The sequence below is a fragment of the Prolixibacter sp. DSM 2831 genome, assembly GCF_056493735.1.
Genome location: NZ_CM151379.1, coordinates 576,715 through 692,057 on the forward strand (window position 1 = coordinate 576,715; position 115,343 = coordinate 692,057).

Sequence of the window (115,343 nt, forward strand, 5' to 3'; positions counted from 1 at the left end):
TGCCATGAAAACGGCGGGTGGCGCTCTTTAACGACAGAGTGGAATAACGTTCCCAGTTGGCTGCCAGAAAATGATCGAAGAAAATATCGGTAATGACGCCTGCATACTTGCGGTAACCCGGACGGAGTAACGCGTTGCAGGTTCGAACTGCTTCATGCTGGTCGGTAAATGCATCGATTTTACGGTGCAGTAAAATTCCTTTCTCTACTTCGGCCGGAAAATCACGGTGCTGCTTTCCTTTCACGTAATCACCAATGAAATTTCCCAGCATTATTTGCTCCGATTCTCCTGATAAGTAAATGTGTGCAAGATAGTTCATTCCATCCCTCCTAATCAGCGGGCAAAGTGCCATTTATTCCGGTAATATCCAAATCGGACGTTTTCGTCCGCTGATGAGGTGAGAAAATTCATGTTCTGGACGTATTGTTTTAGTTAACTTAAAAGAATCGTTTAAACCTCTCACATCTAAATCTTTTCAACTATGGCACGCCGTAATGTTCTTATCATCGGGGCTGCTGGCCGCGATTTTCACAACTTTAACACCTTTTTCAGGGACAATCCCGACTACCGGGTTGTTGCATTTACAGCCACCCAAATCCCCGACATCGACGGGCGAAAATACCCGCCGGAGCTGGCCGGAGCTAATCTCTATCCGGATGGCATTCCGGTGTACGAGCAAAACGATTTGGCGAAGCTGATTCGGGAACTGGAAGTGCAGGATTGTTTCTTTTCGTACAGTGATGTAGCGTATAAAAAAGTGATGAGTTTAGCTTCCGTTGTGCAGGCCGCCGGAGCCAACTTTATGTTGCTCGGTCCCGGCGAAACCATGCTGCGAAGTACCAAGCCGCTTATCTCGGTGACCGCTACCCGAACCGGATGTGGAAAAAGCCAGACTTCCCGGAAGGTGGTTGAACTGTTGACCCAAATGGGATTGAAAGTAGTGGCCATTAGGCACCCCATGCCATACGGCGATTTGAATGCGCAAAAAGTGCAGCGATTTGCTGAAATTGCCGACCTGAAGAAACACAAATGTACCATCGAAGAGATGGAAGAATATGAACCGCACATTGTTCGCGGAAACGTGATTTACGCTGGTGTGGATTATGAAGCGATTCTGCGTGCAGCGGAAAATGACCCCAATGGTTGTGATGTCATTTTATGGGACGGCGGGAACAACGATATGTCGTTCTACCACTCCGATTTGTCGATTGTGGTGGCCGATCCGCATCGAGCAGGAGCCGAAGGAGCTTACTATCCCAGCGAAGTAAATGTACGGTTGGCCGATGTGGTTATCATCAATAAAATTGATACATCGGAGCCGGAGAAAATTCAGGCCGTTCGTGATAACATTGCCCGCATTAACCCGAAAGCGGTGATCGTGGAAGGGGCTTCTCCCGTAAGGGTAGAAGATCCGGAGTTGATTCGCGGCAAGCGGATTCTGGCGGTGGAAGACGGCCCAACGCTGACGCATGGAGAAATGAAGATCGGGGCGGCCATTGTGGCAGCTCAGAAATTGGGTGCCAGTGAAATTGTCGATCCGCGTCCGTGGCTGGCCGGGAAGCTTGAAGAGACTTTCCGGATTTATCCGAACATCGGTACGTTGTTGCCGGCGATGGGATACGGAGACGAGCAGGTGAAAGACCTGGAAAAAACCATCAACAAGGTCGATTGTGACGCGGTGATTGTGGGAACGCCTATCGACCTTCGCCGTGTGGTGAAAATTAAAAAACCGTCGACAAGGGTATATTACGATCTGGAAGAGATTGGGGAGCCCAAATTGACGGGTATACTGGATGAATTCGTTAAAAAACATCTTCCCGGAAGGGTATAAGAACAGGAAAGCGGCTTCGGTCGCTTTTTTTTATTTTATATAAACATTACCTTCACGTGAAACTTGATGGCAACGGTTGGTTGCTCCAAAATTTTACTTCGTACATGACATATAATATCATCGCATTTGGGGAGTTGTTATGGGATTTGTTGCCTGAAGGCAAGGCATTGGGAGGCGCTCCGGCGAACTTCATATTTCGGGTGAACCACTTTGGAAATAACGGACGATTGATTACCCGCCTGGGAAATGACGAGCTGGGTAAAGAAGCGATGGAACGAGTGAAGGAAATCGGCTTGCCGACAGGATATGTGCAGGTGGATGAAAACGTTCCGACCGGAACAGTGGATGTGTTTCTGGACAAACAGGGAATTCCCGATTTTACCATCAATACCGGCGTGGCCTTTGACGAGATTGAATTTACTTCCGACATAAAGGAACTGGCTTCCGAAGCGCACTGCATTTATTACGGAACGTTGGTTCAAAGAGGTGATAAATCCCGTGAATCGCTTTTCAAATTGATCGATGCGGCACCCAAGGCGTTGAAATTTTGTGATATCAATTTACGGAAAGACTGTTATACACCCGAAACCCTGCACGAATCGCTTCAACGGGCAGATGTGGTCAAGATTAACGATGAGGAGATCATGGAGCTGGGGAAAATTTTTACGCTCATCGGGACCGATCCACGCAGCTATGGCGAGGATCTGATGATGCGATACGACCTGGGCATTCTGTTAGTGACGATGGGGCCCAAAGGAGCTTTGTGTATTACGCAGGATGGCGAATTCTTTTACGATTCGGGGTACGAAGTGAAGGTGAAAGATACGGTGGGCTCTGGAGATGCCTTTTCGGCCGGATTTATCCACATTTTACTGAAAACCGGAGATGTGCACCATGCGCTGAACTTCGGTAACGCATTGGGCGCTTTAGCGGCAACAACAGCCGGTGCAACGGTTCCCATCAGCGAATCGGAAGTGATGGCTTTTATGCGAAAATATTACGTTTGATTTAGCAAAACGAAATCACCTTACGGTTGATATATTCTGCCCGGAATTATTTTTCCGGGCTTTTTTATTTCGGTACTGTTCCGGCAACTTCGCTACAGCGATTATAATCACACCGGCGATGGAGAGCAACCCGCCAAAAATCTGGTAGCCTTGTGGCAGTTGTCCGAAATAAATCAACACACCTCCCATCACAAACAATCCTTTCAACGCCTGGATGATGGAAGAGCGCGAAGCTTCGATATGCTCGAAGCTCTTATAGAGCAGCAGGACCGCCAGGAACGGTCCGAAGAAAGCACCCAGTCCCGTATTGAGCAATGCCCTGCCGGGGACATGAAACGAACTCCCCGAAACAGCAATCCAGCCAATAGCAAACAGGAAGAGCCAGAAGGTGCGGTTGAAGTTGAGCAATTCCGGAGGGAAATCTTTCACCTTCACTTTTACCAGAATGGTGGTGGCTGCAGCAAACAGTGCATTCAGCACTACGATTCCCGTACCCGGAATAAAGAAGTCGGAGAGTTTGGCTGAGCCGGAATAGCTGGTAATGAAAGCTCCGAACAGTACAACTACGATTCCCACCGATTCGAGCCGGGTGAATCGTTCTTTCAGCAGCACGACCCCCATCAATGTTACAAAGAGCGGAAACAGGTTGCCCAGAAAACTCGTCACGGCCGGATTTTCGATGACTTTGATGGAGGCGAAAAACAGGGTGGTGGTGGCTATTTCCATCGCGCCCAGCGTAGGCAGTACCCAGCGCGACCTTTTCGGGATATTCCGCAATACGGACAACTTGCCGCGAAAGAGCACAACCGCCAGGTTCAGGCTGAAAGCAATCAGGAACCAGTAAAACCAGAACTGCGACATGCTCATGTGGTTCATGGCTGCCTTGCTGAAGATGTACACATTGCTGAACGAAATGGTGGCCAGCACCGTGTATATGTAGCCGCGCGGGCGGTTAGCCTGTGTTGTCATACGGTTGGTATTTGGATGCAAAGATAGTTGTTTAGAAAAAAGTTTTAAGTGTTAAGTTTTAAGAAGGAAGACAGAGATGAAGAAGCTGAAAGCACAGACTGCCATATGCTTCGTCGTTGCCGGTATTACCGGCTCGCAGGGTCAGGACATGTCCTGACCCTACCCACCCATGGACATACTCTTTTCTTAAAACTTAATACCTAACACTTAACACTTCTTCGAAAAACTTATCAACCGCCTCATATTATGTGTAGTAGTGGTCAACGGTCGTTTTTTAGTGGTGAACGTGCAAAAATCTGTGGTGAATGACACACTGTACGAAAAAGTACACCCGGATGGACGGAGTTATGAACAATAAGCGGAGATGTTGATTTAGGTTTCTTCTTTCTAATCGATTAATTTAGAGACTGTAGTTCAGTATGACTAATGATCGCTGAGATGTTAAAACTGAGTGAGACAAGACAAAAACAAGCAACAAAGATTTTCCAGATAATCCTTTTTCGACCCGGGGCACGGGTAATTTAGATCAATACGCTTTTAATGGTTTAGAAGGAAAGCTCCGGTAACCTTATATTTTCCACCAAAGGTACCGGGGCTTCATTTTGTCTTTGAACCTTCTGTCTCTGCCGTTGGTTTCATGAACCATAACCAACCCATCCTTTCAGATGACCCAATACATCGCTATTCTTCGTGGCATCAACGTGGGCGGCAACCGGAAAATTAAGATGGATGACCTGAAGGCGCTCTTTGCCGAGCTGGGCTTCACGGAAATTTCAACCTATATACAAAGTGGTAACGTCCTGTTCTCTTCCGCGAAAGCGGAGGATACCGTGGCATTGGGTGACAAGCTGGAGCAGGCCATTGCTAAGACTTTCGGCTTCGATGTGCCGGTGATTGTCCGCACGCTTGAGGAATTGCAGCAGGCCGTTGCCAACAATCCATTTTACTCTTCGCCCGACTCCGATATCGAACGGTTGCATCTCACCTTTCTGAAAACAGCACCGGCACCTGCTCAATTGGATGCCATTAACCAAATCAACCACACGCCCGATCAATTCAATATCATCGGTAACCATGCGTTTGTTTATTGCTCGGGGCGCTACAGCGAATCAAAACTCACCAACTCCTTCTTTGAAAAGAAGCTGAAGGTGCCTGCAACTACGCGGAACTGGAAAACGGTGTTGAAGTTGGTGGACCTTTCTTTGGGAAAATGAGAGGGGGAGAAATGGCGAATAGGCGATAGGGAGTGTCATTTTCGGATTAAACTGCCCTTTCAGGGCGAAGGTATTTTTGTGCCGGACCCGAATTCCCAAGGCGTTGCCGTTGGGCTGAAGTAAGCTGTCTCTTCAAGACGAAGAGCACATGAAATATTTCGAGGTGAGATTCCAATGCTATGATTTTCGGGCTGCAGGCCCGGTTTAATTTAGCCCAACGGCAACGCCTTGGGGTTGAAAAGCAACAAATTTGTTATCGCCCTGAAAGGGCAACTTACCACCGATTTTTCATGTTAATATTTGGTTATGAGGGAGAACTTCTTTATCGAAATTTGAACAAGATACCACTTTGATTAGTTCAATTTATTAAAGGCTAACAGGATAGAGGTATCCTGTCGTGCCGGTTAACCAGACAGCTAATCCGCCGAACGAATGAAACGAGATGAATGACTAACTTAAAAATGAAAGTGCTATGAGGAAGAGAATTTTCGTATGGAACAGTATGCTGGCAATTATTTTGCTAATTGTTACACAGTCTTGCGCTCCTAAGTCAGGACAACAGAACAGCACAGGAATGGAGAAATCGGCCACCCCGGAAATAACCAAAGCGGTGTGTGTCCTTCAACCGACTGCAGGAAATCACGTGACGGGAACCGTTACGTTCACAAAAGTGGATGGCGGCGTTCAGGTAGTAGCCGACTTGAAAGGTCTGGCTCCCGGAAAACATGGTTTTCACGTGCATCAGTATGGTGATATTTCCGCGGCGGATGGTACGTCGACCGGCGGACACTTTAACCCGGAAAATGTGAATCACGGTGGCCCGGATGCGGCTGTTCGTCACGTAGGTGACTTGGGCAATATTGTTGCCGCGGCCGACAGTACCGCTCATTATCAGCGGATAGACAAAATGGTGAAACTGAATGGACCGCACTCGGTGATTGGTCGTGCCATCATTGTGCACTCCGGTGAAGATGATTTGACGTCGCAACCAACGGGGGCTGCCGGTTCACGCGTTGCCGAAGGGGTGATTGGCATTGCCAAACCTTAATGGAATTACTACTTGATTGATTAGATATCGAAAGGGATTTCGCCTGATGGGTGGAATCCCTTTTTTGTTTTGAAAGGTTCTCAATGCAGTGTTTCGTAGGGACACGACATGTCGTGACCCTGCTTGCGGAGGCCTTTCAAGCCTTGCAAAAAGAAACATCCTGTCAGGTTTTTAAAACCTGACAGGATTGAACTCGCGAGTTAAACCACCGACAGGGTTTTCAACTACTGTCGGGGTCAAACAAAAAAAGCTGCCTCTGTGAGAGCAGCTTTTATATCATGGTTGTAACCTGTTAATTGCTTAGAGGCGCGATTTAATCTTTTTCGTCTCTTCTTCGAAGCCGGGTTTTTCGAGCAGGGCGAACATGTTCTTTTTGTACGCTTCTACTCCGGGCTGATCGAATGGATTCACCTCGAGAGCATAACCACTCATACCGCAGGCAATCTCGAAGAAATAAATCAACTGTCCGATGTTGTACTCGTCGATTTTCGGAACTTCTACACGGATGTTCGGAACGCCGCCGTCCATGTGGGCCAGGGCGGTTCCCAGTTCAGCCATCTTGTTGACCTCGTCGACGCGTTTGCCGGCCAGGTAATTCAGCTTGTCGAGGTTGTCCTTGTCTTCCGGGATACGTACTTCGTAATCGGGTTTCGCGATGGAAATAACGGTTTCGAACAGGATGCGTTCGCCTTCCTGAATGTACTGTCCCATGGAGTGCAGGTCGGAAGTGAAATCAACGCTGGCGGGATAAATTCCTTTGCCCTCTTTTCCTTCACTTTCGCCGTACAGCTGTTTCCACCACTCTGAGAAGTAGTGCAGCTTGGGAGTATAGTTGACCAGGATTTCGATTTTCTTACCTGATTTATACAGACTGTTACGAACAGCTGCGTACTGTGCTGCGAGGTTGTCTTCGAACGGAACGTTCACATCGCTGGCTTTTTCCATGTCGCGGGCACCTTGTACAAGCGCACGAACATCGAATCCGGCAACGGCAATCGGCACCAGACCAACCGGAGTCAATACAGAGTAACGTCCTCCGACATCATCCGGAATCACGTAGGTTTTGTAGCCTTCCGCGTCAGCGAGGGTACGCAGGGCACCTTTGCTTTCGTCGGTAATGGCAACAATGCGTTGACGGGCTTCTTCCACGCCATATTTGTCTTCAATATCCTGACGAAGCAGACGGAAAGCCAGCGCCGGCTCGGTAGTCGTTCCCGATTTGGAAATAACCGCCATCGCGTACTCTTTTCCTTTCAGCAGTTCGCGCAATTCGTGCAGGTAATCTTCACCGATGTTCTGTCCGGCGAAGAGAATATGCGGAGCATCGCTTCCTTTCAGGTGTGCGAATGAATCAGACAGTGCATCCACCACAGCTTTGGCGCCGAGGTAGGAGCCACCGATTCCGATGACCACAAAAATGTCGAGTTTCTTGCTTCTGAGGCGGGCTGCTGTTTCTTCCACATCACTCAAATGCTCTTCGGTGATAGCAGTTGGAAGGTTTACCCAACCCAAAAAATCGTTTCCTTTTCCGGTTTTTTCGTGGAGAGCTACATTGTTCTTTTCCATCGTTTCCTTCCATGCGAATACTTCGTCGCGGGAAACAAAGGAAAAGGCTTTCTCCATATCCAGCTTGATATTGTTCATGATAGCGAGATTAAAATATGATTTATCGAAGATGTTCTGTTAAAATCCTCAGTTCAATGGCCGGTGAGATGTTCTCGTAAAGTATATTGTAAACAGCGTCGGTGATGGGCATGTTCACATTGTACCGGCTGTTTATTTCCCGGATACACTTGGTGGCGAAGTAACCTTCTGCAATCATGTGCATTTCGAGCATGGCGGTACGTACCGTATAACCTTTACCGACCATGGTTCCGAACGTCCGGTTACGGGAATATTGTGAATATCCGGTTACGAGGAGGTCGCCCAGGTAAGCACTCGATTTAATGTCGCGGGTGATGGGATGCACCGTGTCCACAAATCGTTTAATTTCCTGGATGGCGTTCGACATCAGCACAGCCTGGAAATTATCGCCATAACGCAATCCGTGCGAAATACCAGCCGCAATCGCCATGATATTTTTGAGAACGGAAGAATACTCGGTTCCCCAGATATCGTCGGAAATATGGGTCCGGATATACGGACTTTCCAGAAGGAAGGCGAACTGCCGCGCCCTTTTTACATCGGGGCTGGCGATGGTGAGGTACGACAACAGTTCCCGTGCTACCTCTTCGGCGTGACATGGGCCGGCAATGACGCCCACCTGGTCGTATGCCACGTTGTAATATTCGTGGAAAAACTGTCCAACCACCAGGTTATCGTCCGGAACAATCCCTTTGATGGCCGATACGATAAACTTCTGACTAATATCTACCGTCAGGTTCTTCAGCGCATCTTTCAAAAAGGCCGAAGGAATGGCGAAGACCAGGATATCCGACTGCTCGGCAATTTCGTTGATGTCGGAATAGAAATGAATCCGGTTGACATCGAACTCCACCGCCTGCAGGTAGTTGGGATTGTGGTGGAATCTCCGGAACAGATCAATGGTTTCTTCCTTGCGGAAATACCAGTTGAGTTCCGGAACATTATTCATAAACATCTTGGCAAGAGCTGTGGCCCAGCTCCCGCTTCCGATGATGGCAAGTCGTAATTTCTCGCTTATTTCAGACATTCAATGAAAGTCTAGTTTACCCACTGCTTGACCTCATCCGCCGACGGATTGGTCAAACCCAGTTTGTTTTTCTTATTATACCCGCAGAGGTCGTTGAACAACTTACCGGGTTTAATCTCTTTGAGTTGCTCTACCTTGGTGATACCCATTTTGCGAATGACACCAACCCATTCATTCGGGATGCCCAACTCTTCGAATTCTCCGTCACTGTCGGCTTCTGCTTTCTTCTCCGGTTTCATTTGCGGGAAGAGCAGCACATCCTGGATGGAAAGATTGTCGGTCATCAACATGGTGAGGCGGTCGATACCGATACCCATTCCCGAAGTAGGAGGCATGGCATATTCGAGTGAGCGCACAAAGTCCATATCGATGTACATGGCTTCGTCATCTCCTTTTTCCGAAAGTTGCAGCTGTTCCTGGAAACGTTCCAGCTGGTCGATCGGATCGTTCAGCTCGGAATAAGCGTTACACAATTCTTTCCCGTTCACCATGAGCTCGAAACGCTCGGTCAAATCGGGATTGTCGCGGTGCTTTTTACACAACGGCGACATCTCTTTCGGATAATCGATAATGAAGGTCGGCTGAATGTAGTTACCTTCGCACTTCTCGCCGAAAATCTCGTCGATGAGCTTGCCTTTTCCCATGGTCGGGTCCACCTCGATATCGAGATCCTTACAAACTCCGCGAAGTTGTTCTTCATCCATACCGGAAATATCGATGCCGGTGTGCTCCTTGATGGCATCGTACATGGTAACCCGTTTGAACGGGCGTTTGAAATCAATTTCTTTGTCGCCGAGCTGAACTTTGGTCGTGCCGTGCAATGCCAAAGCCACACGCTCAATCATTTCCTCGGTGAAGTCCATCATCCAGTGGTAGTCTTTGTAAGCCACGTAGATTTCCATCACCGTGAATTCGGGGTTGTGTGTGCGGTCCATTCCTTCGTTACGGAAGTCTTTGGCAAACTCGTACACACCGTCGAAACCACCGACGATCAGTCTTTTCAGATAAAGCTCGTTGGCAATACGCAGATAAAGCGGAATGTTCAGCGCATTGTGGTGCGTGATGAACGGACGGGCAGCTGCTCCACCCGGAATGGGTTGCAGAATCGGGGTTTCCACCTCGAGGTAGCCACGTTCGTTAAACAGCTCGCGCATGGTGTTGATAATCTTCGTGCGGTTCACGAAAACATCCTTCACCTGCGGATTCACAATCAGGTCGACATATCGTTGACGATAACGTTGTTCGGGATCGGTGAAAGCGTCGAAAACTTTTCCGTCTTTTTCTTTCACCACCGGCAGCGGGCGAATGGATTTGCTCAACACGGTGAGCTCCTTCACATGAATGGATATTTCGCCCATTTGGGTGACAAACACGAAGCCTTTCACTCCGATGATGTCGCCGATATCGAGTAATTTCTTGAATACTTCGTTGTAAAGGGTCTTGTCTTCACCCGGACAGATTTCGTCGCGGTTGACATATATCTGGATGCGTCCGGTGCTATCCTGTAATCCGGCAAACGAGGCTTTACCCATGATTCGCCGACTCATGATGCGACCGGCAAAAGTGACGTCCTGAAAGTTTCCTTTTTCGGAATCGAACTGCTCCTTTATCTCTTTCGCGGTAGCATTTACGTTGTACATTTCGGCAGGGTAGGGATTGATGCCCAGTTCCCGTAACCGATTCAGCGAATTACGGCGGATAATTTCCTGTTCACTCAGCTCTATGTTACTCATTTTTAAACGTTATCCAGTTCTACGTTCGAGAAAATTACCTGCAAAGATAACAAAGAAATCTTATTTGTGTTTCGATGTTTGGTTGACAAAGCATTTTATAACCAAAGGATTATCTTTCTGTGGTCCTGAAAAAAGAGGCAATGGTCAGAGTGACGGGGAAATAGCCATACGGTGCCGGCGACTTTATTTTCTCCTTAATGTTTTGTTAACAAAACTTGATGAATGTTAGATTTTTGTTTTTGCTCCGTCCCGGCATTTTGTATCTTTGGAAGATTTATAAATAAAGCAGAAAAGCGAGTTAGGAGACCATAGGGTATGCAGAAAATCTGGAATTTGAAACAGCCGGCCGACATGAATGAGGTGAAGCACTTATCGGCAGCCTTGAATGTTGATATGGCGATTGCAAACCTACTGGTTCAGCGTGACATCAAAACCTATCAGGATGCGCGCTCTTTTTTTCGTCCCCGGTTAACCGATTTACACGACCCGTTTTTGATGAAAGACATGGACAAGGCGGTGAAACGCCTGGTCGAGGCCATTCAAAGCGATGAAAAGGTGTTGGTGTACGGTGACTACGATGTGGATGGAACCACCTCCGTCGCGCTTATGTATTCCTTCCTCCAAAATAAACTGACGAATGTGGATTACTACATTCCCGATAGGTACATGGAGGGGTACGGAATATCGAAACAGGGAATTGAGTATGCGGCAAAGAATGATTATTCGCTCGTTGTTGTGCTCGATTGTGGTATTAAAGCGATTGACAAGATTGCCCAGGCGAAGGAGATGGGAGTCGAATTTATCATCTGCGATCACCATAATCCCGACGATGAAATTCCGGATGCTGTAGCGGTACTCGACCCGAAACAACCGGATTGTAACTATCCCTACAAAGAACTTTCCGGGTGTGGTGTCGGATTCAAATTTCTGCAAGCCTTTTGCCGCGATCAGGGGATTCCCGAAGATGTGATTTATGAACTGCTCGATTTGGTGGTGGTGAGTATCGCGTCGGACATTGTGCCGCTAACCGGCGAAAACCGCGTGTTGGCATACTATGGTCTGCGCAAATTGAATTCCAATCCTTCGGTCGGTCTGAAAACACTCATCAAATATGCAGGCATGCAAGGCGAGATTCGCGTGAACGACATTGTTTTCCGGATCGGCCCGCGACTGAATGCTTCGGGGCGTATTGAGCACGGAAAGAAATCGGTGGCTATACTGATGGCTCAGGACGAAGAGGAGGCGGAAGCACTGGGCTCGGAAATCAATTCTTACAACGAAATACGTAAAACACTCGACCAAAATATTACCCAGGAAGCGCTGGAGATGATTCAGCAAAATGATGGCTGGGAGAACCTAAATTCGACGGTACTTTATAATCGCGACTGGCATAAAGGGGTCGTGGGAATTGTCGCGTCGAGGTTGACTGAGCACTATTACCGTCCGACGGTTATTCTGACCGAGTCGAATGGAATGGCGACCGGCTCAGCACGTTCGGTAGGCGAATTCGATCTATATGAAGCCATCGGTGCCTGCTCCGATTTGCTGGAGTCGTACGGAGGGCACATGTATGCCGCCGGTATGTCGATGAAAATCGAAAATGTCCCGGAATTCCGTCGTCGCTTTGAAGAGATAGTGACCGAATCGGTAAAGAAGGTAAAACTGGTCCCGACGATTGACATTGATGCGAAGGTGAGTCTTTCGGATTTGAATCCGAAATTTCTTCGTGTACTGAACCAGTTCGAACCATTCGGTCCGCATAACATGATGCCGGTATTCCTTACAGAGGATGTAATGGATTACGGAACCAGCCGGTTGGTGGGACGGGGAAGCGAGCACATCAAACTCGATTTGATTGAGGCGAATCGTTCGTCTTCGGTTTTCTCGGGAATCGCCTTTTCACAGGCGCATCATTACGAGATGATCAAACAGGCGCTGCCGTTCGATATCTGCTATTCGGTTACCGAAAATGAATACAGGGGAAAGGTGTATATGCAGTTGAATGTGCGGGATATGCGCTCCCGATTGTCGGAAAATAATGACAACGCTTAATCATATATTCTAAACACAAAACACCTGATCAATGACTTCAAACAATTTGCACCAGCAATTAACTGGCTGGAAAAGGACTGTACTGGGGATTCAGTTTCTTTTTGTCGCTTTTGGTGCCACTGTACTGGTTCCGCTTCTCGTGGGAATTGACCCGGCTGTCGCGCTTTTTACTGCCGGTGTAGGTACCCTCATCTTTCATCTTATCACCCGGGGAGTCGTTCCGGTTTTTTTGGGTAGTAGCTTTGCTTTTATTGCACCGATTATTGCTTCGTCCGAAATGTACGGCTTGCCCGGTACACTTGGAGGATTGATGGCTGTCGGATTGGTTTACGCCGGTATGTCCGCGCTGATAAAACTGAGGGGAGTTCGCTTCATCGAGCGTCTGTTTCCTTCGGTAGTTGTCGGCCCGGTAATCATTGTTATCGGGCTTTCTCTTGCGCCAACGGCTATCAATATGATACAATCGCCAAGTGCTGAAATTCTGCAAACCACGTCTTTTGGCTTACGCTGGTTGGTCGCTGCAGTGGTCCTGGGAACGGCAATTCTGATTGTTACCTTTGGCAAGGGAATGATGAAACTGATTCCGATTTTTATTGGAATGGCAGTTGGTTATTTTCTCTCTGTTATGCTGGGGATTGTCGATTACTCCGCCGTACTGGCAGCCGATTGGTTTTCGTTGCCTGAATTTACCCGGCCTGAGTTTAGTTGGGGAGCTATATTGTTCATGATTCCGGTGGCCGTTGCACCTATCATCGAGCATGTGGGCGATATGTACGCCATTGGAGGAGTCGTAAACAAAAACTTCATCGAGAAACCCGGCTTGCACCGGACATTGCTGGGAGATGGTATCGCGACTTTCTTTGCCGGCGTCATGGGAGGGCCGCCCAACACGACTTACTCAGAGGTAACGGGTGCGGTTTCGTTAACCAAAGTGGGTGATCCTAAGGTGCTGCGTATTGCCGCTATTACCGCCATAGTTTTCTCACTTGTCGGTAAAATTTCCGGATTCCTGAAAACCATTCCTGAGCCGGTTTTGGGGGGCATCATGCTGCTCTTGTTCGGAATGATTGCATCAGTGGGTATTAAAACCTTAATCGATTCGAAAACCAACATGAACATTACCCGTAACCAGGTGATCGTTTCGGTCGTGCTTACATTGGGCGTGGGCGGTGCGACCCTGCAGTGGGGTAGCTTCTCGCTGGCCGGAATTGGCCTGGCATCTGTGGTAGGTGTTGTGCTGAATCTGATTTTGCCCGGACACTCACTTCGTGTTCAGGAGAGCAAAGAAGATGATATTGTTATATAAGCTTTCGCTGAAAGGCAAACAAATAAAAGGCTGCACCGTCGGTGCAGCCTTTCTTATGAAAAAACTTTGCGTAATGTAATTTAACTAAACCTAACTATGAATTATTTGCGTTGGAAATTTCTTGTTATTTCGCTCCCCAGTATTCGTTGGAAGTCATCCAGCTTTCGATAGCCAGCTTGTTATCTTTTTCCTGTTGTCCACCGGTCCAGTAGTTATCGGATGACATCCAGTTTTCCACGGTCAGCGGACTGTCTGAGAAATTGGCTTGCTCTTTTACGCCCCAGTAATTTTCACTGCTCATCCAGTCTTCTACCTCCAGCTGAGCGTCCTGCTCATTTACTCTCCAGTAGTTATCGTTGCTCATCCAGTCTTCTACTTTCAATTCGTCGTCGTTCAGTTCTTCGTTGATCAAGACCGCCATCTTTTCAACTGTTGTACTGTTCATTGCGTTTACGGGTGAAAGCATGGCTACAAAGCCAGAGATTCCCTGAGCGTTGGCGATGTTCATTACACTTACTGTCAGAACTATCATGAAGGTTATGATGACCTTTTTTGCTGAGTTGTTTGCTTGTGTTTTCATGACGTTATCTCCTATTCTTTAATGTTTTTGTTTTTTGTCCGTTTGACCAGCTTTAAACAGGAAATGTGCCAAAAAATGTATTTGTTTGTAATGCAGATAGTTGTGGTGTGATTCGTGTTTTTTGTGAAGAGGGGGAAGGTCAAAAAAATGAACGCTAAAGAACAACCTATGTTCGATTTCGTACATTAAAAAAGGCTGCCCCGTTTGAGGCAACCTTTTATTTTGGATTCTTGATGTCAAGCTTGTTATTCTTTCTCCAGGAGTCGAAGTACATCATCTACTTCCAGGTTGTGTTTGTCCCGGATAATGAGGGAGGCTTTTTCGTAAAATGGCGCTCTTTTTTGCAGGTTCTCGTCGATGAACCGGGTGAGCTCCTCCCTCGATTTTCCTTTAATCAACGGACGTTCATTTTTCGATTTCAGCAATCGTTCAACCAGAATTTCTGTCGGTGGAGCGATGTAGATCGTGGCACCTGTCCGGTTCATCAATTCCATGTTTTCGAAAAAGCAGGGAGCTCCACCACCAGTGGCTACCACCAGGTTTTCAAAATCGGCAATCTCCTCCAGAGCCTTTTTCTCACACAAACGAAAACCTTCTTCCCCTTCCTCGGCAAATATGGTGGGAATCGTCCGGAAGTTCCGCTCTTCAATGTATTTATCCAGATCGATAAAACAGAGATTCAGACGCTGAGCCAGTTTCCGGCCCATGGTCGATTTTCCGCATCCCATATATCCGATCAGGTAAATTTTCACAGGCAAACTCCGGTTTTCCGTATTATTTGTCGAATGATATATCTAATTGGTTTTCGTCGTCGTCATCGTCATCCGGCCGGTTGATTTCCATCGGAACATCATCGTCATCTTCCGCTTCGTGTTCATCCTCATCCTTGATGACCGGTTCAATTTCTTTGATATTCGATATAGTGAAATTGGTCAGACGTTTTCCTTTTGCCTTGAACGATTTCACGCCGATGAATTCAGCTACTTCGATGATTTCGTCATCCCGTTCTTTGCTGTCGCCGCCAAATTTTAGTTCCAGCCGTGGGTACGTAACCCAGGTGATACTGACCAGCTTATTTTCCGGGTTATCGCCAATAAAGCGGCATTGCTTGTTGCTGCTGTCATCGATTTCAAACCGTTTCACATAGTAGTAATTCTGGTCGGCGTCCCAATAAACTACCGAGGCTACCTTACCTTCGTGGTATTTTTCGATGGACAGAATATTGTTCTCGAAGTGATTGGTTAAATCGTAGGAGTAGAGCTGGAAATAACCCTCTTTGGAAATCACCAGAATCTTGTCCTCTCCGCTGAATTCGCCCAGGTATTTTCCACGTCCGTCAGCATTCAGTCGAAGCACATCGCTATCGAACCAGATTTTTCTTCCGCCCAGCGTTGAGGTACCTTTTTCCTTCAGGCTGACCTTATGAATGTCGTGCTTGGTGACGAGGTTACCCATGGCGCTCCGCCCTTTGATAGCCAGTTCGCCCATGTCGATTTCCAGCGTCAGCTTCTTCAAACGGGGCCTTGGCTTGAGCATTACTTTCAATACCTCCGCTTCGCCGTTTGGATTGGCGCTGAAATACAGGATTCGGGTGCCGGTCGTTCCTTTGGTCATGTTGTATTCTTTGTCGCGGGTCACCCCGGTAACGAAGAAACGTTTCATGTAGGTGTTGCCGGCCCGGCCATCGCGGTATACCAGGTTGTAAATGGTCCGTTTGTCGTTTTTCTTGAAAACGGCCAGGTGCAGGATATCTTTCCCGATGAATGCTTTTTCCGAAACACGGGTGATGTAATAGCTACCGTCGCGGCGGAAGATAATGACATCATCGAGGTCGGAGCAGTCGCAAACATATTCCGCCTTTTTCAAGCCGGTTCCCAGAAAGCCTTCTTCGCGGTCGATGTACAGTTTCTCATTGGCAACAACCACCTTCGAGGCTTCGATATTTTCGAAGCTGCGGATTTCGGTCCGGCGCTCCCGTCCTTTTCCGTACTTGGTCTTCAGTCGCTTGAACCAGTCGACGGTGTAATCGACGATGTGTTCGATGTTGTCAACTACCTTGGCAATTTCTTCTTCGATGGAAAGCAGGTGATCGTTGGCCTTGTCGGAATTGAATTTCAGAATCCGGGCCATGCGGATTTCCATCAGCTTGAGGATATCGTCGCGGGTAATGTCCCGTTTGAGCTTCGGCTTCCACGGATCCAACCGTTTATCGATGTGCTTCACAGCTATGTCCATCGACGAAGCTTGCTCGAACTCTTTGTCCTTGTATATTCGTTCTTCGATGAAAATCTTTTCCAGCGAGGCAAAATGCCACTGCTCTTCCAGCTCACTCTTCTTTATTTCCAGTTCCCGTTTCAGCAACTCGAGGGTTGAGTTGGCCGAACGTTGCAGAATGTCGGTAACGGTCAGGAATTCCGGCTTGTCATCGTGAATGATGCAGGCATTCGGCGAGATGGAAATCTCACAATCGGTAAAGGCATAGAGGGCATCGATGGTTTTATCGGAACTGATTCCGGAAGCCAGATGGACGAGAATTTCCACGCGGTCGGCGGTGTTGTCGTCAATTTTCTTGATTTTAATCTTGCCCTTGTCGTTGGCTTTGATGATCGATTCGATGACCGATGTGGTCGTTTTCCCGTAAGGAATTTCGGTAATCACCAGGGTCCGGCTATCCTGTTTCTCAATCTTCGCCCGAATCCGGACAGCACCTCCGCGCAAGCCATCGTTGTAACGCGAAGTGTCCATGTAACCGCCCGATGGGAAATCAGGATACAGTTCAAACTCCTTGCCGCGCAGATAAGCGATGGAAGCATCGAGCAGTTCCACAAAGTTGTGGGGTAATATTTTCGAGGCGAGCCCCACGGCAATTCCTTCTACGCCCTGTGCCAGCAGCAAAGGGAATTTCACCGGAAGGGTAACGGGTTCGCGGTTACGACCGTCGTATGACAGTTGCCAGTTGGTGGTTTTGGGATTGAAAAGTACCTCGAGGGCGAATTTCGACAGGCGCGCCTCGATGTAACGCGGGGCAGCGGCACCGTCGCCCGTGAGCGTGTTTCCCCAGTTTCCCTGGGTGTCAATCAACAAATCCTTTTGTCCCAGCTGTACCAGTGCATCACCAATCGATGCATCACCGTGCGGGTGGTACATCATGGTTTGCCCGATGATGTTTGCTACCTTGTTGTAACGTCCGTCATCCATCTGGCGCATGGCGTGCAAAATACGGCGCTGTACGGGTTTCAGCCCGTCGTCGACGTACGGCACAGCCCTTTCCAAAATCACATACGAAGCATAGTCGAGGAACCAGTTTTCGTACATCCCCGACAAATACTTGACATGGTGCATATCTTTTTTGGAATCTTTTGCGCTGTCATCTTCCGGCTCACCGGTTGGCAACTTATCTTCCTCTATACTCATCTATGGTCTAAATCGTTTAGGGTTGAATTAATTGTCCGTTTTGCTTCTACGTTAAACTTCTACTTCTATCTCGTCCTTTTCAACATAGAGGTTGTCGATGATGAACTCCTGTCGTTCGGGCGTGTTTTTCCCCATGTAGAAAGAAAGCATGTCGGAAATCGATTCGTGTTTGTTTAGTATCACCGGTTCAAGGCGAATGTCGTCGCCGATAAAGTTCTTGAACTCATCCGGCGAAATCTCACCTAAACCTTTGAAGCGGGTGATTTCCGCTGTATTTTTTAGCTTCTTAATGGCGGCTTCTCTTTCCTGGTCCGAGTAACAATAATACGTAACTTTTTTATTCCGTACCCGGAAAAGGGGTGTTTGCAGAATATACAAGTGCCCTTTCTTAATCAACTCCGGGAAGAATTGCAGGAAGAAGGTGATCAGCAACAGCCGGATGTGCATTCCGTCCACGTCGGCATCTGTTGCGATGATGACCTTGTTGTAACGCAGTTCATCAATTCCCTCTTCAATGTTCAGTGCTGCCTGCAGCAGGTTGAACTCCTCGTTTTCGTATACCACTTTTTTGGTTAACCCGAATGAGTTGAGGGGTTTTCCGCGTAAGCTGAAGACCGCCTGCGTATTCACATCGCGCGATTTGGTGATGGAGCCACTGGCCGAATCACCCTCGGTGATGAAGATGCTGGTATCGTTCTTTTGCTCACTGTTGGAGTTGTAATGAACGCGGCAGTCGCGCAGTTTTTTGTTGTGCAGGCTCGCTTTCTTTGCCCGTTGCTTGGCCAGCTTTTTCACGCCCGAGATGGCTTTCCGCTCCCGTTCCGATTCCTGGATGCGGCGAAGTAATACCTCAGCCGTCTCCGAATTTTTATGGAGGTAGTTGTCCAGCTCTTTTTGTACGAAATTAATGATGAAGTTCCGCACCGAAGGTCCGTTCGGGCCAATGTCTTTTGACCCCAGTTTGGTTTTCGTTTGCGATTCGAAAACCGGTTCCTCTACCTTAATACTGATGGCCGCCACAATGGAGGCGCGTATATCGGAGGCGTCAAAATCTTTCTTGTAAAAATCACGGACGGTCTTCACGATGGATTCCCGGAAGGCAGCCAGGTGCGTTCCGCCCTGCGTGGTATGCTGTCCGTTAACAAACGAGTAATAATCTTCTCCGTACTGGTTTCCGTGGGTGATCGCCAGTTCAATATCTTCATCCTTCAGGTGGATGATGGGATAAAGCGATGGCTGGTCGAGGTTCTCTTCCAACAGGTCGAGCAAACCGTTCTTCGAAAGGTATTTCTCACCGTTGAAGTTAATGGTCAGGCCGGCGTTCAGGAAAACGTAGTTCTTGAGCATGCTCACCACGAAGTCTTCAATGAAATGGAATTCCTTAAAGATGTCTCCGTCCGGCACAAAGCTCGTTAGTGTACCGTTGGGCTCGTCGGTCGAAGCGATATCAATCTCTTCCACTAACTCTCCCTTTTCAAAAATAACCTGTTTTCCTTTTCCGTCACGGAAAGCGCTGATGGTAAAGTTGGTCGCCAGCGCGTTTACTGCCTTGATACCGACTCCATTCAATCCGACCGATTTCTTGAATACTTTGGAGTCGTACTTGGCACCAGTGTTCATTTTGGAAGCTACTTCCACCAGTTTTCCCAACGGAATCCCGCGTCCGAAGTCTCGCACGGAAACGAGCTCGTCGCTCACTTCCACGTCGATTTTCTTTCCAAAACCCATCATGAACTCATCGATGGAGTTATCGATGACTTCCTTCAAAAGCACATAAATCCCGTCATCGGGAGATGAGCCGTCGCCCAGCTTCCCGATATACATCCCTGGTCGTTTGCGGATGTGCTCTTTCCAGTCCAGTGTGCGGATGGAATCTTCTGAATACGTTGGTGTCATTTTCGATCGATTTTGGACAAATATAACGAAATTAAGGAGCGATTAAGAAACTCCGATTCGCTTGAAATAAACAATCTGCGGTTAATAAACGGTTTATATCCGCCTTTTTTCACGATGATTTCAAACAGATATTCAGCCCGATAGGAATCGATTGGCAGGACTGTTAATATTATGTTTTAAGAGGATTCTTCTCCGGTTCGCAGGTGTGCGGTATCGGTAGGGTCAGGACATGTCCTGACCGGCTATGTTTTAATTAACGATAAAAAGCACTAATTTCAGTGGCCGGAAGGCAGGAAAAGAGAAGTGAACACCTAACAATTCAACATCATGGCATCCAAACAGGAATTTGTCGACTTCGTCATCGACCAGATTGAAAAGGCCGGAGAAATAACGGCCCGGAAAATGTTTGGCGAATATGGCATTTACGCCGATGGAAAATTCTTCGGCGTAATTTGTGATAATAAGCTATTCATCAAACCGACCAGCGCGGGACGCGAATTTATTGGCAATGTGGTGGAAGCCCCTCCATACGAGGGTGCAAAGCCAAGTTTTCTGATTGAAGACAAACTTGAGGACGGGGAATGGTTGAGTGAATTGGTCCGAGTCACGGTAAAGGAATTACCAATGCCTAAACCAAAAAAGAAGAAGAAATGACAACCATAGTTGATATACTCAATTAAATCAAGATGGCAGAGATTAATATTATTAAAGTAAATGGAAAACCATTGGAGAAGCTAATTGACGTAATTAGCCGAGGGATTGGTAAATTATACAGACCGACCGAAATACGAAAGGAAGCTGACGCAAAGGCTTATGAGATATCTGTGATTGAGAAGGCAAAGGCTGAAGCACTTGCTGAAACTAAAGAGATCGAGTTCAATGCTCAGTCAAGAATACAAGAAAGAATAAACTTTCGAGAAGCAAAAAGGCTGAAAAACCTTGATAACATAAACTTTATAGCTGCGGAACAACTAAAACGAGAAAGTGCTGTATCTGAAGAGCCTGTTGACGAAGATTGGATTAATCGATTTTTTAATATAGCGGAGGATGTTTCTAATGATGAAATGCAAACTCTTTGGGGCAGAATACTTGCTGGAGAAGTAAAACAGCCGAAATCTTATTCCATTCGAACCCTTGAGATTCTCAAAAATCTAACAAAGAGTGAAGCAGAAATATTTATTAAATTTGGGCAAATTGCATTACAAGGTGGTGGTAATTATTTCGTGTTTGACCCAGATAATGGCGAATTTCTTGGACAAGAATTTGGAATAAAATTTACTGATAAATTACTGTTGGTAGAGGCTGGGCTAATTGTGTCGGAAAATAATCTTGAATTCAGTTTTTCACCTGTAAAGTTTAGTGATACAAAAAATGCCATAATTTACGGGCAAAAAGGTATTTTCTTTGATAGAAAAGTTGGGGCTCCAAAACAGGGAATTAAAGTTATTATTTTCTCAAGATCGGGAGTTGAATTAATCAAATTATTGCAGCCGTTCTATAGTGATAATTACATTGAGAAAATCTGCAGTTCATTTAAACATGACCTAGTGAATATTAAATATGGAGACGTTTTTCCAATAGGACATGGGCAATATACAATGTTCAATGAAAAGGAATATAAATAACAAATAGTCATGGAGAGTGTGAATGGGAGTCATCGTACAACCCCGAATTATGTTCTTATCCGTTTGCTGAGGAGCAATACAATGCGGCAGACAACTCCGAATCGTATTTTTTGAAGATTTTATTGGATTTTAACACTTTAACTTGCCGGAAACATCTATTTTCGCAGGCAGATTTTGCGTCGTACGGTGTTCAGGAAGAGAGAAAAAGCGCGTACCGCAATGGAATAAAATGAGAAGAGGAGAATGCTGGGTTCGGTTTTGTTATACCAAATGAGCTTTTTTGCAGCCGCTATTCCGGTGGCTTCCGTTCTGTACGGAGTAACCAGGGGAAAATTCAAGTACCGGGTTATGCACGAAAAAATTCGGTTTAAAAATCTTCCGGAATCGTTTCGCGGATTGAAGATTGTTCAGATATCGGATATGCATCTGGGGAGTTTCCGCCGGAAATACGAGCAAATTGCCAAAGCGGTGGAGATGATTAACGAGCAGGAGCCCGATCTGATTTTCTTTACCGGCGATTTGGTTAACAACTTTGCCGAAGAAACCGATGGCTGGGCGCCGGTATTGTCCAAAATGAAAGCCAGGTACGGTAAATATTCCGTTCTGGGAAACCACGATTACGGCGACTACTCCGAATGGGAAACACCCGCAGCCAAAGAGAAGAACCTGAACGCCATTAAGAATTTCCATAAGAAAATTGGTTTTCGGCTATTGCTGAACGAATCGGAAACGCTGACCATTAATGACGACGAAATAGCGTTGGTTGGTGTCGAAAACTGGGGCAAACCTCCGTTCCCCCAGCATGGCGATTTGAACAAGGCGCTGGCGAACGTTGCTCCGGAACAGTTTAAAATGCTGTTGAGCCATGACCCGTCACACTGGGACGAAGAGGTGCTGACCGGCACCGATATCGACATGACTTTTGCGGGACATACCCACGGAATGCAGTTTGGAATCGAGCGGGCCGGCATCAAATGGAGTCCCATACAATACAAGTACCCGCGCTGGGGCGGACTGTATCGCCACAATAAGCAATACCTATATGTCAACCGCGGATTTGGCTACCACGGCTTCCCTGGCCGTATCGGCATGCCCCCCGAAATTACCGTGATAGAGCTGGAGTAAACTCAAATCCCCTTTCCGGCAATAATTCCCCATTTGCAGCATTCGAACAGCCCGGGCGCACCACTGAAATTGGATTTAATTGCTACCTCCACGATATAAATTGGGATTCGTCGGTGGGTTGATGATCGAAGAGAGCATGGCTTTAGCCTAATTCTGCATGACGCTCTATCGTTGGAACTGTGCACTGGTGTCCTTTTAAGGAATCATTCGGTGAAAACCGGAATGCTGTTCAGACTTCGAACATGTCTTCTCCGATTTGGGAAAAGAGAGCTCTGTTTCGATTATACTTGTTAGGCTTCTGTTTCTGTCTTAAATGAAAAGGCAGCCCGATAAAAAACCGGAACTGCCCCTCTTCTAAAAATGCATGATTTGTTTTTGAATAAAACTTCTTAAATCATGAAAAAGAAGTTCTATAACCAAATATCGACTACGTCGCTAAATGTTTTATTACCCGTCGAGGAGACCGCAGCTACCTGGTAGTATACTCGCACGTTTTGTCCTCTGTCAGGATCATCCATGGAAGTGCTGGTGGTTTCCCCAACTTTTGTTTTATAAGACATATCCTTGCTTGTCGAAACATATACGATATAAGAGTCCGCATCCTTGGCATTGTCCCAGGAGATAGTCGGAGTAGACCCGTTTAATGTTACCGATACGTTTCCAGGCTTGCCGGGAATGATATCATTTGAGGCAGGTGTTTCAAATTTCACCTCCTGAACAATCGTTTTGCCCAGTACATCACCCGCTTTGTTTTTGGCTATCACCTGGAGATAATAAGTCTGTCCTTCCTGGAAATCCATGTTACTACTCCAGGCAGTCATATCAACGATTTGGTTATTCTGCCAGTTGGGATAAGTACTGTTATCAGAAGCTGCCAGCTTCGGGGTACCATCAGACGTGTCAGAACAATACAATTCAAGAATTAAATCGCCGGAGTCAGTCCATTGACTCTTGTCAGAAAACAAGTCGGATGCTGCAATCACAACGCTCATTGACAAGCCGCCGCCATATTGTTCGTTATAACCATAGTGGTCAATGCTAATGGCAGCCGTTTCCTTAGCGGTTGAAAAAGTGACCGAAACCTCCTGCGTGGAAAAGACCGTCTTGTCGCCATTGGTATTGTAGGCGTAAAAGTAAAGGGTATAGTCGGTGCCGGGAGTTAAGTTGTCTATCTCAACGCTATTCTCTCCTTCTGAAACACTGTCGATGGAAAGAAGCGGGGTCGAGGACTCTGTTCTGGCTTCCAAATAGATATTCAGGCCGCTGCAGGAGCCACTGTAGGAAAACGTTAAGGTGGCACTGATTTTATCGGCCTGAGTTACACTCACATTGGAGGGGGCATTCGGGGCTTCCAGCGGTGTTTCAGTTACGGTATAAGTCGTTTCTCCTTTTGCAATAAGAACATTTGCGTCTGCATCGGAATAGGCTTTTACCTCTATTTGCGACTGATCAGAAACATTGGTGAGCGTTGCACTCATGGTACTGGTTCCGATATCCGGAATGTCCGAAACAGCTACGCCATCCACAAATACCTGGTAGCGACTGGCACCATCGTATGCGTCCCATTGCAGGAGTACGGTACCGTTCGTTTCTGTATAATTCAGGTTGGTCAGGCTTCCAACCGGTGGTACATCATTGTTATCGTTTTTACTACAACCAAACACCAAAAGGGTCAGAAGCAGGATACTTAATTGCTTGATTTTATTCACGATTTGATAGTTTTTTCGTTTTTCAATATTTATTACTCTTTTCATACACATCTTTCTATGAGTCAGCTTATCATATAGCAATGGAACTATTGATTTTTTGACTTCTGATCATAGACCCAGAAAAATTCGGGAGTGTATTTGAATTTCCGTTTAAACGATTTTGGATAGCAGGCCATAAAATCGGGGTTGTCACTGAAGAGGTCTACAAACGCTTTATTCCGGAACGCTCCAAAGAGGAAGGCAATGCCTCCTGGTTGCTTAATCAGCAAACTTTGGGGGTGACCTTCTTTCACGACCCGGAACGATTTATAATAGTTGCCTGTGTCGCCTCCGCCAAAAAGCAGGGAAAACGGATTCAATCCGCGTCCAAACGATGTGGTTTTTTGCCCCAGGTCAACATAGACTTTGTACTTACTGTCGAACCCGTTATTGACCAGCACCATTAACCTGGAGTTTTGTTTCCCTTTTCTCGATATGGAGGTGACTACTCTTTCCAGGATAAGCGGTTTATAGTATTTCTCTTTGTTGAAAGAGTCGAACTGGGGAATGTTAAAAGGCAAATTTTTGTTCTTCATCTGGGAGGCACTTTTTCCTACAATACTGATACCCACATGAATAGCGACATCCTTATCCACAAATTTCATATCGGGATAAAAGACCACGCGCTGTACATCCTTTTCCTTAATCTGATGAAGTTGGCCATCATCTCCATGCCATTGCCATCGATCCATTTTTACGGTCAAGCCCTGCTGAAATTCTCCTTTTATGGATTTGCCGGAAACCAATGTGATGGTGCCCTTACCCGGAGTCGGGAAATTATCAAACCCTTGCCGGAAAGCGACACATTCTACGGTCGGTTTTTGTGCCCACGCCATCGAGACGGAGCAAACTAATAAAATCAAAAGCTTAATTTTTTTCATGATACGCATTTTTAAAATTTCATGATTTTGAAGTTTTATTTGTCAAAAACAGAATTGGAATCTGATGCCGGCAATCATGATTTCAATCGATTTTCGAGCGACAAATATATTTGGAAAAGTGCCTGTATTCCGCACTCTGCTTAGGTTTTAAAGTTTTCGGAATGGTTTTTTAAGTTTTGGGAACGATGAGAAAACAAAATACGTTCATTTGACCATTTGGGGATTTTCTTAATTTTGTTGGCTCGCGAAAAAAGTCCGGTAAAAATGGAGGTCGGAGGATTTTTTATATCTGTCGCTAATCAATCCATACAGCCTTTTCATACTGAATTTTAGGAACGAAATTGAATAGCTGAAAACCTGTGGGTGACAGTGTATTTTATTAATCCGGAAACTTATCAGCTTAATGAACAGACGTTTATTACTTGTAGTGGTGTTTATGGCAGCCGGGATAACCCTCTTCTCCTGTCAGCAAAAAAATGATTCAGACGCCGCAATTGAAAAAATCTTCCAACAGGCTAAAAACAATCACAGAACATCGCGCGACTCGATAGGATATTTTCTTGATGAGTCCTTAAAGTACGATACCCTTCAATTATCTGATTTATCGAAAGCCCGAATTCTTTATCTGAAAGGCTTGTGGGATGAGATCCGCCTGAACTATGACAGTGCCTCGGCAGCATTCACGCGTGGCGCGGCTCTGCTTCCCGACAATTCCTTCAAAGCCGCTACGCTCCTTCGTGCAGCCGACGACGGGGCCCGGGCCTCTGACTACGACAGCTACCGGACTCTCCTGAACAAGGCCCGGAAACTGGTGAAAAAACGGAAAGGTCCGGTGAATAAGGCTGCCTTCCGGAGTGTGCAGGGTGACTATGAACTTGAAATTAATGATTACCGGAAGGCAATTGTATATTATACGATTGCCGACAGTATATTGAAATCAAACCACATCGTCAGAACCCGCGACTATTATCAAAACCGGATTAGCTACGCCTACCGGAGAAGTGGTAAATACTCACCTGCCTTTGAACACATGCTCAAAAGCATTGAATTATCCGAACAAATACATAATAAATACCGCCTGACTTCCAGTTATATCGATATCAGCAGAATGTACCGCGATGCTCAGCGATTCGGTGAAGCGGTGAAATGGGAAGAAAAGCATCTATCCCTGGCCCGGGAAATCAAAGACTCCAGCCAAATCAGGGTGGGACTGGAAAATATGGGCATCATCCATGCCGAAAAGAAAGAGTGGGATACGGCCGAGACATATTTTGCCCGTTCACTGCAAATGGCTTACGATATGCATGATCCGGTATCCATCGGGACTGCCCTGATTAATATGGGAAATTTCCTTAACCGGAAAGGCGATGTAGAAAAAGCCCTCGTGTATTATAAGAAAGGTTATGAGTACGTCAAAAAGCACGATAATCAACCGGTTTCCATCATGGGAATTTTATACCACCTGGGAGATGCTAACCTGGCCAAAAGACACTTTTCCTTAAGCGAAAAATATCTGAAGAAGGCCCTCGCCCTGGCCGATTCACTGCATCTGTCCGGTTGGGCCGTTACCGCGAACCTACGTTTGAATGATTTGTATAAAACCACTAAAGATTACCCTAAATATGTGCATAGTCTCCAGCACTATATCAAAGTCAAAGATAAATGGGAGGCGGATAAACAGAATGCCCGGTTTAACAAACTGAGCCTTCAATACGAAAAGAAACAGCAAGATGCTACCATTGCTCTTCAGACCGCTGAGCTGAAAAACCGCCGGCAATTGTTAATCATCCTGGGAATTGCTCTGTTGCTGATTGTCTCGGTTGTTACGGCTATCCTGATCAATAAAAAAACCAAGGAACGTGCCATCAGAACCATCTACCGGCAACAGCTGCTGGCGCACGACCAACAAAAAGTGATTAGCAGCTTGTTGAAGAAAACTGTTCCCCTGGCCCCGGAAAAACCGGAAAATAAAATGCTGACTACCCTGCTTTACCTGCTGGATAAACAGCATATTTATCAAAATGCCGATCTGTCACTCGAAATCCTGGCCCAGGAATTGGGCACCAATGTTACCTATGTGTCACAACTCATCAACCGGGAATTTAATTGCAATTTCAAAACACTCATTAACCGGTATCGTATCAATTACAGTAAAACGGAAATCAAAGAAAACCCCGGAAACCTGGCCATGAAAAATATTGGCCTGAAATCCGGTTTCAAATCTCAGTCGACATTCTATGCCGCCTTTAAAAATGAGGTGGGAATGACGCCGATGCAATTTGCTAAAGTGGCTCAACTGGAGAAAAAACCAAAAGAAAGTCCCAAAAAATCGGCCTGAGCGAAGAAAAGGACAGGCACCTTCACCTTCTTGCGGCTGGCCATTCAAAGAACACCTGAAACGTTCCCGGCAGCGACTAAATTCGTATAAAGCCGTCAACCTCATATCACACTCCAACCTCACTCCTCTCCTTAATACGGGGAGAGGCTGGGAGTGGGGTTCCAAACCGTAAGTTTTGATTGCAAGAGGCTGATTTTATTGGCATCACCCTTTCCCTTTTATCCATCTTTTTTGTGTGTCTCCAAATGATACAATCCCCCACTGCCATAGATTGTTGAAGATGGCAAGCGAAGAAATATCACACTCCAACCTGACACCTCTCCTCAATGCGGGGAGAGGACGGGAGTTGGGCTCTAACCCCCAACTTTTGATGAACGATAAAAAAGGCTGAACACACTTTGCTTCACGTTCTGAAAGGGAGAGGCCGTAGAAGACCGTTTCTGTAGTTGGGACGACTATCTTTATAAATAGTCACAAGTAATATAACCTTAAATCATTTTCGTATATATTAGCGTTTAATTGATGAGTTGGTTGTACTTGATCAAAACTTTTGTTCTATTTACATCACCGACGGGAATATCAAAGACGTTTTCTACAGGCAGTTTTTTGATATCGCCTTTACCCAAAAATACTTCACATGAAAAGAATTAAAATTTCCCTTCTTATTGCATCCATTTTGCTTATTTCCGGAAATCTCCCGGCTAAAAATGTAAAAACAGATTCAAACCAGGACTCCCTTAAAAATCTTTCGTTAAGCGGACTATCCTTCAGAAGTATCGGGCCGGCCATAACAGGAGGCCGTGTGGTAGCCATCGCTGTAAATCCTTTCAATCATAGCGAATATTTTGTGGGTTCCGGTCATGGGTCATTGTGGAAAACCACCAATAACGGGATAACCTTCACCCCGGTATTCGATCATGAAAAATCATATGCAATCGGGGCTGTAACCATTGATCCGACTAACCCTAACACGATATGGGTTGGAACCGGTGAAAATAACAATCAGAATAATGTTATTTACGGCGATGGAGTTTATAAAAGTGAAGATGGCGGACAAAGCTGGAAAAACATGGGGCTTAAAAATTCCTATCACATCGGAGGAATTGTTGTTGACCCGAAAGATCCGAATATCGTCTATGTCGCTGCTTACGGATCATTGAGGAAAGCGAATGATGAGCGGGGAATATTCAAAACGACGGACGGCGGAAAAACCTGGAAGAAGGTTTTGTTTATCAGTAAATATACGGGCTGCTATGAGATTCACATGGACCCAAGGCATAACAATATTCTGTATGCCGTGGCACACCAGAGAATGAGAAAGCTATTTACCGGGGTCTCCGGCGGACCGGAAAGCGGAATCTACCGAAGTACCGACAGCGGAAAAACCTGGAGGAAAATGACTGAGGGGCTTCCAACGGAGGATGTCGGAAGAATCGGAATTGCTATTTCTCCCGTAAATCCGGATATCTTGTTTGCCATTGTTGAAGCCAAAAAAGGTGGAGGTGTATATCGAAGTACCGACCGCGGAATTAGTTGGGAAAAACGAAGTAGTTATGTTTCTTCTTATCCGTTCTATTTCCAGAAAATTTACTGCGATACCAAAAATGTCGATCGGGTCTATAGCATGGATGTATTTATGAAGGTAAGCATCGATGGAGGCAAAACATGGAAAAATTTAGGCGAAGATAAAAAGCACGTTGATAATCATGTGTTGTGGATTGATCCGTCTAACAACAAACATCTGATTGACGGATGCGACGGTGGTGTTTACGAAACGTATGACGAGGGGAAAAACTGGGATTTCAAATCGAATATCCCAATCGCTGAAATTTATAAAGTAACAACCGATAACGCAAAGCCATTTTACAATGTCTATGCAGGCTCGCAGGACAACAACAGCTTTGGAGGTCCTTCCAGAACAATCAATTCCAGCGGCATTACCAACCGCGATTGGTTTTTTACAACCAGCGGTGATGGTTTTCAATCGCAGGTGGACTGGAAAGATCCGAACATCGTTTACGCAGAATCGCAAAATGGCGGTCTGGTTCGATATGATAAAAAAACGGGTGAACAATTATTCATTAAACCGTACGACTTTGCTGATACGGCCTATCGGTTCGACTGGAATGCGGCCTTATTGATTTCCAAATTCGATCATAAACGATTGTATTTTGGGGCCAATAAATTATTCCGCACCAACGATATGGGAAGCACCTGGGATGTGATCAGTCCGGATCTGACCCGCGGTGTGCCGAATGAAATGCAAAACCTGATGGGGCGAAGCTGGAGTGTTGACGAACTGGTCAGGAAGGGCTCCATGGGGCAAATCAGTGCAATTGGCGAGTCACCAATCGACGAGAATCTGATATTCACGGGTTCCGGTGACGGATTGATTTATTATACAACCGATGGAGGGAAAAACTGGCATAAATCTTCAACGCCCGGATTGCCGAAATATGCCAGAATATCTCAAATAATTGGGTCACACTTCGACAAAAATGTGGCTTACGCTGCCTGCGAGAATTTTCTTGATGGTGATTTCAAACCTTACCTTTTCAAAACGACGGATGGAGGAAAATCGTGGTTCCTGTTCAACGGAAATCTACCGGAAAAGGGAAGCACTTACACCATTGCAGAGGATGATAAAGACAAAAATCTTCTTTTTGTCGGAACGCAATTTGGCGTCTTCTTTACAAATGACGGCGGACATGAATGGGTTCAATTGAAAAACGGAATTCCTACCGAGTGTGTCAAGAGCCTTGTTTTACAACGAAGAGAACACGATCTGGTGGTATCAACATTTGGTCGCGGAATTTACATTCTTGATAATTATACCCCGTTGCGAAAGTTAAGTCCTGAAACACTGAAAAAAGAAGCTTACATTTTCCCGATTAAAGATGCAAAAATGTTTGTTCCGGCAAATCCGCTTGGATTCAAAGGCGTAGGGTTTCAGGGAGCAAGCTTTTATAACGCACCCAATCCGCCTGTTGGAGCTGTGTTTACTTATTATTTGAAAGATGACATCAAATCACTGAAAGAGAAACGAAGAGACGAAGAGAAAGCAAAGCAGAAGAAAAACGAAGAAGTGAAATTTCCAACCTACGACAGGTTGCATGAAGAAAAAGAAGAACCAACAGCCTATTTGCTTTTTACCATCACCGATGAAAATGGAAACGTCATCCGGAAAATTAAGACGTCACCCCAAAAGGGAGTGAATCGGATTACCTGGAATTTCAGGTATAATCCGTTTACACCTGTTTCAATAAAGCCGGTTGATACTTCTGTACCATGGTATACACCTGATGTAGGCTATATGGTGGTCCCCGGAAAATACAAAGTCTCGCTTTCAAAATTTGTCGATGGAGAGTTTACGCAATTGGTACCACCGCAGGATTTTGTCTGTGAACCGCTAAATACGACCACGCTTACTGCTGATGAAAGACTTGCTCTTGATCAATTCAATAAAAAAGTGGCTTCATTGACCCGGGCAATTTCCGGAGCAGATGCCTACCGAAAATCACTCGTTAATAAAATTGCCTATCTCGAAAAGGCAGTGATTGATGGAGCGAATGTTCCTGACAGCATTTACAACTCCATTTTATCCATTAAAAAGGAGCTCGATGAGTTGAACGAAGAACTGAACGGAGATCTATTGAAAGCCGATTACGAAGGAGCATCACCCACTTCGGTAAAAGAAAGAGTCGATTTAATTACCGGCTCATTGTGGACGACAACGGCAGCTCCAACCACAACATTTAAGCAATCATATGATGCTGCTGCCAGCAAATTTGGTGACTTATTGACGAAGCTAAAATCTATCGATAGTGAAATAAAATCGGTTGAATCAAAACTGGAAAAGTATGGTGCCCCATACACGCCGGGGAGATTCCCTGAATGGAACGAAGGCAGCAAGTAAAGACTAATGTAGGATACAATTTGTACCCCACTGCTATAAATTGCTGAAGATCGCAAGCGAAGAAATACAACGCTCCGGCCTAACTCCTCTCCCCAAATTGGGGAGAGGCCGGGAGTGGGGCTCAAAATCCCCAACTTTTGATTAACGATAAAAAACGCTAATTTCAATGGCGTGAAGCTTTCACATGAACAGACTTCGAAAACAGAAACCATTAATACTTACTTCCGGATGCTGATAAGGAAAATAAGAAGAATGTGCATATGCACTAGTTGTAGCCAATTTAAACAACAAAAACAGCAGACGTTATGAATAAGAAAATCATTATTTACAGAGTGAAACTTGACTTTGGAGCAGATAATAATCCCTTTTATTACGAAGAGGAGGCCATTGTTGAGACTATCAAACTCAAATATTCTAACAGTGATCCAGTCATTTTGAGAGACAGAACAATAATTAATGGTGATTATTTGTATTTATTTTTTGAATTAAAACAGAAAAGCTCAGTTAAAGTCTATTCTGTATAAGAGACACACTTTTGTAAGCAAAGTTCTTTGAGACAATTGAAAATATTTGAAAGGCGAAATCACCAAACGATTGAGGTAAATGTGCCATAGCCGAGTTTGTTAGCCTTTTAATCCCAACAACAATGGGAATCCATAATGCGATGTGATTATCGTATTGGATTAAAATCGCGAAATGGCACTATAATCCTTAAAAACTTATTCTATATGTTTTTAATGGAGATTTTCATCTGGCTCCTCCTCAAAAGGATTGAGAGTTTGAAAATTAAACTTGGCTCATGGTTTAGCTTTGAGATCACGTTTAATAAGTAGAAAATTAATCCGGCTCTGGAGGAGTCGGATTTTTTGCATTACCAATATTAAAAACTTTACTAAGACAAATAAAAACTGGCCATAACAATTTGCAAATTGCATTACTGGGGCGGTGGTGTGCGTTCTAGTCAATGTTGAAGCAGAAGATAATTAATCTGTTATGAAAAAAGACTTTGAAAGCGATTTAATATTTGAAATAAAGAATATCTCAGACAAGATTGGTATTAAAGTCAATTCATCAGACGGACTTGATAAAATTTTAAGAGATTACCTAACTGTAAGATTTAAACTCATTGAAGCAAAGCAAAGAGAAATTAGGTTTAATCCTAACCTTCTGAAAAATTTAGTAAATCATCCACAAAAGAATGTAATCGAACATATTAGAGACGTTGCCCAAAAAGGCGGAAATCTAAATATTTTTCAAAGTAAACGATTATTACAGTCAGGTTTTCATGACCATTTAATGAGTGAGTGGAATATTTTTCACTTTCACTTGTCAATGAAGTTAGATAAGAAATCAAAGTTTGTCAAACAAGTTGATTCTCTAATGTTTGCTTATATCGACGATAAACAAGTAATTTTCCTCGGGACGGATAAACATAGAGAAGGCATTTTTGCTGATACCAAATGGATAACGGTTTTGCATGACTATTTTCCCGAAGTGATTGAGAAATATAGGGACAATGGAATTAATGAAATTAGCCCACAAATAACCTCTGAAGAAAGACAAACTCTCTGGAACAAAGGTTATACTATTGGAATGACAAAAATTAGTGACGTTGTATATCATAATCCCGGGATTGGCAGAGCAACGAGTGGACATAGTATGTCTGTTGTTCAATCGACTAACAATATCTTAAGATGGATTTATAAAGTTAACAAGCAAATTGACGACTCTACTAATGAATTATGTGAATATTTAAACATAAATTCTGAAAGGGCAATTTTCAAAATCAGAATCAGAGATACGCTGGAATTAATTGAATTAACCTCAAATGTAAAGATTCTAAACTATCCTCAAATTTTGGTTGAGAAAGAAAAATAAATTGAACACTGGCTATAACACGTGTTATAAGGCATAGCTGGTTTTGGCTATTCGGCAGTGTAGAATCTCGTGCCAGCTCTAGTTGCGGTCGGACATACAGACCCTCGTCTGACCGCAACGACTTCATACCACCACCGTTCCCCCTTGCTCATATCTCCTCTTTCACATTCTCAAATACCATCCCTGCCAGGAAATCCACTATCCAATCCCGGCAATCAAGAAAACACGACAAACTTTGCTATAAAGAGAGTAAATGAATTAATAAAACAAGATTATTGAATAATAAACACCAGAAAAATAATATCTTATACGAAGATAGTTAGGAGAAAAACGATGGGAGTAAAAAAGAGAACTACTCGTAATATAGTATGCACATGTAGCAATCGGATAAGCACGAAGAAAAATATAATATCCACGGTAAGCAGAGTTGTGAGAACGAATAGTAGAACAGAAAGAGGTGTTATATTTTTCAAATAAGGAGTAAATCGCCTACCTTGTATAGGTTATTCAAAACCAAACCCATGCTTATCTACAACTTCGAACGAATTTTTAAGGCAAGAGGCATTGCCCGGCCGTTCACTTACCTGAAAAATGCGGGCTTCTCCGATAATTTTGCCACGCGGGTTAAAAAGAACAAGGTGGCCCGGCTCAACCTTCGCGAAATCGAACGGCTCTGTGTGCTCCTGCGCTGCACACCCAACGATTTTTATGAGTGGACGCCCGACAAAAACACGCAGGTCGATTCGGAGCATCCGCTCAACAAAATAAAGCGCTCCGATAAAGTTGTCGACCTCACCCGGATGCTTAATTCCATCCCGCTCGAACAACTCGACGAGGTGGAGCAACTGATAAAAGAGAAAATAGAGAAAGGCGAGGCGTAGTCGTCGCTGATTATGACTGGCCGTTTCCGGGAATAATCCCCATCTGCCGCATCAGGAAGGTAGCGTTCATGGTACGCGTCACACCTTCATACAGCTTGTAGTCGAACGTGAGTCCTTCGGAAGAAAGGTTCACCTCGAAGCATTGGTTGCGCAACGTTTTGGGGTGCTTCTCGTGCAGCTCGGTCAGCTTCAAATCGTGCGTGGCAATAATCCCCATGCCTCCTTCCAGAATCAGCTGTTCCAGATACTGAATGGAGCCGCTGAGTTTGTCTTCGGAGTTGGTTCCCCGCAGAATTTCATCCAGGATGATGAAGATTTTCCCTTTCTCTTTTAGGGCTTCCAGGATAACTTTCAGCTTTTTCAGCTCAGCAAAAAAGTACGACTCGTGCCGTCCCAGGTCATCGTCGGTGCGCATGTGGCTGTAGAGCGGCATGGGCGTAAAACGGAACTCTTTCGCGCAAACGGGCGCTCCGGCCATCGCCAGCACCAGGTTCACGCCCACGGTGCGCAGGAACGTGCTCTTCCCGGCCATGTTGGCGCCGGTAATGATGACGAACTCGCCATTCCCGTCAATCTGAAAATCATTGTCGATTCGCTCGGTTTCCCGAATCAACGGGTGACCGACCAGCGTTGCATTTAATGCATGGCCGTCATTCTCCGGGACAGGGAAAATCGCCGACGGTCGGTTGTACGCAAAGTTGGCCAGACTGTTCAGCGCATCGAACTGCTCGGTTGCCTCGAGCCATTGCGGCAGCAACGTCGCATTTTTTCGGTGCCATTTCAACAATGCCAGGCTGCAGTTGATGTCCCACATCAGAATGGAGTTAAACACGAACACGGTGATCATATTGAGCCGCGCTTCGAAAAGCTTGATAGTCTTGTTCAGGCTGTTTATTTCAGTGCTTGCCTTTCGCGGCGAAATGAGCAGCTGACGGATGGCCTGTGTTTCTTCTGCAGCGAATGTTTCGTTCTCAATCAAATCGAACAGTTTCCGGTACTTATTTAGGAGCGCTGAGTTTTTCCCAAAGTTTTCGAAGAAAAACGATGTCACTTTACTGCGAATTCCAAACAGAATCCATTGCAGATAAAACGTAATCATGTACTGGCCGAAGGTAATTTCACCGGCAATGAGCAGCCCAATGGCAACCAGGGTGAGCAAGGGAACAACGATGCCGGCTATCCGGAAAAACGTTTCGCCCGGGAACTTCACCTCAATATCCTTCCAGTTTTTAATGGTCTCGATGTGCGCATCATCTTCGTGATAGAGCATGGCACTGGCCGAAAAGGTTTGTCGCCACGAAAGTTTCTCTGTCAGCTCCTTGACCGCTTCCTGCCGGGCTTTGATTTTTTCCGGCGAAAGCATCATGTTTTGTAGCCAGCTGGCCAGCCGTCGACTTCCCACCGAGGTAGTCGTCCGGTTCAACATCCGGAAGAGGGAAAATTCACCGAAGAGGTCCAGGTCAAAAGAATAGGGATGTTCTGATTGCTTGTACCCGTTTCCCGGCCCGAACGGCGAAAAATCAAAACCAAGCGCTTTCAACTCATTGCGGTTGACTTCGATGTAATTCTCCTGCATTTGCCTGACCTCCGAGAGTTTGGAGTATCGTTTCATCAGGAAGAGAAAGGTAGTGATAAACACAATAGCCAGCCCAACGATGAGCAAAGGTGACGCCATCCGGAGCTGGTAGAGTAGAATCAAACCACCCATAAAAACAATCAAGCGAAGAAACGACAGCAACCGCAGCCATTTGTTGGTTACCGTCAGTTCCTGTTCAAATTTTTGCTGTCTCTCCTGGTAAATCTTTTCGGCGGGTTGGCTCATTAGGCGAACATGTGGTGTTTGAGGAAAAAGTTAACAACCAGCATCGAGAATCCAATCACCACAAAGGCAGCCAGGATGATGTTGTACACCCGTTTGTTCTCGAGTGGAATAATGAATTCGGGTTTACGCGGCCGCATAAATACTTCAAGGAATAACAGCAGTCGGTACATTCCCCAACCAATGAGGCTGCCGAGAATCATCCCACCCAAAATATCGCCGGGGTAATGAACGCCCAGGTAAATGCGGGTGGAGGCAATGAGGAGTGACCATGTAATCATGAAAACGGTGAAGAGCCGGTTGCGGAACAACAGGACAGAGAAGATGGCGAAGCCAAAGGAGTTCGCGGCATGCGCCGATACAAATCCGTACAAACCTCCCTTTTTAAAGAAGTTGTGGGCCAATGGTGCTACGTAGGGATCGTGCGACGGCCTTAAGCGCTCGATGCCGTGCTTCAGAATCCCGGACCCCTGGTCAGCCAAAACAATCAACAGCGTGATGACCAAAAATACCAGCAGTGACTTTCTCTTGTATTTCCGGATGATGGTGATGAATATGACCAGGTAAAAAAGCAGCCACATTTCCGTCCGGGTAAAAAGGGTCATGGTGTAATCCCAAAAGCTGTTGTGAAAGCTGTTGAGGTAGAGGAATAACTCCGTGTCCCATTGGTTAAGCGTTTCAATAATACCCATGTGAATTTCTTTGTAACATTCGTTATAAAGGGGGATTTTATTAGCCGTTGTGTGAAATTGCCCGAAATCAGGAAAAATCAAGTTTCTTTACCCTGACTCCCTAAAGGGAAAACTTGATTTTTCAGTATTCACCCTTTAGGGATGGGGTAAAAAAGACTGAAAAATCTGTCTATCGTTGAATTTTACGCAACGGATTTGCTATCTGAATCTGCTCCAAAATACGAAGAATCGCGGTTTTTGCAATGCTTGTATTCCGACTTAATAACCGTTCAGTGTTTTCCAGATCTGGTCTTTCAGTTCCATAATGCCCATTCCGGTCACCGAAGAGATGAAGAGGTGTGGGATTCCCTCCAGCTCATGGCCAATCTCTTCCATCAACTGCTCGTCGAGCATGTCGCTCTTGGAAATGACCAGGAAGCGCTCCTTATCCAACAATTCGGGATTGTATTTTTCCAGCTCGTTCAGTAAGATGCCATATTCCTTCCGGTGATCATCGCTGTCGGCAGGAACCATGAACAGCAGCATGGAGTTCCTTTCGATATGTCGCAGGAAGCGCAAGCCGAGGCCTTTTCCTTCATGGGCGCCTTCGATGATTCCGGGAATATCAGCCATTACAAACGACTGATTGTCGCGGTAGCCGACAATCCCAAGGTTGGGAACCAGCGTGGTAAACGGGTACTCGGCAATTTCGGGCTTGGCAGCCGAAACAACCGAAAGCAGCGTTGACTTTCCGGCACTGGGGAATCCGACCAGCCCAACGTCGGCCAGCACTTTCAACTCCAGGATGCGCCAGTGTTCTTCGTAATCTTCTCCGGGTTGCGAATACCTCGGCGTTTGATTCGTGGACGATTTAAAATGAACATTACCCTGTCCGCCACGACCACCTTTAGCCAGGAAGCCGGTTTCGCCGTCTTTGGTAATTTCAAACAGGATTTCGCCGGTTTCGGCATCTTTGGCTACCGTTCCCAGCGGCACTTCTATGATCACATCATCTCCGTCTTTTCCCGTACTGGTTTGTCGGCCGCCTGATTCACCGTGGCCGGCAAAAATATGTTTCTGGAACTTCAGGTGCAGCAAGGTCCACATCTGTGCATTTCCACGCACAATCACGTGACCGCCACGGCCACCATCGCCACCATCGGGCCCGCCTTTGGGCACAAATTTCTCCCGCCGCATGTGACTGGAACCTGCACCGCCTTTTCCCGAGCGGCAAAATATTTTAACGTAATCTACGAAGTTCGATCCTGCCATATTCTATCTCTGTTGAGGGCACAAAATTACACCCTTAATTTGACAATGCGAAAAGCATTTACGCTTTGTATCACGAGAAAGGAAAAATGTTTTCCGGAAAGCGAAAAAAGGCCGCCTTCCTTTTCGAAAGCGGCCTTCCTTTTGGTGTTTTTTCGTTTCTCGTTAAAGCGCTTCAACTGACTTTGCCAGCCGGTCGGCAATTTGCTCAATTGTTCCCATGCCTTCTACCGGAACATATTTGTCCTGTGCCTTGTAGTATTCAATCAGTGGTGCCGTTTTGTGTTCATACACAGAAATCCGGTTTTCGATGATCGACCGATCCTGATCATCAGAGCGACCGGAGGTCAAGCCTCTGTTCAGCAGCCGATCAATCAGTTCCTGGGTTTCTACCTGAAGGCAGAGCATCGCAGACAAATCGGTGCCATGCTCTTCCAAAAGCCGGTCGAGTGCCTTTGCCTGGGCTACTGTACGGGGAAAGCCATCGAATATAAATCCGTGTGCCGTCGGATGGGCATTCAGCTTTACTTTAATCATGTCGACAACCACAGAATCGGGCACCAATTCTCCCTTGTCGATGTTTTTTTTTGCTTCGATGCCGAGTTCGGTTTTGGCAGCAATTTCAGAGCGCAACAGATCTCCCGTGGAAATGTGAATCAGGTTGAAGTTTTTTTCCAGAAATTCAGCCTGCGTACCTTTTCCCGCTCCGGGGGGTCCAAAAAGAACTAAGTTAAGCATATCCTTTTTATCTAATTGATGTTTTGGTTTCCGGAAGTCAGGTCCATCGGCTTACAAGTTACTATTTTTTAGTCAGGTACTAATGTGTAAATGTCTTTTAGGTTACGGCCGCGCCCGTCGTAATCAAGACCATAACCTACGATAAAGTCGTTGGGGATTTCCAGCCCGACGTAATCCAGTTTTGCTTCGGTTTTCAGCGCATCCGGTTTGAAGAGGAGTGTAGCCACTTTTACATCAGCAGCTCCTTTTTCTTTCACCTGGCGCACTACATCGGTAATGGTGAAACCACTATCAACAATGTCCTCAAGTATCACTACGTTGCGGCCTTGCAAATCTTCATTCAGTCCAATCAATTCTTTCAAATTGCCCGTCGATTGGGTGCCTGAATAAGAGGCCAGCTTGAGGAACGTGATTTGAGCGTCCAACAACTCCAGTTTCTTCATCAGGTCAGCTGAGAAAATAAAGGAGCCGTTCAGAATACAGAGGAAAATTACTTCTTTCCCTTCCAGTTCGCTTTTCATTTGGTCGGCCATTTTTTGGATGGCCTCTTGAATTTTCCCCTCAGGTATGGAAATTTCAAATTCTTTGTCCCAGAGCTTAATCCGTTTCATTCTTCTTACAGTTAACCTTTTAAGGTATCAGGATTTCCCCATTGTTCCATCCGGTGAACTTCTTGTCTGGACGGTTATTGAGTTGAATTTGAAAAAAATATGACAAGTCATTCTTCCAAAAACCGGCCGGAAAAAACAGAACCCGGGCAAATCGCCAGGGCCAGATAAACAAACCTCAGAACTCCTTAATACAAGCTTGAAATTTCCGGACAAAGATAATCAATTCTTTTCGTTCGTAACGGATATTTGCTGAGAGTAAGTGAGAGATTTTTAATGCATTTCTATTTTTTGGTGTTATTTTTATCCGGTCAATTTCTGAATTGTATTAATCAACCAATAAATAGTAAAATGATGGAACCAAAGGTTAGTATCATTATGGGTAGCACCTCCGATTTGCCAGTAATGGAAGGGGCTGCCAAGATTCTGGATGAATTCGGAATTCCTTTTGAAATGAACGCCCTTTCGGCTCACCGTACGCCGGAAGAAGTGGAAAAATTTGCTACCAATGCCGCCGATCGGGGCATTAAAGTAATTATTGCTGCTGCCGGAATGGCTGCCCATTTGCCGGGTGTTATCGCTGCGATGACTACGTTGCCGGTTATCGGCGTGCCGATTAAAGCCAGCCTCGACGGTTGGGATTCCATTTTGTCTATCGTGCAAATGCCTCCCGGTATTCCCGTGGCAACCGTAGCAGTGAACGGAGCCCGCAATGCTGCCATTCTCGCTGTTCAGATCATGGCTACCGGCGATGCTGAACTGGCGGAAAGTTTCAAAGCGTTTAAAAACGATTTGAAGAAGAAAATTGTGAAAGCAAATGAGGAACTGGCTACCGTGAAATACCAGTACAAAACGAATTAAACATTAGGTTTCATTCCTCAATTTTTCGTAACTTATTTATAGTTTTTCAGGGGGCCGATGGTTGTTATGCAACCACCGGCCTTTTTTTCACCCGTTTTTAGTTGACGAAATTGGAATGCATCAAACCACAAACCTGACATTTAACCTTTTTGTCTGCTTCTTTCTTCTCTCGGCCACACCATTATTCGCTCAGACCGATCTTTTGGACTCAGACAGTTATTCCATTTCAGTTGGCGGCGCCTCTGTTACTTTAGAAACTCCCTTTGCAGCATTTTACAACCAGGCCGGATTAGCGGAATTGGAAAGCGTATCGGCAGCAGTATATTACCAGCAACTTTATTTGACGAACGATTTTACCGAAATGTCTGGTGTCGTTTGTCTGCCTCTCAAAACAGGCACTTTCGCTTTGAGTGTATGGCAGACCGGAATGACCGGTTACCACGAAAACCGGTTTGGTTTGGCATTCGCCAAAAAGCTGGGCCCTCAGTTATCGAGCGGGTTGCAATTCAGTTACTACATGATGGATTTTCCGGAAAACGGAACAACCAGAGGAACTTTTCTTTTCGAAATGGGGGCTCGTTATGAATTCCCGGGCAAGCAAACGCTGGGCATTCATTTGTTCAATCCGTTTGGTGCCGGCGTACAGTCCAATTTCAATCAACGTTCCCTGCCGGTGGCTCTCAAAGTAGGAGCCGGGTTCCCTTTGGGTGATAAGCTGAAAACTTACCTGGGAACTTCCGGCGACTTGGAAGGGAATTACAAACTACACGGTGGTTTCGACTATCAACCTCACGAGCATTTTTCGTTGAGGGGAGGACTTTCCGGTAAACCGGTGCTTTATGCTGCCGGGGTCGGTTACCGGTGGAATTTTCTGCAGACCGATCTGGCCGTGATACACCATGCTGTGTTGGGATATTCACCGTCTGTTTCACTCACGTTTAATCTGTAGCCGATGATCAAGGAGAAATGGCATATTGTCCTTCTGATACTTTTTATTCCGCTGTTTCCAATCGATTTGATTGGGCAGGAGCGTTCGCGGGAACAAGAGATTGAGCAGATCATCGAATCGATTCGGGAATCGGCTGAAGATGAAACGGAGTCAGCTTTGATACTGGAAGATTTGACTCATCTGGCAGAGCAACCGCTGAATATCAATTCGGCGACAGCAACCGATTTGGAAAAACTACATTTTCTGAACTTCTCACAGATTGCCACGATTATTAACTACCGTGAAAAGCATGGTGAGATTTTGTCTTCGTACGAGTTAAATACCTTACCCGGATTTACTCCCGACATTGTGGCGCGAATCAGGCCGTTCATCTCTTTCGCACAGCCATCAGCTGAAGCCAGAAAATATCGGAGGAAGGGACGAAGCTACCTGCTTTTAAAAGGGCAACGACTGTTTCCCGAAAGCCGGGGATATGAAAGTGCATCCGCTTCGGAACCTCCCAAGTATCCGGGAACGCCGGAACGGTTTTATACCCGCTACCATTATGAAAAAGCGGAAAGCTGGTCGGCGGGTTTTACTGCAGAAAAAGATGCCGGTGAGGAATTCTTCTCCGGAGACAATTCCAACGGATTTGATTTTTATTCAGCGTTTGTTGCGGTTCAAGGGAAAGGCTTCATTAAGCAGGTCAATATTGGGGATTTCTATATCCGAACGGGTCAGGGCCTTAATTATTGGTCGGGTATGGGAGCGGGCAAGTCAGCCGATGTGCTGAATACAATGAAGTCCGGGCAAGGCATTCGTGCTTACACATCGACAGATGAAAACCGCTTTTTTCGCGGTGGTGCAATAACCCTTGGGCATGGACCGTTTGAAATATTTGTGTTCTTTTCGGATAAAAACCGGGACGCTAACAAAGTGTCGGAAGAGCCACCTGTTTTTACTTCTCTTCAAACTTCCGGACTGCACCGGACCGAAGGAGAACGGGCGGATAAACTGTCGTTGAATGAAAGAGTATTTGGTGGATACGCGCAATTAAAAACTAACCATTTTCGCATGGGCATCACATACAGCCGGCAAATGTTCGATGGTGAAATACAGCCGGGAGGCGAGTTATATAAGCAGTATTATTTTCGAGGCAACACCAACGAACAAGCGGGAATTGACTACCAACTTGCATTTCCTTCTGTCCAGCTTTTCGGCGAGGTGGCTGCCAGCGAAAATGAGGCGTTGGCCGGAATTCAAGGAATTGTCTGGCATCCCCATCCGCAAATCGGGATTTCGGCGGTATACCGGAATTACTCCCGTTCATTTCATTCTTTCTATGGAAATGCATTTGGTGAAAGTTCAGGAGTCAGGAATGAAAGTGGATTTTATTTGGGGAGCGAAATCCTTCTGGCTCCTAAATTAAGAATGGATTTTTATGCAGATGCCTATCATTTCCCATGGGTACGTTCGTATACGTCGTCTCCGGGGTCGGGTACTGAATTGTTTTCTCAACTGACCTGGTCTCCAGGGTCCGCATTTGAATGCTATCTGCGGGGAAAGACAGAAACGCGGCCGGACAAAATTTCGGATGGAGGCACTGTTTCAACGGATGTGGATGAAACAACGACCCGCGTTCGGCTGCATACCGATTGGGACTTATCGGAAACTGTCACGTTGCGGAACCGGGTTGAGTATGCGGGATACAAAAAAGCAGATGACACGGAAGCCGGTTGGCTCGCTTTTCAGGACCTGGTTTTTCATTTGGAGAAAGCGAAGACAGAGTGTTGGATTCGTTATGCTTGGTACAATACCGATGGGTACAATACCCGGATTTATGCTTACGAAAATGATGTTTTGTATCATTTTTCCATTCCTGCCTTTTATGGCAAAGGACACCGGATGTATCTCAATTTGAAGTGGGCTCCCGACCGATGGTTAACCGTTTATTTGAAAGGTGGATATAGTTTGCGTCCCGGTTTGGAAACCTGGGGCTCGGGAAATGATGAAACAAAAGGTGACTCACGTGTTGATATTCGGGCACTTCTGCGCCTGAGATGGTAAATCCTGCTGGAGTCAGATGTTGCAGAGCAATCTGTTCATGGCGCATTCGGGTAATTTTATACCTTTGCAAGACTGCTCGGAAATTTAAACTATTCTTGCAATACAATGCAATCCGAAAAAAAATTTGATGAAATCAGGCCTTACAGAGACGACGAAGTTGCGGAAGTGATGAAGCGACTGGTCGCTGATCCCATTTTTGATGAGGTGCTGATGACGCTCTATCAAACCCGCGAGCGTGTAGAGGAGATCAAAGGTGCCCTCCTGTTGACGGATAACGTTGACGATTTTCAGACACGCTTTATGTTGCCGTATCTGGATAAAATCATTGAAAACAGTACCGAAGGAATTAGCATTGGGGGCCTGGAAAATATCGACCCGAACAAAAGCTATGTTTTTATTTCCAATCACCGCGACATCATTCTCGATGCGGCTTTGATGAATGTGGAGATTAAAAAAGCCGGCCTGAATACCACGGAAATTGCGATTGGCAGCAACCTACTGATCTATCAGTGGATTACCGATATGGTAAAGCTGAACCGGGCTTTTGTGGTGAAACGGAATATTCCCGTGAAGCAGATGTTGATGGCTTCTAAAACATTGTCGGAATATATTCGGCATTCGATACAAAACCGCGGCGATTCAGTCTGGATTGCGCAGCGTGAAGGACGTACCAAAGATGGAAATGACCAGACGCAGGTTTCGGTCCTGAAGATGATGAACATGTCCAATGGAACTGATTTCGAAACGGGTTTCAGGGAACTGAACCTGGTGCCGCTTTCAATTTCTTATGAGATTGAACCTTGCGGGAATGAAAAGGTGGCCGAGTTGCTGAAGAGACAGAATGATCCTGACTTCTCGAAGACGGAGAAAGATGATTTGTGGAGCATGGTGAGTGGGCTGAAGAATCAAAAGGGCCATGTTCATTTCGAATTTGGTAAACCCGTAGTGGAACCGCTGGCTGACATTGCAAAAATTGGGAACACCAACAAAGCATTGAAAGCTCTTTCTGAGTATATCGATGTGGAAATTTACCGAAACTTCAAGCTTTGGCCGAATAATTATATTGCCTACGATATTTTCTACAAGACGCAGAAATATTCTGATAAATACACTGCAGAGGAAAAAGAGAAGTTTCTCGACTTGACGCACCAGCGACTCAAACTGGTGAACGAGGATCGCGATGATGCCATGCAACTTTGGCTGGGGATGTATGCCGTGCCTGTTTTCAACTTCGAAAACTGTAAATGCCAACGGAAATAGATGAAGTTTTCGACCATCATCTGGGATTGGAATGGGACTTTGCTTGACGATCTGCATTTGTCGGTCCGAATCATCAATCAGCTATTGGCGAAGCGGGCACTGCCTGCACTTTCAACGGAGCGCTACCGCGAAGTATTCACCTTTCCTGTAAAAGATTATTACCGCAGAATCGGGTTTGATTTTGAAAGCGAGCCTTTTGAAATTCCGGCCCGGGAGTTTATCGATATCTACAACCGGGACGTTCCGGATTGCGGATTACAGAATGGTGCAATGGATGTCCTCCAAATACTTCAATCAAAGAACGTACGGCAGTTGATTCTGTCAGCAATGGAGCAGAAGCCGCTTATCGAAAATGTGAAGCAAAACGACATCTTTCCCTTCTTCGAAATGATTCGCGGGTTGGACAATCACTATGCTGCATCGAAAATTGACAATGGAAAGCAATTACTCGAAGATGTGGCGGTTTCTCCGGAGAAGGTTCTGCTGATTGGCGACACGATTCACGACTTCGAAGTAGCGGAAGCCATCGGATGTCATTGCCTTCTGGTTGCCAATGGTCACCAGTCCCACGAAAGACTTTCCGAAACCGGCTGTGAAGTTCTCGACTCCCTTAGTGAGATACCTGCCCGTTTCTCCTAATTCAAATTCCTTTGTATTTTCTATATTATTATTGCTAAAACTAAATATTTATAGCTTGAAATATTTCTTACTTTCAATTTGTAAGTAAATTTTTCGTTACCTCCTTTTTCGAATCCTTTTTTCCTTTGATTAATTTGTAGTTTTGCTTTTGAAAAATTGCAACAGGTTAAACCGTTAAAGGAGATTGACCAATGAAAGTCTTGAAATTTGGAGGAACCTCGGTCGGTTCCGTTGAAAACATGCGCGCGGTGATGAAGATTATTGCCGACGGTGAGCGCAAAGTCGTTGTCTTGTCAGCCATGTCGGGAACAACCAACAGCCTGGTAGAAATTTCGGATTATTTATATAAACGGAATAAAGAGGCTGCATTGGGTGTGATCAGTGGACTGGAAAAAAAGTATTACAACGTAGTGTATGACCTGTTCGAAAAAAATGAGAATAAGGAGAAAGGGAAAAAGATACTTGAGACGCATTTCGAGACCTTAAAATCGTTTGCAGTTGGTGATTTTAGCGAAGTCGGCGAGCGGACTATTCTGGCCCAGGGTGAGCTGCTTTCTACCAATTTGTTCACCGTGCTGATGCAGGAGAATGGTTACAATGCCTACTGCCTGCCTGCACTCGATTTCATGAAGATTGACAAGGACAAATCTCCGGATAGCGCCTATATTCGAACGCATCTGGCCGAACTGATGGAGAGTTCTCCCAAGGCTGATTATTACATCACGCAAGGGTTTATTTGCCGGAATCCGGAAGGAGAAATCGACAACCTGCAACGAGGTGGTTCCGATTACTCGGCTACGTTGATTGGCGCTGCCATTAAAAGTGAAGAGGTTCAAATTTGGACGGATATTGACGGATTTCATAATAACGATCCGCGTGTTGTCGATAAAACGCACCGCGTTGATTTCTTATCGTTCAACGAAGCTGCTGAGTTGGCTTATTTCGGAGCTAAGATTTTGCATCCGCAGACCATTCATCCGGCGAAGATTAACAACATTCCGGTTCGCCTGAAAAATACCATGGCACCCGATAGCCAGGGAACATTAATCACGGCAGAGTCGAGCGGTCCCGGAATTAAAGCGGTGGCTGCCAAGGATGGAATCACCGCGATTAAAATTCGCTCCGGACGAATGCTGAATGCCTACGGTTTCCTAAAGAACGTTTTTGAGATCTTCGAGTTTTTCAAGACGCCGATCGATATGATTACTACTTCAGAGGTAGCTGTTTCGTTGACTATTGATAACGATCACCATCTGCCGGAAATTCTAAAGGAGTTGAGAGAGTACGGCGAAGTGATTGTCGACGAGAAACAAACGATAGTTTGTATTGTTGGAGACATTGTGGCTGGCGAAAAGGGATATGCTGCACGCTTGTTTAACGCGCTGGAGGGAATTCCCGTCAGGATGATTTCTTACGGCGGAAGCCGCCATAATATTTCGGTGCTTGTCAATACCCGTGACAAACAAGCGACCCTGGAAGCACTTAGTTATAAAGTATTAAACGCATAATATTCGATGATAGACAACCGGTTTATTGAGAAATTCAAGGCACTTGAAACGCCTTTCTATTTTTATGATTTTGATTTGTTGCGCCGGACCCTCGACGAAGTAAAACAGGAGAGCAGTAAGTATGGATACATCGTGCATTATGCTGTGAAAGCGAATGCAAACGATGCTTTACTGAAAGTAATCCGCGATGCAGGCATGGGAGCTGATTGTGTGAGTGGCAACGAGGTTACCAAGGCAATTGAAATCGGTATTCCCCGAGAAAAAGTAGCTTTTGCCGGTGTTGGTAAAAGTGATAAGGAGATTCGTACTGCACTCGAAAACGATATTTTTAGCTTCAACTGCGAATCAATTCCTGAGATTGAGGTGATTGATGAGCTGGCCGGAGAAGCAGGTAAAGTAGCACCGGTCGCTATTCGCATCAACCCCGATGTAGACCCGCAAACGCATGAATACATCACAACTGGATTGAAAGACAATAAATTCGGGATAAACCACTGGGACTTTGACGAAGTGGGGCGGCGGCTTCGCTCGTTAAAAAATATCCGGTTAACCGGAATACATTTCCATATTGGTTCACAAATTACCGATATCTCGGTGTTCGAGCAGCTTTCGCTGAAAGTGAATAAAATTCAGGAGTGGTTCGTAGAAAACGGATTTCACCTGGAACATATTAATGTGGGGGGTGGCTTAGGCATCAATTATGAAAATCCCGAAAAAGAGCCGATTCCGGATTTCAAATCCTACTTCAAGGCTTTCCACGACAACCTGGAGCTGCAACCAGGGCAACAACTTCATTTCGAGTTGGGACGCTCGCTGGTAGCACAATGCGGACATTTGATTTCAAGGGTACTTTACGTGAAGAAAGGGCTTGAAACCCAGTTTATGATTCTGGATGCCGGAATGACAGAATTGATTCGTCCGGCTCTTTACAAGGCAAACCATAAAGCCACAAACCTGTCTTCGAATGGAGAGCTGGTGAAGTACGATGTAGTTGGTCCGATTTGTGAGTCTTCTGATACGTTTTCGCGTGGAACGTTGATGCCCGTCGCAAAAAGAGGCGATTTGGTGGCATTGCATTCTGCCGGAGCTTACGGAGAATCGATGGCTTCGACCTACAACATGCGTGATATGGTGATAAGCTACAATTCAGACGAATTGTCGAAATAAGGAAATAAAAGAATAAGAAAAGCCGGCTTTGTTAACAAGGCCGGCTTTTCTTATTTCGAGCATCAATATTATTAACTCAGAATTTTGTCGCCAAGAAATGATGAGTACATCCAGACCAGTTTTTCCTGCTCGCGAATGTAATCGCTCATCAAAGCATTGGTTCCCTCGTCGCCGGCTTCGTCCGAGTCAGCGAGAATTTCTCTCTGTAATTGGATAATCACTTTGAAAGCGTTCAGAATCTCAGCAACACTCTGGTTTCCGTCAGAAATATCGGTCACCTCTTTTACCGTACTGTTTTTCAGAAAGTCGGTGTAGCTATGAAACGGAGTATTCCCGAGTGTCAGAATCCGCTCTGCGATTTCATCATTCTTCAGTTGTAAGTCATTATACAGTTCTTCGAACTTAATGTGTAGTTCGAAGAATTTGTCGCCTTTGATGTTCCAGTGAAACCCTCTGACATTGATATAAAATACCTGGTAGTTGGCCAGAAGTTGATTCAGTTTCGCTGAAAGATTTTCGGCTTTCTCTACGTCTAATCCAATTGCATTTAGGTTCATATTCATAATGTTTTCGATTTAAAATGATTAATAATAAGTTTTTCTGGTCAGTTCGGGTGTCGTCGGATCTGTTATCCCTGTTTTAGGAATGATTCATCCAGGCATTGAGGCCTTGCATAATCATATCGATGGAAATGGTTCCGATAACCAGCGCCGTTATTCTACCGGAAATATCGAAATACCGTTCGATCAATTCTTCGTTCTTGGGTTGAATGTAATCATGCAGCCTTTTCAGCAAAATCATGATGGAAACCGAAACGGCAATAGCAATGGCGATGGACAAAATCGAGTCGATCCGGTCCAAATGTTCACCAATAACGACGCTGTAACTGATGGTTCCCGGTCCTATCAGGATGGGCATCGCGATGGCACCGGCTACATATTTCGACTCTCCCCGCAGACCTTCGATGGCTGTTCCACCCTTGAAAACAAACTGCAGTCCAATGAGCAGAAAGACGATTCCGCCAAATATCTGGAACGATGCGAAGTTGGCATGAATGACATCCGAAAAAATGACGTCACCAAGCAGTGCAAATACGATGAAAACAAAAGTGCTGATGATACCTGCCCGAATCAATACATTCCGGAAACGAGCCATGGATAGTTTTCGCATGATGTCTATTAAATAGACGATTACCAAAAAGGGGTTCAGTAGGATGAGCAGAAACGTTGAGTACTTAAGAATCTCAGTCATTGAAATAATGAATCTTTTAAGAATTTTTGTGAACTGCCGAACAGAAATTACAGGATGTTGGTTCCCAAGCCGGCTAAAATTGTAATCTCTATTTAAACATACAATTTCATCCCATAATTGTTTTGTTTAATTGAAGACAAACTGTCGGTACAGGAGTAATGCTAAGAAATTGTTAATTGGGGATTTATACTCTGTTCTTTCTTATTTTAAATTTGTCTAATTAATAATAAGCTTTAATTTTGTCCGCCGATAACATGATGAGGTAATGAATCTCTATATCTCTCCCGAGCTGATTAAGCGGGTAGTTGTCGTAGCTAGTTGTTTAACAGACTGGTTTTGGAGAGAGTAGTTTCGCCACAAGAGATGACATTAGTCTAATAATCGTAAGTCAAAAAGCCCTTCGCCAGAGGGCTTTTTTTATGCCCTTTTCCGAAGGGAAACAGTAGGATTGCGTAAATTACCATTTCATAAATCAGTTCACTGTATCATCATGAACAGCAAAAAAGAGAAGCTCCTTTTCGGTTGGATGGTCGCCGGTTTTGCTTTGGCAACTGTCATAATTCACATGTTTACAGCATATAATTATGAGCTACATCGCGACGGAATGCTATACTTTGCCATGGGAGATCATCCGGCAACAGGATACATATCAACGCCGCCACTAATAGGTATAGTTTCTTTCATAATACGACACACAGCGGGGTATTCTGTTTTCGCGATTAAGCTGGTGCCTGCTCTTTTGGGGGCTGCTTCACTGGTAACCGTCGGATTCCTGGTGCGGGAAATGGGTGGACGGTTGCTGGCCGTTTTTATTGCCGAAATGGCTTACCTCACGTCATTGGCTTTTCTTCGTTCGAACGCACTGTTTCAACCGGTTTCTTTCGACGAATATTTCTGGCTGCTGACTTCTTATTTGTTCATTCGGTTAATCAATCGCAACGACGAGCAGCTGTGGCCATGGATTGGATTTGTTATCGGAATTGGATTTCTGGCCAAATACTCCATCTCGTTTCTGGTACTTGCCTGGGGAATCTCCCTTTTGTTGAGTCCGTATCGAAAACTGCTTTGGAGCAAACAGCTGATACTGGGAATCCTGATTGGCTTTGTTATCATACTTCCCAACCTTATCTGGCAATACGAGCACGACTGGCCAGTTGTCCATCATATGGTCGAACTGCAGCGCACACAGTTAGTGAACGTGACGCTGTCGGGATTTTTATCGTCGCAGCTGTTGTTTCATTTTACTTCATTCTGGGTGTGGATAGTTGGATTCCTGGTTTTGCTATTTGTCCGGAAAGAGAGGAAGTTCCGCCCGGTAGCTGTTACCTTTTTATTGGTATTGCTTATCCTGATTCTGTCACAAGGAAAGTCGTATTATACGCTGGGAGCTTACCCGATGCTGTTTGCTGCCGGTGGTTATGCGATGGAAAAATACCTGACGGGAAAATGGAGATGGATAAATTTTGCATTGCCTGTTTTATCGGTTTTGCTGCTGATTCCGATTCTACCGCTGGCGCTTCCTGTTCTCCCGATTAATAAAATGGCGGCTTATTGTCAGTCGGCGATCAACGTGGCAGGCCCGGGTATTATTACCTGGGAGGATGGCAAAGTGCATAATATTCCGCAAGACTATGCCGATATGACTGGCTGGAGTGAATTGGCCCGGCTGACTGCTAAGGCTTATCATGAACTGACTCCCGAGCAACAAGCTAATTGTCATATTTTTGCGGAAAATTATGGCGAGGCGGGTGCTGTTCATTTTTACGGACATGCTTATGACCTCCCCGAACCGATTAGTTTCGATGATAGTTACTTGTTGTGGGCTCCTGATTCTCTCGGAAACGGAGCGTTTATTTATATCAATGACGAAGTGGGAGTTATCGATAAGTTATTCAATTCGTACCGGGAAATTGGCGAAATCGATGATGTCAACTTCCGTGAAAACGGCCTGAAGGTTTTTTTATGTACCGATCCGAAACCGGGCGCTCAATCTTTTTATGCCGCTAAAGCTGATGAACTAAAAAGTATGTATCGTCGTTGAGTGAATTTGTGTTACAATAACGGAGCAATCAGGCGGGCCATCGAGCCAATCAGTTTTTGAGCAATAGGCCGGTCTTCCCATTCGGCAAGCGATAACCGGTAGGAGTCTTTTAAATCGTTCTCAAAGTCGGCTTTTATTTTTCCTGCCACTTCCTCGTCCATAATGATAGCGTTGACTTCGGCATTGGAATCGAAACTGCGGTAATCCATGTTGGCGGTTCCAACTGAGGCCACTTCTCCATCGATGACGATGGTTTTGGCATGAAGCATTCCTTTTTGGTACAGATGGATTTCCACATCGCTTTCAATAAGCTCGCCCAGGTAGGTGTAACTTGCCGCCGAAACAATAAATGAATCACTTTCCTGAGGTAGCATAAGTACAACCCGTATTCCCGATTTGGCAGTTGTTTTCAGCGCGGTAATAATGCTTTCATTGGGAATGAAATATGGCGTCGCAATGAATAATTCTTTCTGCGCAAGCGAGATGAGCTGGAAGTAAGTCTCCATGATGTTGGGACTGTCTGAATCCGGTTCGCTGCCTACAATCAGGGTCGGCGACGTGCCTTCGTTATTTTCGGGCGGAAAATATGGAGGTCCGATATCAAGCGCGATATTGCGAACAAAGTACCAGTCGATAAAGAAGAGAAGCTGCAGGGAATAGCAGGCGTCGCCTTCAATCATGCAGTGGACATCGCGCCACATCTTTGGGCGTTTCGGCCATTTTCGCTTACCATTTACATAATTGTCTGCGAGGTTGATGCCTCCGGTAAATCCGGTTTTTCCATCGATGACGACAATTTTCCGGTGGTTACGGAAATTCAGTCGGTTGGCAAAGCGCGGAAACATTACTGAGTTATATTCGCCGGTTTGAACGCCCGCTTTCTCCAGACGTCTGATGGTTTTATTTTTTAGCTTTCGGCTGCCATAACTATCGTAAATCAACCGGACTTCCACCCCTTCGCGGGCTTTCTGTTCCAGAATCTCGCAAACGCGATTAAATATTTTTCCCTCGGTAATGATATAATATTCGATGTGAATATGGTGCTTTGCCGTCTGCAATTTTTCAAACAGCACAGGATATTTTTCTTCGCCGTTATTCAGAATGGTGATGGTATTCTGTAAGAAGAGCGGAGCAAAACTGTTTCGCCATGATAGGAAAGGAATCCGCCACTTGTCTTGGAGCAATTCAACCAGGTCGGATTTGCTCTTCGACAGGAAATCGGCGTAATATCGACTCCATGCCTGCAACAGTTTCTGGTCGGCAATTGCTTTGCGCGAAAAGAGTTTTCGTTTTCGTGTATCGACACCGAAAAACAGATAAATGATAATGCCTAAAACGGGTAGCAAAACCAGCACAAGTAAGTACGACTGAGTCTTCAGCGGATGCTTATTTCTCAGCAGAATCGAAAAGAAAAAGACGATAACGATTAAATAGTACAGAATCGTTAGATATGGTAATACTCCCGTCATTCACGTGTTTGATGTTGGTCGTCTCCATAAAGATAACAGGAATTGGTTCAGGATAGGTTCGTTTCTGTTAAAGAAATCGATGCAAAAATGACTTATGGATAAAAATGTTTCTGCCGAAAATGAAAATGCCGCATCGAATGACGCGGCATGAATTATCAATAGAGTAATTGACTATCTTTTATTTAATCAGATTTGAAATGGTTTTGAATTCGGGAGCTTTAGCAGTGCCCGTTAGCTCGAATAAGACAGATTCATACGAAGTCATCATGATGCCCTCCTGGCGGAAACGTTCCATTGCCAGTTGTTTGTTGGCTTCGGTGCGCGAATCGGTGCAATCCATCACCACAATGGGATGATAGCCGGAATGTTTCAGGTCGATGGCGGTTTGGAGAACGCACACATGCGATTCGATTCCGGCAATGATGACATTCTCATAATTTTTTTGTTCCAGGAAAAGCTGGTATTCAGGTACACGATAGCTGCTGAAATCCGACTTCTCGAAGTACGAAAATCCGGGAACCAGACTGGAAATCTCGTCCAGCGTTTTTCCCAGGCCACGGGTGTATTGCTGCGTAAAAACAGTGGAAATTCCCAGAACCTGCAAGCCTTTTACCAGTATTTGAGCATTCTTAAGTAAGGTCTCCTTGTTGCTCATTGCAGGGAACAAACGTTCCTGAATGTCAATAATTAATCCGGTTGTGTTTTCTCTTGTGATACGCATGATTCTTTAGGTTTATGATTTTTCTTTTGCCAACCGTTCCATTCCTTTGGCCAGCCGGCGCGATTTGTGACCCAGATAACCACCATGATGACGCTTGGCATATTCTTCGCTCGAAAACTCGATTCGGCGCATCATCAGGTTGACCAATATGTCTCCGATAACAGTCATAACAGTTGTAGATGTCGATGGAGTCAAGCCCAGCGGACAGAGTTCCTTCGGGTTTCCGGTAGGAAGAACCACATCGGCTGTCAAAGCCAGGTGACTCTCTTCGTTACTTGTTATTACGATGAGCGGAAGATTGGGATACAAATTCTCTGCTAAATCAATCAACTCCAGTATTTCACGGGTTTTTCCAGAGTTGGAAATGAGCAGCAATACATCGTTCGGTTGCAATACTCCCAAGTCTCCATGCTGTGCTTCACTTGGATGAAGGAAGATGGCTGGCGTTCCGGTTGAGCTAAAGGTGGTGGCGATGTTCAGCGCAATCTGGCCGGCTTTACCCATACCGCTGGTCACCAACTTGCCATGCTGCTGATGAATTCTTTCGTAAAGAATTTCAACAGCTGCTTCGTATCCTTCGTTGACCGGAATTGTTGAAATAGCGTCGGCTTCGCGCTGTAAAAGACCGTTAATTAGTTCGTTCATTTTCGATTAATTGAATACCTTCGGGGAAATTCGTTGCCTGTTCCGGACAATGAATTGAAAGCAATTGCTGTCGTTTTATCTCCCCCTCAAAACAAAGCCGCAAAGCTACATTTATTTTTATTTCAGAACAATGATCCGTCTCGAAACCTGAAAACGAGCGTATTTCCGCTTGTTTACGGACCCGGATGAAGAGGCCTTACGACATGTTTGATGAAATTCGGTGTTTTCTCATCCGGGTTTGATTGATGAAAAGGTGATTTACCGGGATGAGAATGATAATAATGGCAATAACAATCCATTGCGACGGAATTGGGTTGGTTCCATTCTCGATAACCAGCACATCATTGGTTAACCTGAAGACGATGCTGACGCCCCAATGTACGCCAATCGAATACCAGAGATTTCCGGTCATCACTAACGGAGAAACCAACATGATACCTAGCAGGAAAAGATAGATGAGCGTTGTAATGCCACTTTCGAAATGGTATATCTGGTTGCCGGTGCTGACAATGGCCGAAAAGATGATGAAGGTTTCGGGTGATGTACGCCGGTGCAAAAACCGATACAAATAGCCCATCGACAGAATATCGAAAGCGATTACAGGAAGAATCGTCACTAAGGCAAAAAGCAAGGCTTGCTTCCAGAACACTTTGGGTTCGGGCAGATAGTTGATCCGGACAATATTGTATTGAACTGAAAGGAGAAATGCCGCAGAGAAAAAGAGCAGGCCGATTACTAATCCGGCCAGTAAGTGGCTGCGATTTTTCAATAGGTTGGTCAAGCCATACGCTTTTAGTCCGCTGAAGCCCTGCCAGCGGGCAACCAACCAGGCAACAATCAGAAAAACAACCAGAAGCAACAAAAAGAGTTCGGTCCTGCGAAGATAATGCAAGACTGCTACTGGAATCTGGTAGGCAACGAAAAGAATACCAAATCCCAGGAGGACCTTAAATACTGACGGACCGGTCTTTTTCATTCAACTAAAAATGGAAACACATGCTTTTTAAATTTAGCATATTCCGGTGGAGTTCAGGTCATAAATCTGAACTTTATTTGTTTTGGTTGAATGAAAATGGTGGCTGAAAAGTGTTTTTCCGGTTACGGTTTCCAGTTGAGCTCGCTGAATTTTCTCTTCCCCCTGGCGTAGTAATTCCAGATCAGACTTCCACGGTAGATTTGTGGATGTTTTTCAGTGGTAACCTGACTGAGCAGTTGCTTCCGTTGTTTCCGAAGATTTGAAAGATGACGGTAAAAAGCGACATGTGCCATGAATACCTTCCGGAAAGCAGCTACCTGGCCGGTGACTAAAAACTGAACTGCAGCGACTCCGTCGAGCACCATCCGGCTGAACAGCACCGGAAGCAATAAAACTGATGGTAAGTTTTTGTACAGAAGAAACAGGTTGTTGCGAAAGTTGAGATAAATTTTCCGCGGATTTCCGTACGAAAGACTTCCGCCGCCCACATGGTGTACGGTTGATTGATGGTTATAGAATATTTTAAAGCCGCGGTTTTTCATGCGCCAGCACAGGTCAATCTCTTCCATGTGTGCCCAGAAATGTGCATCCAGTCCTTCCAGTTCTTTCCAAACGGATGAGCGAACCATCAGGCAGGCGCCGGTTCCCCAGAAAATTTCTCCACTTTCGTTGTACTGTCCTTCATCTTTTTCGACCACATCGAGCATGCGACCGCGGCAAAACGGGTAACCAAACCGATCGATAAAACCACCGGCAGCTCCTGCGTATTCGAAATATTCTGGCTTCTCTGTTTGCAGAATTTTGGGTTGACAAGCGCCAATCAACGGATCTGCATCCATCATTTCGATGAGTGGCTCAAGCCAGTTTTCGGTTACTTCGACATCTGAATTCAGCAGCAGATAATATTCCGCTTCAATTTGTTGGAGAGCCTGGTTGTAACCTTCGGCAAAGCCATAGTTTTCGTCCAGTTGCAAATAACGAACAGATGGAAACTCTTTCTCTACCACATCGCGACTATTGTCAGTGGAACCGTTGTCGGCAACTACCACTTCTACTTCAGGAAGGTTGCTGTATTTTACCAATGCTAGCAGGTATTGGCGTAAAAAATCCTGTCCGTTCCAATTTAATATGACAACTGATACCTTCATTTGACAGAGCTCTCCGGTTTTTCAGGTTCGCGTTTGTGTTTCCAGCGACGGTGCGACCAAAGCCAGTAAGCTGGTTCGTCTTTGATAATTTGCTCCAGAAAACGGGTGTGTTTTTCAGTGATCTCGTATTGAGCTGTTTCTTTGGGGTTATCGGTAATCAGGTGATAAGTCAGTGTATAATGGCCCCGCTTCTGCTTTTGCATATGCGCACCCAATACTACCGCATCGATTTTTTTGGCAATTTTTTCTGTTCCTAACAGAATAGGTGTTTCCTGGTTCAGGAAAGTGGTCCAGTACTGGATTTCGTTTTTCTTCGGCGTCTGGTCATTCAGAAAGCCAGCCGCGGTGACTTTATTTTCATTTTTATCGCTAACCAGCTGCCTGAAAGTTTTGTTTTTTTCGAGTGGAATGGCATTGAAACGACTTCTGAGTTTATAGTAAAACCGATCGATGCTTTTGTTGTGCAATGGTTTGTATACGACGTAGAACTCTGTCTTCGTGTGTAATCCCCAACTGCACATCCATTCCCAGTTATTGTGGTGTCCCATCGAAACAATCACATGACGACCTTCATCCAGATATTTCTGGGCCAGTTCGGGATTGAGAAACTTCATGCGTTTCTTGATTCGGGCAGGCGATATTTGCGAGAAGTAAAGCGTTTCAATGAAGCTATCACAGAAATGGCGGTAGAACTGTCGCTCAATTTTTTTTCGTTCCTGCTCTGTCTTCTCCGGGAAGGCATTTGACAGGTTGGTTTGAACAACTTTCCGGCGATAGCCGAAAACATGATAAACAAGAAAAAAAAGAAAATCCGAAAAGGCATAATGAAGACGCAGTGGAAGAAAATGGTTGAGCCATGTAAATCCCCTGAGAATGTGATATAACAGATAAGTCATAGAGAAAATAAACGTTCGGTTAGGATTGTCGGAATAACTGCAACAGAATGGCAACCAGCGTTTCTTTGTTTTTGCTGTCGATAAATGTTTCCAGCGCCTTGTCGCGTTCTTTGGCGTTCATTTCCAGAATTTTCTCCAACTCTTTTTGTTCACGGCCCGTCAGTTCATTGCTGAAAGCTTCAAGCAGCGGTTGATGTGTCTCGCCGGTTTTCTCCGGTAACCCGAAGATTTCCAGTTCGTGAATGGCTGCATTCAATATCTCGTGAGCCTGAACGCGAATTGGGTCAGTTAATTTGATACCGCCGGATGTGTCCCGCAAATTCCAGCTGGAATAATCGTACTTGAGGTTGTTGATGAGCCGGGCATGTTCACTGCCTTCGCCGAAAATGCGGGAGATGTAAATCAGCGTATGTGCTTTCCAGGCTTCCAGATCGAAACGCTTCTCTTCGAGGCGGGCAATCTGTTCTTTAAGAATGTCTATTTCTCTCATGGTCAATATTCAGTTGCCGAGATGTTGATGTACAATGTCGTAAAATTCCTCGAAATATGCACCGTTTGCCGCTACGATTTCTCCACCGAACAGGAAATTGTCGCCGCCGTTGAAGTCGGTTACCTGTCCGCCTGCTTGCTTAATAATTAACACGCCGGCCGCCACATCCCAGGCGTGAAGTGCATGTTCCCAGAAGGCTTCGAAACGGCCGGCTGCCACGTAGGCCAGATCGGTGGCCGCCGAACCTAACCGGCGCAGGCCATGCGAATGTCGCATGAAGTGGCTCATGGCATCGATATATCCATCGAGCCGATCGAAATTGTAGTAAGGAAAGCCGGTGGCAATGAGCGAATCCTGCGTGGTGGCCGCATCGCTAACGCGAATAACGTTACCGTTGAGGTAGGCTGCACTGTCTTTCCAGGCATAAAAACATTCGTCCTGCGTAATCTCGTACACTACCCCCACGACGAGTTCGTTGCCTTGCAGCAGGGCGACGCTTACCGCGAACGGAGGAATACCGTGAATGAAATTGGTGGTCCCGTCGAGCGGATCGATGATCCATTTAAACTCTTCTCCGTCGTTGCCTGCCGTATTCTCTTCGGTGATAAATCCGGCTTCGGGCAGCAGCTGACGAAGCTTCTCGACGAGTTGCTTCTCGGCGCCTTTATCGACGTAGGATACGAAATCCGATTTTCCTTTCTTTTCAACCGCGTCGAGCCGAAACTTCTGACGCTCGCCGGCAATGAATTGACCGGCATCTTTTACAATTCCGATAACATCGGTACAGAGTTTTTCCAGGTTCATCACAAAAAAATTTCTTCAAAAGTAACGATTAATCGCCTTGGATGGCATTTTTCTTACCAGGATGAAATTCCTGTCGTTTTCATAAAAATAAAATATCCCGCCGGAAAATCCTGACGGGATGTATGCTAATGTGTATTTCGGTCTTTTTAATCAACCATTACGGCCATGTTGCCGGTTGGATTGATGCCTGACAGTTTCACTTCCCTGATTTGGTTCACCAGATCGTCATGGAAGTCGGTTTCTACCTTGATGTAATTCTCGGTCCATCCGGTAATTCGTGTCTTTGAACGGCTTTTCTCGAACAGCACCCGGTGGTTCTGTCCATCGTGTTTCCGGTAGAAATCCTTCAGTTTTTGGTTAGACAATTCTTTCAGTTTTTCCACCCTCCATTTGCGTTCCGACATCGGGACCACTCCTTCAATCTTCAAGGCACTGGTTTTCGAACGCTCGGAATAAGGGAACACGTGCAGCTGCGAAATGTCGAGACTTTCGATGAACCGGTACGACTCTTCAAACAGTTCATCCGATTCGCCGTTCATGCCTGCAATCACGTCTACCCCGATGAAGGCATGGGGCAGTAATTCCTTGATTTTCTCCACGCGGTGGGCAAACAGTTCCCGGTTGTACTTACGCCCCATGAGTTCGAGCACTTCGTTGGTACCGGCCTGTAGGGGAATGTGAAAATGCGGCGCAATTCGCTTCGAGCGGGCCACAAATTCGATGATATCATCGTTCAGCAGATTCGGCTCAATCGACGAAATACGGATGCGGTCAATGCTTTCGACTTCATCCAACGCCTGCACCAAATCGTAAAACGTCTCGCCGGTACTTTGTCCGAAATCGCCAATGTTCACCCCGGTGAGAATGATCTCGCGAATTCCCTGTTCGCCGGCCCGTGTTGCTTCCTCCACCAGGCTGGCAATGCTCGGGTTTCTACTTTTCCCGCGTGCCATTGGGATCGTACAGTAGGTGCAGAAATAGTTACAGCCGTCCTGCACTTTCAGGAAACTGCGGGTGCGATCGCCATATGAATAGGCGTGGTCGAACTTGTTAATCCGGGTGAACGAGCAATTGTGCACCTCGCCTCCCTTGTGTTTCTCAAGCCCGTCGAGATATTTGGTGATGTTGAATTTGTCATTGGCTCCCAGCACCAGGTCAACACCTTCGATGGACGCCACTTCATCCGGTTTCAGCTGGGCATAACATCCCACCACCACAATAAATGCAGCGGGGTTCTGCCTAACGGCCTGACGGATGATGGCGCGGCTTTTCTTGTCGGCGGTGTCCGTCACCGAGCAAGTGTTGATAACGTAAACATCGGCTTTGTCCCTGAAACCGGTCCGGTTGAAGCCCATCTCCTGGAAAGAGCGGGCAATGGTGGACGTTTCCGAGAAGTTCAGTTTACATCCCAGCGTGGTAAAAGCTACTTTTTTTCCGTTGTAATTCATTCCTCTCTCGCTTCAAATCTGCCCGGAGGCAGTCAACGTTTTCTCATACTTTATACCTGAAAAACAGTGAAAAAGTTTTCAGGATAAAATCGTCTTTTATTGACGGCGCAAAACTACAAAAATAATTTTGAAGGAGGCGGAATGGGGTGGGATTCATTTATTTCAATGGCGATAAAATGTCTGGGGGAAGAAGCTTTTGCAAAATTTCAATGACAATAATTCGTCAGGAATGGGGCTATTGAAAATTTCAACGGCCAGAAATGTTCAGAAAAGGGTGAATTGAAAATTTCGGCAGCCTAAAATGTTTAGAAAAGGATGAATTGAAAATTTCAGCAGCAAGAATCAGTCAAGAATTGCCGAATTGAAAATTTCAACGGCCAGAAATGTTCAGAAAAGGGTGAATTGAAAATTTCGGCAGCCTAAAATGTTTAGAAAAGGATGAATTGAAAATTTCAGCAGCAAGAATCAGTCAAGAATTGCCGAATTGAAAATTTCAACGGCCAGAAATATTCAGAAAAGGGTGAATTGAAAATTTCAGCAGCCCGAAATGTTTAGAAAAGGATAAATTGAAAATTTCAATAGCGAGAATCAGTCAGGAGTGGACGGATTGAAAATTTCAACAGCCTGAAATGACCAGGAAAGAAGCTTCTTCCCGAATATGCTTTCATAGAAATGCAAAGACCAGAGTTGATGCTCTGGCCTTTGTTAGTCAAATTATAGGTAAAAGGAGTTCGAAGAAATCAAAGTAAATCGCTGGCGAGCTCGGCAAGGTAGCTGCGTTCGCCTTTCACCAGGTTGATATGTGCAAACAGGTCCTGACCTTTCATCTTGTCGGTGAGGAAAGCCAATCCGTTCGACTGCATGTCGAGGTAGGGCGAGTCGATTTGCATGATGTCGCCGGTGAACACCATCTTGGTTCCTTCGCCGGCACGGGTGATGATCGTCTTCACTTCGTGTGGCGTGAGGTTCTGCGCTTCATCGATGATGAAGAAGCAGTTGGAGAGACTCCGTCCCCTGATGAAGGCAAGTGCCGAAATCACCAAACGTTCATCCTTCTGCAGCTCTTCAATGAGCTGAACCTCGGTGCTGCGTGGGTTAAAGCTTTTCTTAATCACCGCCAGATTATCGAAAAGTGGTTGCATGTAAGGCGATACTTTTTCTTCGGCGTCTCCCGGAAGGAAACCTAAATCGCGGTTACTTAGCGCTACAATAGGACGTGCTAGCAACGTTGTGTCATAAACCTTGTGCTGAGCAATGGCAGCAGCGAGGGCCAGCAGGGTTTTTCCGGTTCCCGCTTTCCCCGTAAGGGCAATCAGTTTGATTTCCGGATTCAACAGGGCGTCCAGCGAAAAGGTTTGCTCTGCATTGCGCGGTTTTATACCGTAAGCGTTGTGTTTGTCGACTCGCTTGATGGTTCTGGTAAATGGATCGAAATGAGCCAGCGCACTGGAACGGTTGCCTTTCAAAATCAGGTATTCGTTGGCAAAAGGTGAGTCTCCGATTCCGGCTTCTTCCAGCGTAAGCGATTTATTGTCGTATAATTTGGCGATCAGTTCGTCGTTGTACTCATTCATTTCCCGGATGCCTTCGTAAAGTACGTTGACATCGGAAATCTTGTCGTTTTTGTAATCTTCCGACTCAATGTGCAGCGATTTGGCTTTCATCCGGAGATTGACATCTTTCGTAACAAAGATGGTTTTCCTTTCGGGATATTTATCCCGGACAGCTTCGGCAATGGCCAGAATACGGTGGTCGGGAATGTCGTCACGGAAGGAATCTTTCATCTGTTTCGAAAAAGGCTTTCCGGTTTCGATAATCAGTTTGCCTTTTTTGGGGCCGAGAGATAATCCTCCATTGAATAAATCGTCGCCTACAATTTCGTCCAGAATGCGCACAAACTGGCGGGCCTGAAAGTTAATCTGATCACTGCCTCGCTTGAACTTGTCCAGCTCTTCCAATACCGTGATCGGGATTACTACATCGTTGTCTTCGAAATTGTAAATACACTTGTGATCATGCAAGATGACGTTAGTGTCGAGGACGAATACTTTTGCTTGAGTCATATTCGTAGGGTTTCAAGGGTTTGCTTTTAAAGGTAGTATTTTTTGTATCCGGTGTACGGCAGGTCGGAATGATTTTACGAACTTTAACCCGTTGATAAATTCTTTTCACATTATGGACAGATTTGAAGCGACACTGAGATATTTATACGAGCAATTGCCTTTTTATCAGAGGAAAGGGCCGGCTGCGTATAAAAATAATCTGGATAATACGCTGGCGCTGGACGAACTTTACGGCCATCCGCACCAATTATTTCGTAGCGTTCATGTGGCAGGAACGAACGGAAAGGGGTCGGTTTCGCATATGCTGGCAAGTGTGCTACAGGAAGCCGGTTACCGGGTGGGATTGTATACCTCGCCGCACCTGAAGGATTTCAGGGAACGCATTCGCGTGAATGGTGTGAAAATACCGAAAGAAGAGGTGGTGCGCTTTGTCGACGATTTCATGGCCCGAAACCAGTTGAACAAGATGGAGCCGTCGTTTTTTGAGTTGACGGTGGCCATGGCGTTTGATTATTTTGCCCGCGAACGGGTCGATATTGCGGTGGTGGAAGTTGGTTTGGGCGGTCGCCTCGATTCCACGAATATCATCACTCCGGAAGTATCCGTTATCACGAATATTAGTCTTGACCATGTGGCGTTGCTGGGAAATTCATTAACCGAAATCGCCGGTGAGAAGGCCGGTATCATGAAAAATGGAATTCCGGCAGTGGTGGGCGAGACCATGGATGAAACTGCTCCGGTTTTCACCGAAAGGGCCGAAAAACTCGATGTTCCGCTTCAATTCGCCGATCAACTTTACCAGACGGGTTATTCGATGGCTTCACCCGAAGGGAAGCAACTGTTCAATGTGCGCTACAACAATGCTGTTCGTTATGAAAAGCTTCCGCTGGATTTACTGGGACAATACCAGGGACGCAACCTTTGTACTGCCCTGGCAACCGTCGACGTGTTGAAAGAGCGGGGCTGGAGTATCTCCGATGAAGCGCTGTACCGGGGAATGGAACATTTGGTGAAAAATACCGGTTTGTTAGGGCGCTGGCAGGTTTTGGGCGCTAATCCACGCATCGTTTGCGATACAGGGCACAACGAGGCCGGAGTTCGTGAGGTCGTGCACCAGATTCATCAAACGCCCTACAAAAAGCTTCATTTTGTGTTGGGAATGGTAAATGATAAGGATGTGATGAGCGTGTTGCGGCTCTTGCCGAAGGACGCCGATTACTATTTTACCAAAGCCTCAATTCCAAGAGCGATGTCGGAAAATATGCTGGAGTTGAAAGCTGCCGATGCCGGACTGAGGGGAAAGAAATATCCGACTGTTGTTGAGGCACTGACGGCAGCCAAAGAACATGCCGGACCAGATGATATGATTTTCGTTGGCGGAAGTACTTTCGTGGTAGCTGAAGTGATCTGATTTATTCTTCCCTGAAGGGCATAAAAAAAGGATTCCACAAACGTGAAATCCTTTGAGTGGGAACTGCTGGATTCGAACCAGCGACCCTCTGCTTGTAAGGCAGATGCTCTGAACCAACTGAGCTAAGCTCCCGAAAAAAATAAAATCCTAATATGAAAGTGTGGGAACTGCTGGATTCGAACCAGCGACCCTCTGCTTGTAAGGCAGATGCTCTGAACCAACTGAGCTAAGCTCCCGAAAAAAAATAAAATCCTAATTATGAACGGTGGGAACTGCTGGATTCGAACCAGCGACCCTCTGCTTGTAAGGCAGATGCTCTGAACCAACTGAGCTAAGCTCCCGCTTTCGTTAAAAGCGTTGCAAATATAGATTTTTTTTGTTTCCTGCAAAAACAGAAGACAAACTTTTTAGCCGATTTATTGCGATGCCCGATTTCCGAAACGCCTTATTCTGCCTACTTCTTTCGCAAGATTCTCATTGGGAAGAAATTGGATATGGCAGCTGATAACGCCTTGCTAAAAATCAGAAGGTAATTCCTTGATGTGTTTGATTCTGATATTGCGAATGAACAGCTCGCCACCTTCCGATTGCAATTGGATTTTGCCTTTTACCAGAGGCAGTAATTCTCCGTTTACCCATTTGCTGGAGTTGTAACTGACCATGTTGACTTTGCCGTTGATAACATGAACCGAGGTGCCGCCAAAGCAATACAGATCGACTGTGTTCCATTCGCCCAGCGGTTTTTCGTAATCCACACTTTTCGAGCAAATTTTGGCGGCTTCGTTATTTCCAAATGCCATCCGGTCTTCTCCCGCCTGGTAAGTGTACTGATCTCCAGTTTTTATAGCCGGGATTTTGCTATAGGTGTCGCCCATGCAGTATAAATCCCCTAAACTGCCATGTTTCATTTGCAATTCGTGCGAGTTCATCCACACATTGAGAGCTGCACCAAACGGACCGTAGCTGTGATAAAGCAATCCGGAGTTACGTTGAGAGAAAACAAGCTTTCCCCATTTAAACTCGAGATGGAGGTGGTAATTTTCATAGGAGTTCCGGGTGGCCAGCGAGGCGTTAATTTCTCCCGATATTCTGATGGCGGGTTGCCCGTCTTCTTTTACTACCGAGAAAATCTTCATCGGATCCTTTTTTATACCTAACGGAGTTCCTCCTTTTTCCAGCGGACCTACATAGGTTTCCCAACCTTTCAGGTTCTTTCCATTGAACAGCAAGCGCCAGCCGGCATTCGATTGTGCTTCAGCCTGCGTGAAACACCCGGCGATTAGAACGAAAATCAGAAATATTTTTGTCATGATAATCAAGGTTAGTCTGTCTGGGAAGGTACAAAAAAAAAACTGCCTCAGTTTTGAGGCAGTTAATAGATTTTTTTCTTCTTAATGTTTCTATACTTCGTGCTGATGAAGAATTTCTTCCGCTTTTTCGAGAATGGTTGTATCATCTAAAAGTACGACACCACCATTGGGGCCTTGTTCAAGGTGAATTCCAACTGCTTTTCCTTTTTCGTAATTTGCTCCGCCGAAATAGTTCCTGACGGTCTCAACCTCAATGCCTAATTCTTCGGCAATGTGGTGGATGGCACCGTCAGGCAAACTGTCTTTAATTTTTCTCAGCTCGTTGAAGGTTATTTTCTTTGTCATAGCGGTAGGATTTTATCTTGTTAATAATAAGATTTTGGAAGTAAAATATGTATCACCTTAAAAATAAAATTAAATATTTAATAACCCAATGGTAACGTGAAATCCTATTCTACTTTTAAATGAAATTCACATTTCTTAACAAAGAAAAATCGTGTCCTGCCACAAGCAAATTGCAGAAAATCAGAATGGTGGATTTTGCACAGGCGGATAGCCACCCTCTTCTTCCTGCGAATGTTTTAAAACATGTTTCTCTTCGTCGTATTCGTTTTTCAATCCTCGCTTAAGCGCATCATAGACAGCCTGATGAAGACGTGGGCGTAAGTTCAGCTCGTAGAGCTTCCGGTCGTTACGTGTTGGGTAAACCCGGTTGGAAAAGAACATGAACAGAAGACCGTTTTCCGGGTCGGCCCATGCAAACGTTCCGGTAAAACCGCTATGTCCGAAACTTGCTGCACTGGATGACGGAGCCGGGTAAGCTTCGTCAATAGTTTTCTCGCTGTTGTCAATCAACGGTTTGTCAAATCCAAGCCCTCGCCGGTTGTCGTTGTCGGGGAACTGGCAGCGGGTCCATTCCTTCATCGTTGCTTCGCTGATGTAACGCTTCCCGCCGTATTCGCCATAGTTCAGGTACATCTGAATGATTTTGGCCGCATCGTTGATGTCGCCAAAAAGCCCTGCATTACCCGATACGCCGCCCATCATGGCTGCACCTTCGTCGTGTACAAATCCCTGAATCTGACGGTGCCGGAAGAACGTGTCGTCTTCGGTTGGTATCATCCGGTTGATGGGGTATTTCAGGTATGGATTGTAAGTCACTGTAGACGCACCCAGCGGTCCGTAGAAGTTTTCATGTATGTACTTCTGGTAATTTTCTCCGGTCAGGTTCGAGATGATTTTCGGGTAGAGATAAAAGGTCAACCCGGAATACACATACGCCTTTTTAGGCAATAGTGGCGATTTATCGATATCGGAATAAATGGTGTCAATAAAGCTGTGATTCAGGTACATGTTGTCGCTTATGCGAAGCGAATATTTCCGCGTAGGACGATGCCGGATGTAACCATGTTTGAAGCGGCCATTGGGCTTAACAATACTTCTCCAGTACGGAATCCACGCTTCCAGTTGTCCCTGGTGAGCCAGAATATCGCGTATCCCGATATTGGCTTTGTTGGTATTATCCCACTCAGGCCAGTACTTCGAGAATTTTTCGTCGACGTTGAATTTTCCTTCGTCAGCCAGTTTCATCAGTGCGGGTAAAGGGCCTGTTATTTTGGTCAAAGAAGCAAAATCGTAAATGTCGGTCGGTTTTACCGGAACCTGATTTTTGTATGTTCTGTAACCGTAGCATTTATGGAAGAAAACTTTTCCGTTTTTCGCCAGTAAAATCTGACAGCCGGGATATGCTTTCTGCGTAAGCCCGATGTTCACCAGCGAATCAATTCGCTGGTCGAGGTAATGCGAATCGATGCCAACAGCTTCGGGAATAGTATAAGAGAAACGCCCAAGTGCTTTGGTCTGAATTCCGGTTCCGGCCGGGAAAAACTTATTCAATGTAACCGGCAGTTTTCCTTTGGCAGGAATTCCTCCGAAAATCAGTTGAGCGGCCAGACTCTCTGCATCATCTGTTTCCTGGTAAGCCATGATGACGGAACGGGCGTCGTTGAGGTTTCGGAATGCGTTAGCAGCGTATGCATTTCCAAACAATACCACGACAGAATTGTCCATCTTGCTGATGATGTTCGTCACATCGAGCTGAACCTGGGTGAGATGGAAGTTGTTTTCCGGAGTCATCCAGTAATTATTGACAGCCGCAATCACCAGGTTGTAATTTTTTAACTGAGGCAGTAGTTTCTGAAGCGATTTCAGAGGGGCATTTTTGTCGATGTGAAAATTATCGACCTGGAGGTATTGTCCCACCGCTTTTTGAAACGCCGTATCGTAATCGCGCCCAATGCTCACAGTTGCAATATGTAATGTGTCGAGGTTCTGAAGCGGAAGGAGATTGCCTTTGTTTTGTAATAGCGTGAGGCTTTCTTTGGTCAGTTCACGTGACGTCAGTCGGTAAAGCGGATTTGTTAAATCCTCATATAAACTGTCCGTTTGTACCGGGTGCCAGTCGTTCAGTCCGGTCCAGCGTTTTACCATCAATACCTTCCGGCACTTTTGGTCAATTTCTTCTTTGGTGAGTATCCCTTTTCTCACGGCCTTTTTAATGGCTTTGATGGCGGCTTTTGGGTCGGTGACAAATTCCAGCACATCATTGCCCGCAGCCAAGGCCATCACATCCGCAGTTCCGGGAGGACCTTTTACGCTGGCACCTTTCATGTTCATCGCATCGGTCACGGTAAGGCCCTGAAATTCCAGTTTGTCGTGAAGCAACTTGCCGGTGATAGGCTTCGAAAGTGACGCCGGAGTTCCCGTTGAATCCAATGCCGGTACATCAAGGTGTCCTACCATGACGCCGCCAATTCCTGCATAAATCAGCCGGTGAAAAGGCATTATTTCCAGTGTGTCGAGACGTTCTTTGCCGAAAGGAATAACCGGAAGTGTTTTATGCGAATCTTTTTCGGTATCTCCGTGACCTGGAAAATGTTTGGCGGTCGGAAGAATGTTTTCCTCTTGCATGCCCAAAGCATACATCATCGCTTTACGTGTGACATTTTCCACGTTCTGTCCGTACGAACGGTAACCAATGATGGGATTTTCCGGATTGTTGTTCACGTCGGCTACGGGGGCAAAGTTCACCTGCATGCCTATGCGTTTACACTGGCGACCAATGTCTTTTCCCATTTGATAAACCAATGAATCATCCTGAACAGCCCCAACGGCCATCGCCACCGGGTAGCTGATGCAACTGTCGAGCCGCATTCCCAGCCCGTTTTCTGCGTCGATGCCGATTAATAACGGAACCTTTGATGCCTGTTGGTATTTATTGGTTAGTTCTGCCTGTCGAATGGGCCCTCCCTGAAAAAAGACCAGCCCTCCAATTTTATTCTCGGCAATTTGTTGCAAAATCTCCTGGGTGTGTGCCTCATCTTTGTTCGAATAGGCCGCAACAGTTATCAGCTGACCAATCTTTTCCTCGAAGCTGAGAGAGTTAAAGACCGAATCGACCCACGCATCGTTTTCGTATTTGTAGAATGGCGGTCGGACAGGATTGGCGGCTTGATTCATAACAGGATGGATGAAGATAATAATGAGGGTGATTAATCCAAGCAGGTTTCTTTGGCACTTCATGATGTCATCAGTTGTTGTAATGGACAATTTCGATTTTCGTAAAATTAGTAAATGGATTGTACTCTATCGGCTTATCCCGTATCAGAAATAGTTATTTTTACTTCAAGGTTCATGTTAAATTTGTATTTTAGTCGGAAGTAATATGTATGACAAATTTAAAATCTTAATCGATTAATCCTAACAATTTTCTGATTCAATCATAAAAACTGGGACTGTGAAAAATCATATCGTGCTCTTCTTTTCCGTTTTTCTTTTATTCTCTTGCGGAAATGCGAAAGAAAAACCTATCCTGCCGGGTGCTGAACAACCCGGAAAATATTTGCCCCTACTGAAAGGTAAAAATGTGGCGTTGGTCGTCAATCAGACGTCTGTAGTTGATGGTCAGCATTTGGTCGATTTCCTGCTTGAAAAGCATATTCCGGTGAAAGAGGTTTTTGCCCCTGAACACGGTTTCAGAGGTAAGGCCGATGCTGGGGAACAACTGGAAAATACGGTTGATAAGCAAACGGGTTTGCCGGTTATTTCGATTTACGGAAAAACGAAAAAGCCGAGCCCGGAGCAGCTAAAAGGAATCGATTGGGTGGTCTTCGATATACAGGATGTAGGTTGCCGTTTTTACACCTTTATCAGCACGATGCATTATGTAATGGAGGCTTGCGCCGAAAACGGGGTGAAGATGATGATTCTAGATCGTCCCAATCCTAACGGCGATTATGTTGCTGGCCCCGTTTTGAAACCGGAATTTCGCTCGTTTGTGGGAATGGATCCAATTCCGGTCGTTCATGGATGTACAATTGGTGAATTGGCGCGGATGATTAATGGCGAAGGCTGGTTGCCGAACCACGAAGGGGTGGATTTGACGGTGATTCCCGTGAAAAACTATAATCACCAGGACCGGTATTCTTTACCTGTGAAACCATCGCCCAACCTGCCAAACGACTTGTCTATCCGTTTGTACCCGTCGCTTTGTTTCTTCGAGTCTACCAGCGTGAGTGTCGGGCGTGGAACGCATTTTCCCTTTCAGGTACTGGGTTATCCCGACCCGAAATTTGGCTCCTTTTCTTTTACGCCCGAGAGCATTGTTGGAATGGCAAAATCGCCGCTGCATATGGGTGAGAAATGTTATGGCGAGGATTTTAGAGGGACGAAAAACGTTCCTCGCTTTACGCTGAAATATTTCCTGGATTGGTATCACCGTTTTCCCAACGAAAAAAATTTCCTGACCCGTGAGCGCTGGTTTAATTTGCTGATGGGAACCGACACGGTGATCAAGCAAATTCGCGAAGGAAAGACCGAGCAGGAGATTCGTGCCTCATGGCAGCCCGAGCTTAACAACTATCGACAAATTCGAAAAAAATATCTTCTTTATCCCGATAACGACCAAAACTAAATTATGAATCCATTTATTGTGCTGGCCGTCATCGGCGGTTACTTTCTCCTACTGATACTTATTTCGCGGCTTACGGCGAAAGGGGCGAACTCTGATACTTTTTTCACGGCTAACCGGAAATCTCCGTGGTATGTGGTGGCGTTCGGGATGATTGGAGCCACACTTTCGGGGGTTACTTTTATTTCCGTACCCGGAGAAGTCGGAAATTCTGCCTTTTCCTATTTCCAGTTTGTTTTGGGGAATTTAGTGGGATATTGGATTGTTGCCGGAGTGCTTTTGCCCATGTACTACCGCATGAACCTTGTTTCGATTTACGGTTACCTGGAAGAACGGTTTGGGCCCTCTGCGTATAAAACTGGTTCCTTCTTTTTTCTTCTTTCCCGAACCATTGGAGCGGCGTTTCGTCTTTACCTGGTGGCCGGCGTATTGCAGCTTGCCTTTTTCGATGCGTTCGGTGTCCCTTTCTGGATTACGGTGATGATAAGTATTTTGCTGATTTGGGTGTACACCTATCGCGGAGGAATTAAAACGATTGTTTGGACCGATACCCTGCAGACTACTTTCCTTATCTTAGCCGTAGTTCTGACAATTCACTATGTCCTGAATCACTTTGGCTGGTCGATAGGAGAGGCTTTTCATCATATTACCGATCATCCCGATTCCAAAATTTTTCATTGGGGGTGGCGGTCAGGCAACAATTTCTTCAAACAATTTTTTGCCGGCATGTTTGTCACGGTAGTGATGGTCGGCCTTGATCAGGATATGATGCAGAAAAATCTGACTTGTCGGAATGTCGGGGAAGCCCGGAAGAATATGATTTGGTTTAGCGCCAGCTTTGTCATCGCTGTTGCATTGTTTCTGGGATTGGGTGTGTTGCTCTACATTTTTGCTGCGAAAACAGGAACGCCTGTCCCTGCGAGAACTGATGATTTGTATCCGTTGCTGGCTCTGACAAAAATGAATCTATCCATCGGCATTGCTTTCCTGCTGGGGATTACGGCGGCGGCTTATTCGAGTGCCGATTCAGCCCTGGCATCATTAACCACGGCATTCTGTGTCGACTTCCTGAAATTCCAAAAACGAACGGATGCGAAGAAAGAGAAGGAGCGAAAATTGGTGCATATGGGGTTTTCAGTGATTCTGTTTTTTGTTATCGTCATTTTCCGGGTTATCAACGATGAAAGTGTGGTCGTTGCGCTTTTTAAGGTGGCTGGATACACCTATGGTCCGCTGCTGGGATTATTCGCTTTCGGGATGTTTACAAAGTACAAGGTAAACGATCGTGCGGTTCCCTATCTGGCAGTTGCAGCTCCGCTCATTAGTTGGGCGATTGATACGTGGTCTGAACAACTTCTTTTTGGTTACCGGTTTGGATTTGAGATCTTGATATTAAATGGCGGACTAATGTTTTTGGGGCTTCTTCTATTTCGTAAAAAATATTTCTAAAGTTAAAAAATGTTAAAGGAAATTAATAATTATTACTATATTTGAATGGGGAAGGTCGCTCCTTCCTGACCATGATATTGAGGGCGCTTATTTAAAACTATGAGGGGATTATTTAAAATATTGATTGTGATGTCGTTGGTGTACCTTTTTGCTTCCTGTGAAAAGGAAAACATCAATTCATCTAACGATGCCCTTTTACGTTTTTCGACTGACACAGTTGCCTTCGATACCATTTTCACCTCCATCGGGTCGCCTACCCACAACGTCCGTGTCGTTAATCCAACGAACAGTACCCTTATCATCTCCTCAATTAAGTTGGCGGGCGGCAATAAAAGTGGTTTCCGTTTGAATGTAAATGGAGAGGTGGCCAATGATGTTTATGATGTGGAAATCCCTCCCAATGACAGCATCTTTATCTTCGTGGAAGTAACGCTCGGCGAAAACGGGGGAAATATTCCGATGGTCGCTGAAGATTCGATTGTTTTTAGCGTAAACGGAGTTGTACAGGATGTAAATTTAATTGCCTGGGGACAGGATTTTAAACGAATCAATTCCAAAGTAATTGGAACGACGACCTGGACAAATGAGAAGCCCTATCTTGTGTATAATTATGCCTATGTCGATTCCGGTGCCGTTTTAACGATTGAGCCGGGAACTGTTATTTATTTTCATGATGGTGCCGGTTTTTATGTGAAAGGGACACTTGATGTTCAGGGGACGGAAAACGAGCCGGTCGTATTTCAGGGCGATCGTCTGGAATCAATGTACAGTGATTTGCCCGACCAGTGGAACGGCATTATTCTCTTTTCCGGGAGTCACAACAACCGTTTTGAGCATGCCGTAATTAAAAATGCGAACATTGGACTTCAGGTGGGAACCATCGAGCACGAAGGATTTGCATCAGTTGAACTTGCCGATACCCGGATTGAAAACATGAGCTGGGCCGGGATATGGGCTATGAAGTCGAAAATTCTTGCCAGCAACTGTGTAATCTCCAATGTGCGGTACTATAATACTGCGTTGTTACTGGGCGGTGATTATCAGTTCTATCATTCCACTTTTGCCAACTATTACAATGCACTTTCTACGGGTATCCGAAATACGGAAACACTGATTGTTTCGAATTACCTTGTCGACAGCAAAACCGATATGCGTTATGTGGGCGATATGACCGAAGCGACCTTCGGAAATTGTATAGTAACAGGTAACCGCTCCAATGAGGTTCTGGTACGGATGGACAAGAAGGGGGAGAGCAACTACCTGTTTGACAATTGTATGCTGCAGCTCAGTGACACAGTTAATATTGATAATAACCCGCATTACCTGGGCATTCTTCGTAACGCCGATCCTCGTTTTATCGATCCATATAAGGGCAATTTTCAGCTTGACACACTTTCCGCAGTGAAGGATATCGGAAAACTGAGCTATGCAAAGATGTTTCCCAATGATTTCCTGGGGAAAAGCCGTTTAGACGATGCCGGGCCAGATTTAGGAGCCTATGAGCGGATTGAAAAGGATCCGGAAAAAACGGCTGAATCGAAATAATTGCATATGTCATTGCCGCTACTGGCTATTTTATTCATGGTTAATCTTCTCTCTCCGGAATCTCATTCCAAATCGAAAAATGATTTCACCATTGTTTTCTACAATGTGGAGAACCTGTTTGATGTAAAGAATGATCCGGAAACGAAAGATGATGATTTTACTCCTGCCGGTCAGAACCACTGGACTTATCACCGTTTGGACGCCAAAATACAGCATATTTACAAAGCTTTGATTGCGGCCGGGAAAGGAGAATTCCCGGATGTGATTGGTTTAGCAGAGATTGAAAACCGGTGGGTGGTTCGGCGGCTGGTGGACAGTACACCCTTAAGTCGCGTTCCCTACGGTATTATACACAAAGACTCGCCTGATCCCCGTGGCATTGATGTGGCGCTGCTCTACCGAAAAGACCGGGTAAAACCGATCGATTTTGATTTTTTACGTGTGGTGAAAGAAGGAAAACGGCAGTTCGAGTCGCGTGATATCCTTTACTTTTCAGGAAGCTTAGATGGCGACACGGTTCATTTCTTCGTTAACCACTGGCCAAGCAGGTACGGAGGCTACATGGCTACAAAGAAGAAACGTAACTTCGCAGCCCGCATTTTACGTCAGCGCATTGATTCGATTTTGGCTGATGAACCAGCTGCACATATTTTAATGATGGGCGACTTCAACGCGACCATGAACGAAGGGTGTTTGCGGGATGTTTTGCACGCGGCTCAGTATAGTACTGTCGGGGGATATGATTCGTTGATTAATCTAACCGGTATTTGGAAAGATGAAAGGACCGGAACGTTATGGAACAGGGGAGAATGGGCAGTCTTCGACCAGTTTATTTGTACGCCTTCGTTACTCAATGGATCCCGTCTTAAACTTGATATTTCACGCACCTACATCTGCCGCGAAGCTTTTCTGCTGGAAGCCGATGAAAAATACCTGGGCAGTAAACCGAACCGAACTTACCTCGGTCCTGCTTATCACGGAGGTTTTAGCGATCATCTTCCGATTGTTACAGTGCTCGGCTCTGAATAGCTTATTTCACCGGTTTTAATCCCATTTCTTTTGCCTTTTCAATCATGAACTGAAAAGCTTCCTCGTAATTGTTGTGAATAATTCCGTCCAGGATGGCTTCTTTGATAGCGGCTTTCAGTTCGCCAACCTCCCGACTGGGGCTTAGGCCGAAAGTCTCCATAATGACTTCCCCCGAAACCGGAGGCTGGAAATTACGAATGGCATCACGCTCTTCCAGATCCTGCAATTTTTGTCGAACGATCCGGAAGTTGTGCATGTACCGCTTAACCTTGTCGGCATTTTTCGACGTGATATCAGCTTCACACAGAGTCATCAGGTCTTCAATGTCGTCTCCGGCATCGAACAGTAGGCGCCTGACAGCCGAGTCGGTTACCTCTTCTTCTGACAACACAATGGGACGCATGTGCAGCAAAACCATCTTTTGCACATATTTCATCTTTTCATTCAGCGGAAGCTTTAGCCTTTTGAATAACGCCGGGATCATTTTCGAGCCGATGAAGTTGTGCGCATGAAATGTCCAGCCCTGACCATCGACAAAGCGTTTGGTAGCGGGCTTGGCAATGTCGTGCAGAATGGCCGACCAGCGCAACCATAAATTGTCGGTATTGGGACAAATACGGTCGAGCACTTCAAGAGTGTGGTAGAAGTTGTCTTTGTGACTGATGCCTTTCTTTATCTCACGGCCTTTCAGTTTGACAAATTCCGGGAAAATAATCGGCAGTAAACCGGTTTTATCCAATAATTTGAAACCGACGGATGGTTTGGGTGACAGAATGATTTTGTTTAGTTCATCCACAATTCGTTCCATCGATACGATTTCAATCCGGTCGGCCTGCTTGGTAATCGCTTCCAATGTTTTTTCTTCGATATGGAATCCCAGTTGGGTGGCGAAACGAATAGCCCGCATCATGCGAAGCGGATCGTCGGAAAAAGTGATTCCCGGCTCCAGTGGTGTGCGAATGATTTTGTTGGCCAGATCATCGAGTCCGCCAAACGGATCGAGAAGTTCTCCGAAACGTTTCTTATTCAGCGAAAGCGCCAAAGCGTTAATGGTAAAATCGCGTCGTTTCTGGTCGTCTTCCAGAGTGCCGTCTTCCACTATGGGTTTGCGGCTGTCGCTTCGGTATGACTCTTTCCGGGCACCGACAAATTCAAAATCAATATTATCGAACTTGAACATAGCCGTTCCGAAATTCTTGAAAACCGAAACATTAAGCCTGGGATTGATCGCTTTCGCCACGTCGCGTGCCAGCGAAATACCACTGCCTACCGTGACAATATCTATATCGTAGTTTTCCCGTTTCCGGTCGAGCAACAAGTCTCTAACGAAACCTCCAATGACGTAGGTTTCCAGGTTTTGCTCGTCCGAAATTTCGGCAATGCTACTAAATACTCTGTGCGTTAGTTTTGATTTAAAATTCTGCCGATCAGGCATATGGAGCTATTTATGATTAATTGCTAATTCTCAAATTGTTGACAAAAATAGTAGTTTTCGCCGAACTTGCCTTTCTTTGTCCCGGAAGGGAACAATGACAGATATTCATTTGTTGACCTTTTGAATAACTTATCATGAAAATTGTAATCTATGCTTGAACATTTAACCAAGGACACATTCAAAGCGAAAGTATTCAACTTTGAAGAAAATCAAGAATGGAAATATGAAGGCGATACTCCCTGTATTATTGACTTTTACGCAGACTGGTGTCAGCCATGTAAGATTGTTGCACCTATTCTGGAAGAGCTCCAGGAAGAGTATGGCGACAAACTGGTGATTTACAAAATTGACACCGAGGCCGAGCAGGAATTGGCCGGTATGTTTGGTATTCAGAGCATTCCGTCTTTACTTTTCGTTCCGGTAAACGAACAACCGCAAATGGCGATGGGAGCATTGCCAAAAGACACTTTCAAGCAGGCCATTTCGGATGTATTGAAAGTAGAGAATTGATATTCCTGATATTGACAATTTTATTGAAGGCGGGTTGAATTTGATTCGGCCCGCCTATAATTTTTCTACCAACGATTCCAATTTCATTCCCCGGGAACCTTTTATCAGCAGGTAAAAACCCGAAGGTTTTAAATTTCCCAAATAGTTTTTGGCTTCTTCAGTTGTTCGAAAAGACTTGAAAGAGTCGGGCATGTGGCATTTGGAAAATTCCGGGCCGACCAAAAGAACAAAATCCGGTTCATTCGCGGCTATCCGGTCGACCACCTTTTGATGCTCTTCTTCCGAAGTTGTTCCCAGTTCCAGCATGTCGCCCAGAATAACCCCCTTGGGGCTATTATTGATATGCTGAAAAGTGTCGAGTGCTACCTGCATACTCGACGGATTGGCGTTATATGCGTCCAGTTGAAGCTTGTTTCTATTGCTTTCAATGAACTGCGATCGATTGTTGGCCGGAACATAGCTCTCCAGTGCTTCTTTAATTTTCAGTGGATCAATTCCGAAGAAACTACCAACAGTGGCAGCTGCCAGCGCATTCTCGAGGTTGTAACCACCGATGAGCCTGGTTTTGATATAGAGCCATCCTTTCGGGAATTTAATTTTACAGACCATAAACGGGTTGGCTTCGACTAATTCGCCTTGCAGGCCGGGTAGGTCTTTATTTGTCGTATATGGAATATTCGGTGTTTCCCGGGCCATTTCCCTGAGATGAGGATTGGCTTGATTGATGAATATCTTTCCGCCGGTCCGCTCGACAAAACGGTAGAGCTCAGCCTTGGTTTTTTTTACCCCTTCGAACGAGCCGAATCCTTCGATGTGAGCTTTTCCTACGTTCGTGATCAGGCCATAATTCGGAAGAGCGATTTCAGAAAGTATCGCAATTTCGCCCGGATGATTGGCTCCCATTTCCACAATCCCGAGTTCCGTTTCCCTGGTCATCGAGAGCAGGGTTAATGGTACTCCGATGTGGTTGTTCAGGTTGCCTTGCGTGAATATGAGATTAAATTTCTTTGAGAGTACAGCAGCGGTTAATTCCTTGGTTGTGGTTTTACCGTTCGAGCCGGTGATGGCCAAAATTGGCAAATTCAAGAGTTGACGATGATGACGCGCTAACTCCTGAAGGCTTTCCAGCACATTTGCTACGTAGACGATACGCGAATCTGTCACATATTCTTTTTCGTCAACAATGGCGTAGGCCGCGCCTTGTTCAATTGCGTTGCCTGCAAATTGGTTGCCGTTGAAGTTGTCTCCTTTTAGGGCAAAAAAAAGGCATCCTTCTTTGATATTCCGACTATCAGTCGAAACATTTGGATGCGATAGAAATAGCTGATAAAGTTCTTCTGTAGTCATGGCCTAAAAATAAAAAACCTCAGACAAAAATGCTGAGGTTTTCAATTGGTAATATTTTAAAATTAATCTCCGTTGCTAGGACTCCCTACGTGTGTCATCGCACAGCGGAAACCAATATCGTCTGTCGATTTATTCTGATCCATATAACGGCGGGCTCCCGGGCTCAACCAATAAGGACGATCCTTCCAGCTTCCTCCTTTATAAACTCTGACTTTGTCGGTAATGCGTGGCGCAAATTGTCCGGCATTCGCTTCATACATGTCTTTCGAAGTGCTGTCAGCTTTATTAGCCTCTGAGTTCCAATCTTCCGAATCATCGATTCTCGATTGGTAATCACCGTCTCTGAAGTTTCTGGCATCAGCAACCGTATCGACTTCCAGCCGGCCGTATTGGTCACGGATCAGGTTGCCATCGGCGTCTCGTTTATATTTTGTGTACACATTTCCACGGAATGGCTGGAATTCGGCTTCGTCTTCCGTGCCATAAGGACGGTATACATCCTGAACCCATTCATTCACATTTCCAGCCATGCAGTAAAGACCATAATCATTCGGCCAAAATGCAGTTACCGGTGCGGTAATGTCATAAGCATCATTAAGTGCTCCGGCCATACCCATCATATCACCTCTGCCCCGCACACTGTTAGCCATCATTTCTCCGCGGTGTTTTTTCTGGGTGTTTCTAATCTGATTTCCATTCCACGGATAAATTCTACGGTCGGTTAACAACTCGCCATCTTCATTTCCTATCAAGCCAAGTGCAGCGTACTCCCACTCAGCTTCGGTGGGGAGACGGTAGTTTGGAAGAAGCAAGCCATCTGACTGTTTTACACGGCGAGTCGCCCCATCCTTTGAATAATCCTTCATAGGATTATCACCTTCCACCCCCTGATACAGTCCGTTCAAATAGGACTCGGTGGTAAATACGTTCTGACCTTTTTGAGACAAGTCATCGGTCAATACTCCTTCGTTAATAAGAATACGCTCATTAACGCGGTCAGTTCTCCATTTACAATAGGCCGTTGCCTGTACCCAGCTTACACCTACTACCGGATAGTTACTGTATGCCGGATGGCGGAAATAGTTTTCCAGATAAGGTTCATTATAAGCCAACTCGTTTCTCCATACCAGTGAATCGGGAAGAGCTTTGTTGTATTTCTCTTTGTCATCGGGATATACCCTCTTTATCCAGTACAGATATTCGCGCCAGTCAATATTCCTTACTTCTGTTTCGTCCATGTAAAACGAAGCAACTGTTACTCTTCTTGGTGAATTATTCCAATCATACATAACATCCTGCTCAACACGCCCCATGGTGAAGGTTCCTCCTTTGATGAAGACCAATCCCGGACCTGTTGCTTGATGGTATCCCGCTTGGTATTCAAAACCACCGTTATCCGGGTCGTTATACGCCCAGCCTGTGGTGGAAGAAACTCCGTTGTTCTTGCTTTTAAAGAGACTACAGGAGCCAAGTAATAAGAGACTAATCGCCAATAACGGAATTAATTTCAATCTCATGATGTGTATAATCGTTAGTGATTTTTCCTTGGTGAACACAAATATAACTGAAAACCCGCCTCACTTATTGTCTGTCGGGAATAACTTTTTTATTAGTCGAATGATATTGCGACAAATATATATGTAAAATGTTATGATTGAAGAAAATTGCGTTCTTTTGTCTTGTTCTAAATATTTGATTTTCCAAAAAAACGTTGATATTGTAATTGATTTCTGTTTTTCAGTCAGTTTTGGAATTCAGAGAGCCTAATTAAATACCTGTTTTTGCCCGACCACAATGTATAAAATATTCTTTTTCATATCAATATTTCTAATCAGCTGTCATATTTATGGTGAGCAGCTTGATGTAACATTGGCATGGCACAACAAGAGTGAATCTGTTTTACCAACATTCTCAGGAGCAAGATTTGATGATGTGCAGCCGGATATGCCTTTTTGGTCGGAAATAATACCGGTGAATGCCGCGAATGTGAATGCCGAAATAGTAGTTGAACAATGGAAATCTCTTCCGGATACGGGAACGATAAAAAAATACGCCTTCCCTGATACCTTGTCTTTTTCAAGTAAAGTTGTGATTGCTTCCGGAAAGAAATTTCTTCAATTGCGATTGTTGCCTTTCGTCAGGAAATCAGGAAACATTCAGTATGCTTCTCAATTTCGTGTGAAATATTCTGCTTTGCCGGAATTAAAAGCAGCGAGTTTATCGGGAAGTGTAGCAGCCCATTCTGTGTTGGCTTCGGGTACGTGGAAAAAGGTGAAAGCGAAGGGGCAGGGAATACATAGCATCACTTATGCTGCTCTGAGAACCATGGGATTTCAAACGCCGGGCGATGTGAAGATATACGGAAATTTGTCTTACATGCTGGATCGTGTCAATCGTCCCGACTCACCCGATGATTTGGTACCGGTTCCGTTTTACGCAGGAAAAAACACGGCCGGGGATGATTGTCTGTTTTTTTATGCACCGGGCTCGGTAAAATGGACCTATGACGCGTCCACCGGCTTGTATCGGCATCAAATGAATTCTTTCGCCCCCGATTATTCTTTCTTTTACCTAACGGAAAACACGCAAGCCGCTCCTCAAATACCAACCGAAGCAGTTGCCGGTACAACTGCCGACACTGTCGTGACACAATATGATTATCACGATTTCTCAGAAAAAGAAGAAAATAACCTGATTGAATCGGGACGTGAATGGTTTGATTCGGCCATGACAGGAACGGGGTCTCAAAGCCTGAGTTTTGCCATTCCTAACCGGGTGGCTTCGGAGCCTGTTTCTTTCCAAATGGTTGCTGCAGCCAGGACAAAAGACGGCTCTTCGTTATCCGTGCAGGTTAATGGCACAGCGCTCGCCGATTTTCAATTTAGTGCCTATCAGACATACGAAAGCGCTGACTATGCTGATTTGCAGGAAAAACAATTTACATACAATGGCACGGGTACACAGTTGAATGTGGCGTTGCAATCTTCTGCGGGAGGAACCGACCAAACCTGGTTGGACTACATCCGTATGCAAGCCCGGGCGAATTTGGTCCTTTCGGGAAGTGAGCTGATTTTCCGGGACAGCCGTTCGGTGAAAGCGGGTCGAATCGCCGAATTCACCCTTTCGGGTGCCGATTCCCAAACCAGGGTATGGGATGTGAGTTCCCCGTTGAACCCGAAAGCAATGCAGACGACATTTGACGGAAGTCATTTGAATTTTCCGGCTTCAGCCGATACTTTGCGCGAATTTATAGCTTTCAATCCTTCTGCTGATTATCCGGGAGTTGAGTTTGTTGGAGACGTGGCCAATCAGGATTTGCATGGGATGGACGCAGGTGAAATGCTCATCATCACTCCAGAGGTATTTCTGTCGCAAGCCAATGAACTGGCCAACTTTCATCGTCAACAGGATGGAATGAATGTTTCGGTTGTTCCGGTAGAAAAAATTTACGACGAGTTCTCAGCCGGAATAAAAGATGTTACCGCCATCCGGAATTTTATCCGGGCGTGTTACAGGAAAAGTTCCGGCACGCCTTTGAAGTATGTGCTGCTTTTCGGAAAAGGGACGTATGATAATATACACGATGTGTCGGATGAAAATCCGGATTATATTCCCACCTGGCAGTCAGAAAATTCAATCAATCCTGCCTTGTCGTTTGTGTCGGATGATTATTTCGGATTGCTCGACGATGGAGAAGGTGAATATAATGGAGCCGTAGACGTAGGCGTTGGTCGGATTCCTTGTATCTCGCAAGCTGAGGCAACAGCTGCGGTTGATAAAATTACCCATTATGCATCGACAGCAGGTTTGGGTGAGTGGCGCAATGTATTGTGTTTTATTGCTGATGATGAAAATGGAAATCTGCACATGCGCGATGCTGAGCGTTTGGCCGATCAAGTGAACACGGATTATCCTTCGTTTTACACCGATAAGATCTATTTTGATGCATATCCTCAGGAAACAACACCTGACGAACGTTACCCCGGAGTTACCGCTGCGATTAATGATCGCGTCAAGCGTGGCGTTTTGATTATGAACTATACGGGGCATGCGAATGAGGAGGGACTGGCTCACGAAAAAGTATTGATGAAACCGGATATCGATGCCTGGACCAATTACGATAAACTTCCGGTTTTTGTTACCGCGACCTGTGAATTCAGTCGTTGGGATTATACAAATAAGCAGTCGGCAGGAGAACATGTTCTCTTTAATCCGAATGGTGGTGGCGTAGCATTGTTCTCGACCACGCGTCTGGTTTATTCTTCAGCCAATTATCAAATCAACAAAAGCTTTTTCAATCACGTATTTGAGCAAGACCAAAACGGGAAAAATCTGCGAATGGGCGATGTTATCCGGTTGTCGAAAATCGATAATGGCGGAACTATCAATTCGCGAAAGTTTGCATTGCTCGGTGATCCTGCATTACGTCTTACCTATCCGCAATATCATGTTGCAACCACCGAAATAAACGGGCAGCCGGCAAGTGAGTTGACTGATACGATTCATGCGTTGGACGTCATTAAAGTAACTGGCCAGGTGCAAGACATAAAAGGAAGCCGGCTATCTAACTTTAACGGCGATTTATATCCGATAGTTTATGATAAACAAACAACCGAGCAGACATTGGGCAATGCGGGACAAACGCCATTCGATTATGTTGTTCAGAATAACGTGTTGTACAAAGGGAAAGTCTCGGTGACTGATGGCGCTTTTACTTTTTCGTTTGTCGTGCCGAAGGATATCAATTATCGTATCGATAAGGGAATGATACGCTATTATGCCACCGACGGAGCCATCGACGGTCACGGGTATTATAACCAGTTTGATATTGGTGGTGCCTCCACCGGAACGATAACTGACGCCGCCGGACCGGATATCCAGGTTTATCTCGATAATGAACAATTCCGTTCGGGTGATGAAACGGGAAAGAATCCCTTGCTAATTGTCAAACTAGCGGATGAAACGGGAATCAACACTTCAGGAACGGGTATCGGACACGACTTAACCGCGACGCTCGATGGTGATGAGCAGGACTTGATCGTACTCAACGATCTATTTCAGGCCGACCTGAATTCATATAATAGCGGAACCGTCAATTACCAGTTCAGCGACTTGTCAAGTGGTGTTCATACTTTGAAAATAAAGGCCTGGGATGTTCTAAATAATTCCTCTGAGAAGGAGGTGGAATTTAAGGTGAACACCGGATTAAAGATAAGTCGTGTATATAATTATCCGAACCCGGTGAAGGATGAAACACACTTTGTTTTTGAACATAACCAATATGGTGATTTGTTTGATGTTACCGTTTCTATTTACGATTTGCAGGGACGTTTGGTTGACCGAATGGATAAATCGGTTCTATCCGACGGATTGGCTAGTAATCCAATTACATGGAATCCTTCTTCGCGTGGTATTTCCCTGCCTAAAGGGATCTACATCTATCAGATTTCAGCTACTTCTGCAGAAGGATTTTCAGCTTCCCGGAGTGGAAAAATGTTGATTTTGCATTAGAAACATAAGTTTTAAGATAATTTTTTATTATGAAAAGCGTTCCAGTATAGGAATGCATTTTGAAAACAAAAGCTTATTTTTGTGGACATTAATGTTTTTACTTTACCATTTTCTATGAGAAAACTGCTTGTTAGCCTAATTGTTATTGTCGCGTTGCTGGAAACAGCGAAAGTATCAGCGCAGGAAACCATAACCGGTCAGGATGTTAAGGCAAATCCGATTACAACGGCCGTACCCTTTCTGACAATTGCTCCCGATTCCAGGCATGGTGCCATGGGGGATGCAGGTGTTGCTACATCTCCGGATGTAAATGCCCAGCACTGGAACGCTTCGCAGTATGCATTCATGGAAAGCTCATTCGGAATCGGGGTTTCTTATACGCCATGGTTGCGAGATTTGGCTGACGACATCAACCTGGCTTATGTGGCTGGTTACTATCGTTTGGATAATTTGCAGACTGTTAGTGCTTCACTGCGGTATTTCTCATTAGGAAGCATTCAGCTAACCGATGCTCAGGGACAACCTATGGGCAGCCAAAATCCAAATGAATTTGCTTTCGATGCCGGTTACTCAAGAAAGCTTTCCGATAACTGGTCGGGTGCTGTTGTGTTGAGGTACATCCGTTCCGACCTGTCAGGTGGAGTGGGCGATGAAACCTATTCTCCGGGTAATGCCTTTGCAACCGATGTGTCGTTCTATTACCACACAGCCTGGAAAGATAGTCGTCAGAGAAGAGAAATTTCAGCAGGTATCGATATTTCCAACGTCGGCTCGAAAATTTCATATGATCAGGGTGAGACGAAAGAGTTTCTTCCGGCCAACCTTCGTTTAGGTACCGCTTTCTCTATGGATCTGGATGAGTACAACTCATTGACGCTGACAGCTGATATCAATAAGTTGCTGGTTCCGACTCCTGCCGATACGGTTTCGGCAACTGATTCCGGAAACGGAACAATTATCGTTACACCGGGGTATGGTTCGGATAAATCCGTTATCAGTGCTGTATTTTCCTCATTTGGTGATGCTCCCGGTGGTTTTAAGGAAGAGCTGCAGGAGGTCATGGTATCGCTAGGAGCAGAATACTGGTACAATAAGCAGTTTGCTTTGCGCGCCGGGTATTTTTACGAGAACCAGAATAAAGGTAACCGAAAATATTTCACAGCAGGTGCAGGATTGAAAATGAATGTGTTTGCCCTGGATTTCTCTTACCTTCTTCCTACTGAACGAAACAATCCGTTACAAAATACGTTACGTTTCACATTGTCATTTGATTTGGATGCGTTCCAAAAAACTCAACGGTAGTTGTTTATGGATTATCGTGTTGGACTTGGCTACGACGTTCATCGGCTAGCTGAAGGAGAGGAGTTGTGGCTTGGCGGAGTTCTGATTCCTCATAACAAAGGAACAGTGGCTCACTCTGATGGCGACGTTTTGTTACACGCCATTAGCGATGCCATGTTAGGAGCCGCCCGTTTGCGTGATATTGGTTTTCATTTTCCCGATACATCGGAAAAGTATAAGAATGCTGACAGCAAAGTGTTGATGGCGGAAGCCTACCGGTTGGTCAGGGAAAAAGGATACCAGATTGTCAATATCGATTCGACTATTGCCGCACAAAAACCGAAGTTGATGCCTTTCATCCCTTCGATGGAAAAGAAAATTGCGGAAGTGCTTGGAATCGATGAAGACAATGTCGCTGTGAAAGCGACAACCACGGAAGGTCTTGGACCTGAGGGACGCGAAGAAAGCATTTCGGTGCAGGCTGTAGTGTTGTTACAAAAACAAATTTCATAAACTTGGAAACAGGAATGTTCCCTTTAGCATTATTACGATCTTATGCATTTTGAAGAATTGGTGGAAACCGAAGCACTGGTATTATTGTATTTTACCGGCCCCAACTGCTCGGTTTGTCATGTGCTGAGGCCGAAAGTTGAGGCCATGGTACAGAGTGAGTTCCCGAAAGTTGCTTTTCGGGTAGTGAGTTTGGATCAGGAACCTGAATTGGCTGCGGCTTTTTCGGTTTTTACCGTTCCGACAGTAGTCTTCTTTGCCGAGGGAAAAGAAACTTTCAGAAAAGTTCGTGCTTTTTCTCTCGATGAACTAAAAGGTGATATGGCCAGAATTTACCGGTTCTTTGAGGATTAATAACCGGTAAATATCGTTCAATATTACGAGTCATATTTTAATTAATGTTTTTTTATCTCAGTAATTTTTTTTAATTTGTTTATCTAAACCCAAAGTTCTGATACCAATTTTAAAACCCGCTTAACCAACCGTGCCCAGAGGTAAGTTAGTTTATATAACCCTATTATTGGGATTGGTCTGTATACCCCTAATTTTGAGTGCCAAACCCAGTGTCGAAGAAGTTGACAGTCTTGTGCAAAAGCTTTCTTCCGTTTCGGAGAAAAACAAAGCAGAGCTGCTCAACAAAATTTCTTTTGCCTACCTCTATATTGACTCCAAGAAAGCCCAGGATTACGCAGAACAAGCTCTTCAACTGGCCATTAAACGAAAGGACCGGAAAGAGGAAGGTACTGCTTATGTGGCAATGGGAAGTAATTACTTTCTGAAAGGAGAATTCGAAGCATGTCTGCCGCTTTTGAAGCAGGGGTTAATGATTGGAAAGGACTTGAACGATAAAAAGTTAATTACGAACTCCCTCAATTCACTTGGCTCCTACTACAATAAAATTGGCGATTTTAAGAAGGCGATGGATACGTATGACGAGGCTTTAACGTATTTGAAGTCTCCCAAAGACGATTTGGAAATTGCAACAATCGACTCGAACCTCGCTGGTTTGTATTCCACTTCTGGGAATTATGTTAAGGGGATGGAGCTGTTCATGAAGGCCCTGAAAATATTTGAAACGAAGGGAACAAAAGAGCAGGTCGCGCGGATCAAAAATAACATTGCAGTTGCATACCACGATTGGGGAAATCTGGACAAAGCACTCAAGTATTACAATGAAGCGCTGGACGTGTATCGCGACTTAAATCAACTCTCCAACGAAGCCATTCCGTTGAACAATATAGGTGAGATTTATAAGGATCGGGGAGATTATGAGAAAGCGATTGATTATTACCGGCAGTGTTACGGTATTGGTATCATGCTCGACAATAAGCAATTTGAAAGCATAGGTATTTTAGGAATGGGCGAAGCTTTGATTAAGCTAAACCGGATTGATGAAGGTGAGCAAAAAATACTGGAAGCGAAAGCCAAATTCGAGAGCATGAATTACGTGGAAGGTTTGGCACATGTTTATTATAATATGGGATTGATTGCCGATGCCCGAAATCAAGCAGACCAGGCCAGAGCTGATTTTCAACAAAGTATCGATTACGCTCAGAAGCTGCACATTATTGACCTGTTGGAGAAAAATTATGCGGCACTGTCGCGGCTGGTTGCACTGTCCGGAGATTATCGTCGTGCTTTTGAGCTTTACAATACGTATTCAACGATTCGAGATTCGGCTTTCAATGAGAGCAAAGCCAAATTAATAACCGAGATACAGAGCCGTTACGAACTGGATCAGAAACAGAGCGAGATTGAGATTCTCACTCGCGATAATGCCATTAAGGATTTGGAGTTGGGGCGAAAGCGCATCCGTTTTAATATCATGCTTGGAATCATTTTGGTTCTGGCAGTCTTCTCGGCGTTGGTTGCAACGCTCTACACTACTAAGCGGAAATCCAACTTGTTACTTGAATCAAGTAACGAACAAATTATGCAGCAAAAGGATGAGTTGGAGAAGCTTAATATCACGAAGGACAAATTGCTGTCAATTATTGGGCACGACTTGCGTGGCTCGATTGGGGCATCGAAAAGTATGCTCCATCAACTGATTAAAGAACCCGATGTTTTTCCGCCGGAAGAGCAGGAGCAAATCAAAGAGGAGTTGTACCGGCTCTCGGAGAATACCTACGAGTTGCTCGAAAACCTTCTTTCATGGGCGAAAAGCCAGCGTGGCCTGAAAATCTTCAAGGACGCCAATTCCATTCGTCGACTGGTTGATTCAAATCTCGAACAACAGCGCTTCTTTGCTGACAAAAAGAATATCGAGCTGACTTCCCAGCTGACGGAAGACTGCATGGTATACTGCGACCGGAACATGATTAATATGGTTATCCGGAACCTGTTATCTAATGCCGTCAAGTTTACTCCTGAAAAAGGAAAGATCACCATATTCGGACATCGTGCCGGAAACAACTATCGCGTCTCCATTAAAGATAATGGCGTGGGTATCCCGGCCGAAAATATCTCCCGTATTTTCGATTCCCGTGAGTTCTTTACGACGTATGGAACTAACAGTGAAAAAGGTTCCGGCTTAGGACTGATTCTCTGTAAAGAATTTGTAGAGAAGAATGGCGGCGAAATCAGCGTTGAATCTGACTTGGGACGTGGTACTACTTTCTCATTTACGTTGGTTGTGGCTACTGGCGTTAATTCCTCAGTGGAAATCACCCCGGAAAACGATAAACCGGGCCGTGGAAATCCTTCAATCGGATAAAAAAACTGCCCGGAAGTTCATCCGGACAGCTCTCTCTTCAAAATTCCTGTTACTCTTATTTATTTTTTGAATTGCTTTTCGATAAGGTTGTCGTCTGCAATATTGGGCAGTGTCACTTTCAGTTTGGGATTTTGCTCCATGGCACGTTTGATGGCAAACATAGCCGACTCATTTCGGGCCCACGAACGGCGCGAAATTCCGTTATTCACATCCCAGTGAAGCATCTGAGTTAGCCTGCGGTCACAATCTTCCGAGCCATCGAGCAGCATGCCGAATCCGCCGTTGATAACTTCGCCCCAGCCAACGCCACCACCATTGTGCAACGAAACCCAGGTTGCACCGCGGAATGCATCGCCAATTACATTGTGAACGGCCATGTCGGCTGTGAAGCTTGAACCGTCATATATGTTTGATGTTTCGCGGAAAGGTGAATCGGTTCCCGATACATCGTGATGATCTCGGCCCAACACGATCGGTGCGGAAATCTCACCATTACGGATTGCTTCGTTAAAGGCTGCTGCGATTTGTGTGCGGCCATCGCAATCGGCGTAAAGAATACGCGCCTGCGAACCGACAACCAGCTTGTTTTCTCCTGCTTCGCGAATCCAATGCAGGTTATCTTCCATCTGCGATTTGATTTCTTTAGGCGCTTCCGCAGAAAGACGTTCCAATACTTTCGCTGCAATGGCATCCGATTTTTCCAAATCTTCCGGTTTACCGGAAGTGCAAATCCACCGGAAGGGACCAAATCCGTAGTCGAAGAAAAGCGGGCCCATAATGTCTTCCACGTAGGACGGATAACGGAAACGTGTATCGTCTTTCATCACGTCGGCTCCGGCTCGCGAAGCTTCCAGCAGGAAGGCATTTCCGTAGTCCCAGAAATACATACCATTGGCAGTCATTTGATTGATGGCAGCCACATGGCGACGCAGTGTTTTTTGGACTTCCTCTTTGAATTTCTCCGGATTTTCGGCCATCATTTTGTTTGACTCTTCCAGTGTCATTCCTACCGGATAATAACCTCCCGCGTATGGATTGTGCAGTGACGTTTGGTCGGAGCCGAGTTCAACCGGAATTCCGTCTTTAGCCAGGCGTTCCCATAAATCAACGATGTTTCCTTGGTAAGCGATAGAGACTGCTTCTTTGTTCCGGCTGGCCTGAAGCATTCGCGGAATCAATTCATTTAGGTCAGTAAATACTTCGTCGACCCAGCCCTGCTCATGTCGCACCTGTACCGCTTTGGGATTGATTTCGGCGACAACACCTACGCATCCGGCAATAACGGCAGCTTTGGGTTGTGCTCCCGACATACCGCCCAGCCCGGACGATATAAATATTTTGCCGGCAATTCCTCCTTCGGAATGCATGCGGGCCGCATTCATTAAGGTAATCGTCGTTCCGTGAACAATTCCCTGCGGACCAATGTACATGAACGAACCAGCTGTCATCTGTCCGTATTGCGTAACGCCGAGCGCATTCATTCGCTCGTAATCATCTTTCGACGAATAGTTCGGGATAACCATTCCGTTTGTCACAACGACTCTCGGCGCTTCCTTGTGCGACGGGAACAAGCCCATCGGGTGGCCGGAATAGAGCACCAGCGTTTGTTCTTCCGTCATCTCCGAAAGGTACTTCATCGTCAGACGGTACTGTGCCCAGTTTTGGAATACCGCTCCGTTCCCTCCATAGGTAATCAGTTCGTGCGGATGTTGTGCTACGGCTTTGTCCAGGTTGTTCTGGATCATCAGCATGATGGCAGCAGCCTGTTTCGATTTGGCAGGGTAGTCGTCGATAGAATGTGCATGCATTTTTATATCCGGACGAAAACGGTGCATGTAAATCCGTCCGTAGTTTTCCAACTCTTGGGCAAATTCCGGCGCCAGTACCTCGTGATGTTTTTGCGGAAAATATCGCAATGCATTGCGAAGAGCCAGCTGTTTTTCTTCGTTGGTTAAGATTTGTTTCCGCCTTGGAGCGTGATTGATATTTGGATCGTGCGTTTTGGGTTCCGGCAAGATATCCGGAATTCCTTCGGTTAAGGATTTCACAAACGTATTGTTGGTCATAGTTTTCGTTTTAATTTTCTGACAATAAAATTACAATGCAAGGGAACATTAAAAAATGAGGAAGGGCATGTTTAATAATCGACCCGGAAAGGAGCAGCTTTTCTGAAGTATGCCAATTCGTCAGACTTTAATCTTTGATAAATGGGCTGATTATTATGTTGTTTGTGGATAGCACCTGACATCAATTAGTACGGACTGGATTTTGTGTTAACTTGTAGGAAATTATTCAACTAATATTTGATCCACACAGAATGAGAGAATTTCTTAACCTGAATGATGCTCGCTTGTGGTCAATCCGACACCCGTCGGTAGTAATTGATAAACATAAGAAATTATACGCATGAAAAGAGTTGGAATTATTGTTGTTGTTGTTGTTATTCTGTTAGTCTTTTTCGGGATTTTCAAATGGGTTAATAGTTATAACAAATTGGTTGAAAAGCGGGAAGCTGTTTCATCTCAATGGTCACAGGTCGAAAACGTCTACCAGCGCAGGGCCGACCTGATTCCTAATTTGGTGAATACGGTAAAAGGATACGCGGAACATGAAAAGGAGACGCTTACTTCAGTGATTGAGGCACGTGCCAAGGCTACCTCGGTCAATGTGAATGCCGATAACCTCGATCAGGCTTCGTTGCAAAAATTCCAGCAGGCACAACAGGGACTTTCTTCTGCCCTGAGCCGTTTGATGGTGACGGTTGAACGGTATCCTAATTTGAAGGCCGACCAAAATTTCCTTGGGTTGCAGGCCCAACTGGAAGGAACCGAAAACCGGATTGCTGTGGAACGCCGCCGGTTTAACGAGGTTGCCCGCGATTACAATACCTACATTCGCAAATTCCCGCAAAGCATCATTGCTAATTTCCAGGGATTTGAGAAAAAAGCTTATTTCCAGGCTGACAAAGGAGCCGATCAAGCGCCGAAAGTCCAATTTTAAAAAAGGAGTTTCATGAAAATTGAAGAGTTTTTCAGCAAGGAAGAACAGGCTAATATTATAGAAGCCATTCAGGAAGCTGAGCACAATACCAGTGGCGAAATCCGCGTGCACATCGATGACAAGTGCCCCGGTGAAGTACTGGACAGGGCTGCTCATGTTTTCAAAGTGCTGGATATGCACAAAACCAAAGAGCGGAACGGCGTTTTGTTTTACCTGGCTGTGGGGAACCGCAAATTTGCCATTCTGGGAGATGCCGGAATTAATAAGGTTGTCCCGGAAAACTTCTGGGATGAGATCAAGAATAAAATGCTGGAGTATTTCAAGGAAGGTGATTTTGCCATTGGCCTCGCGGAAGGAATTTCGATGGCCGGTCACCAGCTCAGCGAACATTTCCCTTATCAGGAGGATGACGTAAACGAATTGTCGGACGAAATCTCATTCGGAAAATAATGAAGCAAATAAAACATATTTCTATGCGGATGAAAGGGATGTTGCTGTTGCTGGCGTTGATGATTAGTGTCAATGCTTTCGCAGAAAACAGTGATTTTCCGGCTCGTCCACAACCAGCCAGACTGGTCAACGATTTAGCCCATGTATTGCCACAGCAGAAAGCGATGATGCTGAACGAAAAACTGGCGGAATTTGCCCGGCAAACCTCTACGCAGATTGCTGTTGTAACCCTGAATAATTTGCATGGGTACGACAAAGCCGATTACGCCGTTCGGTTGGCTCAAAAATGGGGAATCGGACAGAAAGGCAGTGATAACGGTATCCTGATTTTGGTAAAGCCGAAAACCAGCGAATCGGTAGGTAAAGTTTTCATTGCCGTAGGTTATGGTCTGGAGGGTGTCGTTCCTGATGTGGTGGCCAAGCAAACCATTATCGAGAATGAGATGATTCCCTGGTTCAAGAAAGGTGATTATTTCATTGGTATCGATCGGGCAACCAATGTGCTGATGGGACTGACGAAGAAGGAATTTACGGCCGACCAATATATTCAGGCTACACGCGAACAAAGCAAGCGGGGACGAGGAACCGGAGGTGTTGGCGTGGTCATCTTCTTCATTATCCTGTTCTTCATCTTTGGACGCCGGCGCCGGCGGTTTGGAGCGGTTGGTCGTGGACCATCATTCCTCGAAGCTTTGTTGCTGATGAACCTTTTCGGCGGCAGCCACCGGGGTTCGTGGGATGATTTCTCCGGCGGAGGCGGAAGCTTCGGCGGTGGTGGAGGAGGAGGATTCTCCGACTTTGGCGGTTTTGGCGGCGGAAGTTTTGGCGGCGGTGGAGCCGGTGGAACCTGGTAACAAGAGAAACGAACGATATGATATAAAAGAAACCCGATCCTTTTCCGGACCGGGTTTCTTATATGGTAGCAATTGTTTTGCTTACTTGCTCTTACTTTCTGTCTCTTCAGAAAGAGGTGTCATGATATCCTGGTCAACGAGGATACGGCCACAATATTCACAAACGATAACTTTCTTGCGTGAAGCAATGTCCAGTTGACGCTGCGGCGGAATTTTGTTGAAGCAACCTCCACAGGCATCACGCTGTACGGTTACAACAGCCAGTCCGTTGCGGGCATTTTTGCGGATACGTTTGAAAGCCGTCAGCAGGCGATCTTCGATGTTGGTTTCAATCGCTTCTGATTTGTCGATGAGCTTTTGCTCTTCAACGGAAGTTTCCGAAGTAATTTCTTCCAGCTCTTTGCGCTTGCGTACCAGATCTTCTTCGTGATCTTTCAGGTCAACCTGAGCTTTGTCGATCTCCTCTTTCTTCTGCTTGGCTTCAGCGGTAAACTCTTTGATACGCTTTTCAGCCAGCTCGATTTCCAGTGTCTGAAATTCAATTTCTTTCGACAGTGAATCGTACTCACGGTTATTGCGTACATTATTCTGCTGCTCGGTGTATTTTTCAATCAGCGACTTGGCTTCTTTTATTTCGGCCTTCTTGTTTGTAACCGCAGTATTCAAGCTCTTTACCTCATCGTCGTATTTCTCGATGCGGGTTTTCAAACCGGCGATTTCATCTTCCAAATCCTGAACCTCCAGCGGTAACTCACCCCGCAACGTATGGATTTTATCGATTTCGGAAACAACTGTTTGAAGCTCATAAAGCATTCTCAGCTTCTCTTCTGCAGGAACTTCATTCCCACCAGCCGGCTTGTTGAATTCTGTCGTCATATCCTGTTTGTTATTTATTGTGTTTCTTAAGTATTTACAGGTAATTTACCGGGTTGGTTTTCACCTCCGATAAGCGAATGGCAAAGTTAGGGAAATTTTTGGTAAGTATTTCATAAAAAACCTCTTTAGTAAACTGTTCGCTTTCATAGTGCCCAATATCGACAATCACCAGTTTATCTTCGGCATCGAAAAACTGGTGGTATTTGAAATCGCCGGTGATGAAAACATCGGCGCCAGAGGCTTTTGCTTCATTCAACAGAAAACTACCTGAACCACCACAAAGGGCTACTTTTTCAATCGGTTTGTTGAGCAGGCGGGTGTGGCGAACAGCTCCGCAGGCAAACGTTTCTTTTACCTTTAGCAGGAAGGCTTCTTCGTCCATCGCTTCCGGAAGACGACCAACCATTCCCATACCGGTTTCGAACCACTCGTTTTCCAACGGATAAAAATCGTACGCCACTTCTTCGTACGGGTGACTTTCCAGGAGCGCCCTTAGAACCTTACTTTTCCGGTAACGGGGAAGAACGGTTTCCACACGGACTTCCTTTTCTGTATGTTGCTTGCCACGCTCTCCGACGAATGGATTGGTGTTTTCGCTTCCGCGGAAAGTGCCCTCTCCCGGAAGGTTAAAGCTGCATTGATCGTAATTGCCAATGTGGCCTGCTCCGGCAGCGAAAATGGCTTCACGTACGTTTTCGGCATGCTCAACAGGGACGAAAGTTACCAGCTTCAACAGCTGTCCTTTCATCGGTGAGAGGATTTGACAATCCTGTAAGCCCAGTTTTTCACACATCTTGGTGTTTACCCCGCCTGGAACACTGTCGAGATTGGTGTGAGAGGCGTATATGGCCACATCATTTTTGATGGCTTTGATCACACAACGCTCCACATAGTTTTTACCGTTGAACTGCTTCAATCCTTTGAAAACGATGGGGTGGTGGGCGATTATCAGGTTGGCTCCCGTGGAGATAGCTTCGTCAATTACCTCTTCAGTTACATCCAAAGTCAATAAAACGGCGTCTACTTCGTCGTTCGGGTGACCGACAATCAAGCCGGCGTTATCGTACGATTCCTGAAATGAGGGAGGAGCCAGCGCTTCCAGTTTGCTGGTAATGTCACGTATCTTGAGTTTCATGCTCGCGGTTTTTAGGCGGGTAATCAGGATAAAAAAAGAAGAACCTGTTACAGCTCTTCTTTAATCTCCAGTAAAAAGTTCTTTATGTCCTGCAGTTTCTTCACTACTTCGTAAGTATCCTGAGTTCCCTGCCGGTTTTCTTTTATCTTTTTGTGCGCACCTTTGAGTGTCATTCCCCGTTCCTTCACCAGGTGATAAATCAGACCGAGGTGGTCGATATCTTCTTTGGTAAAAAAACGGTTGCCCTTTTTGTTTTTGTGCGGTTTGAGTGATTCGAACTCTTTTTCCCAAAAACGAATGGTCGATGGCCGGAGATCGAACATCTCGGCTACCTCGCCAATCGAGTAATATAGTTTTTCCGCTTTGGGCTGTTTAAATGGCACAGTGTTGTTTTTTTAGTCAAAGCTTTGTCCCATGTTGGACGAAATTTCAATCATCTTTTCATATTCCTGCGGCGACAAATCGAGGAAGTAGTAGTTCTGGGGGTTCACCTTTTTACCATTCTTATGTACTTCGTAGTGAAGGTGTGGTGCTGTTGATGTTCCGGTGCTTCCCACGAAACCAATTACATCCCCCCGCTTCACTTTTTGTCCCGGTTTTACATTGAATGCGCTCAGGTGAGCATACTCCGTTTCGAAGCCGTATCCATGGCTGATCAAGATGTGGTTTCCATAACCAATCTTGGAACGGCGAATCCACTTTACTACGCCACTCCCCGTCGCGAACACCTCGGTTCCGGTAGGTGCAGAGAAATCCATTCCGTAGTGAAACTTACGGATTTTATAAATCGGGTGGATGCGGTATCCCCATCCGGATGCGGTTCGTTTTAAATCCTTGTTCGAAACCGGCATGATGGACGGCAGGCTGGCTAACATCTTTTCCTTGTTCAGGGCCATCTTCATCACATCATCGTACGATTTGGACTGAATGTAAATCTGCTTCGTTAAAACGTCCAGCTTGCGAGCCGTTGAGATAACCAAATCAGCATTATCCATGCTTTCCAACTGTGAGTAACGGTTTATTCCACCGAAGCCCGCTTTCCGAACGGATGCCGGAATGGGTTCAGCTTCAAAAATAACCCGGTAAATATTGTCGTCACGATACTGAATATCCTTCAATACCTTACTCATGTTGTCCAGATCCTTGTTCATTAAGGTATATTGCGTGAGCAACCTTTCGTTCTCACGTTTCATCCGGCGAAGTTTGGGGGAATCAAAAAACTGGAGAAAAATCATAGAAATGATAACCGCCAGTACTATACTCGTGGAAAGGTAGCCAAGCAATCTCTTGACAAGAGACTTAACATTTCGTTCAATCTTGTCGTAACTGAGCGTTTCAGGGTTAAATCTGTAGTTGGTTTTACCCATGCTGGTCCTTTATTTTACAATATGTGTTAACAAATTTAACGAAATAATCTAAATTTGCAAGGATCAATAAAACAGACCCTTCAAACGGTTGCAAATCTAAAATTTTTTTCGAGTTTCGCAGGAGAAAACCCGATGAAGCGGGTCAATTTTAACATTTATTCGAATTAAGCTTCTTGATTATGAATTCAAAAGAGATACGTCAAACATTTCTCGACTTTTTTGCATCGAAACAACATCAGATTGTTGCCTCAGCACCGATGGTGGTGAAAAATGATCCAACGCTGATGTTTACCAACGCGGGGATGAACCAGTTCAAGGATATCTTCCTGGGGAATTCGCCGGTAAAATCGCCGAGGATAGCGGATACACAGAAATGTTTGCGTGTTTCGGGTAAGCATAACGACCTGGAAGAAGTGGGACACGATACGTACCACCATACGATGTTTGAGATGTTGGGTAACTGGTCGTTTGGCGATTACTTCAAAAAAGAAGCGGTCAACTGGGCGTGGGAATTGCTCGTTGGCGAATTCAAGATTTCTCCCGAACGTTTGTATGCTACCGTATTTGAAGGCGATGAAACAGATGGCGTTGCAGCTGACGAAGAAGCCCGTGGTTACTGGAAACAGTACTTGCCGGACGATCATATTCTGAACGGAAACAAGAAAGACAACTTCTGGGAAATGGGCGATACCGGACCGTGTGGCCCCTGTTCCGAGGTTCATGTTGACTTGCGTGACGAACACGAACGTGTCAAAAAAGACGGACGTTTGCTGGTCAATAAAGATCATCCGCAGGTGATTGAAATCTGGAACCTGGTGTTCATACAGTATAACCGGAAAGCTTCAGGTAAACTGGAAGAGCTGCCGGCGAAACATGTCGATACCGGAATGGGCTTCGAACGCCTCTGTATGGTATTGCAGGGGAAGCAGTCGAATTACGATACCGATGTTTTCCAGCCGATTATTAAAGAGTTGGGCAACCTGGCCGGTGTAAAATATGGCGATGACGATAAGACGGACATTGCCATGCGTGTGGTGGCCGACCACTTGCGTGCGATTGCTTTCTCTATCACCGATGGTCAGCTGCCATCGAATAACAAAGCGGGTTACGTTATCCGCCGGATTCTTCGCCGTGCAGTGCGTTATGGTTACACCTTCCTGAATTTCCGGAAGCCGTTTATTTTCCAGTTGGTTCCGGTTCTTATTCAGAATATGGGAGAAGCCTTCCCGGAACTAAAGAAGCAAGAGGAGCTGGTGACCAAGGTGATTCACGAAGAAGAGGAATCATTCCTGCGCACGCTGGAAACCGGAATTCGTATGCTGGATAACATCATCGAAGAGACTAAAAAGAACGAATATAAAGTAGTTAGCGGTAAGCTGGCTTTTGAATTGTACGATACGTTTGGTTTCCCGCTCGACCTGACTGAGTTGATTCTTCGTGAAAACGATTTGGTCGTTAACCGGAAGGAGTTCAACGAGGCGATGGAAGCTCAGAAGAATCGTTCGCGGAACGCGACTCACCAGGAGACTGGCGACTGGATTCAGCTGCAGGCCGACGATGAAGAGGAGTTCATCGGGTACGAGCACCTGGAGGCTAAGGTGAAAATTACCAGATATCGCAAGGTGAAAGTGAAGAATAAAGAATCGTATCAACTGGTCTTCAACTTCACGCCTTTCTACGCTGAGTCAGGTGGTCAGGTTGGTGATACCGGCTACATCGAAGCAGACGGCAAGAAAATAAGTATTCTGGATACCCAGAAGGAAAATAACCTCATCATTCATTACGCGAAAGAGTTACCGGCTGATCCGTCAGCAACGTTTGTCGCGCATGTCGATAGCCGCAAACGGCAGTTGACGGCCAATAACCACTCGGCAACACACTTATTGGACCACGTTCTGAGAGAAGTGCTGGGTGAGCATGTGGAGCAGAAAGGTTCGTTGGTGAATGAAGATTACCTGCGTTTCGACTTTTCGCATTTTCAAAAGGTAACCGAAGAAGAGTTGGACGAAATTCAACGTCGGGTAAACCAGATGATTCGCAAGAACCTGAAGCGCGAAGAGTTCCGGGCTGTGCCAATGCAGGAAGCGATGGACATGGGAGCGATTGCGTTGTTTGGTGAAAAATACGGCGACTTGGTTCGTGTGATACGTTTCGGCGATTCAACCGAATTGTGCGGAGGAACACACGTGGAAGCTACGGGTGAAATCGGTTTGTTTACCATCGTTTCCGAAGGTTCCGTTTCGGCAGGCGTTCGACGGATTGAAGCCATTACGGCTGACCGTGCAGAGCAGATGATGGTACAAAACCACAAAGTGCTGAAAGAGGTTTCGGGTATGCTGAATAATCCGAAGAATCTGAAAGTTTCGGTCGACGAATTCCTGAAGCGCAACAACGAGCTGACGAAGCAAATCGAGGCTTTCGAGAAGGAAGCTGTTGGTATCATGAAGCGCGACCTGTTGCGGGAAGTGCAAGACATCAACGGAGTGAGCTTTATTGCCCGTCAACTGGAAGTAAATAACTCGGCAATGCTGAAGGATTTGGCTTTCCAGCTGAAAGGAGAAATCGACAATCTCTTCCTGGTACTGGCAGCTGAAATCGATGGTAAAGCGAATCTTCATATCATGATTTCCGATAACCTGGTGAAGGAACGTGGTTTCAATGCCGGCAAAATGATTCGCGATTTGGCGAAGCATGTGAAAGGCGGCGGTGGCGGACAGCCATTCTACGCAACAGCCGGAGGAAAAGAACCGGCAGGAATTCCAACCGTATTGGAAGAAGCATCCAATTTGGTGAATCAGTAAACAAGATTAATAAAGATATCAGTTGAAAGGCTGCCTGTTATGGGCAGCTTTTTCTGTATGAGGGGGGGAAGTTTTAGGAAAATGAAAATTATTTCAGCCAAAACAGCATCTCACTTATGTCCTTAAATACAGACACTTTTAGTTATTTATATATGTTTTAAATTTGTAGCATGCTGCAAAATCTCAGGTTTCTTACTGAGATAAAACCGTGCAGATGCTATTTTTGTCAGGTGCAGAGACCTGCCTTTTGTAAATTGAACTAAACCAGTAAGGATAATGAAAGTGACAAGAACATTTGATCTGCTCGATCGGATGGCCGCCAACTTTGATAAAGAGGTAATCATTGCCGGCAAACAGGATGGAAAGTGGAAAACTTACAGCACCCGGCAATACATCGAAAAGGTCAATCATTTTAGTTATGGTTTGCTGGCTTTGGGTATAAAACCCGGCGACAAAATTGTCACAGTTTCCAATAGTCGTCCCGAATGGAATATCATGGATATGGGGATGGCGCAGGTTGGAGCAGTTCACGTAGCCCTTTATCCTAACCTGACGGAAGAAGAATATACTTACCTGCTTTCCCATTCCGATTGTCGTGCCGTGGTGGTGGGAAACCGTACCATGTACAACCGCCTGAAGAAAGTAGCCGGTGCAGCCGCGAATGTGGAATTCTTTTTCACAATAGATGATATCGACAGTGAGCGTAGCCTGTCAGAAATCTGCGTGTTGGGAGAGAAGCATCAGGACGAATACAAAGAAGAGGTTGAGCGAATCAAGAGTAGCATTACCGAAGAGGATTTACTTTCCATTATTTATACTTCCGGAACCACCGGAACCGCGAAAGGTGTTATGCTGGCTCACCGGAGTGTCGTGACGAATGCTATCGCCACTTCTTCCCGAAATAAGGTTGATGAAAATGATAAAGCCATCAGTTTTCTTCCGCTTTGTCATATTTACGAACGCATGATCAATTACCATTACCAGTACAAAGGCGTCAGCATTTATTACGCGCAAAACCTGGGGACGGTGGTAAATGATTTGCGCGATGTAAAAGCCGATACGTTTACTACCGTGCCTCGCTTTCTGGAAAAGGTTTACGACAACATCATCGCCAAAGGGAAGGACCTGACAGGTTTGAAAAAATCAATTTTTTTCTGGGCGGTCAGGCTTGGGGAGAAATTCGATCCTTCGAAGAATTACGGACCTTTTTACCGCTTTAAGCTGAAGATGGCCCGCAAACTGATTTTCGACAAGTGGCGTGCTGCCCTTGGCGGGAAAATTCGGGTCATCATTACTGGTGGAGCGGCTATGCAGGAACGGTTGGGAAGGATTTTCTCTGCAACGGGAATCAGTATTCAGGAAGGTTACGGACTGACTGAAACCGGACCAGTGATTGCTGTTAATGGCTGGGAAAAAGAAGAGAAGATGGTAGGCACTGTTGGACCTGTTCTGGAAGGTGTAGACTGCCGGATTGCTGAAGACGGCGAGATTTTGTGCAAAGGGCCCAATGTGATGTTGGGCTATTACAAAGATCCTGAATATACCGACGAGGTGGTTGATGAAGACGGATGGTTTCACACCGGTGATATCGGAACGTTGATTGATGGAAAATTTTTGAAGATTACCGACCGGAAGAAATCAATTTTCAAGCTTTCGGCCGGGAAATATATTGCACCGCAGGTGATTGAGAACAAACTCAAAGCTTCCGGTTTTATCGAGCAGGCTTTGGTGGTGGGGATGAACGAGAAGTTCGCTGCTACTTTAATTTCTCCATCCTTTGATTACCTGCATTTCTGGGCTGCCAAGCACAAGATAAATTATCGTGATAACGAAGAGCTGATACAGAATCCGGCAACGATTGACCGGATTCAAAAAGAGGTGGCTTTGATAAATAAAACGCTGGCTCCTCATGAGCAAATCAAGAAAATAAAAGTGGTGGCCGATGAGTGGACACCGGCAACCGGGGAGTTGTCGCAAACGCTGAAAGTGAAAAGGGATGTGTTGATGGAGAAATACCAGGCTGAGCTGGAAGAAATATTCGGTCATCCTCATAACGCCCGCCAATAATTCGATAACGATTTCAGAACTACAATAAATGAGTGCAGTAACACGTACATTCGATCTCCTCGATCACTGTTTAAAGAATTTTCCGCGCGAAGATGCTCTTTGCCGGAAAGAGGGAAACGAATGGAAAAAGTACAGTACAGAAGAATATGCCCGTCATGCTTACCTGCTTGCCTACGGTTTAATGGCTTTGGGCCTGAGACGAGGCGACAAGGTAGCCACCGTAAGCAGTAACCGTCCCGAATGGAGTTTTCTCGACATGGGACTGTCGTTGTCTGGCGGCGTGCATGTTCCCATTTACCCAACGATTAGTGAAGAAGAGTACCGGTATATCCTGGCTCATTCCGAGGCCCGTTTTCTGTTTGTCTCCGATGCGAAGATGTATGAAAAATTGAAGCCACTGGCTGATGAGCTGGAGTCAATCGAAGAGATATTCTCGTTTAACGAAGTGGAAGGGGCGCGGCATATCAGTGAAATTTATTCGCTGGGCGAAACCAATGAGAGCCATTTCCGTGGTGTAGTCGGCGAGCTGAAAAACAGCATGAGTGAGGATGAAATCGCAACACTCATTTATACTTCCGGTACAACCGGGAAACCGAAAGGGGTGATGCTTTCACATAAAAATCTGGTGTCCAATTTCAAGGCGCATGCGCAGAATCACGAATTGGGAGATCAACACCGGGTCATTTCATTTTTACCACTTTGCCATGTGTACGAGCGGTCGATGAACTACCATTTTCAGTACAAAGGAATGGGAGTTTATTACGTCGAAAGCATTGCTCAGATTATGCCGGCGGTGAAAGAGGTAAAGCCTCATCTCTTCAATACGGTGCCTCGTCTGCTGGAGCGTATTTACGACGGCATTATTGGAAAAGGGGAACAACTGACCGGAATCAAACGCAAAATATTTTTCTGGGCGCTTGGCCTGACCGAACGATTTGATTACCAGGTGAAATTTGGCCCGGGATATCGTCTGAAGCTCGCTATTGCCGACAAACTGGTTTTCTCGAAGTGGAGAGCGGCACTTGGCGGAAATGTGCATTACATTGTTTCGGGCGGCGCTGCTCTGCAGGAACGAATTGCGCGGGTGTTTGGCGCAGCGAAAATCTGCACGCTCGAAGGTTACGGTTTGACGGAAACTTCACCGGTTATCGCGGTAGCGAATCCGGCTACCGGCGAACTGAAAATTGGCACCAATGGTCCGGTTCTTCCCGGTGTTGAGGTGCGGATTGCCGATGACGGAGAAATCCTCGTGAAGGGACCGAATGTGATGCAGGGATATTACAAGGAACCGGAGATGACCCGGGAGGTAATCGACGACGAAGGATGGTTTCATACCGGCGATGTGGGAACATTAGTTGAAGGAAAATACCTGAAAATTACCGATCGAAAGAAGGAAATTTTTAAATTGTCGGGCGGAAAATACATCGCACCGCAGATGATCGAGAATAAATTCAAGGAATCTCTCTTCATCGAGCAGATGATGGTGATTGGTGAAAACCAGAAATTTGCCAGTGCGCTGATTTCTCCTAATTTTGATTTCCTGCACGATTGGTGCGCCGAACGGAAGATTCACTTTCATGATAATAAAGAGTTGGTGCGGACGGCGGAAGTGATGAATCAATACCGGAAAGTGGTTCGCGAAATCAATAAGGTTTTGGGACAGCACGAGGAAATCAAACGTTTCCGGTTGGTTTGTGAAGCATGGTCGCCCCAGTCGGGCGAGTTGTCACAAACACTGAAGCTGCGACGTAAGTTTGTGGCACAGAAGTACAAGAAGTTGATTGATGATATTTACAATAACCCGGTGCAGTAGCCGGTGACTAAATCCAACCTATCATTTATTCTGAAGGGAAGATTCATTATCCGGATCTTCCCTTCTGTATGTGTAAAACTTTTAGCGACGGTTGGAGTTGAATAGTATAGGAATGGTAGTTTTCAGAAAAACAACATATTTTTTCTGATTATGTAAAAATCAATCTTTATTAACGATCGGGTTTTTCAGCTAATCCATTACTTTTGTCAGGTTAAAGAGAGTTACTTTTATAAGTAATTGCTTTACCGAATAATCCAGTATGCAATGGAGAAAATTTTAATAACCGGTGCCACGGGGAATGTAGGGTTGGCAACGCTGAAGTACTTAGGCGAAAAAAATCTGCCCGGAGTGGAATTGCTTGCTGCCGTTCGGGATGAGGAACGTGCCCACCATGATATTGGTGCAGGGAATTGCCAGTTCATCCCGTTCGAATTTGACGAACCTTCGACATATGCAGCAGCACTCGAGGGCGTAACGAAAATTTTGCTGGTCAGGCCACATCAACTTTCTGATGTGTCGAAATATATTTACCCGTTTTTAGATGAAGCGGCCCGTCGCGGGGTGAAGCAAATCGTTTTCTTGTCGGTCATTGGGGCTGAGCGGAATAAATTGCTTCCTCATTACAAGATTGAGAACTACCTGCTGAACCTGGGAATCAGTTACACATTTGTGCGGCCCTGCTTCTTTATGCAAAATCTCACGACCATTCACCGGAAGGAGATTCTGGAAAATAACAAGGTGTATATCCCTGCCGGGAATACGCCGGTCAACTACATCGATGTGCGTGACGTGGCTGAAGTGTTAGGACGGGTACTCACCGAACCGGGCCACGAAAATATGACGTATGAGATTACCGGCTCGCAAACCATGACTTACTATGAGCTGGTGGGAATTCTTTCTTCGGTTCTCGATCGGGAAATTCGTTATCCCCGCCCCAGCACGCTGATGTTTATGCGGCAGAAAATCAGGGAGAAAAAACCCTTGGCTTTTGTGAAGGTGATGGGATTGTTGTACAGCGGAGCGCGGAATGGCAAGATGAATGTGGTAACCGAGGATTTTAAACGGCTTACCGGTCGCGACCCGATTGATTTCAAGACATTCGCGAACGCGTATAAGCATAAGTGGATAAAACAGGAAAAGAAATAAAATCAGATAAATCGAAGCCGGTCAGTGAACCGGCTTTTTTGTGCTACAACTTTTCCAAAGTTTCGAACTTTGGAAAAGTTGTTTACAGCATATTTTTAAATAACTCTAAGACCTCGTGGTAGAATTCTCTTCATCCCGGCAGGGATGACATGTTGTTAGCAAGGTGGCGTTGATGTATTCGTGCGACTCCGGCCGGAGTCGTATCGCGTTTTCGTTTTGCAGCGCTAACAATATATGACTCCTCTGGAGTCTTTTCGATAAGTCAGCTGCCGGATTTTTTAATTTCCCTGAATCTTCTTCATACAGCAATGTTTGTATTTTTTCCCTGAACCGCAGGGACATAAATCGTTTCGGCCTACGTTGCTGGTAATGCCGGCCAGCATGGGTTTTTCAGTTTCGAAAAGAGGAGCGAGCTGCTGGTAGTGGTTTTTCCAGTTGCCGCGCTGCAGATAGTAACTGTTCGGGTGCTTTTTCTCTTTTTTCAAGACCTCCAGCGCGTAGGCTATTTCCACCCTGATGCGGTTCTCTTCCGTTCCGGTCTGTGTGTGTTGTTCATATTCTTTGTAGAAGTCCTGTAAGGCCGGTTCACATTCAGTCATCCCGGCCTCAGCTGCCTGAACGGCGAGCAGTTCCCGCCATTTGGTTTTCTTATTTTTCAGCAAAGCTGAAACCTTCTCAGCATGGGCGTTATCGGCGAAAGCCAGACACTCGTATAGAAAAAGGTACGGCGTTTCGTGTTCTTCTTTTACCTCTTTCGCAACGGCATCCAGGAAGGTATCAATCACTTCCGGGAACTTTTCCGCCAGCAATCCCACCAGGTAAAGTCCCTGTTCGTTCAGGATGTCCCAATCGGGTGCATCGGGTGTGGTAAAAAGCTTAACAACCGCATCGGTCATTTTTCGGGTGGCATGGGCTTCCGCCAGAATGGCGTACCAAAGGGGCAGATTGGAAAACTGACCATTCTTTTTCAGCATCAATGCTTCGTCGTACGCATGTTCCAGGTGGAAAATGATCTTCTCTTCCAGCTCTTTGTCGGTTGGTTGATGGTACAGAAAATCCAGTGCTTCAAACGGAATTCCGTCTTGTGTTTTATGCAGAATGGCCAGCGCCTCTTGGGTTGTCATGTCGATATGGTTTGATGGGGGCAAAGATAAAGGAATAAAAAGAGTTTGCCAGTCAAGGTAATTTTTCCGGGCACCTTTTTTAAGATGGTTCGGGGTAAACTTCCGGGACGGGCTAATCTTCTTTCTAAAGGATGTTCACCATTACGATAACGACTAATACAAAAGTCATTTTTATCTGGCAATAAGTAATCTGTCATTAATGCACGCAGTAAGACACTATATTGCAGTGTAATTGACTTTTGTTTAGATTGATTCTTAACCATATAATGATTAAGTTAGACTATCATTTTGGTTCAACCGGGTGACCATCCGGCTAGCCACAGACAGAAAACAATAGCATCAGTTTACGGGGGAAAAAAGAAAACAACCGGAATCGACAGGTAATTTCCGGCTGAAAGTGACAAGTATAACCTCAAACCGAGACTGATGAAACGACCGACGAACAACCTTTTGCCCCTACTGGGAAACCTCACTCCGGAGGTAACCCATTCCCGTGTTTATCCTATCAATGAGAAAAATATCCTGCTCACTCCGGGCAGGAGAGACTAAGCCGATCAATCATTTACCTACCAATCCTATACACATGAAAAAAGACAAGAAAAGCGGCCTGAGGAAGCTGGGCGAAACCTTGCTCAAAAAAGGCCTTCCCCTGTTAGGGAGCATTGTTACCGGCGGAGCATCCGACCGGATCATAAACCTCGTCAAAGGCGCGACGGGCATCCTCGACGATGACCCGGAAGCCATCGAGCAACAGTTGAGCGACCATCCCGAGCTGCTGGTCAAACTGAAAGAGCTGGAGGCCACCAACAAGGTGCAGTTGCAGGAGTTGTTGCTGCAATCAGCCCGCATCGAACTGGAAGAAACACAATCGTACCTGGGCGATGTGCAGGATGCCCGTCGGCGGGAAATCCAGGTCACCAATGCGACCGGACGTCGCGACTGGCTTTTCCTGGCATTAGCCATTATCGTGGTGGTTGGCTTTTTTACCCTGGTGATGATGGCCGTTATAGGCTCGTTTAACGGGAAGACCTTCTCCACCAATGGAGCCATTAACCAGCTGTTTGGTGCCCTGGTGGCCGGCTTCACTATGGTACTCTCGTACTTTTTCGGTTCCAGCAAAGGCAGTGCAGACAAAACCAACCTGATGGAACAGCGCTTCCGGACCCAGTCATCTGCTGTTCCGACGACCACTGAATCGTTTACCAACGCAAAAGGATAGCCCATGGAACTGCAAGTGATACGGTACAGCACCTCCGGCGAATCGGCGCTGGGGATGCTGCTCATCAACGGCACCTTTGCCTGTTATACTCTCGAAGACCGGCCGCGTGACAAGAAACAATACGGTCAGACGGGCATTCCCGCCGGGCGCTACCGCGTGGAATTATACGAACAGAGCCGTCTGCATACAAAGTACCTGGAACGGTATGGTGCCGATTTCCACAAGGGAATGTTGCACATCGTGGGTGTGCCTGGCTTCGAAGGTATTCTTATTCATACCGGGAATACCGATGACGACACCGACGGTTGCCTGCTGGTGGGCGATACGTCACAGGTAAACATCGAACGGGACGGTTTCATCGGCGAAAGCCGGAAAGCCTATCAGCGCATCTACCCGATGATTGCCAATGTGCTCGAATTGGGCGAGGCGGTTTGGATTGCCTACCGTGACAACATCAACGGCAAACCCGAACCGGCGGAATCGGACCAACTGGTGGTGGCCGACCAGCTGAACTTCCGCACCTCACCGGGCGGTAACCGGATGGGTGTGTTGTTCGAAAATACCGGTGTCGAAACCATCGAACAGCGCGACGGCTGGTCCCGCATCCACGTCGAAGGATGGGTGAGCGGTAAGTATTTGGGGTGAAAAACATCTAACCTGACAGGTTTCGAAACCCTGTCAGGTTTAAACAAAAGACCAATGCAAAAAATCGAACCCATCATCTCCGACCGTTTTTATCACATCTACAACCGCGGCATCAACGGAGAAAATCTGTTTACGGAAGAAGATAATTATCTCCATTTTTTGCGGTTGTACGATAAATACATTCATCCCATTGCTGATACGTATGCGTGGGTGCTAATGCCTAACCATTTTCATTTGTTGGTAAGGATAAAGGAGGAAAAGGAGTTTGATTTTACCAACCCTGACAGGGTTTCAAACAGCATCGGAGCACCTAACCTGACAGGTTTTCAAAACCTGTCAGGTTTAAAACCACCCTTTCAATATTTTTCCAATTTATTTAATGCATATACCAAGGCCTTCAACAAACGTCACGCCCGCCACGGAGCGCTGTTCGAACGTCCTTTCAAACGGAAGTTGATAACTGACGAACACTACCTGCGGCAGGTGGTGATTTACATTCATAATAATCCAATCCACCATGGTTTCAGCGACCACCCATTGGGTTATCCTTGGAGCTCTTACGCCGCGTGTGTGTCGGTAAAGCCGACTAAACTACACCGCAAAGAAGTGGTGGACTGGTTTGACGACCGCGCCAACTTCATCGCCATGCACCGGCGCAGCATCGATCGGGGACGAATTGAACAGTGGTTGAAGATAAGTGGATAGAAGCGCTGACCACTGTCGGGGTCCACGACCACCGACAGGGATTGGAACCCCACCCCGTCAGTGGTTGAAAACCCTGACGGTGGTTAAAGAACAGAACACAGACCTGTCAGCGTGCGGAGCACCTGACAGCGTCGGGAAAAAAGATGTTTGACGCTGACAGGGTAGGAAATTTGAGAATCAAACGAACTAACAATAAACAAAAGCCTCTTTGAAATCAAATTATTCATTAACCCTTAAAAAAATAGAAATATGTCTATTGATTATAAAGTTGTTGAAAAAGGCCAACCCGGCGTAGTCGGAGGTGGCGAGAAAAAGTTCTATGCACAAATTGTAAATGGCAAGGAAGTTACCATGGATGAACTCGTTGCCGAAATCGAAAAGTTCAGTGCGCTATCAGAGGCTGATATCCGTGGTGTGATCATTGCCCTGGAAAATACCATTCAGAGCAAGTTGGCGCAAAGCCGGATTGTCAGGCTGGAAAAGCTGGGCAGTCTTTACCCGAGTATCAGCAGTAGTGGCGAGCTGGAAGCTGATAAAGTGAATGGGAATACCATTCGCAGAGTAAGTGTTAACTACCGGCCCGGTAAGCGCATTATCAATGCGTTGAAAGAGGCAGGTTTTAATAAAGTAGAATAATAGTTACAGAAAGCTGCCGTGGTTTTGGTTGAAACCACGTGTGATCTTCCTTAAAACCACGTGTGGTTTTGTTCAGGATCACGTTAGGTTTTCACTCAAACCACGTGTGGTTTCACCTTAAAGCACGCGTGCTTTTTAAAAAGAGGCTTTTGTTTTTCTAAAAATGTATTGTTAACCATTAAAAAGAGCATTAGAAAGATTTATTCGCTGGCTCTTGCCAAACCACATTTTATTGATAAATTAGAAAATCCTAACGCTTTGATTTTTTACCTACCTGTTTTGTAACCATTCTATTACTGAACGAATATCTTCAGTGATGAGACTAACTGAACCGTTTACATAAAATCGAAATGCGCTTATTTAAGGAAGGGAAGAAATTATGGAAAAGAAGTGATTTCAATCATCCAGGAGAGAGAACCTCTATGGAATTACTTCACCGAATCGGGTAAAAATAAAAACTCCCACCGAAGCGGGAGTATAGGAATAAGTTCCTTCGGCATATAGCCTTATTGTGATAAGATGCAAATTGAATTCTTGTTTTATGTCATCGAAGATAAATAATTACAACATACGAAACAATAAATTATAGAAATAAAGCTTTCCCAAAGTTCAAAACGTTGGAAAAGTTATCAACCCAAAAACAAACAACCATGGCTAAAATATTAGGACTCGACCTCGGAACCAACAGCATTGGCTGGGCAGTAGTAGAACTAGTTGACGGAACGTTTAAACTTCTTCATAAAGGTGTTCATATATTTCAGAGGGGATATGGAGACGAACACCAAGATGTTTCCAGAGCCTCAGAACGGACACGTATTCGGGGCGCCAGGAAATTGATCTATCGAAGAAAAGGCAGGAAAATAGAACTTTTAAGACTTCTTGGAAATGAGTATCATCCATTTTCAGACGAAGAATTGATGTTGTGGCAAAAAGAGCGCAAGTATCCAGTACGTAAGGAAATTCAAGAGTGGTTTAAATTAAATCCCTATGAGTTGCGTGTCGATGCAATTGATGGCAAAGTATTATCAAAACGAGAATTGGGACGAATTTTCTATCATTTTACTCAAAGGCGTGGTTTTAAGAGTAATAAAAAGGATATTTCATCACTAAATGAAAACAAAAAGGATTTACCAAAAGATGTTGAGTACCATCAAAAGTATTTGAAAAAATATGGTGATAAAACATGTAGCAATGTTTTATTTGAAAAGCATAAGAATGCAGAAAGAATAAGAAATACTTCAGAGCAGAATGAAATTTCAAGAATAACCTTGCAAAATGATTTCCTGCTTATTTGTCAAAAGCAATCTTTATCACAAGAATTTACAGAGGAGGTTCGAAAGGCCATTTTTGAAGCACGGCCCTTGAAATCTCAAAAGGGTAATGTTGGCAAATGTGTATTCGAGAAAAATAAACTTCGCTGTCCGTTAAGTTCAATCGAGTTCGAAGATTACCGCATGTATTCCTTTATAAGCAACATAAAAATCAAGAAGAAAGGGGAAGATGAAAAAGAGTTTGAATCTTTGTATGAACAAAATTACATTGATAATGCAGTAGAATTAATTAAACCTCTTTTTTATAGACAGAAATCCTCTTTTAAGTTTGAGGATATACATTCAAGATTAGATAAAGCCGGATTGTATGACTTCAATTACAAAGATACTACAACAGTTAGTGGATGCCCTGTAAGTGCGCACTTAAAGAATGTTTTTGGAGATAGTTGGAGGACTGTTCGTTTTAATAACGGAACAGATAAAAATGGCAAGGAAAAATATATTGAAATCAAGGATGTCTGGCATATGCTTTTTGACCATTTTATGCAAGACAAAAAAGATGAGCCTCTATTGGCGATTGCTCAAAACAAATTAAGGTTGGATCCTAAAGCTGCAGAAAAATTGATCAATGCTCCGATTAAACAAGGATACTCTAACCTGAGCTATAGGGCTATTGAACGAATATTAAATTTTTTAAAGCAAGGTTATCCAGCAGACAAGGCAATTATTCTTGCAAAAATACCAGACATTTTAGAAAAATGTGGAAAGACGGAGCAGTTGGAAGAAATAATCGACGAAGTTGAAAAAATATTTAAGTATTATTCATTTGACAGAAAGATTGCAAATATTGTAAATGCATGTATATCTGTTTTTAGGGAGGATTTCAAAAATGCACACCCCAATTACTTGTTGGATGAACATGACAAGAAGCTAGTTCTTCAGAATGTTATCAACTTTTATGGAGAGAATACATGGTCGAGTTACTCGGTTGATGAACAACAAAAGATAATTGAAAATGTTGAAATTGAATTTGAAGAACAATTACGAGTTGGAAGTGTAGGCGGTGCTTTTAAAAAAACATTGAGTATTAAGAAGCAGGTTGAAGATGTTCTCGTTAATAAATTCAGTATTGATAGAGAATTAGCCTCTAGATTGTATCATCCTTCAGCAATTGAATTCTATCCGAGTTCTGAGCCAGACGAAAATGGGCGTAGATTATTGAGAAGTCCTATGACTAGTTCAATTAAAAATCCCCTCTTCATGCGAGCAATGTATGAATTAAGACGGGTTGTAAATGAACTAATAAAACAGGATTTAGTAGATGATGATACGCAAATAGTAATTGAGACTGGTCGTGAAGTCAATGACTATAACAAACGTAAAGCCATTGAACGCTATCAAAGAGAACGCGAAACTGAAAACGAGTTTTATGCAACCATATTAAGTGAATTCTTTAGAGAAAAAGGGGAAAATCGGATTCCTACTGAAGATGATAAAAGAAAACTAAAATTTTGGGTTGAGCAGCATGAATTGATTGAAGAGTCTGAAACTTTTTACAATACGCTTGAAAGCGATTCTTATCAGTATACAAAAAAAGCGGATCGTATAAAATTACCAAAGGATGCAATTGAGAAATATCGTTTGTGGAAGGAGCAAAACGGAATATGCATTTATACCGGAAATCAAATAAGTATCTCTGATTTGTTCGATGACAATAAAATTGACTTTGAGCATACCATTCCGTTAAGCAAGTCCTTTGACAATTCTATGGCAAATAAGACAATCTCTGAGGCTTATTTCAATAGAAGTATTAAAAAGAATCAAATTCCTAATGAACTTGACCCAAAATATAAGGCCAATATTAATGGGTTTATTGCACGTTGGGAAACTAAGATTGAAGAACTTGAAGACCGTATTGAGGCACTAAAACGGAAAGGCAAAAATATTCAGGATAAGGAAAGGAGAAATGACAACATTCAGCAGCGGCACTATTTGTATGAGCACCTAAAATATTGGAGAAAGAAAGTCAACAACTTTAAAGCAAAAGAGGTAACAGACGGATTTAAAAACAGACAGCTAGTCGATATTGGTATAATCAACAAGTATGCACGCTTATATTTACGAAGTTCTTTTAACAATGTTTTTTCAATAAATGCTGGTTTTATTGATGAGTACAGAGATATATTGGGTTACAGAAAGGATAGGAGTAACCATGTTCATCACACTATTGATGCAATCTTCTGTGCTTGTTCAGTTGAATTTGCAAGAAGAAAGCCAAATGCGATAAGGATACTTGAAAGATATTATTACTTAAATGAAGAATTAAGGAAGGCCGTGCTATATGCAAAGGATTTAAATAAACCAATGCAAAGGATAAATGATGAGCTCGAAATAATTAAAGGGGAACTTTCGCCTTGGAAAGATTTTACTAGTCAATTGGAGCAATTAAAGGAACAAGTTGTCGTATCTCATCATTACAAGGATAAGTTTAAAAGACAAACTAAAAAGAAGATCAGGATTCGAGGGAAAATTGTTCATCGAGCAGAAAAGATCCAAAAATCTTCGAATGGTCAGATTAAAGTGTTGGAGTGGAAATACAAACAGGACAAATATGGAAATAAGATTCCGGTTAAAGGGCTGATAAATAACGATAATCCTGATTTTGTATTACACAGATATAAAGATGGAAACAAAAATGGCGTAATCACCGAGGTGTTAAGGTCCTTTGATGATTGTTCTGAAAGAGAAGACACTATTTTATTGAAAGGTTACGATTATGTCCGTAATAAAGTTGGCGAAATTGTCTATGAAAAAGAAGCAAGATATACCTGGCATAATGATAGAGCAGGCAGTTCTACTTCGGGAGTCAGGGACTCCTTAAACAAGGAATCGCTATATGCCAGAATTAAGCGACCTCTTCAAAATGATAAAAGCGGAGTTCCGCAGGATACAGAGGGGAAAGAATTGTTCGAAGATTGGTATGTCAAACGAATGCCCGTAGATAAACTCACTCCTGCTAATTTGAAGAATATTGTTGATGAGGGTATTAAGAATCGGATAGAACAAAATGGAGGCCTAAAAAGTGTTCGAAGTAAAGGTGAAATCATTTTGCCGGCCACAGAAAAATTAAAGGAAATGAGAATCAAATCTATTCGCTGTAGACAAGTCAAAGCAAAAGGATTCTTAACCGGCATTCCATTGAAGGAAAACTCCCATTTATCTGCTAAACATGAGTTCCGGGTCAAACAATTTGGCAACGATTATAAGCAAATGACTTATGTAGATAATGATGGGAATTATCAGCTTGGGATTTATTCGGATGGTAAAAATATTAGGTACAAATTTTTGAATAACCTTGATGCTGGAAGGTTACTTTCTCAGAGTGAATATCCGGTTAAAGTTTCTGAGAATGAATATTTCATAGTTCGAGGAAAGAAAATATACATGGAGTTGCAACGAGTTTTTCATGCGAATCAATATGTGTTACTCTTACAACCTGGTGAAACTGGAAATGATTTGAACTGGGATTCCCAAAATCAATTAATACAAAGGTTATATGAAATTAAAGGATTTGGCGAAAGCGGAAATTATGCAGTTGTTTTCTGTCTGCACAACCAGTGTGCGGAAAAGGTGTCTTCCTTGAAGGTCAAAGATGGCATCTTTGAATTAGATAAATCAACGATTAATTACCGAAAGTTTCTGCATACCAATTTTAATGCTCTCATCGAAGACGTTGATTTTAAACTCGACCCGTTGGGAAATATAAAAAGAAAATAACCTAAAGAGAACAACCCATGTTAAAACGAACCTTATTTTTCTCGAATCCCTACTACCCATGAAAGAGAATATTGGAAATGCCATTCAGTTGAAATCGAACATTAACCAGCATGTTAATCCCCGTAATAATCATCATGTGCTGATTTATGAAGATTTTGACGGAAATTTGAAAGAACAGGTTGTATCATTTATTGAAGTTGTGGAGCGTAGAAAACAGAACGATTCTGTTTACCAGTTGCCGGAGAATGGCAAGCGTATGATAGCGACCCTGGAGATTAACGATATGTTTCTACTGGGGCTGGACGATGAGGAACTAGAAATTAGTAAAAGGAATGTTGGACTTTTGAATAAGCACTTATATCGCGTACAAAAGGTTTCAAGCTCTTATTATACGTTCAGGCATCACCTGGCTTCGACGTTAGATAACAAGAATGAGGAAATAGACATCCAGAGTTTCGTAGCTTGGGAAAGATGGAATCCGATTAAGGTGAAAATCGATATTCTCGGAAATGTTGAACGGATATAGACGAGTTAAATCTTTTCCAAAGTTTCAAACTTTGGAAAAGGTGCAATACAAAAGAAAAGCTAACCAATGATTCCGCTGGAACCAGACAAATATTATCACATATACAATCATGCCAACGGTAGGGATGAACTCTTTACGGAGAATCGGCATTACCGTTTTTTTCTACAGCGTTATGCCCATTTTATTTCTCCGGTAGCAGATACGTTCGCGTATTGTTTAATGCCCAACCATTTTCATCTTATGGTGAGAATTAAGGAAGGAGCGCAGCTGAAAGAGTTGAAATCTTTTCCAAAGTTCGAAACTTTGGAAAAGTTGGTCAGTAAGCAGTTTGCCAACCTGTTCAGTAGTTATACCCAGGCATTCAATCGTTCACAAAACCGAAAGGGAAGTCTTTTCTATAAGAATTTCCGGCGGAAGGAGTTAACCACGGAAGAATACTTTATGAAACTGGTGAACTATATTCATTTTAACCCGGTTGTACACGGTTTCGCGGAGCATCCGTCGGCGTGGAAATATTCATCATTCAATGCAGTCATTTCCAACAGGTCGACGCTGATCGCCCGGGAAGAGTTATTGAAGTGGTTTGATGGGCCGGATAATTTTAGGGCCTGTCATCGCCATCCTTTTGATGTAGAAATCTGAAATTTTTCCAAAGTTCAAAACTTTGGAAAAGTTAAGCGTTACGCCAAAAACAACAACCTATGCTAAAACGAACGTTATTTTTCTCCAATCCTTATTACCTAAGTCTGAAGAATAAACAGTTGGTCGTCCAATCGAAAGACGAACTGAGTACGAAGACTGTACCGGTGGAAGATATTGGCTTTGTGGTGCTCGATCATCCGCAAATCAGTTTCAGCATGAAACTCATTGAGTTTTTGAACGAGCACAATGTGGCGGTTGTCTTCTGCGACAGCAAACACATGCCCTCATCCATGTTGCTGAACCTGGACAGCCATAGTGTGCAGAATGAGTTATTCCGGGCGCAGATTAGCGCGTCGGAGCCATTGCGGAAGAATTTGTGGAAACAGACGATTGAAGCGAAAATCTCTAACCAGGCAACGATGTTGGAGAAATCGGGGCACAAAGCTTTTGAGTTGCGGAGTTATGCGAAGAGTGTGAAAAGCGGAGATGTGGAGAACCGGGAAGGACTGGCTGCCCGCATCTACTGGAACCGCTTGTTGGGTAATACTTTCTATCGCGACCGGTTTGGTCCGGCCCCCAACCACTTGTTGAATTACGGATACATTTTGTTGCGTTCTGCTGTGGCCCGGGCACTGTCCGGCTCGGGATTGTTGCCTACCCTGGGTATTCACCACCACAACCGGTACAATGCTTTTGCTTTGGCTGATGACGTGATGGAGCCCTACCGGCCTTATGTCGACCGGCTGGCTTTGCATGTTCATCAGGAATATCCGGATGAACTGCAACTGAATAAGGAAATGAAAGCATCCATGCTGAATCTGATGAGCATCGATGTGGCGATTAACGGCAATAAACGGCCATTGATGGTGGCCTTGTCACAAACCACTGCGTCGCTGTCCCGCTGTTTTAACGGTGAGAGCCGGAAAATCAGTTATCCGGTATTTGCGTGAGTTAACTTTTCCAACGCCTTCTACTTTTCCAAAGTTCAAAACTTTGGAAAAGACAAAAGAAACGCAAGCACACAAGAAACCATGGAACAAACCCGCCTAAACGCCTATCACATTATGTGGCTATTTGTCTTTTTCGACCTGCCCGTTACCACAAAGAAGGAGCGACGGCAGGCTACCCGTTTCCGCAAAGATTTATTGAACGATGGGTTTTCGATGATGCAATATTCGGTATATAACCGGCATTGTGCCAGCAAGGAGAGTGCGGAAGTACACATTAAGCGGGTAAAGAGTTACGTTCCGGAGAAGGGACAGGTCAGTATATTGACGGTGACGGATAAGCAGTATGGCAACATCAACAATTACTGGGGCAAGCGTAGTTCGCCCATGCCGGAAGGTCCGAAACAACTGGAAATGTTTTAAATTTGAACGGAGACTTTTCCAAAGTTTCAAACTTTGGAAAAGTTGGAACCAGAGAAAATCGCTCTTTGACATACTGATTCTTCAAAAGCATCATTATATTTAGAATCGAAAAAATGGGGTGTCGAACCACTTCTTTGGAGCCAAACAACGATTTAATGGTTTGAATAAATCGCTAAAGCCCTTGTGAAATAGGGGTAGAAGAGCCCAAGGTTGTGGTTTGATGCAAAATTGAAAAGACTTACAACCAGCCATACGAGTACCAGAAACAGGGTATAGTTGTGGTTTGATGCAAAATTGAAAAGACTTACAACTAAGGGGGATGATACGGTAGATGGTACGGTGTTGTGGTTTGATGCAAAATTGAAAAGACTTACAACATCTGGAAGGATATTGTTGGATACGAAGGCGTTGTGGTTTGATGCAAAATTGAAAAGACTTACAACACTTGACTATTTGTGGGATTGGTCGTAACTGTTGTGGTTTGATGCAAAATTGAAAAGACTTACAACTAAGCCAGTAAAGATTGACTGGCAGAATACGTTGTGGTTTGATGCAAAATTGAAAAGACTTACAACTACTCTTGCGTCTCATAGCTGTTATCAAACGTTGTGGTTTGATGCAAAATTGAAAAGACTTACAACATGATTTCCGGCGCCAAGCGTGTTACTACTGTTGTGGTTTGATGCAAAATTGAAAAGACTTACAACATCAGACATTACACCCTTCTTCCGTTTAGGTTGTGGTTTGATGCAAAATTGAAAAGACTTACAACGACACGCGAATACTTCGTGTTCAGCGTTCAGTTGTGGTTTGATGCAAAATTGAAAAGACTTACAACCCCAAAGTATAACAGTGGTGATGTGGTTGCGTTGTGGTTTGATGCAAAATTGAAAAGACTTACAACAATCCTTTTGAAGCTATGGCATTATAACCGGTTGTGGTTTGATGCAAAATTGAAAAGACTTACAACATGGTGAATGAACAAGGGCATAAGGTTGTCGTTGTGGTTTGATGCAAAATTGAAAAGACTTACAACAAAAGGCGGCATGGTTCGACCGTGATACCCGTTGTGGTTTGATGCAAAATTGAAAAGACTTACAACTTTTACTGCTCAATTTGTAAGTGCAGGTATGTTGTGGTTTGATGCAAAATTGAAAAGACTTACAACAAGGCGGCTACCAAAGCGGATATGTTGAAGGTTGTGGTTTGATGCAAAATTGAAAAGACTTACAACCAACCTTATAAATATCAAAAGAGCGGCATTGTTGTGGTTTGATGCAAAATTGAAAAGACTTA

General features: G+C 45.0%; 90 protein-coding genes, 3 tRNA genes and 1 CRISPR repeat array (2 of these 94 only partly in view). Of the genes, 50 read left to right on the forward strand and 43 right to left on the reverse strand.

The genetic code is table 11. The features are described 5' to 3' along the window. Positions 1-319, reverse strand: the 5' portion of a protein-coding gene (locus tag AC060N_RS02305) for an acyl carrier protein phosphodiesterase (RefSeq protein ID WP_479525708.1). 293 nt of this gene lie to the left of the window's left edge; 319 of the gene's 612 nt are visible here — the first part of the coding sequence; the start codon lies at positions 317-319; its stop codon lies beyond the left edge, outside the window. A 162-nt stretch (positions 320-481) separates the two neighbouring features. On the opposite strand from AC060N_RS02305, the gene AC060N_RS02310 reads away from it, so the two are divergent. After that, entirely contained in the window at positions 482-1,831 is a 1,350-nt protein-coding gene (locus tag AC060N_RS02310) for a cyclic 2,3-diphosphoglycerate synthase (protein ID WP_479525709.1), read from the forward strand. A gap of 104 nt (positions 1,832-1,935) precedes the next feature. Next, positions 1,936-2,838, forward strand: a complete 903-nt coding sequence (locus AC060N_RS02315) for a carbohydrate kinase family protein (RefSeq protein WP_479525710.1) — start codon at positions 1,936-1,938, stop codon at positions 2,836-2,838. A 15-nt stretch (positions 2,839-2,853) separates the two neighbouring features. Here the strand turns inward: AC060N_RS02315 and AC060N_RS02320 are convergent, their stop codons facing one another. Next, positions 2,854-3,807, reverse strand: coding sequence for a DMT family transporter (locus AC060N_RS02320; RefSeq protein ID WP_479525711.1), 954 nt, complete (start codon positions 3,805-3,807; stop codon positions 2,854-2,856). Between the two features lie 665 nt (positions 3,808-4,472). On the opposite strand from AC060N_RS02320, the gene AC060N_RS02325 reads away from it, so the two are divergent. Next, entirely contained in the window at positions 4,473-5,021 is a 549-nt protein-coding gene (locus AC060N_RS02325; RefSeq protein WP_479525712.1) for a DUF1697 domain-containing protein, read from the forward strand. Between the two features lie 472 nt (positions 5,022-5,493). Then, positions 5,494-6,069, forward strand: a complete 576-nt coding sequence (locus AC060N_RS02330; protein ID WP_479525713.1) for a superoxide dismutase family protein — start codon at positions 5,494-5,496, stop codon at positions 6,067-6,069. Between the two features lie 300 nt (positions 6,070-6,369). Here AC060N_RS02330 and AC060N_RS02335 read toward each other — a convergent pair whose 3' ends face one another. Genes AC060N_RS02335 through lysS form a run of 3 tightly spaced genes read right to left on the reverse strand, consistent with a single transcriptional unit; the run spans position 6,370 to position 10,473 of the window. Next, positions 6,370-7,713 carry a glucose-6-phosphate isomerase gene (locus tag AC060N_RS02335; protein ID WP_479525714.1) on the reverse strand — a complete coding sequence of 448 codons (1,344 nt, stop codon included), beginning with the start codon at positions 7,711-7,713 and terminating at the stop codon, positions 6,370-6,372. A 22-nt stretch (positions 7,714-7,735) separates the two neighbouring features. After that, positions 7,736-8,740 (reverse strand): NAD(P)H-dependent glycerol-3-phosphate dehydrogenase, encoded by a 1,005-nt coding sequence (locus tag AC060N_RS02340; RefSeq protein WP_479525715.1) that lies wholly within the window; start codon positions 8,738-8,740, stop codon positions 7,736-7,738. Between the two features lie 11 nt (positions 8,741-8,751). After that, entirely contained in the window at positions 8,752-10,473 is a 1,722-nt protein-coding gene (gene lysS, locus AC060N_RS02345; protein WP_479525716.1) for a lysine--tRNA ligase, read from the reverse strand. 315 nt (positions 10,474-10,788) lie between these two features. On the opposite strand from lysS, the gene recJ reads away from it, so the two are divergent. Together recJ and AC060N_RS02355 are read left to right on the forward strand one after the other, a co-directional pair. After that, a complete protein-coding gene (recJ, locus tag AC060N_RS02350) occupies positions 10,789-12,525 on the forward strand; it encodes a single-stranded-DNA-specific exonuclease RecJ (protein ID WP_479525717.1) in 1,737 nt (578 codons plus the stop codon). Between the two features lie 31 nt (positions 12,526-12,556). Beyond that, on the forward strand, positions 12,557-13,831 hold the full coding sequence (locus AC060N_RS02355; RefSeq protein WP_479525718.1) for a uracil-xanthine permease family protein: 1,275 nt from the start codon (positions 12,557-12,559) through the stop codon (positions 13,829-13,831). 124 nt (positions 13,832-13,955) lie between these two features. Here the strand turns inward: AC060N_RS02355 and AC060N_RS02360 are convergent, their stop codons facing one another. The 4 genes from AC060N_RS02360 to AC060N_RS02375 form a co-directional block, all read right to left on the reverse strand. Beyond that, positions 13,956-14,411 carry a hypothetical protein gene (locus tag AC060N_RS02360; RefSeq protein ID WP_479525719.1) on the reverse strand — a complete coding sequence of 152 codons (456 nt, stop codon included), beginning with the start codon at positions 14,409-14,411 and terminating at the stop codon, positions 13,956-13,958. 245 nt (positions 14,412-14,656) lie between these two features. Continuing rightward, entirely contained in the window at positions 14,657-15,163 is a 507-nt protein-coding gene (locus tag AC060N_RS02365) for a shikimate kinase (protein WP_463234538.1), read from the reverse strand. A 22-nt stretch (positions 15,164-15,185) separates the two neighbouring features. After that, positions 15,186-17,825 carry a DNA gyrase/topoisomerase IV subunit A gene (locus tag AC060N_RS02370; protein ID WP_479525720.1) on the reverse strand — a complete coding sequence of 880 codons (2,640 nt, stop codon included), beginning with the start codon at positions 17,823-17,825 and terminating at the stop codon, positions 15,186-15,188. Positions 17,826-17,876: 51 nt separating this feature from the next. Further along, positions 17,877-19,721 (reverse strand): DNA topoisomerase IV subunit B, encoded by a 1,845-nt coding sequence (locus AC060N_RS02375; RefSeq protein ID WP_479525721.1) that lies wholly within the window; start codon positions 19,719-19,721, stop codon positions 17,877-17,879. A gap of 327 nt (positions 19,722-20,048) precedes the next feature. On the opposite strand from AC060N_RS02375, the gene AC060N_RS02380 reads away from it, so the two are divergent. The 3 genes from AC060N_RS02380 (at position 20,049) to AC060N_RS02390 (ending at position 22,471) form a co-directional block, all read left to right on the forward strand. Beyond that, a complete protein-coding gene (locus AC060N_RS02380) occupies positions 20,049-20,375 on the forward strand; it encodes a TfoX/Sxy family protein (RefSeq protein WP_479525722.1) in 327 nt (108 codons plus the stop codon). Positions 20,376-20,407: 32 nt separating this feature from the next. Next, a complete protein-coding gene (locus AC060N_RS02385) occupies positions 20,408-21,346 on the forward strand; it encodes a DUF2806 domain-containing protein (RefSeq protein ID WP_479525723.1) in 939 nt (312 codons plus the stop codon). Positions 21,347-21,589: 243 nt separating this feature from the next. Continuing rightward, positions 21,590-22,471 (forward strand): metallophosphoesterase, encoded by an 882-nt coding sequence (locus AC060N_RS02390; protein WP_479525724.1) that lies wholly within the window; start codon positions 21,590-21,592, stop codon positions 22,469-22,471. Positions 22,472-22,881: 410 nt separating this feature from the next. Here the strand turns inward: AC060N_RS02390 and AC060N_RS02395 are convergent, their stop codons facing one another. Next, positions 22,882-24,225, reverse strand: coding sequence for a fibronectin type III domain-containing protein (locus tag AC060N_RS02395; protein ID WP_479525725.1), 1,344 nt, complete (start codon positions 24,223-24,225; stop codon positions 22,882-22,884). A gap of 41 nt (positions 24,226-24,266) precedes the next feature. Beyond that, complete coding sequence (locus tag AC060N_RS02400) at positions 24,267-25,100, reverse strand: hypothetical protein (protein WP_479525726.1); 834 nt, start codon at positions 25,098-25,100, stop codon at positions 24,267-24,269. Positions 25,101-25,503: 403 nt separating this feature from the next. Here AC060N_RS02400 and AC060N_RS02405 point away from each other — a divergent pair, with 403 nt between their 5' ends. The 5 genes from AC060N_RS02405 (at position 25,504) to AC060N_RS02425 (ending at position 34,113) form a co-directional block, all read left to right on the forward strand. After that, a complete protein-coding gene (locus AC060N_RS02405) occupies positions 25,504-27,438 on the forward strand; it encodes a helix-turn-helix domain-containing protein (RefSeq protein WP_479525727.1) in 1,935 nt (644 codons plus the stop codon). A gap of 637 nt (positions 27,439-28,075) precedes the next feature. Beyond that, positions 28,076-31,354 carry a WD40/YVTN/BNR-like repeat-containing protein gene (locus tag AC060N_RS02410; RefSeq protein ID WP_479525728.1) on the forward strand — a complete coding sequence of 1,093 codons (3,279 nt, stop codon included), beginning with the start codon at positions 28,076-28,078 and terminating at the stop codon, positions 31,352-31,354. Positions 31,355-31,659: 305 nt separating this feature from the next. Then, positions 31,660-31,878, forward strand: a complete 219-nt coding sequence (locus tag AC060N_RS02415; RefSeq protein WP_479525729.1) for a hypothetical protein — start codon at positions 31,660-31,662, stop codon at positions 31,876-31,878. Between the two features lie 469 nt (positions 31,879-32,347). Then, positions 32,348-33,232 (forward strand): hypothetical protein, encoded by an 885-nt coding sequence (locus tag AC060N_RS02420; RefSeq protein WP_479525730.1) that lies wholly within the window; start codon positions 32,348-32,350, stop codon positions 33,230-33,232. A gap of 521 nt (positions 33,233-33,753) precedes the next feature. Next, a complete protein-coding gene (locus tag AC060N_RS02425) occupies positions 33,754-34,113 on the forward strand; it encodes a helix-turn-helix domain-containing protein (RefSeq protein ID WP_479525731.1) in 360 nt (119 codons plus the stop codon). Between the two features lie 10 nt (positions 34,114-34,123). Here AC060N_RS02425 and AC060N_RS02430 read toward each other — a convergent pair whose 3' ends face one another. The 5 genes from AC060N_RS02430 to hpt all read right to left on the reverse strand — a co-directional run bounded on the left by AC060N_RS02430 (position 34,124) and on the right by hpt (position 39,221). Then, positions 34,124-35,935, reverse strand: coding sequence for a MutS-related protein (locus tag AC060N_RS02430; RefSeq protein ID WP_479525732.1), 1,812 nt, complete (start codon positions 35,933-35,935; stop codon positions 34,124-34,126). Further along, positions 35,935-36,624, reverse strand: a complete 690-nt coding sequence (locus AC060N_RS02435) for a phosphatase PAP2 family protein (protein ID WP_463230002.1) — start codon at positions 36,622-36,624, stop codon at positions 35,935-35,937. Before AC060N_RS02435 ends, AC060N_RS02430 begins: the two co-directional genes overlap by 1 nt. A 258-nt stretch (positions 36,625-36,882) precedes the next feature. After that, positions 36,883-37,875 (reverse strand): GTPase ObgE, encoded by a 993-nt coding sequence (gene obgE, locus AC060N_RS02440; RefSeq protein ID WP_479525733.1) that lies wholly within the window; start codon positions 37,873-37,875, stop codon positions 36,883-36,885. A 162-nt stretch (positions 37,876-38,037) separates the two neighbouring features. Beyond that, positions 38,038-38,610 carry an adenylate kinase gene (locus AC060N_RS02445; protein WP_479525734.1) on the reverse strand — a complete coding sequence of 191 codons (573 nt, stop codon included), beginning with the start codon at positions 38,608-38,610 and terminating at the stop codon, positions 38,038-38,040. Positions 38,611-38,678: 68 nt separating this feature from the next. Beyond that, entirely contained in the window at positions 38,679-39,221 is a 543-nt protein-coding gene (hpt, locus tag AC060N_RS02450; protein WP_153641212.1) for a hypoxanthine phosphoribosyltransferase, read from the reverse strand. A gap of 348 nt (positions 39,222-39,569) precedes the next feature. Between hpt and purE the strand changes: the two genes are divergently transcribed. The 7 genes from purE to lysA all read left to right on the forward strand — a co-directional run bounded on the left by purE (position 39,570) and on the right by lysA (position 47,648). Continuing rightward, entirely contained in the window at positions 39,570-40,079 is a 510-nt protein-coding gene (purE, locus tag AC060N_RS02455; protein WP_228492068.1) for a 5-(carboxyamino)imidazole ribonucleotide mutase, read from the forward strand. Positions 40,080-40,194: 115 nt separating this feature from the next. Further along, positions 40,195-41,028, forward strand: a complete 834-nt coding sequence (locus AC060N_RS02460; RefSeq protein WP_479525735.1) for a PorV/PorQ family protein — start codon at positions 40,195-40,197, stop codon at positions 41,026-41,028. A gap of 3 nt (positions 41,029-41,031) precedes the next feature. Further along, entirely contained in the window at positions 41,032-43,074 is a 2,043-nt protein-coding gene (locus tag AC060N_RS02465; protein WP_479525736.1) for a ComEA family DNA-binding protein, read from the forward strand. A 105-nt stretch (positions 43,075-43,179) separates the two neighbouring features. Beyond that, a complete protein-coding gene (locus AC060N_RS02470; RefSeq protein WP_479525737.1) occupies positions 43,180-44,334 on the forward strand; it encodes a 1-acyl-sn-glycerol-3-phosphate acyltransferase in 1,155 nt (384 codons plus the stop codon). Beyond that, positions 44,335-44,973 (forward strand): HAD family hydrolase, encoded by a 639-nt coding sequence (locus AC060N_RS02475; RefSeq protein WP_479525738.1) that lies wholly within the window; start codon positions 44,335-44,337, stop codon positions 44,971-44,973. A 191-nt stretch (positions 44,974-45,164) separates the two neighbouring features. Beyond that, complete coding sequence (locus AC060N_RS02480; protein ID WP_479525739.1) at positions 45,165-46,481, forward strand: aspartate kinase; 1,317 nt, start codon at positions 45,165-45,167, stop codon at positions 46,479-46,481. A 6-nt stretch (positions 46,482-46,487) separates the two neighbouring features. After that, positions 46,488-47,648, forward strand: coding sequence for a diaminopimelate decarboxylase (gene lysA / locus AC060N_RS02485; protein ID WP_479525740.1), 1,161 nt, complete (start codon positions 46,488-46,490; stop codon positions 47,646-47,648). Between the two features lie 71 nt (positions 47,649-47,719). Here lysA and AC060N_RS02490 read toward each other — a convergent pair whose 3' ends face one another. Both AC060N_RS02490 and AC060N_RS02495 read right to left on the reverse strand, forming a co-directional pair. Beyond that, positions 47,720-48,211, reverse strand: a complete 492-nt coding sequence (locus AC060N_RS02490) for a Dps family protein (protein ID WP_479525741.1) — start codon at positions 48,209-48,211, stop codon at positions 47,720-47,722. A gap of 76 nt (positions 48,212-48,287) precedes the next feature. Beyond that, on the reverse strand, positions 48,288-48,899 hold the full coding sequence (locus tag AC060N_RS02495) for a MarC family protein (protein WP_479525742.1): 612 nt from the start codon (positions 48,897-48,899) through the stop codon (positions 48,288-48,290). A gap of 490 nt (positions 48,900-49,389) precedes the next feature. On the opposite strand from AC060N_RS02495, the gene AC060N_RS02500 reads away from it, so the two are divergent. Then, positions 49,390-50,940: a glycosyltransferase family 39 protein gene (locus tag AC060N_RS02500; protein WP_479525743.1), complete on the forward strand. Its 1,551-nt coding sequence runs from the start codon at positions 49,390-49,392 to the stop codon at positions 50,938-50,940. An 11-nt stretch (positions 50,941-50,951) separates the two neighbouring features. On the opposite strand, the gene cls is transcribed toward AC060N_RS02500, so the two are convergent. The 10 genes from cls to AC060N_RS02550 form a co-directional block, all read right to left on the reverse strand. After that, positions 50,952-52,409, reverse strand: coding sequence for a cardiolipin synthase (cls, locus tag AC060N_RS02505; RefSeq protein ID WP_479525744.1), 1,458 nt, complete (start codon positions 52,407-52,409; stop codon positions 50,952-50,954). Positions 52,410-52,587: 178 nt separating this feature from the next. Beyond that, the gene (locus AC060N_RS02510; RefSeq protein WP_479525745.1) at positions 52,588-53,130 is read right to left on the reverse strand and encodes an isochorismatase family protein; all 543 of its coding nucleotides are present in this window, start codon (positions 53,128-53,130) and stop codon (positions 52,588-52,590) included. Between the two features lie 12 nt (positions 53,131-53,142). After that, positions 53,143-53,775: a KpsF/GutQ family sugar-phosphate isomerase gene (locus AC060N_RS02515; protein WP_153641223.1), complete on the reverse strand. Its 633-nt coding sequence runs from the start codon at positions 53,773-53,775 to the stop codon at positions 53,143-53,145. Between the two features lie 196 nt (positions 53,776-53,971). Next, the gene (locus AC060N_RS02520; protein WP_479525746.1) at positions 53,972-54,751 is read right to left on the reverse strand and encodes a CPBP family intramembrane glutamic endopeptidase; all 780 of its coding nucleotides are present in this window, start codon (positions 54,749-54,751) and stop codon (positions 53,972-53,974) included. A 122-nt stretch (positions 54,752-54,873) separates the two neighbouring features. Beyond that, the gene (locus AC060N_RS02525; RefSeq protein ID WP_479525747.1) at positions 54,874-55,899 is read right to left on the reverse strand and encodes a glycosyltransferase family 2 protein; all 1,026 of its coding nucleotides are present in this window, start codon (positions 55,897-55,899) and stop codon (positions 54,874-54,876) included. After that, entirely contained in the window at positions 55,896-56,795 is a 900-nt protein-coding gene (locus AC060N_RS02530) for a lysophospholipid acyltransferase family protein (protein WP_479525748.1), read from the reverse strand. Before AC060N_RS02530 ends, AC060N_RS02525 begins: the two co-directional genes overlap by 4 nt. 19 nt (positions 56,796-56,814) lie before the next feature. Continuing rightward, positions 56,815-57,285 carry a hypothetical protein gene (locus tag AC060N_RS02535; protein WP_479525749.1) on the reverse strand — a complete coding sequence of 157 codons (471 nt, stop codon included), beginning with the start codon at positions 57,283-57,285 and terminating at the stop codon, positions 56,815-56,817. Positions 57,286-57,294: 9 nt separating this feature from the next. Then, entirely contained in the window at positions 57,295-58,089 is a 795-nt protein-coding gene (locus AC060N_RS02540; protein ID WP_479525750.1) for an inositol monophosphatase family protein, read from the reverse strand. 146 nt (positions 58,090-58,235) lie between these two features. Next, positions 58,236-59,537, reverse strand: a complete 1,302-nt coding sequence (mtaB, locus tag AC060N_RS02545; protein WP_479525751.1) for a tRNA (N(6)-L-threonylcarbamoyladenosine(37)-C(2))-methylthiotransferase MtaB — start codon at positions 59,535-59,537, stop codon at positions 58,236-58,238. Positions 59,538-60,277: 740 nt separating this feature from the next. Then, complete coding sequence (locus tag AC060N_RS02550) at positions 60,278-61,600, reverse strand: PhoH family protein (protein WP_479525752.1); 1,323 nt, start codon at positions 61,598-61,600, stop codon at positions 60,278-60,280. Positions 61,601-61,712: 112 nt separating this feature from the next. On the opposite strand from AC060N_RS02550, the gene AC060N_RS02555 reads away from it, so the two are divergent. Next, positions 61,713-63,011, forward strand: a complete 1,299-nt coding sequence (locus AC060N_RS02555; protein ID WP_479525753.1) for a bifunctional folylpolyglutamate synthase/dihydrofolate synthase — start codon at positions 61,713-61,715, stop codon at positions 63,009-63,011. 57 nt (positions 63,012-63,068) lie between these two features. Here AC060N_RS02555 and AC060N_RS02560 read toward each other — a convergent pair. The 6 genes from AC060N_RS02560 to AC060N_RS02585 form a co-directional block, all read right to left on the reverse strand. Further along, positions 63,069-63,143, reverse strand: a tRNA-Val gene (locus tag AC060N_RS02560). A gap of 29 nt (positions 63,144-63,172) precedes the next feature. Next, positions 63,173-63,247 (reverse strand) — tRNA-Val (locus AC060N_RS02565). Positions 63,248-63,277: 30 nt separating this feature from the next. Beyond that, positions 63,278-63,352, reverse strand: a tRNA-Val gene (locus AC060N_RS02570). A gap of 174 nt (positions 63,353-63,526) precedes the next feature. Next, the gene (locus AC060N_RS02575) at positions 63,527-64,321 is read right to left on the reverse strand and encodes a 3-keto-disaccharide hydrolase (RefSeq protein ID WP_479525754.1); all 795 of its coding nucleotides are present in this window, start codon (positions 64,319-64,321) and stop codon (positions 63,527-63,529) included. 90 nt (positions 64,322-64,411) lie between these two features. Continuing rightward, entirely contained in the window at positions 64,412-64,666 is a 255-nt protein-coding gene (locus AC060N_RS02580) for a DNA-binding protein (RefSeq protein ID WP_106543144.1), read from the reverse strand. A 180-nt stretch (positions 64,667-64,846) separates the two neighbouring features. Further along, positions 64,847-67,903, reverse strand: a complete 3,057-nt coding sequence (locus AC060N_RS02585; RefSeq protein WP_479525755.1) for a glycoside hydrolase family 3 N-terminal domain-containing protein — start codon at positions 67,901-67,903, stop codon at positions 64,847-64,849. Positions 67,904-68,117: 214 nt separating this feature from the next. Between AC060N_RS02585 and AC060N_RS02590 the strand changes: the two genes are divergently transcribed. The 4 genes from AC060N_RS02590 (at position 68,118) to AC060N_RS02605 (ending at position 73,313) form a co-directional block, all read left to right on the forward strand. After that, on the forward strand, positions 68,118-69,293 hold the full coding sequence (locus AC060N_RS02590; protein WP_479525756.1) for an exo-beta-N-acetylmuramidase NamZ family protein: 1,176 nt from the start codon (positions 68,118-68,120) through the stop codon (positions 69,291-69,293). 3 nt (positions 69,294-69,296) lie between these two features. Continuing rightward, positions 69,297-70,739, forward strand: coding sequence for a sodium:solute symporter (locus tag AC060N_RS02595; protein WP_479525757.1), 1,443 nt, complete (start codon positions 69,297-69,299; stop codon positions 70,737-70,739). A 99-nt stretch (positions 70,740-70,838) separates the two neighbouring features. Continuing rightward, a complete protein-coding gene (locus AC060N_RS02600) occupies positions 70,839-72,284 on the forward strand; it encodes a hypothetical protein (RefSeq protein WP_479525758.1) in 1,446 nt (481 codons plus the stop codon). A gap of 6 nt (positions 72,285-72,290) precedes the next feature. After that, complete coding sequence (locus tag AC060N_RS02605; RefSeq protein ID WP_479525759.1) at positions 72,291-73,313, forward strand: endonuclease/exonuclease/phosphatase family protein; 1,023 nt, start codon at positions 72,291-72,293, stop codon at positions 73,311-73,313. Position 73,314: 1 nt separating this feature from the next. On the opposite strand, the gene AC060N_RS02610 is transcribed toward AC060N_RS02605, so the two are convergent. Then, positions 73,315-74,748: a CCA tRNA nucleotidyltransferase gene (locus AC060N_RS02610; RefSeq protein ID WP_479525760.1), complete on the reverse strand. Its 1,434-nt coding sequence runs from the start codon at positions 74,746-74,748 to the stop codon at positions 73,315-73,317. A gap of 150 nt (positions 74,749-74,898) precedes the next feature. On the opposite strand from AC060N_RS02610, the gene trxA reads away from it, so the two are divergent. Continuing rightward, entirely contained in the window at positions 74,899-75,258 is a 360-nt protein-coding gene (gene trxA / locus AC060N_RS02615; RefSeq protein WP_106543137.1) for a thioredoxin, read from the forward strand. Positions 75,259-75,312: 54 nt separating this feature from the next. Here the strand turns inward: trxA and AC060N_RS02620 are convergent, their stop codons facing one another. Further along, positions 75,313-76,605, reverse strand: coding sequence for a UDP-N-acetylmuramoyl-tripeptide--D-alanyl-D-alanine ligase (locus AC060N_RS02620; RefSeq protein ID WP_479525761.1), 1,293 nt, complete (start codon positions 76,603-76,605; stop codon positions 75,313-75,315). A gap of 62 nt (positions 76,606-76,667) precedes the next feature. Continuing rightward, the gene (locus AC060N_RS02625) at positions 76,668-78,122 is read right to left on the reverse strand and encodes an SUMF1/EgtB/PvdO family nonheme iron enzyme (RefSeq protein WP_479525762.1); all 1,455 of its coding nucleotides are present in this window, start codon (positions 78,120-78,122) and stop codon (positions 76,668-76,670) included. A gap of 277 nt (positions 78,123-78,399) precedes the next feature. Here AC060N_RS02625 and porU point away from each other — a divergent pair, with 277 nt between their 5' ends. The 5 genes from porU (at position 78,400) to AC060N_RS02650 (ending at position 86,623) form a co-directional block, all read left to right on the forward strand. Next, positions 78,400-82,116, forward strand: a complete 3,717-nt coding sequence (gene porU / locus AC060N_RS02630) for a type IX secretion system sortase PorU (protein ID WP_479525763.1) — start codon at positions 78,400-78,402, stop codon at positions 82,114-82,116. A 114-nt stretch (positions 82,117-82,230) separates the two neighbouring features. Continuing rightward, entirely contained in the window at positions 82,231-83,418 is a 1,188-nt protein-coding gene (gene porV / locus AC060N_RS02635) for a type IX secretion system outer membrane channel protein PorV (protein ID WP_106543209.1), read from the forward strand. A gap of 6 nt (positions 83,419-83,424) precedes the next feature. Next, positions 83,425-83,910, forward strand: coding sequence for a 2-C-methyl-D-erythritol 2,4-cyclodiphosphate synthase (gene ispF / locus AC060N_RS02640; protein ID WP_479525764.1), 486 nt, complete (start codon positions 83,425-83,427; stop codon positions 83,908-83,910). A gap of 42 nt (positions 83,911-83,952) precedes the next feature. Then, a complete protein-coding gene (locus tag AC060N_RS02645) occupies positions 83,953-84,261 on the forward strand; it encodes a thioredoxin family protein (protein WP_106543133.1) in 309 nt (102 codons plus the stop codon). A gap of 193 nt (positions 84,262-84,454) precedes the next feature. Then, positions 84,455-86,623: an ATP-binding protein gene (locus AC060N_RS02650; RefSeq protein ID WP_479525765.1), complete on the forward strand. Its 2,169-nt coding sequence runs from the start codon at positions 84,455-84,457 to the stop codon at positions 86,621-86,623. Between the two features lie 59 nt (positions 86,624-86,682). Here AC060N_RS02650 and AC060N_RS02655 read toward each other — a convergent pair whose 3' ends face one another. Beyond that, entirely contained in the window at positions 86,683-88,689 is a 2,007-nt protein-coding gene (locus tag AC060N_RS02655) for a urocanate hydratase (RefSeq protein WP_479525766.1), read from the reverse strand. 340 nt (positions 88,690-89,029) lie between these two features. Between AC060N_RS02655 and AC060N_RS02660 the strand changes: the two genes are divergently transcribed. From AC060N_RS02660 to AC060N_RS02670, 3 genes are read left to right on the forward strand one after another with little or no spacing between them, the layout of a single operon-like run. Beyond that, a complete protein-coding gene (locus AC060N_RS02660) occupies positions 89,030-89,623 on the forward strand; it encodes a LemA family protein (RefSeq protein WP_479525767.1) in 594 nt (197 codons plus the stop codon). 12 nt (positions 89,624-89,635) lie between these two features. After that, positions 89,636-90,073, forward strand: a complete 438-nt coding sequence (locus AC060N_RS02665) for a TPM domain-containing protein (RefSeq protein WP_463234361.1) — start codon at positions 89,636-89,638, stop codon at positions 90,071-90,073. Further along, a complete protein-coding gene (locus tag AC060N_RS02670; RefSeq protein WP_479525768.1) occupies positions 90,073-90,927 on the forward strand; it encodes a TPM domain-containing protein in 855 nt (284 codons plus the stop codon). The genes AC060N_RS02665 and AC060N_RS02670 overlap by 1 nt, the downstream gene beginning before the upstream one ends. Before the next feature lie 81 nt (positions 90,928-91,008). Here AC060N_RS02670 and AC060N_RS02675 read toward each other — a convergent pair whose 3' ends face one another. Genes AC060N_RS02675 through AC060N_RS02690 form a run of 4 tightly spaced genes read right to left on the reverse strand, consistent with a single transcriptional unit; the run spans position 91,009 to position 94,131 of the window. Then, a complete protein-coding gene (locus AC060N_RS02675; protein WP_479525769.1) occupies positions 91,009-91,803 on the reverse strand; it encodes a zinc ribbon domain-containing protein in 795 nt (264 codons plus the stop codon). Between the two features lie 34 nt (positions 91,804-91,837). After that, the gene (locus tag AC060N_RS02680; RefSeq protein WP_479525770.1) at positions 91,838-92,938 is read right to left on the reverse strand and encodes a Nif3-like dinuclear metal center hexameric protein; all 1,101 of its coding nucleotides are present in this window, start codon (positions 92,936-92,938) and stop codon (positions 91,838-91,840) included. Positions 92,939-92,985: 47 nt separating this feature from the next. After that, positions 92,986-93,321 (reverse strand): MerR family transcriptional regulator, encoded by a 336-nt coding sequence (locus tag AC060N_RS02685; RefSeq protein ID WP_479525771.1) that lies wholly within the window; start codon positions 93,319-93,321, stop codon positions 92,986-92,988. 12 nt (positions 93,322-93,333) lie between these two features. Next, a complete protein-coding gene (locus tag AC060N_RS02690) occupies positions 93,334-94,131 on the reverse strand; it encodes a M23 family metallopeptidase (protein WP_281351377.1) in 798 nt (265 codons plus the stop codon). Between the two features lie 353 nt (positions 94,132-94,484). On the opposite strand from AC060N_RS02690, the gene alaS reads away from it, so the two are divergent. From alaS to AC060N_RS02710, 4 genes are all read left to right on the forward strand, one after another. Further along, on the forward strand, positions 94,485-97,106 hold the full coding sequence (gene alaS / locus AC060N_RS02695; RefSeq protein WP_479525772.1) for an alanine--tRNA ligase: 2,622 nt from the start codon (positions 94,485-94,487) through the stop codon (positions 97,104-97,106). Positions 97,107-97,382: 276 nt separating this feature from the next. Next, a complete protein-coding gene (locus AC060N_RS02700; protein WP_479525773.1) occupies positions 97,383-99,173 on the forward strand; it encodes an AMP-dependent synthetase/ligase in 1,791 nt (596 codons plus the stop codon). 28 nt (positions 99,174-99,201) lie between these two features. Next, complete coding sequence (locus AC060N_RS02705; RefSeq protein ID WP_479525774.1) at positions 99,202-100,986, forward strand: AMP-dependent synthetase/ligase; 1,785 nt, start codon at positions 99,202-99,204, stop codon at positions 100,984-100,986. A gap of 264 nt (positions 100,987-101,250) precedes the next feature. After that, positions 101,251-102,132: an SDR family oxidoreductase gene (locus AC060N_RS02710; protein ID WP_479525775.1), complete on the forward strand. Its 882-nt coding sequence runs from the start codon at positions 101,251-101,253 to the stop codon at positions 102,130-102,132. 278 nt (positions 102,133-102,410) lie between these two features. On the opposite strand, the gene AC060N_RS02715 is transcribed toward AC060N_RS02710, so the two are convergent. Then, on the reverse strand, positions 102,411-103,256 hold the full coding sequence (locus AC060N_RS02715; RefSeq protein WP_479525776.1) for a YecA family protein: 846 nt from the start codon (positions 103,254-103,256) through the stop codon (positions 102,411-102,413). A gap of 426 nt (positions 103,257-103,682) precedes the next feature. On the opposite strand from AC060N_RS02715, the gene AC060N_RS02720 reads away from it, so the two are divergent. The 10 genes from AC060N_RS02720 (at position 103,683) to cas2 (ending at position 114,047) form a co-directional block, all read left to right on the forward strand. Continuing rightward, the gene (locus AC060N_RS02720; protein WP_479525777.1) at positions 103,683-103,805 is read left to right on the forward strand and encodes a hypothetical protein; all 123 of its coding nucleotides are present in this window, start codon (positions 103,683-103,685) and stop codon (positions 103,803-103,805) included. Positions 103,806-103,839: 34 nt separating this feature from the next. Continuing rightward, on the forward strand, positions 103,840-104,475 hold the full coding sequence (locus AC060N_RS02725) for a hypothetical protein (protein ID WP_479525778.1): 636 nt from the start codon (positions 103,840-103,842) through the stop codon (positions 104,473-104,475). 3 nt (positions 104,476-104,478) lie between these two features. Next, the gene (locus AC060N_RS02730) at positions 104,479-105,120 is read left to right on the forward strand and encodes a DUF5675 family protein (RefSeq protein WP_479525779.1); all 642 of its coding nucleotides are present in this window, start codon (positions 104,479-104,481) and stop codon (positions 105,118-105,120) included. A 54-nt stretch (positions 105,121-105,174) separates the two neighbouring features. After that, positions 105,175-105,825, forward strand: a complete 651-nt coding sequence (locus AC060N_RS02735; RefSeq protein ID WP_479525780.1) for a transposase — start codon at positions 105,175-105,177, stop codon at positions 105,823-105,825. 249 nt (positions 105,826-106,074) lie between these two features. Further along, complete coding sequence (locus AC060N_RS02740) at positions 106,075-106,461, forward strand: HU family DNA-binding protein (protein WP_479525781.1); 387 nt, start codon at positions 106,075-106,077, stop codon at positions 106,459-106,461. 650 nt (positions 106,462-107,111) lie between these two features. After that, complete coding sequence (gene cas9 / locus AC060N_RS02745; protein ID WP_479525782.1) at positions 107,112-111,509, forward strand: type II CRISPR RNA-guided endonuclease Cas9; 4,398 nt, start codon at positions 107,112-107,114, stop codon at positions 111,507-111,509. A 58-nt stretch (positions 111,510-111,567) separates the two neighbouring features. Then, positions 111,568-112,035 (forward strand): hypothetical protein, encoded by a 468-nt coding sequence (locus AC060N_RS02750; protein WP_479525783.1) that lies wholly within the window; start codon positions 111,568-111,570, stop codon positions 112,033-112,035. A 240-nt stretch (positions 112,036-112,275) separates the two neighbouring features. Next, on the forward strand, positions 112,276-112,677 hold the full coding sequence (locus tag AC060N_RS02755; RefSeq protein ID WP_479525784.1) for a transposase: 402 nt from the start codon (positions 112,276-112,278) through the stop codon (positions 112,675-112,677). A gap of 59 nt (positions 112,678-112,736) precedes the next feature. Further along, a complete protein-coding gene (gene cas1, locus AC060N_RS02760) occupies positions 112,737-113,627 on the forward strand; it encodes a type II CRISPR-associated endonuclease Cas1 (RefSeq protein ID WP_479525785.1) in 891 nt (296 codons plus the stop codon). Between the two features lie 114 nt (positions 113,628-113,741). Beyond that, entirely contained in the window at positions 113,742-114,047 is a 306-nt protein-coding gene (gene cas2 / locus AC060N_RS02765) for a CRISPR-associated endonuclease Cas2 (RefSeq protein ID WP_479525786.1), read from the forward strand. A 209-nt stretch (positions 114,048-114,256) separates the two neighbouring features. Continuing rightward, positions 114,257-115,343: a CRISPR direct-repeat array (repeat unit 36 nt; unit sequence GTTGTGGTTTGATGCAAAATTGAAAAGACTTACAAC); it runs 3,295 nt beyond the window's last position.

Bases quoted from the DNA above. Each gene is read 5' to 3' on its own strand.
- AC060N_RS02310 (WP_479525709.1), top strand. From the start codon at position 482: ATGGCACGCCGTAATGTTCTTATCATCGGGGCTGCTGGCCGCGATTTT.
- AC060N_RS02315 (WP_479525710.1), top strand. From the start codon at position 1,936: ATGACATATAATATCATCGCATTTGGGGAGTTGTTATGGGATTTGTTG.
- AC060N_RS02320 (WP_479525711.1), bottom strand. From the start codon at position 3,807: ATGACAACACAGGCTAACCGCCCGCGCGGCTACATATACACGGTGCTG.
- AC060N_RS02325 (WP_479525712.1), top strand. From the start codon at position 4,473: ATGACCCAATACATCGCTATTCTTCGTGGCATCAACGTGGGCGGCAAC.
- AC060N_RS02330 (WP_479525713.1), top strand. From the start codon at position 5,494: ATGAGGAAGAGAATTTTCGTATGGAACAGTATGCTGGCAATTATTTTG.
- AC060N_RS02335 (WP_479525714.1), bottom strand. From the start codon at position 7,713: ATGAACAATATCAAGCTGGATATGGAGAAAGCCTTTTCCTTTGTTTCC.
- AC060N_RS02340 (WP_479525715.1), bottom strand. From the start codon at position 8,740: ATGTCTGAAATAAGCGAGAAATTACGACTTGCCATCATCGGAAGCGGG.
- lysS (WP_479525716.1), bottom strand. From the start codon at position 10,473: ATGAGTAACATAGAGCTGAGTGAACAGGAAATTATCCGCCGTAATTCG.
- recJ (WP_479525717.1), top strand. From the start codon at position 10,789: ATGCAGAAAATCTGGAATTTGAAACAGCCGGCCGACATGAATGAGGTG.
- AC060N_RS02355 (WP_479525718.1), top strand. From the start codon at position 12,557: ATGACTTCAAACAATTTGCACCAGCAATTAACTGGCTGGAAAAGGACT.
- AC060N_RS02360 (WP_479525719.1), bottom strand. From the start codon at position 14,411: ATGAAAACACAAGCAAACAACTCAGCAAAAAAGGTCATCATAACCTTC.
- AC060N_RS02370 (WP_479525720.1), bottom strand. From the start codon at position 17,825: ATGAGTATAGAGGAAGATAAGTTGCCAACCGGTGAGCCGGAAGATGAC.
- AC060N_RS02375 (WP_479525721.1), bottom strand. From the start codon at position 19,721: ATGACACCAACGTATTCAGAAGATTCCATCCGCACACTGGACTGGAAA.
- AC060N_RS02380 (WP_479525722.1), top strand. From the start codon at position 20,049: ATGGCATCCAAACAGGAATTTGTCGACTTCGTCATCGACCAGATTGAA.
- AC060N_RS02385 (WP_479525723.1), top strand. From the start codon at position 20,408: ATGGCAGAGATTAATATTATTAAAGTAAATGGAAAACCATTGGAGAAG.
- AC060N_RS02390 (WP_479525724.1), top strand. From the start codon at position 21,590: ATGCTGGGTTCGGTTTTGTTATACCAAATGAGCTTTTTTGCAGCCGCT.
- AC060N_RS02395 (WP_479525725.1), bottom strand. From the start codon at position 24,225: ATGAAAAGAGTAATAAATATTGAAAAACGAAAAAACTATCAAATCGTG.
- AC060N_RS02400 (WP_479525726.1), bottom strand. From the start codon at position 25,100: ATGAAAAAAATTAAGCTTTTGATTTTATTAGTTTGCTCCGTCTCGATG.
- AC060N_RS02405 (WP_479525727.1), top strand. From the start codon at position 25,504: ATGAACAGACGTTTATTACTTGTAGTGGTGTTTATGGCAGCCGGGATA.
- AC060N_RS02410 (WP_479525728.1), top strand. From the start codon at position 28,076: ATGAAAAGAATTAAAATTTCCCTTCTTATTGCATCCATTTTGCTTATT.
- AC060N_RS02415 (WP_479525729.1), top strand. From the start codon at position 31,660: ATGAATAAGAAAATCATTATTTACAGAGTGAAACTTGACTTTGGAGCA.
- AC060N_RS02420 (WP_479525730.1), top strand. From the start codon at position 32,348: ATGAAAAAAGACTTTGAAAGCGATTTAATATTTGAAATAAAGAATATC.
- AC060N_RS02425 (WP_479525731.1), top strand. From the start codon at position 33,754: ATGCTTATCTACAACTTCGAACGAATTTTTAAGGCAAGAGGCATTGCC.
- AC060N_RS02430 (WP_479525732.1), bottom strand. From the start codon at position 35,935: ATGAGCCAACCCGCCGAAAAGATTTACCAGGAGAGACAGCAAAAATTT.
- AC060N_RS02435 (WP_463230002.1), bottom strand. From the start codon at position 36,624: ATGGGTATTATTGAAACGCTTAACCAATGGGACACGGAGTTATTCCTC.
- obgE (WP_479525733.1), bottom strand. From the start codon at position 37,875: ATGGCAGGATCGAACTTCGTAGATTACGTTAAAATATTTTGCCGCTCG.
- AC060N_RS02445 (WP_479525734.1), bottom strand. From the start codon at position 38,610: ATGCTTAACTTAGTTCTTTTTGGACCCCCCGGAGCGGGAAAAGGTACG.
- hpt (WP_153641212.1), bottom strand. From the start codon at position 39,221: ATGAAACGGATTAAGCTCTGGGACAAAGAATTTGAAATTTCCATACCT.
- purE (WP_228492068.1), top strand. From the start codon at position 39,570: ATGATGGAACCAAAGGTTAGTATCATTATGGGTAGCACCTCCGATTTG.
- AC060N_RS02460 (WP_479525735.1), top strand. From the start codon at position 40,195: ATGCATCAAACCACAAACCTGACATTTAACCTTTTTGTCTGCTTCTTT.
- AC060N_RS02465 (WP_479525736.1), top strand. From the start codon at position 41,032: ATGATCAAGGAGAAATGGCATATTGTCCTTCTGATACTTTTTATTCCG.
- AC060N_RS02470 (WP_479525737.1), top strand. From the start codon at position 43,180: ATGCAATCCGAAAAAAAATTTGATGAAATCAGGCCTTACAGAGACGAC.
- AC060N_RS02475 (WP_479525738.1), top strand. From the start codon at position 44,335: ATGAAGTTTTCGACCATCATCTGGGATTGGAATGGGACTTTGCTTGAC.
- AC060N_RS02480 (WP_479525739.1), top strand. From the start codon at position 45,165: ATGAAAGTCTTGAAATTTGGAGGAACCTCGGTCGGTTCCGTTGAAAAC.
- lysA (WP_479525740.1), top strand. From the start codon at position 46,488: ATGATAGACAACCGGTTTATTGAGAAATTCAAGGCACTTGAAACGCCT.
- AC060N_RS02490 (WP_479525741.1), bottom strand. From the start codon at position 48,211: ATGAATATGAACCTAAATGCAATTGGATTAGACGTAGAGAAAGCCGAA.
- AC060N_RS02495 (WP_479525742.1), bottom strand. From the start codon at position 48,899: ATGACTGAGATTCTTAAGTACTCAACGTTTCTGCTCATCCTACTGAAC.
- AC060N_RS02500 (WP_479525743.1), top strand. From the start codon at position 49,390: ATGAACAGCAAAAAAGAGAAGCTCCTTTTCGGTTGGATGGTCGCCGGT.
- cls (WP_479525744.1), bottom strand. From the start codon at position 52,409: ATGACGGGAGTATTACCATATCTAACGATTCTGTACTATTTAATCGTT.
- AC060N_RS02510 (WP_479525745.1), bottom strand. From the start codon at position 53,130: ATGCGTATCACAAGAGAAAACACAACCGGATTAATTATTGACATTCAG.
- AC060N_RS02515 (WP_153641223.1), bottom strand. From the start codon at position 53,775: ATGAACGAACTAATTAACGGTCTTTTACAGCGCGAAGCCGACGCTATT.
- AC060N_RS02520 (WP_479525746.1), bottom strand. From the start codon at position 54,751: ATGAAAAAGACCGGTCCGTCAGTATTTAAGGTCCTCCTGGGATTTGGT.
- AC060N_RS02525 (WP_479525747.1), bottom strand. From the start codon at position 55,899: ATGAAGGTATCAGTTGTCATATTAAATTGGAACGGACAGGATTTTTTA.
- AC060N_RS02530 (WP_479525748.1), bottom strand. From the start codon at position 56,795: ATGACTTATCTGTTATATCACATTCTCAGGGGATTTACATGGCTCAAC.
- AC060N_RS02535 (WP_479525749.1), bottom strand. From the start codon at position 57,285: ATGAGAGAAATAGACATTCTTAAAGAACAGATTGCCCGCCTCGAAGAG.
- AC060N_RS02540 (WP_479525750.1), bottom strand. From the start codon at position 58,089: ATGAACCTGGAAAAACTCTGTACCGATGTTATCGGAATTGTAAAAGAT.
- mtaB (WP_479525751.1), bottom strand. From the start codon at position 59,537: ATGAATTACAACGGAAAAAAAGTAGCTTTTACCACGCTGGGATGTAAA.
- AC060N_RS02550 (WP_479525752.1), bottom strand. From the start codon at position 61,600: ATGACTCAAGCAAAAGTATTCGTCCTCGACACTAACGTCATCTTGCAT.
- AC060N_RS02555 (WP_479525753.1), top strand. From the start codon at position 61,713: ATGGACAGATTTGAAGCGACACTGAGATATTTATACGAGCAATTGCCT.
- AC060N_RS02575 (WP_479525754.1), bottom strand. From the start codon at position 64,321: ATGACAAAAATATTTCTGATTTTCGTTCTAATCGCCGGGTGTTTCACG.
- AC060N_RS02580 (WP_106543144.1), bottom strand. From the start codon at position 64,666: ATGACAAAGAAAATAACCTTCAACGAGCTGAGAAAAATTAAAGACAGT.
- AC060N_RS02585 (WP_479525755.1), bottom strand. From the start codon at position 67,903: ATGAAGTGCCAAAGAAACCTGCTTGGATTAATCACCCTCATTATTATC.
- AC060N_RS02595 (WP_479525757.1), top strand. From the start codon at position 69,297: ATGAATCCATTTATTGTGCTGGCCGTCATCGGCGGTTACTTTCTCCTA.
- AC060N_RS02600 (WP_479525758.1), top strand. From the start codon at position 70,839: ATGAGGGGATTATTTAAAATATTGATTGTGATGTCGTTGGTGTACCTT.
- AC060N_RS02605 (WP_479525759.1), top strand. From the start codon at position 72,291: ATGTCATTGCCGCTACTGGCTATTTTATTCATGGTTAATCTTCTCTCT.
- AC060N_RS02610 (WP_479525760.1), bottom strand. From the start codon at position 74,748: ATGCCTGATCGGCAGAATTTTAAATCAAAACTAACGCACAGAGTATTT.
- trxA (WP_106543137.1), top strand. From the start codon at position 74,899: ATGCTTGAACATTTAACCAAGGACACATTCAAAGCGAAAGTATTCAAC.
- AC060N_RS02620 (WP_479525761.1), bottom strand. From the start codon at position 76,605: ATGACTACAGAAGAACTTTATCAGCTATTTCTATCGCATCCAAATGTT.
- AC060N_RS02625 (WP_479525762.1), bottom strand. From the start codon at position 78,122: ATGAGATTGAAATTAATTCCGTTATTGGCGATTAGTCTCTTATTACTT.
- porU (WP_479525763.1), top strand. From the start codon at position 78,400: ATGTATAAAATATTCTTTTTCATATCAATATTTCTAATCAGCTGTCAT.
- porV (WP_106543209.1), top strand. From the start codon at position 82,231: ATGAGAAAACTGCTTGTTAGCCTAATTGTTATTGTCGCGTTGCTGGAA.
- ispF (WP_479525764.1), top strand. From the start codon at position 83,425: ATGGATTATCGTGTTGGACTTGGCTACGACGTTCATCGGCTAGCTGAA.
- AC060N_RS02645 (WP_106543133.1), top strand. From the start codon at position 83,953: ATGCATTTTGAAGAATTGGTGGAAACCGAAGCACTGGTATTATTGTAT.
- AC060N_RS02655 (WP_479525766.1), bottom strand. From the start codon at position 88,689: ATGACCAACAATACGTTTGTGAAATCCTTAACCGAAGGAATTCCGGAT.
- AC060N_RS02660 (WP_479525767.1), top strand. From the start codon at position 89,030: ATGAAAAGAGTTGGAATTATTGTTGTTGTTGTTGTTATTCTGTTAGTC.
- AC060N_RS02665 (WP_463234361.1), top strand. From the start codon at position 89,636: ATGAAAATTGAAGAGTTTTTCAGCAAGGAAGAACAGGCTAATATTATA.
- AC060N_RS02670 (WP_479525768.1), top strand. From the start codon at position 90,073: ATGAAGCAAATAAAACATATTTCTATGCGGATGAAAGGGATGTTGCTG.
- AC060N_RS02675 (WP_479525769.1), bottom strand. From the start codon at position 91,803: ATGACGACAGAATTCAACAAGCCGGCTGGTGGGAATGAAGTTCCTGCA.
- AC060N_RS02680 (WP_479525770.1), bottom strand. From the start codon at position 92,938: ATGAAACTCAAGATACGTGACATTACCAGCAAACTGGAAGCGCTGGCT.
- AC060N_RS02690 (WP_281351377.1), bottom strand. From the start codon at position 94,131: ATGAAACGTGAGAACGAAAGGTTGCTCACGCAATATACCTTAATGAAC.
- alaS (WP_479525772.1), top strand. From the start codon at position 94,485: ATGAATTCAAAAGAGATACGTCAAACATTTCTCGACTTTTTTGCATCG.
- AC060N_RS02700 (WP_479525773.1), top strand. From the start codon at position 97,383: ATGAAAGTGACAAGAACATTTGATCTGCTCGATCGGATGGCCGCCAAC.
- AC060N_RS02705 (WP_479525774.1), top strand. From the start codon at position 99,202: ATGAGTGCAGTAACACGTACATTCGATCTCCTCGATCACTGTTTAAAG.
- AC060N_RS02710 (WP_479525775.1), top strand. From the start codon at position 101,251: ATGGAGAAAATTTTAATAACCGGTGCCACGGGGAATGTAGGGTTGGCA.
- AC060N_RS02715 (WP_479525776.1), bottom strand. From the start codon at position 103,256: ATGACAACCCAAGAGGCGCTGGCCATTCTGCATAAAACACAAGACGGA.
- AC060N_RS02720 (WP_479525777.1), top strand. From the start codon at position 103,683: ATGAAACGACCGACGAACAACCTTTTGCCCCTACTGGGAAACCTCACT.
- AC060N_RS02725 (WP_479525778.1), top strand. From the start codon at position 103,840: ATGAAAAAAGACAAGAAAAGCGGCCTGAGGAAGCTGGGCGAAACCTTG.
- AC060N_RS02730 (WP_479525779.1), top strand. From the start codon at position 104,479: ATGGAACTGCAAGTGATACGGTACAGCACCTCCGGCGAATCGGCGCTG.
- AC060N_RS02735 (WP_479525780.1), top strand. From the start codon at position 105,175: ATGCAAAAAATCGAACCCATCATCTCCGACCGTTTTTATCACATCTAC.
- AC060N_RS02740 (WP_479525781.1), top strand. From the start codon at position 106,075: ATGTCTATTGATTATAAAGTTGTTGAAAAAGGCCAACCCGGCGTAGTC.
- cas9 (WP_479525782.1), top strand. From the start codon at position 107,112: ATGGCTAAAATATTAGGACTCGACCTCGGAACCAACAGCATTGGCTGG.
- AC060N_RS02750 (WP_479525783.1), top strand. From the start codon at position 111,568: ATGAAAGAGAATATTGGAAATGCCATTCAGTTGAAATCGAACATTAAC.
- AC060N_RS02755 (WP_479525784.1), top strand. From the start codon at position 112,276: ATGGTGAGAATTAAGGAAGGAGCGCAGCTGAAAGAGTTGAAATCTTTT.
- cas1 (WP_479525785.1), top strand. From the start codon at position 112,737: ATGCTAAAACGAACGTTATTTTTCTCCAATCCTTATTACCTAAGTCTG.
- cas2 (WP_479525786.1), top strand. From the start codon at position 113,742: ATGTGGCTATTTGTCTTTTTCGACCTGCCCGTTACCACAAAGAAGGAG.